Annotated in this window: 113 protein-coding genes and 13 pseudogenes (2 of these 126 cut by a window edge); 61 read left to right on the top strand and 65 right to left on the bottom strand. The window is 59.6% G+C overall.

The window, feature by feature from the left end:
* Nucleotides 1-24: pseudogene (locus RIdsm_RS29155) on the top strand (ISKra4 family transposase); its annotated part reaches 177 nt to the left of the window's first position; the annotation flags it as partial.
* On the opposite strand, the gene RIdsm_RS30675 reads toward RIdsm_RS29155, so the two are convergent.
* Nucleotides 1-171, bottom strand: the 5' portion of a protein-coding gene (locus RIdsm_RS30675; RefSeq protein WP_276509285.1) for a heavy-metal-associated domain-containing protein. Its footprint begins 66 nt before the window's first position; only the first 171 of its 237 coding nucleotides appear in the window; the start codon lies at nt 169-171; its stop codon lies off the left edge, out of view. The pseudogene RIdsm_RS29155 and the gene RIdsm_RS30675 overlap by 90 nt on opposite strands.
* Nucleotides 172-308: 137 nt before the next feature.
* Here RIdsm_RS30675 and RIdsm_RS29145 point away from each other — a divergent pair, with 137 nt between their 5' ends.
* On the top strand, nt 309-515 hold the full coding sequence (locus RIdsm_RS29145) for a heavy-metal-associated domain-containing protein (protein WP_057822140.1): 207 nt from the start codon (nt 309-311) through the stop codon (nt 513-515).
* A 53-nt stretch (nt 516-568) separates the two neighbouring features.
* Here RIdsm_RS29145 and RIdsm_RS29140 read toward each other — a convergent pair whose 3' ends face one another.
* The 8 genes from RIdsm_RS29140 to RIdsm_RS29105 all read right to left on the bottom strand — a co-directional run bounded on the left by RIdsm_RS29140 (nt 569) and on the right by RIdsm_RS29105 (nt 7,164).
* Nucleotides 569-1,294, bottom strand: coding sequence for a DsbA family protein (locus RIdsm_RS29140; RefSeq protein ID WP_074940870.1), 726 nt, complete (start codon nt 1,292-1,294; stop codon nt 569-571).
* A 2-nt stretch (nt 1,295-1,296) separates the two neighbouring features.
* Entirely contained in the window at nt 1,297-1,785 is a 489-nt protein-coding gene (locus tag RIdsm_RS29135; RefSeq protein ID WP_151175247.1) for a c-type cytochrome, read from the bottom strand.
* The gene (locus RIdsm_RS29130) at nt 1,782-3,173 is read right to left on the bottom strand and encodes a multicopper oxidase family protein (RefSeq protein WP_074940695.1); all 1,392 of its coding nucleotides are present in this window, start codon (nt 3,171-3,173) and stop codon (nt 1,782-1,784) included. Before RIdsm_RS29130 ends, RIdsm_RS29135 begins: the two co-directional genes overlap by 4 nt.
* Before the next feature lie 108 nt (nt 3,174-3,281).
* Entirely contained in the window at nt 3,282-3,740 is a 459-nt protein-coding gene (locus tag RIdsm_RS29125) for a c-type cytochrome (protein ID WP_074940697.1), read from the bottom strand.
* Nucleotides 3,741-3,752: 12 nt separating this feature from the next.
* Entirely contained in the window at nt 3,753-4,328 is a 576-nt protein-coding gene (locus RIdsm_RS29120) for a L,D-transpeptidase (protein WP_057821395.1), read from the bottom strand.
* A gap of 387 nt (nt 4,329-4,715) precedes the next feature.
* Entirely contained in the window at nt 4,716-5,036 is a 321-nt protein-coding gene (locus RIdsm_RS29115; protein ID WP_236553407.1) for an SHOCT domain-containing protein, read from the bottom strand.
* Nucleotides 5,033-6,379 (bottom strand): ATP-binding protein, encoded by a 1,347-nt coding sequence (locus RIdsm_RS29110; protein WP_244955875.1) that lies wholly within the window; start codon nt 6,377-6,379, stop codon nt 5,033-5,035. The genes RIdsm_RS29115 and RIdsm_RS29110 overlap by 4 nt, the downstream gene beginning before the upstream one ends.
* Before the next feature lie 62 nt (nt 6,380-6,441).
* Nucleotides 6,442-7,164, bottom strand: coding sequence for a response regulator (locus RIdsm_RS29105; RefSeq protein ID WP_057821390.1), 723 nt, complete (start codon nt 7,162-7,164; stop codon nt 6,442-6,444).
* A 155-nt stretch (nt 7,165-7,319) separates the two neighbouring features.
* Here RIdsm_RS29105 and RIdsm_RS29100 point away from each other — a divergent pair, with 155 nt between their 5' ends.
* Nucleotides 7,320-7,595 (top strand): hypothetical protein, encoded by a 276-nt coding sequence (locus tag RIdsm_RS29100; protein WP_143100550.1) that lies wholly within the window; start codon nt 7,320-7,322, stop codon nt 7,593-7,595.
* A 498-nt stretch (nt 7,596-8,093) separates the two neighbouring features.
* Here RIdsm_RS29100 and RIdsm_RS29095 read toward each other — a convergent pair whose 3' ends face one another.
* On the bottom strand, nt 8,094-9,281 hold the full coding sequence (locus RIdsm_RS29095; protein WP_217625300.1) for a YncE family protein: 1,188 nt from the start codon (nt 9,279-9,281) through the stop codon (nt 8,094-8,096).
* A 64-nt stretch (nt 9,282-9,345) separates the two neighbouring features.
* A complete protein-coding gene (locus tag RIdsm_RS29090) occupies nt 9,346-9,624 on the bottom strand; it encodes a DUF4148 domain-containing protein (protein WP_057821384.1) in 279 nt (92 codons plus the stop codon).
* A gap of 202 nt (nt 9,625-9,826) precedes the next feature.
* On the opposite strand from RIdsm_RS29090, the gene RIdsm_RS29085 reads away from it, so the two are divergent.
* The 15 genes from RIdsm_RS29085 to petA all read left to right on the top strand — a co-directional run bounded on the left by RIdsm_RS29085 (nt 9,827) and on the right by petA (nt 23,030).
* Nucleotides 9,827-10,717, top strand: coding sequence for a DMT family transporter (locus RIdsm_RS29085; RefSeq protein ID WP_057821382.1), 891 nt, complete (start codon nt 9,827-9,829; stop codon nt 10,715-10,717).
* Nucleotides 10,718-10,846: 129 nt separating this feature from the next.
* On the top strand, nt 10,847-11,479 hold the full coding sequence (locus RIdsm_RS29080) for an RNA polymerase sigma factor (RefSeq protein ID WP_057821380.1): 633 nt from the start codon (nt 10,847-10,849) through the stop codon (nt 11,477-11,479).
* Between the two features lie 96 nt (nt 11,480-11,575).
* Nucleotides 11,576-12,034, top strand: coding sequence for a hypothetical protein (locus RIdsm_RS30295; protein WP_177228457.1), 459 nt, complete (start codon nt 11,576-11,578; stop codon nt 12,032-12,034).
* Between the two features lie 6 nt (nt 12,035-12,040).
* Nucleotides 12,041-12,256, top strand: coding sequence for a ubiquinol-cytochrome c reductase iron-sulfur subunit N-terminal domain-containing protein (locus RIdsm_RS30840; RefSeq protein ID WP_245766491.1), 216 nt, complete (start codon nt 12,041-12,043; stop codon nt 12,254-12,256).
* A gap of 931 nt (nt 12,257-13,187) precedes the next feature.
* Nucleotides 13,188-13,457, top strand: a complete 270-nt coding sequence (locus RIdsm_RS29065) for a DUF5676 family membrane protein (protein ID WP_057821377.1) — start codon at nt 13,188-13,190, stop codon at nt 13,455-13,457.
* Between the two features lie 216 nt (nt 13,458-13,673).
* Nucleotides 13,674-15,977 (top strand): copper-transporting P-type ATPase, encoded by a 2,304-nt coding sequence (locus RIdsm_RS29060; RefSeq protein ID WP_177228461.1) that lies wholly within the window; start codon nt 13,674-13,676, stop codon nt 15,975-15,977.
* Nucleotides 15,978-16,028: 51 nt separating this feature from the next.
* Nucleotides 16,029-16,262 carry a DUF2933 domain-containing protein gene (locus RIdsm_RS29055; protein WP_074940703.1) on the top strand — a complete coding sequence of 78 codons (234 nt, stop codon included), beginning with the start codon at nt 16,029-16,031 and terminating at the stop codon, nt 16,260-16,262.
* Entirely contained in the window at nt 16,262-16,909 is a 648-nt protein-coding gene (locus RIdsm_RS29050; RefSeq protein WP_057821404.1) for a methyltransferase family protein, read from the top strand. Before RIdsm_RS29055 ends, RIdsm_RS29050 begins: the two co-directional genes overlap by 1 nt.
* Nucleotides 16,910-16,927: 18 nt before the next feature.
* Nucleotides 16,928-18,376, top strand: a complete 1,449-nt coding sequence (locus RIdsm_RS29045) for a YfcC family protein (protein ID WP_057821373.1) — start codon at nt 16,928-16,930, stop codon at nt 18,374-18,376.
* 17 nt (nt 18,377-18,393) lie between these two features.
* Complete coding sequence (locus RIdsm_RS29040; protein WP_057821371.1) at nt 18,394-19,623, top strand: arginine deiminase; 1,230 nt, start codon at nt 18,394-18,396, stop codon at nt 19,621-19,623.
* Nucleotides 19,624-19,637: 14 nt separating this feature from the next.
* A complete protein-coding gene (gene argF / locus RIdsm_RS29035) occupies nt 19,638-20,639 on the top strand; it encodes an ornithine carbamoyltransferase (RefSeq protein ID WP_057821369.1) in 1,002 nt (333 codons plus the stop codon).
* A gap of 3 nt (nt 20,640-20,642) precedes the next feature.
* Nucleotides 20,643-21,560: a carbamate kinase gene (locus RIdsm_RS29030; protein ID WP_057821367.1), complete on the top strand. Its 918-nt coding sequence runs from the start codon at nt 20,643-20,645 to the stop codon at nt 21,558-21,560.
* Between the two features lie 116 nt (nt 21,561-21,676).
* Nucleotides 21,677-22,060, top strand: a complete 384-nt coding sequence (locus RIdsm_RS29025) for a c-type cytochrome (RefSeq protein WP_244955874.1) — start codon at nt 21,677-21,679, stop codon at nt 22,058-22,060.
* 62 nt (nt 22,061-22,122) lie between these two features.
* Nucleotides 22,123-22,344, top strand: coding sequence for a hypothetical protein (locus tag RIdsm_RS29020; RefSeq protein WP_057821364.1), 222 nt, complete (start codon nt 22,123-22,125; stop codon nt 22,342-22,344).
* Nucleotides 22,345-22,469: 125 nt separating this feature from the next.
* A complete protein-coding gene (gene petA, locus RIdsm_RS29015) occupies nt 22,470-23,030 on the top strand; it encodes a ubiquinol-cytochrome c reductase iron-sulfur subunit (protein ID WP_074940709.1) in 561 nt (186 codons plus the stop codon).
* A 44-nt stretch (nt 23,031-23,074) separates the two neighbouring features.
* Here petA and lgt read toward each other — a convergent pair whose 3' ends face one another.
* The 11 genes from lgt to RIdsm_RS28960 all read right to left on the bottom strand — a co-directional run bounded on the left by lgt (nt 23,075) and on the right by RIdsm_RS28960 (nt 33,186).
* A complete protein-coding gene (gene lgt / locus RIdsm_RS29010) occupies nt 23,075-23,998 on the bottom strand; it encodes a prolipoprotein diacylglyceryl transferase (protein ID WP_057821362.1) in 924 nt (307 codons plus the stop codon).
* An 11-nt stretch (nt 23,999-24,009) separates the two neighbouring features.
* Nucleotides 24,010-25,332 (bottom strand): APC family permease, encoded by a 1,323-nt coding sequence (locus RIdsm_RS29005; protein ID WP_057821360.1) that lies wholly within the window; start codon nt 25,330-25,332, stop codon nt 24,010-24,012.
* Nucleotides 25,333-26,133 carry a hypothetical protein gene (locus RIdsm_RS29000; protein ID WP_143100555.1) on the bottom strand — a complete coding sequence of 267 codons (801 nt, stop codon included), beginning with the start codon at nt 26,131-26,133 and terminating at the stop codon, nt 25,333-25,335.
* Nucleotides 26,130-26,801, bottom strand: coding sequence for a TVP38/TMEM64 family protein (locus RIdsm_RS28995; protein ID WP_057821402.1), 672 nt, complete (start codon nt 26,799-26,801; stop codon nt 26,130-26,132). The genes RIdsm_RS29000 and RIdsm_RS28995 overlap by 4 nt, the downstream gene beginning before the upstream one ends.
* Before the next feature lie 22 nt (nt 26,802-26,823).
* Entirely contained in the window at nt 26,824-27,252 is a 429-nt protein-coding gene (locus tag RIdsm_RS28990) for a DUF6010 family protein (RefSeq protein WP_143100556.1), read from the bottom strand.
* A 102-nt stretch (nt 27,253-27,354) separates the two neighbouring features.
* Complete coding sequence (locus tag RIdsm_RS28985) at nt 27,355-27,741, bottom strand: DUF302 domain-containing protein (RefSeq protein WP_057821354.1); 387 nt, start codon at nt 27,739-27,741, stop codon at nt 27,355-27,357.
* A gap of 174 nt (nt 27,742-27,915) precedes the next feature.
* A complete protein-coding gene (locus tag RIdsm_RS28980) occupies nt 27,916-28,359 on the bottom strand; it encodes an EF-hand domain-containing protein (RefSeq protein ID WP_244955873.1) in 444 nt (147 codons plus the stop codon).
* A gap of 369 nt (nt 28,360-28,728) precedes the next feature.
* Nucleotides 28,729-29,646, bottom strand: coding sequence for a DMT family transporter (locus tag RIdsm_RS28975; RefSeq protein ID WP_057821352.1), 918 nt, complete (start codon nt 29,644-29,646; stop codon nt 28,729-28,731).
* 106 nt (nt 29,647-29,752) lie between these two features.
* On the bottom strand, nt 29,753-30,631 hold the full coding sequence (locus RIdsm_RS28970; RefSeq protein WP_177228459.1) for a cation diffusion facilitator family transporter: 879 nt from the start codon (nt 30,629-30,631) through the stop codon (nt 29,753-29,755).
* Between the two features lie 148 nt (nt 30,632-30,779).
* The gene (locus RIdsm_RS28965) at nt 30,780-31,481 is read right to left on the bottom strand and encodes a copper resistance protein B (protein ID WP_057821347.1); all 702 of its coding nucleotides are present in this window, start codon (nt 31,479-31,481) and stop codon (nt 30,780-30,782) included.
* Between the two features lie 25 nt (nt 31,482-31,506).
* On the bottom strand, nt 31,507-33,186 hold the full coding sequence (locus tag RIdsm_RS28960) for a copper resistance system multicopper oxidase (protein ID WP_057821399.1): 1,680 nt from the start codon (nt 33,184-33,186) through the stop codon (nt 31,507-31,509).
* A gap of 1,043 nt (nt 33,187-34,229) precedes the next feature.
* On the opposite strand from RIdsm_RS28960, the gene RIdsm_RS28955 reads away from it, so the two are divergent.
* Genes RIdsm_RS28955 through RIdsm_RS28945 form a run of 3 tightly spaced genes read left to right on the top strand, consistent with a single transcriptional unit; the run spans nt 34,230 to nt 35,613 of the window.
* A complete protein-coding gene (locus tag RIdsm_RS28955) occupies nt 34,230-34,688 on the top strand; it encodes a c-type cytochrome (protein WP_057821345.1) in 459 nt (152 codons plus the stop codon).
* Entirely contained in the window at nt 34,688-35,035 is a 348-nt protein-coding gene (locus RIdsm_RS28950) for a hypothetical protein (protein WP_143100557.1), read from the top strand. The genes RIdsm_RS28955 and RIdsm_RS28950 overlap by 1 nt, the downstream gene beginning before the upstream one ends.
* 44 nt (nt 35,036-35,079) lie before the next feature.
* Nucleotides 35,080-35,613, top strand: coding sequence for a cupredoxin domain-containing protein (locus RIdsm_RS28945; RefSeq protein WP_057821342.1), 534 nt, complete (start codon nt 35,080-35,082; stop codon nt 35,611-35,613).
* Between the two features lie 253 nt (nt 35,614-35,866).
* Here RIdsm_RS28945 and RIdsm_RS28940 read toward each other — a convergent pair whose 3' ends face one another.
* Both RIdsm_RS28940 and RIdsm_RS28935 read right to left on the bottom strand, forming a co-directional pair.
* On the bottom strand, nt 35,867-36,835 hold the full coding sequence (locus tag RIdsm_RS28940) for a DMT family transporter (RefSeq protein WP_057821340.1): 969 nt from the start codon (nt 36,833-36,835) through the stop codon (nt 35,867-35,869).
* Nucleotides 36,836-36,944: 109 nt separating this feature from the next.
* Nucleotides 36,945-37,589: a hypothetical protein gene (locus tag RIdsm_RS28935; protein WP_057821338.1), complete on the bottom strand. Its 645-nt coding sequence runs from the start codon at nt 37,587-37,589 to the stop codon at nt 36,945-36,947.
* A 337-nt stretch (nt 37,590-37,926) separates the two neighbouring features.
* Here RIdsm_RS28935 and RIdsm_RS28930 point away from each other — a divergent pair.
* A pseudogene (locus RIdsm_RS28930) lies at nt 37,927-38,142 on the top strand (IS256 family transposase); the annotation flags it as partial.
* Here the strand turns inward: RIdsm_RS28930 and RIdsm_RS28925 are convergent.
* Nucleotides 38,143-38,829, bottom strand: a complete 687-nt coding sequence (locus tag RIdsm_RS28925) for a DUF6629 family protein (RefSeq protein ID WP_057821336.1) — start codon at nt 38,827-38,829, stop codon at nt 38,143-38,145. It lies immediately after the preceding pseudogene.
* A gap of 256 nt (nt 38,830-39,085) precedes the next feature.
* Between RIdsm_RS28925 and RIdsm_RS28920 the strand changes: the two genes are divergently transcribed.
* From RIdsm_RS28920 to RIdsm_RS28880, 8 genes are read left to right on the top strand one after another with little or no spacing between them, the layout of a single operon-like run.
* Nucleotides 39,086-39,448, top strand: a complete 363-nt coding sequence (locus tag RIdsm_RS28920; RefSeq protein ID WP_057821334.1) for an NADH-quinone oxidoreductase subunit A — start codon at nt 39,086-39,088, stop codon at nt 39,446-39,448.
* Nucleotides 39,449-39,474: 26 nt separating this feature from the next.
* Complete coding sequence (locus RIdsm_RS30670) at nt 39,475-41,463, top strand: heavy metal-binding domain-containing protein (protein ID WP_201455607.1); 1,989 nt, start codon at nt 39,475-39,477, stop codon at nt 41,461-41,463.
* The gene (locus RIdsm_RS28905) at nt 41,460-42,359 is read left to right on the top strand and encodes an NADH-quinone oxidoreductase subunit H (protein WP_009827258.1); all 900 of its coding nucleotides are present in this window, start codon (nt 41,460-41,462) and stop codon (nt 42,357-42,359) included. Before RIdsm_RS30670 ends, RIdsm_RS28905 begins: the two co-directional genes overlap by 4 nt.
* Nucleotides 42,356-42,871 carry an NADH-quinone oxidoreductase subunit J family protein gene (locus RIdsm_RS28900; protein ID WP_057821332.1) on the top strand — a complete coding sequence of 172 codons (516 nt, stop codon included), beginning with the start codon at nt 42,356-42,358 and terminating at the stop codon, nt 42,869-42,871. Before RIdsm_RS28905 ends, RIdsm_RS28900 begins: the two co-directional genes overlap by 4 nt.
* The gene (gene nuoK, locus RIdsm_RS28895; protein ID WP_057821329.1) at nt 42,868-43,179 is read left to right on the top strand and encodes an NADH-quinone oxidoreductase subunit NuoK; all 312 of its coding nucleotides are present in this window, start codon (nt 42,868-42,870) and stop codon (nt 43,177-43,179) included. The genes RIdsm_RS28900 and nuoK overlap by 4 nt, the downstream gene beginning before the upstream one ends.
* Complete coding sequence (locus tag RIdsm_RS28890; protein WP_009827255.1) at nt 43,176-45,071, top strand: NADH-quinone oxidoreductase subunit 5 family protein; 1,896 nt, start codon at nt 43,176-43,178, stop codon at nt 45,069-45,071. The genes nuoK and RIdsm_RS28890 overlap by 4 nt, the downstream gene beginning before the upstream one ends.
* Nucleotides 45,072-45,088: 17 nt before the next feature.
* Nucleotides 45,089-46,549 carry a complex I subunit 4 family protein gene (locus tag RIdsm_RS28885; RefSeq protein ID WP_057821327.1) on the top strand — a complete coding sequence of 487 codons (1,461 nt, stop codon included), beginning with the start codon at nt 45,089-45,091 and terminating at the stop codon, nt 46,547-46,549.
* The gene (locus RIdsm_RS28880) at nt 46,549-47,907 is read left to right on the top strand and encodes an NADH-quinone oxidoreductase subunit N (protein ID WP_057821324.1); all 1,359 of its coding nucleotides are present in this window, start codon (nt 46,549-46,551) and stop codon (nt 47,905-47,907) included. Before RIdsm_RS28885 ends, RIdsm_RS28880 begins: the two co-directional genes overlap by 1 nt.
* A gap of 239 nt (nt 47,908-48,146) precedes the next feature.
* Here RIdsm_RS28880 and RIdsm_RS28875 read toward each other — a convergent pair.
* Nucleotides 48,147-48,347: pseudogene (locus RIdsm_RS28875) on the bottom strand (ISKra4 family transposase); the annotation flags it as partial.
* Nucleotides 48,348-48,461: 114 nt separating this feature from the next.
* Between RIdsm_RS28875 and RIdsm_RS28870 the strand changes: the two are divergent.
* Nucleotides 48,462-49,817 (top strand): ISKra4 family transposase, encoded by a 1,356-nt coding sequence (locus RIdsm_RS28870; RefSeq protein ID WP_151175245.1) that lies wholly within the window; start codon nt 48,462-48,464, stop codon nt 49,815-49,817.
* A gap of 54 nt (nt 49,818-49,871) precedes the next feature.
* On the opposite strand, the gene RIdsm_RS28865 is transcribed toward RIdsm_RS28870, so the two are convergent.
* From RIdsm_RS28865 to RIdsm_RS28855, 3 genes are read right to left on the bottom strand one after another with little or no spacing between them, the layout of a single operon-like run.
* Nucleotides 49,872-50,663, bottom strand: coding sequence for a TniQ family protein (locus tag RIdsm_RS28865; RefSeq protein ID WP_038147409.1), 792 nt, complete (start codon nt 50,661-50,663; stop codon nt 49,872-49,874).
* Nucleotides 50,660-51,541 carry a TniB family NTP-binding protein gene (locus RIdsm_RS28860; RefSeq protein ID WP_038147410.1) on the bottom strand — a complete coding sequence of 294 codons (882 nt, stop codon included), beginning with the start codon at nt 51,539-51,541 and terminating at the stop codon, nt 50,660-50,662. The genes RIdsm_RS28865 and RIdsm_RS28860 overlap by 4 nt, the downstream gene beginning before the upstream one ends.
* Nucleotide 51,542: 1 nt before the next feature.
* Nucleotides 51,543-53,177, bottom strand: a complete 1,635-nt coding sequence (locus tag RIdsm_RS28855; protein ID WP_028288640.1) for a Mu transposase C-terminal domain-containing protein — start codon at nt 53,175-53,177, stop codon at nt 51,543-51,545.
* A 179-nt stretch (nt 53,178-53,356) separates the two neighbouring features.
* On the opposite strand from RIdsm_RS28855, the gene RIdsm_RS28850 reads away from it, so the two are divergent.
* Complete coding sequence (locus tag RIdsm_RS28850) at nt 53,357-54,712, top strand: ISKra4 family transposase (RefSeq protein WP_151175244.1); 1,356 nt, start codon at nt 53,357-53,359, stop codon at nt 54,710-54,712.
* A 54-nt stretch (nt 54,713-54,766) separates the two neighbouring features.
* Nucleotides 54,767-54,967 (top strand): annotated as a pseudogene (locus tag RIdsm_RS28845) (L,D-transpeptidase family protein); the annotation flags it as partial.
* A gap of 3 nt (nt 54,968-54,970) precedes the next feature.
* Here the strand turns inward: RIdsm_RS28845 and phnE are convergent.
* The 4 genes from phnE to RIdsm_RS28825 are packed head-to-tail and all read right to left on the bottom strand — an operon-like array spanning nt 54,971 to nt 59,260.
* Nucleotides 54,971-55,729: a phosphonate ABC transporter, permease protein PhnE gene (phnE, locus tag RIdsm_RS28840; protein ID WP_057821574.1), complete on the bottom strand. Its 759-nt coding sequence runs from the start codon at nt 55,727-55,729 to the stop codon at nt 54,971-54,973.
* Complete coding sequence (locus tag RIdsm_RS28835) at nt 55,729-56,511, bottom strand: phosphonate ABC transporter ATP-binding protein (RefSeq protein WP_057821571.1); 783 nt, start codon at nt 56,509-56,511, stop codon at nt 55,729-55,731. Before RIdsm_RS28835 ends, phnE begins: the two co-directional genes overlap by 1 nt.
* Nucleotides 56,508-57,383, bottom strand: coding sequence for a phosphate/phosphite/phosphonate ABC transporter substrate-binding protein (locus tag RIdsm_RS28830; protein ID WP_057821569.1), 876 nt, complete (start codon nt 57,381-57,383; stop codon nt 56,508-56,510). Before RIdsm_RS28830 ends, RIdsm_RS28835 begins: the two co-directional genes overlap by 4 nt.
* Nucleotides 57,383-59,260: a cytochrome c peroxidase gene (locus RIdsm_RS28825; RefSeq protein ID WP_143100571.1), complete on the bottom strand. Its 1,878-nt coding sequence runs from the start codon at nt 59,258-59,260 to the stop codon at nt 57,383-57,385. The genes RIdsm_RS28830 and RIdsm_RS28825 overlap by 1 nt, the downstream gene beginning before the upstream one ends.
* Before the next feature lie 97 nt (nt 59,261-59,357).
* Here RIdsm_RS28825 and mntR point away from each other — a divergent pair, with 97 nt between their 5' ends.
* The gene (gene mntR / locus RIdsm_RS28820) at nt 59,358-59,828 is read left to right on the top strand and encodes a manganese-binding transcriptional regulator MntR (protein WP_057821565.1); all 471 of its coding nucleotides are present in this window, start codon (nt 59,358-59,360) and stop codon (nt 59,826-59,828) included.
* Between the two features lie 228 nt (nt 59,829-60,056).
* Nucleotides 60,057-61,013, top strand: coding sequence for a cytochrome c oxidase assembly protein (locus tag RIdsm_RS28815; RefSeq protein ID WP_177228467.1), 957 nt, complete (start codon nt 60,057-60,059; stop codon nt 61,011-61,013).
* Nucleotides 61,014-61,016: 3 nt separating this feature from the next.
* Here RIdsm_RS28815 and RIdsm_RS28810 read toward each other — a convergent pair whose 3' ends face one another.
* The 14 genes and pseudogenes from RIdsm_RS28810 to RIdsm_RS28745 form a co-directional block, all read right to left on the bottom strand.
* The gene (locus RIdsm_RS28810) at nt 61,017-61,643 is read right to left on the bottom strand and encodes an SCO family protein (protein WP_082647565.1); all 627 of its coding nucleotides are present in this window, start codon (nt 61,641-61,643) and stop codon (nt 61,017-61,019) included.
* Nucleotides 61,644-61,924: 281 nt separating this feature from the next.
* Entirely contained in the window at nt 61,925-62,917 is a 993-nt protein-coding gene (locus RIdsm_RS28805; protein ID WP_057821560.1) for a cytochrome c oxidase assembly protein, read from the bottom strand.
* On the bottom strand, nt 62,914-64,851 hold the full coding sequence (locus tag RIdsm_RS28800; RefSeq protein WP_057821558.1) for a penicillin acylase family protein: 1,938 nt from the start codon (nt 64,849-64,851) through the stop codon (nt 62,914-62,916). Before RIdsm_RS28800 ends, RIdsm_RS28805 begins: the two co-directional genes overlap by 4 nt.
* A 24-nt stretch (nt 64,852-64,875) precedes the next feature.
* Complete coding sequence (locus RIdsm_RS28795) at nt 64,876-65,043, bottom strand: hypothetical protein (RefSeq protein WP_008282832.1); 168 nt, start codon at nt 65,041-65,043, stop codon at nt 64,876-64,878.
* On the bottom strand, nt 65,043-66,614 hold the full coding sequence (gene lnt / locus RIdsm_RS28790; RefSeq protein ID WP_057821556.1) for an apolipoprotein N-acyltransferase: 1,572 nt from the start codon (nt 66,612-66,614) through the stop codon (nt 65,043-65,045). Before lnt ends, RIdsm_RS28795 begins: the two co-directional genes overlap by 1 nt.
* Nucleotides 66,611-67,084 (bottom strand): signal peptidase II, encoded by a 474-nt coding sequence (gene lspA / locus RIdsm_RS28785; RefSeq protein WP_057821553.1) that lies wholly within the window; start codon nt 67,082-67,084, stop codon nt 66,611-66,613. The genes lnt and lspA overlap by 4 nt, the downstream gene beginning before the upstream one ends.
* A gap of 4 nt (nt 67,085-67,088) precedes the next feature.
* Nucleotides 67,089-67,871 carry a ZIP family metal transporter gene (locus RIdsm_RS28780; protein ID WP_057821551.1) on the bottom strand — a complete coding sequence of 261 codons (783 nt, stop codon included), beginning with the start codon at nt 67,869-67,871 and terminating at the stop codon, nt 67,089-67,091.
* Between the two features lie 22 nt (nt 67,872-67,893).
* On the bottom strand, nt 67,894-68,352 hold the full coding sequence (locus RIdsm_RS28775) for a DUF411 domain-containing protein (protein ID WP_057821549.1): 459 nt from the start codon (nt 68,350-68,352) through the stop codon (nt 67,894-67,896).
* 3 nt (nt 68,353-68,355) lie between these two features.
* Complete coding sequence (locus RIdsm_RS28770; protein WP_057821548.1) at nt 68,356-69,729, bottom strand: M23 family metallopeptidase; 1,374 nt, start codon at nt 69,727-69,729, stop codon at nt 68,356-68,358.
* On the bottom strand, nt 69,726-70,352 hold the full coding sequence (locus RIdsm_RS28765) for an SCO family protein (RefSeq protein WP_057821546.1): 627 nt from the start codon (nt 70,350-70,352) through the stop codon (nt 69,726-69,728). The genes RIdsm_RS28770 and RIdsm_RS28765 overlap by 4 nt, the downstream gene beginning before the upstream one ends.
* A pseudogene (locus RIdsm_RS28760) lies at nt 70,352-70,791 on the bottom strand (copper chaperone PCu(A)C). Before RIdsm_RS28760 ends, RIdsm_RS28765 begins: the two are co-directional and overlap by 1 nt.
* 55 nt (nt 70,792-70,846) lie before the next feature.
* Nucleotides 70,847-71,505: pseudogene (locus RIdsm_RS28755) on the bottom strand (DsbA family protein).
* The gene (locus RIdsm_RS28750; protein WP_057821540.1) at nt 71,502-71,924 is read right to left on the bottom strand and encodes a disulfide bond formation protein B; all 423 of its coding nucleotides are present in this window, start codon (nt 71,922-71,924) and stop codon (nt 71,502-71,504) included. Before RIdsm_RS28750 ends, RIdsm_RS28755 begins: the two are co-directional and overlap by 4 nt.
* A gap of 5 nt (nt 71,925-71,929) precedes the next feature.
* On the bottom strand, nt 71,930-72,499 hold the full coding sequence (locus RIdsm_RS28745; protein WP_057821538.1) for an SCO family protein: 570 nt from the start codon (nt 72,497-72,499) through the stop codon (nt 71,930-71,932).
* A gap of 622 nt (nt 72,500-73,121) precedes the next feature.
* On the opposite strand from RIdsm_RS28745, the gene RIdsm_RS28740 reads away from it, so the two are divergent.
* Genes RIdsm_RS28740 through ccmI form a run of 4 tightly spaced genes read left to right on the top strand, consistent with a single transcriptional unit; the run spans nt 73,122 to nt 77,299 of the window.
* A complete protein-coding gene (locus RIdsm_RS28740) occupies nt 73,122-75,113 on the top strand; it encodes a heme lyase CcmF/NrfE family subunit (protein WP_057821536.1) in 1,992 nt (663 codons plus the stop codon).
* Between the two features lie 4 nt (nt 75,114-75,117).
* Nucleotides 75,118-75,669, top strand: coding sequence for a DsbE family thiol:disulfide interchange protein (locus RIdsm_RS28735; protein WP_057821577.1), 552 nt, complete (start codon nt 75,118-75,120; stop codon nt 75,667-75,669).
* Nucleotides 75,666-76,151, top strand: coding sequence for a cytochrome c-type biogenesis protein (locus tag RIdsm_RS28730; protein WP_057821534.1), 486 nt, complete (start codon nt 75,666-75,668; stop codon nt 76,149-76,151). The genes RIdsm_RS28735 and RIdsm_RS28730 overlap by 4 nt, the downstream gene beginning before the upstream one ends.
* Nucleotides 76,148-77,299 carry a c-type cytochrome biogenesis protein CcmI gene (ccmI, locus tag RIdsm_RS28725; protein ID WP_057821532.1) on the top strand — a complete coding sequence of 384 codons (1,152 nt, stop codon included), beginning with the start codon at nt 76,148-76,150 and terminating at the stop codon, nt 77,297-77,299. The genes RIdsm_RS28730 and ccmI overlap by 4 nt, the downstream gene beginning before the upstream one ends.
* 99 nt (nt 77,300-77,398) lie before the next feature.
* Here the strand turns inward: ccmI and RIdsm_RS28720 are convergent, their stop codons facing one another.
* On the bottom strand, nt 77,399-79,549 hold the full coding sequence (locus RIdsm_RS28720) for a protein-disulfide reductase DsbD family protein (protein WP_236553409.1): 2,151 nt from the start codon (nt 79,547-79,549) through the stop codon (nt 77,399-77,401).
* 524 nt (nt 79,550-80,073) lie between these two features.
* Here RIdsm_RS28720 and RIdsm_RS28710 point away from each other — a divergent pair.
* The 5 genes and pseudogenes from RIdsm_RS28710 to RIdsm_RS28690 all read left to right on the top strand — a co-directional run bounded on the left by RIdsm_RS28710 (nt 80,074) and on the right by RIdsm_RS28690 (nt 84,016).
* Nucleotides 80,074-80,502, top strand: a complete 429-nt coding sequence (locus RIdsm_RS28710; RefSeq protein WP_057821575.1) for a MerR family transcriptional regulator — start codon at nt 80,074-80,076, stop codon at nt 80,500-80,502.
* A 1-nt stretch (nt 80,503) separates the two neighbouring features.
* The gene (locus RIdsm_RS28705; protein ID WP_057821528.1) at nt 80,504-80,830 is read left to right on the top strand and encodes a YnfA family protein; all 327 of its coding nucleotides are present in this window, start codon (nt 80,504-80,506) and stop codon (nt 80,828-80,830) included.
* 130 nt (nt 80,831-80,960) lie between these two features.
* A complete protein-coding gene (locus RIdsm_RS28700; protein WP_057821526.1) occupies nt 80,961-81,887 on the top strand; it encodes a hypothetical protein in 927 nt (308 codons plus the stop codon).
* Nucleotides 81,888-81,890: 3 nt separating this feature from the next.
* Complete coding sequence (locus tag RIdsm_RS28695; RefSeq protein ID WP_057821525.1) at nt 81,891-82,550, top strand: Fe2+-dependent dioxygenase; 660 nt, start codon at nt 81,891-81,893, stop codon at nt 82,548-82,550.
* Nucleotides 82,551-82,957: 407 nt separating this feature from the next.
* A pseudogene (locus RIdsm_RS28690) lies at nt 82,958-84,016 on the top strand (IS630 family transposase).
* Between the two features lie 59 nt (nt 84,017-84,075).
* Here the strand turns inward: RIdsm_RS28690 and RIdsm_RS28685 are convergent.
* Entirely contained in the window at nt 84,076-85,374 is a 1,299-nt protein-coding gene (locus RIdsm_RS28685; RefSeq protein WP_057821522.1) for an IS701 family transposase, read from the bottom strand.
* Nucleotides 85,375-85,575: 201 nt separating this feature from the next.
* Here RIdsm_RS28685 and RIdsm_RS28680 point away from each other — a divergent pair, with 201 nt between their 5' ends.
* The 7 genes and pseudogenes from RIdsm_RS28680 (at nt 85,576) to RIdsm_RS30960 (ending at nt 90,952) form a co-directional block, all read left to right on the top strand.
* A complete protein-coding gene (locus RIdsm_RS28680; RefSeq protein ID WP_057821520.1) occupies nt 85,576-86,619 on the top strand; it encodes an IS5 family transposase in 1,044 nt (347 codons plus the stop codon).
* Nucleotides 86,620-86,855: 236 nt separating this feature from the next.
* A pseudogene (locus RIdsm_RS28675) lies at nt 86,856-87,583 on the top strand (IS5 family transposase).
* On the top strand, nt 87,580-88,158 hold the full coding sequence (locus RIdsm_RS28670; protein WP_057821518.1) for a cation efflux transmembrane domain-containing protein: 579 nt from the start codon (nt 87,580-87,582) through the stop codon (nt 88,156-88,158). Before RIdsm_RS28675 ends, RIdsm_RS28670 begins: the two are co-directional and overlap by 4 nt.
* 69 nt (nt 88,159-88,227) lie before the next feature.
* Nucleotides 88,228-88,998 (top strand): transglutaminase-like domain-containing protein, encoded by a 771-nt coding sequence (locus tag RIdsm_RS28665; RefSeq protein ID WP_057821516.1) that lies wholly within the window; start codon nt 88,228-88,230, stop codon nt 88,996-88,998.
* A complete protein-coding gene (locus tag RIdsm_RS28660; RefSeq protein WP_057821514.1) occupies nt 88,988-89,953 on the top strand; it encodes a cation diffusion facilitator family transporter in 966 nt (321 codons plus the stop codon). Before RIdsm_RS28665 ends, RIdsm_RS28660 begins: the two co-directional genes overlap by 11 nt.
* Entirely contained in the window at nt 89,925-90,287 is a 363-nt protein-coding gene (locus RIdsm_RS28655) for a SpoIIAA family protein (RefSeq protein ID WP_057821513.1), read from the top strand. The genes RIdsm_RS28660 and RIdsm_RS28655 overlap by 29 nt, the downstream gene beginning before the upstream one ends.
* A 218-nt stretch (nt 90,288-90,505) precedes the next feature.
* Nucleotides 90,506-90,952, top strand: coding sequence for a hypothetical protein (locus tag RIdsm_RS30960; RefSeq protein WP_420854146.1), 447 nt, complete (start codon nt 90,506-90,508; stop codon nt 90,950-90,952).
* Here RIdsm_RS30960 and RIdsm_RS28645 read toward each other — a convergent pair.
* Nucleotides 90,880-91,080 (bottom strand): annotated as a pseudogene (locus RIdsm_RS28645) (ISKra4 family transposase); the annotation flags it as partial. The gene RIdsm_RS30960 and the pseudogene RIdsm_RS28645 overlap by 73 nt on opposite strands.
* A 114-nt stretch (nt 91,081-91,194) precedes the next feature.
* Here RIdsm_RS28645 and RIdsm_RS28640 point away from each other — a divergent pair.
* Nucleotides 91,195-92,550, top strand: a complete 1,356-nt coding sequence (locus tag RIdsm_RS28640; RefSeq protein WP_151175244.1) for an ISKra4 family transposase — start codon at nt 91,195-91,197, stop codon at nt 92,548-92,550.
* A gap of 55 nt (nt 92,551-92,605) precedes the next feature.
* Here RIdsm_RS28640 and RIdsm_RS28635 read toward each other — a convergent pair whose 3' ends face one another.
* From RIdsm_RS28635 to RIdsm_RS28620, 4 genes are read right to left on the bottom strand one after another with little or no spacing between them, the layout of a single operon-like run.
* A complete protein-coding gene (locus RIdsm_RS28635; protein WP_038147409.1) occupies nt 92,606-93,397 on the bottom strand; it encodes a TniQ family protein in 792 nt (263 codons plus the stop codon).
* Complete coding sequence (locus tag RIdsm_RS28630) at nt 93,394-94,275, bottom strand: TniB family NTP-binding protein (protein WP_038147410.1); 882 nt, start codon at nt 94,273-94,275, stop codon at nt 93,394-93,396. Before RIdsm_RS28630 ends, RIdsm_RS28635 begins: the two co-directional genes overlap by 4 nt.
* Nucleotide 94,276: 1 nt before the next feature.
* On the bottom strand, nt 94,277-94,516 hold the full coding sequence (locus RIdsm_RS28625; RefSeq protein WP_244955876.1) for a hypothetical protein: 240 nt from the start codon (nt 94,514-94,516) through the stop codon (nt 94,277-94,279).
* Between the two features lie 54 nt (nt 94,517-94,570).
* Nucleotides 94,571-95,926: an ISKra4 family transposase gene (locus RIdsm_RS28620; protein WP_151175244.1), complete on the bottom strand. Its 1,356-nt coding sequence runs from the start codon at nt 95,924-95,926 to the stop codon at nt 94,571-94,573.
* Nucleotides 95,927-96,040: 114 nt separating this feature from the next.
* Here RIdsm_RS28620 and RIdsm_RS28615 point away from each other — a divergent pair.
* A pseudogene (locus RIdsm_RS28615) lies at nt 96,041-96,241 on the top strand (ISKra4 family transposase); the annotation flags it as partial.
* A gap of 113 nt (nt 96,242-96,354) precedes the next feature.
* Here RIdsm_RS28615 and RIdsm_RS28610 read toward each other — a convergent pair.
* From RIdsm_RS28610 to RIdsm_RS28590, 5 genes are all read right to left on the bottom strand, one after another.
* Nucleotides 96,355-96,987 (bottom strand): glutathione S-transferase family protein, encoded by a 633-nt coding sequence (locus RIdsm_RS28610; protein ID WP_074940859.1) that lies wholly within the window; start codon nt 96,985-96,987, stop codon nt 96,355-96,357.
* Between the two features lie 14 nt (nt 96,988-97,001).
* Nucleotides 97,002-97,904: an NAD(P)H-binding protein gene (locus RIdsm_RS28605; RefSeq protein ID WP_057822051.1), complete on the bottom strand. Its 903-nt coding sequence runs from the start codon at nt 97,902-97,904 to the stop codon at nt 97,002-97,004.
* Between the two features lie 42 nt (nt 97,905-97,946).
* Nucleotides 97,947-98,444 carry a luciferase domain-containing protein gene (locus RIdsm_RS28600; protein ID WP_057822049.1) on the bottom strand — a complete coding sequence of 166 codons (498 nt, stop codon included), beginning with the start codon at nt 98,442-98,444 and terminating at the stop codon, nt 97,947-97,949.
* A gap of 8 nt (nt 98,445-98,452) precedes the next feature.
* Entirely contained in the window at nt 98,453-99,268 is an 816-nt protein-coding gene (locus tag RIdsm_RS28595) for a DODA-type extradiol aromatic ring-opening family dioxygenase (RefSeq protein ID WP_057822047.1), read from the bottom strand.
* A gap of 66 nt (nt 99,269-99,334) precedes the next feature.
* Nucleotides 99,335-99,742, bottom strand: a complete 408-nt coding sequence (locus RIdsm_RS28590) for a DoxX family protein (protein WP_057822045.1) — start codon at nt 99,740-99,742, stop codon at nt 99,335-99,337.
* Between the two features lie 163 nt (nt 99,743-99,905).
* Here RIdsm_RS28590 and RIdsm_RS28585 point away from each other — a divergent pair, with 163 nt between their 5' ends.
* Entirely contained in the window at nt 99,906-100,229 is a 324-nt protein-coding gene (locus RIdsm_RS28585) for a winged helix-turn-helix transcriptional regulator (RefSeq protein WP_057822044.1), read from the top strand.
* Nucleotides 100,230-100,466: 237 nt separating this feature from the next.
* Nucleotides 100,467-101,075, top strand: coding sequence for a TetR/AcrR family transcriptional regulator (locus RIdsm_RS28580; protein WP_057822043.1), 609 nt, complete (start codon nt 100,467-100,469; stop codon nt 101,073-101,075).
* Between the two features lie 172 nt (nt 101,076-101,247).
* Here RIdsm_RS28580 and RIdsm_RS28575 read toward each other — a convergent pair.
* Nucleotides 101,248-101,448 (bottom strand): annotated as a pseudogene (locus RIdsm_RS28575) (ISKra4 family transposase); the annotation flags it as partial.
* 114 nt (nt 101,449-101,562) lie between these two features.
* Between RIdsm_RS28575 and RIdsm_RS28570 the strand changes: the two are divergent.
* Together RIdsm_RS28570 and RIdsm_RS28565 are read left to right on the top strand one after the other, a co-directional pair.
* Nucleotides 101,563-102,918, top strand: a complete 1,356-nt coding sequence (locus tag RIdsm_RS28570; protein WP_151175244.1) for an ISKra4 family transposase — start codon at nt 101,563-101,565, stop codon at nt 102,916-102,918.
* A 102-nt stretch (nt 102,919-103,020) separates the two neighbouring features.
* Nucleotides 103,021-103,221 (top strand): annotated as a pseudogene (locus RIdsm_RS28565) (ISKra4 family transposase); the annotation flags it as partial.
* Here RIdsm_RS28565 and RIdsm_RS30290 read toward each other — a convergent pair.
* On the bottom strand, nt 103,132-103,356 hold the full coding sequence (locus tag RIdsm_RS30290; RefSeq protein WP_191908996.1) for a hypothetical protein: 225 nt from the start codon (nt 103,354-103,356) through the stop codon (nt 103,132-103,134). The pseudogene RIdsm_RS28565 and the gene RIdsm_RS30290 sit on opposite strands and share 90 nt — an antisense overlap.
* Before the next feature lie 144 nt (nt 103,357-103,500).
* On the opposite strand from RIdsm_RS30290, the gene RIdsm_RS28560 reads away from it, so the two are divergent.
* Nucleotides 103,501-104,325 carry an IS5 family transposase gene (locus RIdsm_RS28560; RefSeq protein ID WP_151175218.1) on the top strand — a complete coding sequence of 275 codons (825 nt, stop codon included), beginning with the start codon at nt 103,501-103,503 and terminating at the stop codon, nt 104,323-104,325.
* A 16-nt stretch (nt 104,326-104,341) separates the two neighbouring features.
* Nucleotides 104,342-104,593, top strand: coding sequence for a hypothetical protein (locus tag RIdsm_RS28555; RefSeq protein ID WP_074940839.1), 252 nt, complete (start codon nt 104,342-104,344; stop codon nt 104,591-104,593).
* Nucleotides 104,594-104,688: 95 nt separating this feature from the next.
* On the opposite strand, the gene scpB is transcribed toward RIdsm_RS28555, so the two are convergent.
* Nucleotides 104,689-105,285, bottom strand: a complete 597-nt coding sequence (gene scpB / locus RIdsm_RS28550; RefSeq protein ID WP_057821937.1) for an SMC-Scp complex subunit ScpB — start codon at nt 105,283-105,285, stop codon at nt 104,689-104,691.
* A 2-nt stretch (nt 105,286-105,287) separates the two neighbouring features.
* Nucleotides 105,288-106,172: a DUF1403 family protein gene (locus RIdsm_RS28545; protein ID WP_057821939.1), complete on the bottom strand. Its 885-nt coding sequence runs from the start codon at nt 106,170-106,172 to the stop codon at nt 105,288-105,290.
* Nucleotides 106,173-106,296: 124 nt separating this feature from the next.
* Between RIdsm_RS28545 and RIdsm_RS28540 the strand changes: the two genes are divergently transcribed.
* Entirely contained in the window at nt 106,297-107,445 is a 1,149-nt protein-coding gene (locus RIdsm_RS28540) for a tyrosine-type recombinase/integrase (protein WP_057821941.1), read from the top strand.
* Between the two features lie 12 nt (nt 107,446-107,457).
* Here RIdsm_RS28540 and repC (RIdsm_RS30870) read toward each other — a convergent pair.
* A pseudogene (gene repC / locus RIdsm_RS30870) lies at nt 107,458-107,617 on the bottom strand (replication initiation protein RepC); the annotation flags it as partial.
* A 303-nt stretch (nt 107,618-107,920) separates the two neighbouring features.
* Here repC (RIdsm_RS30870) and RIdsm_RS28530 point away from each other — a divergent pair.
* Nucleotides 107,921-109,123 (top strand): Fic family protein, encoded by a 1,203-nt coding sequence (locus tag RIdsm_RS28530; protein ID WP_057821943.1) that lies wholly within the window; start codon nt 107,921-107,923, stop codon nt 109,121-109,123.
* A 212-nt stretch (nt 109,124-109,335) separates the two neighbouring features.
* Here the strand turns inward: RIdsm_RS28530 and repC (RIdsm_RS28525) are convergent, their stop codons facing one another.
* Nucleotides 109,336-110,391, bottom strand: coding sequence for a plasmid replication protein RepC (gene repC, locus RIdsm_RS28525; RefSeq protein WP_057821945.1), 1,056 nt, complete (start codon nt 110,389-110,391; stop codon nt 109,336-109,338).

Raw genomic sequence — 110,391 nt, 5'->3', positions numbered from 1 at the left:
GCATACCGCAGAGCAGCAGCCTGACCCCCAAGTTTTGCCCACTCCCTCGCGTCTCAGATTAAAGGGCAACGCGACACCGGGCAATGCTAAAAGCGCACGCTCGACCCGGCCGACGCAGGACGCGCAAGACATGTTCTGAACAGAAAAACGCAACTCTCTTGAGCCCGGCATGAACGTCTCCTTCATCTCCTAGAAGATATCTAATGGTTCCCCCCGCTGGAAGGTCAATAATGTCGGGACATTTTTTCGCCCTTGACCTTCCCATGCGGGAAGCACGCATCTAATGCCGAGAACTGGAGGAAACAGATATGCGCAGCTTCAAGGTTCCGGATATGAGTTGCGGCCATTGCACCGCAACGATCGAAAAGGCGATCAAGGCGATAGACCCAACAGCGTCCGTGACCTGCGATACGGGTACGCGGCAAGTCGAGGTTGATAGCGTGCTGAACGAGCACGCCCTGACGGAGGCCATCCGAAATGCCGGTTACTGTGTTACGGCTGCCTCGACGACCTGAAGCCCACTGGCGCCGGAAAATTCCGGCGCCGGTTCTCTATCATCGCATTAGTTTCATTCCCCTTCGCGGGCCTCATCAACCAAGGCTTCCAGTTGGTCTTGTTCGACCAAACCGGGAAGCAGGTGGTCTCCGATCACGAACGACGGTGTGCCGTTGAAGCCCAATGCCTGCGCCAGCCGCATCGATTCGTCGATGTGCCTCTGGACCTCCGGCGCCTCCATGTCCGAACGCAGCTGGTCCGCGTCGAGGCCGATTTCTTCGGCGATCCGCAGGACAGACGCCTCTTGCGCACGTTCCTCCATGCCCATAAGCGCCCAGTGGAATTCTTCATACTTGTCCTGATTGCGTGCCGCCAGGGCTGCCTTCGCGGCAAAGACGGACCCGTCACCGAGTATCGGCCATTCGCGAAAGACGAGCCGCACATTCCGGTCCGCTTCGATCAAACCTTCAACCTCCGACATGGCCCTGCGGCAATAGGGACAGTTGTAGTCGAAAAATTCCACAACAGTGACGTCCCCGTCAGGATTGCCCAGCACCGGCGCGTTCAGGTCCTGTTCCAAGAGCTGCCGTTGTTCCTTGAGCACGTCCGCCGTGGCCTCTGCCTGTGCGGTCGCTTCCTGCTGTTCGAGAAGCTGCACCGCTTCCATTATGATCTGGGGGTTTTCCAGAATCGCTTCTAGGGCCAGTTCCTTGACGCGTTCCTCGCTCAGGGCCTGTGCAAATGCGGAAAACGGCAACAGGATACTCAGGGCGAGCATTGCCAATCGAAGCGATTTCATTTTCAGTCTCCTCGTTTCTGCTGTTCTGCCTCGCTGCGGGCGGCCTGGACCTCTCGCTGACGGTCGGGCCATGTGGATTTGATGAAGGCGAGGATGTTCCATATCTGCGCATCGGTCAGCTCGTCACCGAAACCGGGCATGCCGCTTTGGAAATCAACGCCTTGCTTCGCGAGGGTCTTCTTTCCGCCAAGCTTGGTATAGTCGAACAGAACACTATCAGGATGATGCCAGGTGTGACCGGTTTCGTCATGCGGGGGTGCGGGCAGGATGCCATCCTCTCCGGCCGAGCGCCATCCGGCCTGTCCCTCGAGAACGGACCCGTGGCAAGAGGCACAATACTCCTGATAGAGTTCTTCGCCCTCGGCGAGATCGATAGACTGCGGCGGTTCCGGCGTAGCGGATGTGCCGGATGTCCCTCCCGCCAGCATCCAGGCGCCGACGCCAGCCGCGCCGGCCATGAGCAGAAAGAGGATCAGCCAGCGTAGCATCATGTCACCTTCATCCAGGTCATCATGCCCGAGGCCGCGTGGCTGAGCATGTGGCAGTGAAACAGCCAGTCGCCGGGATTGTCGGCCACGAAACCGATCGTGCGGGTCTGGCCGCCGAACATCAGGATCGTGTCGCGCAAGGGACCGAGCCCGCCATCCTCGCCGATCTCGCGGAAATGCAGCCCGTGCAGGTGCATCGCGTGGGGAAAGACGGTGTCGTTGTCGATTTGCAGCTTGACCGTTTCCCCCTTCGCGACATCAACGAGCGGGGCATCGGTCATGCCGATCGCTCCATTGAACGACCAGAACTGGTTGGCGTCCACCAACTCGCGAAAGCTTTTCTTCTCGCCATTCAGAATCGCGCTGTCGAGCGTGCCCATTGCGCCGCCCTGCATGTCGAGCCGCACGGTCCTGGCGTCATCGAGGCCGATCACCTCCATCCCCGGATTGGGCGGCAGCGCGTCCGGTGCATCCCGGCGCGTGGCCGAGGCCTTTCCAGTCACGGGGAAAGCCACCTGCGATGCCGCCTCCTGATCCTCGACGCGAACGAGATGGGCGGTTTCCTCTGGTGCGGCGGTCACGTCGACGATCACATCGGCCCGCTGGCCGGGGCCGAGGATCAGCGCCTCGGCCAGCGGCTCGGGCCGGGGTAACGGCATGCCATCCAGCGCAACCGTCCAGCCTTCCATACCCTGAAGCGACAGCACGAAAATCCTGGCGTTGGCCGCGTTGACGAGGCGCAGGCGCAGACGTTCGTGTTGTCGCACATCCAAAGAAAGGGCATGTCGGCCGTTGGTGGCGATGAAATTGCCGCGCCGCCCGGCATGGCTGCGATCATGGCGCGAGGTAAAGTCCGGGTCGATCTGCGCCGTTTCAGGGTCAAGCAGCCAGTCATCGAGGATCAGCACCTCTTCCCGATCCAGGTCAGGCGGCTCGGATTCCTCGACGATCAACGCGCCATAGAGCCCGCGCGCCACCTGTTCGGTCGAGCGGTTATGCGCGTGATACCAGTAAGTTCCGGCATCCGGCACGGTAAAATCATAGTCGAAGCTTTGCCCCGGCTCGACCGCGGGCTGGGTCAGCCCCGCAACACCATCCATCGCATTGTCTATGCGAACCCCGTGCCAGTGCACCGTACTTGCCTGGGGCAGTTCGTTCATGAAGCGGCGTTGCAGCCGCGCACCCTGCTGAAGACGCAATTGAGGGCCGGGCATCGCGCCGCCATAGCCCCAGATTTCGGTCTTGGGATAGCCTTCCGGCGCCAATTGAACGCTGGCCGTGCGGGCGTCCAGGGATTGGAACTCTGACGTTGCGGCATAAAGCCGCTTTGGAAGGGCAAGCGCCGCGGTGATAGCCGCCCCCTGCATGAGAAAATCGCGTCGCGTCGGCATGGAGAATCCTGTGTTTCAATCGCGGCAATTATGGCGCCGGCAATCAGATCTGAAAATCGGAAGATCAGGCCGGATAGTGAGAGTGGGCACCCGGAACCTGCCCAAGGCTCAGTTGATCCCGTTCTCCCTCTGCAATTCACGTACATAGCGTGCGATCAACTTGACGTCGCCATCGGTCAAACCTTCGACCGGCGGCATGTTTCCGAAATTCCAATGATGCGCGCGCACACCGTTTTTCGCGGCCATCACGAACGCCATGTCGGAATGGTGGTTCGGTTCGTAGATCTTGTGCACGAGTGGTGGTGCGACCCCGTTCTGGCCTGCGGCGTTCTTGCCGTGACATTCCGCACATTTCGCCTCGTAGGCCCGCTTGCCCATCTGCGCCTGGTCCGAAAGCTCCGCCGGCAGCGAAATTTCGACGATAGGCGCGCCCGAGTCCAGATCACTGGTGTCGGGCGGTAACATCGAATGGCCCATCCCCTGCTGGGGTTGCTGCGCGATGTTCCAGTAGACGACTGCGCCGCCCAACACGACGAAGGCCAGAATGGCCAGCACTGTTTTGTTCATTTGATCCTTACTTCAGATAAGTTTGACTTGGGTGCCGATTGGAGTCCTGTCGAACACTTCGATGATATGTTCATTGTAAAGACCGATGCATCCGCTGGAAGATCTACGGCCGATCTTGCGGGTGTCGCCGGTTCCGTGAATCCGGTAATATTGCCAAGTCAAGTGCATGGCACGGACGCCAAGCGGGTTTTTGGGGCCGGGGGCGACATAGTCTGGTAGGGACGGATCGCGTTCGCGCATTGATGGGGTGGGAACCCAGTCGGGAGCTTCATCCTTGTAGACGATCTCGCTATAGCCACGCCGCGTGAGTTCGTCGCTCTTAGGAACCGATGTGGGGTAGATGCGCATCTCCCCATCCGCGGTCCAGTGCTGAAGAACTCTGGTGTTGGTATCGGAAAGCAGAATTCCTTTGCCGAGCGCGTCAAAGTGATCCTGCCAGCGATGCAACCGGAATGACGAAATATTCCGGCGAACCGAGTCCGACTCTTGGGCACGCAACACCGATGGTGCCGCAAGAGCAACGAGCCCTCCAACCGAAAAGAATAGAAAGCCTCGGCGTCTTATTGCCCTGGGGGTCTTGTCTTCCATCGTCCGTCTCCGCGCATTCGATCCTTGAATGGGACTCTTGAACCGCCTTCCCGCACTGGAAGGTCAAGAATGGTCGGGATGAAAACTCCGTGAAATACGTAACGGTTTGTATCGCTCACCTCCCTGCAGGATAAGCCTTTAGCAGGGTTTCGAATTACGGGGCCTCGACATTATGAAAATGACCAAATCACGAGTAGAGCTTTCCAATTCAAGTAACATGATGAACTTTGGGATATGAGTCTGCTGTGCGGTCACACTTGCGCCGGTTTTGTTTTATGCTGTGGCAGGTCGCGTATCTGTTGGCTTCTCGAACAACACGTTCATACTCGCGCCTTTGGCATGATGTCTGGGAGGTCATTTCGGCGAAGCGGGAAAGGGCATGATGGCTTAGCCTTGGAGTTCTTGCTTGCGGCGCCGAAACTCATCTTCGTCGATCTCACCGCGTGCATAGCGTTCCTTGAGGATCTCCATCGCATCGCGGGTTTCGCCCAAACGGTTGCTGGTGAGCATACGGAAGAAGAATACGGCAACCGCGATAATCAACCCCCAGAAAAGGATCATGCCGAAACCTCCCCACCAACCATGACCATCTCCCCACATCATGTGTCCAAAGGTGTCATCAGCAATGCCGCCTGGATCCGCGAGGGCCGACACTGTGCCCGCAAACAGAGCGATCACGGTGGATTTGACCGTCATATAGGCATTCATGATATTGTCCTTTCTTGCTGGTTGGAACTTTGTGAAAACGGCAAATCGAGTCGCGCAAGAAGCCCGCCGTCCGGGTGGTTCTGCAAAGTTACATCGCCGCCATGCGAGCGCATGATGGTGCGTGCGATTGACAGGCCGAGACCGGTGCCACCCGTCTCGCGTGAGCGTGACGTCTCGACCCGAAAAAATGGTTCAAAAACCTCTTCTAGCTGCGTCTCCGGGATGCCGGGACCATGATCACGAACCCAGATCGATGCCCTGTCATACTCGCGGCTATACGTGACCTCGACATCGTCGCCGTAACGTACTGCATTTTCTATGACGTTCCGCAAAGCTCGGCGCATGGATTGAGGCCGAAGCCTCACCTGAAGCGGTGTGTCCGTTTCGAGTCGGAATGCGTTGAGCATGTCACACTTCAGCTCAGTGAGAAATTCCCCCAATTCTATTGTTTCAGGAGCTTCACTTATTGCCATGCCTCGAGCAAAAGCCAGTGTGCGCTCGACCATATCCTGCATTTCCTCGATGGATTTCACCAAGGCGTCACGCGTCTCTTCCTCATCCACCATCTCTGCGTGAACCCGCAAAGCGGTCAGTGGCGAACGCAAATCGTGACCCAGAGCGGCCATTATACGCGTCTTGTCAGCGACCGTGCGCACCAGTCTCTCCTGCATGTGATTGAAGGTATCCGTCAGTTCTCTGACTTCGCTTGGTCCCGCGACTGGGAGTGGCTTGTTTTCCTCTCCCCTGCCAAGCCTGTCTGCGGCTTGCGCCAAGCGCCTTAACGGCCAGGTCAGGCGAGCAAGCAAGTACCAAAAAGCAACACCAATCAGGAACGCCGCCGTGAAACCAAAGCTCACCGCAGAAAAGATTGGCCACTGTAGCGGCGGTCGCTGAAAGCGCGTATCGACATTCAGCCATGTGCCATCTTCAAGCGCGATAGACAGTGTCAATTCAAGCCCCGAGATCTTGTCATGCATCATCTGCTTGTGCTCTGCGGCCATCTCCGGCGGCACTGACCTCATTGGCGGGAATTCGCGCTCAACCTCATGCAATTCTACTCGGATTTCGCGACTGTCTTCAGCGCCGAAAAATGACCTGACGCGCGCTTCGACAGCTCCTCCCGCGCGGTGATCAAGATGATCCACAGCCGCCTGCGGGTCGGTCCGAAACCGTGCCAGCGGCGAATCTGCGGCGCGAAGAATGGAGGCTCGCAACTCCTTTGGGGCCTGTTCTAGTAGCATGGCCACATTCGCAGCGCGCCCGGCCGCCTCTGCCCCGATCGCAGCGCGGACGGCGAGACTGCGTTCGTCCACGAACAACCAGAGGCTAATGGATTGAGCCACTACGAGGCTCCCAATAATGAGCAGCAGAAGTTGAACGCGCAAGCTATCCAGAGGCTTGCGGGTCACCGTTCGACCTCGACGTCCGTTGCCAGGCAATAACCTCCGTTTCGAACCGTTGTGATGATTTTTGGGCGTCCCGGGTTGTGCTCGATCTTCCGCCTGAGGCGGCTGATCTGGTTGTCGATAGTCCGGTCGAAAGCGGCCGGTGTTCGCCCAACCGTCAGGTCAAAAAGCTGCTCGCGGCTCATCACGATGCGCGGGCGTTCCAGCAGGATTGTCAGCAATTTGAACTCTGATGTTGTCAGCACATCCTCTCGGCCGTCTTCCGCGCCAAGACGGCGTGTGTCGGTTTCGAGCGTCCAATCTGCGAACCGTACACGGCTGCCTGTAAGACTTCCCGCCAGCGCTTCCGGTTTCTGCGCCCGACGCAGAATTGCCCTTATCCGCGCAAGCAACTCGCGCGGATTGAAGGGTTTGGGCAAATAGTCATCCGCACCGACCTCTAGGCCGATGATACGGTCCATTTCCTCTCCAAGCGCTGTCAACATCACGATTGGGGCCACCCCCTTGGCGGACAAGCGGCGACAGACCGATATCCCGTTTTCGCCGGGCATCATTACGTCCAGCACGATGAGGTCATAGCCGCCAACCTTGAGCAGGTCGTCCATCTGGACCGCATCGACCGCACTCGTCACGCGCATGTCGTTCTTTTCCAGATATCGTGCGACAGCTTTGCGAATTTCGGCGCTATCATCGACCAGCAGTATGTGGGGCGGGTTCGTCATGACTTCTATCTAAGCGATCGAAGGGTGATTGCCGAGAAAATTTGTCACGAAACGTAACACAGTCAGGCTTTGCGACAGATCAATACATATCCACTATCGATAGCTCCCCGTCACCAATTTATCGTGAAACATCTTCAAACAAAAGGAGCGAACCAATGAAACATAATCTCATGTTGATTCTTCTCACAGCCGCCGCGGTGGGTGCGGGCGGTGCCGTCTTGGCAGACAACGGCTATGGCAGCGGGCATCACGAACTGCCCGAGCGCGGTGAAAACACGCATTCTGGAGATACAATGAAGGGGCACTTCCGTCACATTGACCGAAACCAAGATGGGATGGCATCGCGCGCGGAGGTCGAAGCTCACGACGGCCGTGACAAATGGTTCAAGCGAAATGCACTGCTTGGAGAATTTGCCAATCCAGGCTTCTGACCGCCGAAAAATCTCCTGAAGTCAAGGCTGCAAGGTGGACATGGGTTTGTTTGAAACCGCTGGCCACTGACAAGTTGGCCGGTGCGGAAAGCAACCCCTAAGAGCGTGACGCTCCACAGTGTCGCAGTCACTTTATTCTCGACCAGGCAGAGGCGAACTCTGCAATCATGGCATGAGGTTTCTTTGGCAAAAACGACCGTGGTAAAAGTGGAGTGTTCTCTCTGAGCTCGGATGACCTTTCGCATGGCGCCACGCTCCTTTCTGCCCCGAGAACAGTTGACGACCCCGTTGTTGGATGCTGAGAAGTGGGCAGGGTAGTGGTCATTCACGTTGCCAGTGTGAAACGGATGTGCCGAAAGCCAATCGGTCCGAAACTTACCGCATGTTCCGGATCGAGGCCGGAGGTCAATCCTCGTAGTTCACCGGCCAACCTGTTTGGCCCATTGGCTTGCGAAGAGGCGGGCACCTTAGGGCCCGCCATAGCTTCAATCGTTCGGCCTATGGCATTCGGGCAAACTGATGCCCCGTGCTGTCGGTCTCGAGAGTCTTAATAAGATCAAGCGTTTCCGGGTCCAGAACCCATAGCTCGTTTTTGGCTGCGCTGCTCACCAGAAGCGCGTCGTCCACGCGCGCCATATGGTAGGGTTCGGGGCCGACGTTGACTTCCAGGCGTTCACCTGTGGCACGATCAATGCGTACCACGCGGTCGCGTTCGCGTGCGCTCGACCAGATTGCGTCTTTGTCGGCTGAGACGCCATGCAGCTCGCCGCTAATTTCGAACGAACTAAGGGTTTCACCACTGTCGGCGTCGACGATGGAAACCTTCCCTGTGTCGGACTCGCTGACGATCAGTTGGCGGGCCTCGGCATCAAGCAGCATGTGCTTGGGTGGACCTTGCAGTTTGAAGTTTCGCTTTACAATCCCGTCTTCTGGATCGAGTTCGCTGATTGTGTTGTTACCGGCATTGGAAACGAAGAAATTGCCAGTCTTCGGGTCGGCGATTGCATATTCCGGGATCGGGCCCGTGGTGACGGTCGCTGTCACCTCACCGCTTTCCAGGTCGATCAGCGAAACAGCATCAAGACCGGGATGAGTCACGGCGGCGAAGCGTTCATCCGAGGAAATTCCGACATGGTGAACGATACCGGGCACTTCGATTCGACGCAGGATTTCATGACTGTCGGCGTCGACCAAGGTGACCAGACTCGAAGCGGCCGGGCCGGCATCTTCTCCGCCTCCGTGGTGGGCTGCGTGATCCTCCTCGGAAACCTCGGAAGGCTTGGGCACCATGCCGACTTCGGTTTCCGTAAGACTACCGGCAACCAGGATGCCGCGGTTTGTTGCGCCTGCCAGTCCGTGAACGTTGTCGAGACCCTCGATGCGGCCAACAACCTCAAAGACTTCGTTCAGATGAAGTACTGTTCCGAGTTCTCCTTCCGGAATGTACACATCGGCTATTGCAGCGCTGCTAGTGATTACTACTGCACCGATTGCCAGTAACGGATTTCTCATAGGGTCGCTCCTTGTTTGCGCATAGGTTTCCGTGTTGATTTCCGACGCTATCCGAAACCGAAATGGATGAACTGCGTCGACTGTGCGTTCTCTATCGCGAGGCGAAGCACGGATGAAAGGAAGGCCATAGCCGTTACGAAACTTAAGCTGACTGCGGCGCATTTTGAGCGCCACAGTCGTGTTCGAGCTGCAGAGAATTTGACTTTCCTTTGTCAGCCAGTGCGCCCGTTGGATAGCCTCATTGGCCTCGCTGCGGATTGTCAAAGCGCTCTTCGAACATGCTCTTGAACTCTGATGCAGCCTCCATATGGGCCTCCACCTCCGCGCGCGTGACCTTGCCGTCCTTGTTTTGATCGGCGTGATCGAAATGGCCGCGCATCGTATCGTTCATGTGGATGTTGTTATCGCGGTCGGGCAGATCATGGTGCCCGGTTACATATCCCATGTCCGCGAGCGCTGCGCCGCCGAGAGCCGTGGCAAATGCGGTTGCGAGAATGAGCGTGGTGTTGCGTTTCATAGAGTGCCTCCTTTTGGCTTGTTGCCCGACCAACATGGCAAATGCGACGTGTCGCGCAACAGGCTCCCGGCGCTGTCGTGTAACGGTCTGTCGCAGAAGCCGACCTGGTTACATTTGGTGACAGATTCCCTCGGTATCTGACGCTTGATCCTGTAGATCCTAGACAGGATGAACGTGAGCCGGTTCGATGAAAGGACTACCTATGACACCAGTAGCGGCCCTGAAGATTGTCCTTGCGATGGTGCTCTGGGCCTTGTGCTTCCCGGTCATCGTGGCCGGGCTCAAATACTCGCCCCATCTAACTTTTGCCGCCATGAGGGCGCTCCTCGCAGGCGGCGTGCTTACAGTTTTGGCGCTGATCTTAGGGCGACCGTTTCCGCGAGGGCACCGGGTTTGGTTGACGCTAGCGGGAGTTGGCTTCGGTGCGACGAGTCTTGGCTTTCTCGGGATGTTTCACGCGGCAGAGTTTGTTTCACCGGGCCTTGCGACGGTAATAGCGAATACGCAACCTCTTCTGGCAGCTGTCCTCGCGGCGTTCTGGCTTGGGGAAAAGCTGTCCTTAATTGGTAGCGCAGGTTTGTTTGCTGGATTTGCGGGGATTGTGCTAATTGCCCTGCCGGATTTTCTGACAGACGGGAACGAGAGTTATGCCATTGGCGTTTTGTACATCATTCTTGCAGCCGCTGGCGTTACGCTTAGCAACGTCCTGATAAAATCCATTGCAGGAAAGGTGGACAGCCTTTCGGCAATGGGAGTGCAGATGCTGTTAGGCAGCGTACCACTCGTCATTGCGGCTATGTCCATGGAGGAGCCAACTACAATTAAATGGGCGCCCGCATTCATCGCGTCGCTTCTCGTCCTGGCCATGGCAGGATCGGCACTTGTCTATTGGCTGTGGTTCTCAGCGCTTGAAACAGTTCCATTGAACCGGGCCAATGCCTTCAGTTTTCTTATTCCGGTTTTCGGACTGACCTTGGGTATCGTTGTCTATGGAGAGAGGCTCTCTGTCTTACAAATTGTAGGCATCGTTATGATACTTTTAGGAATAGCGATGGTGCACCGCCGAAAGGAACGGACACTCAATGAGGTTTGAAGACGCAATCTTCCGAAGCAAACGAGAACCGGTCGTTCATCCGTCACCTTCGATGAACGAATTTGGGCGCCGCGTTATTTCGATCTTAATGCAATGTGCTCGCATCTCAATGAAATGGAGGGATGAGATATGACGGAGCCAGACAAAGAAACACGGGAACCCGCCCAAGACCGCGACCCCGCCGAGATCGCGCTTTCAGAGGGTCGGCAAGCCTTTATGGGATTTCTGGTGCGCCGCTTGGGCAACAAGGCGGATGCGGACGATGTTTTGCAGGAATTCTGCGTTCGGGTGCTGACGCGCAAAAACCAGCTACGAGATGTGGAGCGAATGGATTCCTGGCTCTACGCCATCTTGCGATCGACGATGAACGATCATTTCCGTAAGGTGGCTCGCCGCGGGCGCCTGACCGAAGCGTATGGCTGTGAACCCGAGGCACTGGCTGATGATGCCCCCGCACAGATGGCGCAATTTTGCCGTTGCGTGGATGGTCTGATCCCGGCGCTGCGGGATGCAGATGCCGAATTGATTCGTCGGATCGACTTCGGGGAGGAGGATCGTGCCGCGGTCGCCGTCGACATGGGCCTGACCCGCAACGCTCTTGGCGTGCGTCTGCATCGTGCCCGCGCGGCCTTGCGCGATGCGCTGACGGGTCATTGTGGCAAGTGTTGCAAGACAGGTTGGGATGACTGCTACTGCCCTCCAATCGGCTGCGAAAACCCCGAGGATCAGACCCACTGTGCTCCCAAGGACGCATCCAACTAATGCTGGGTGAATAGGCCAAGCTTGTAATGGTTTCTGCTAGGAAGCGTCGACTTCCGTGAAAGCCCATATCCGGGCATCATGGCGGGAGACACCAAAATGATCAGCGGAGAGGACAATACATCGGATCCGGCAATCCATAGGCGCCTCGCCTCCTCAACGGAGTTGTTTAGTCTCGTTCACCGGATGGGCTGCGCATGCGCATCGCATTCGCACCATGCCGATGCGCCGATTTCCCAAGAACTCTTTCGACGGATCGAAGGTGACGGCCAGAGTCTGGTTGAAGCGGCCAGAATTCTGGGCCTCGGACCCAAGGACTGCGCCTACCTCCTTGCCGGACTACGTCGCGATATGGCAACCGAACTCGTAGTTCTACTGCTGGATGCCGACAGACCGTGTCCTTTTGTTTCAAATGAGCCCAGCAATTCAAAGCTACGGAACGAGCAGTCTGATAGCAGCAAAAACCAAAAGAACAGCACTGCGGCTAACGGCAGTCTTGAAATCGACCAACATAAAGCGTCGGGGAGTACGGTCTCCGGTTTAAAAAGAGACAATTGATGTCTCATACGTAACCGTTGGCAAGACTTTCTCAACTACGCCACTGCAGTTGCGGGAGTAGTCGCAATGGGTCCTGCTGCCTGGGCGCTGATCAAATACATGAACCCTTCGGCCGATATCATCAGCCAATCAACCAGTGTCGTCGATTTAACGGACGCTACTATAGGACCCGGGAGCGCGTTTAACTGGGCGGGAGATCCTGTCTTTATATGGCGGCGTTAGCCTGCGATGATCGCTGAGGCGCGAGCGACAGTTCTGGATCAGCTCGTTGACCCGATTGACGACGTAAAGGAAACCCCCACCGTCGACTAGGAGTTGACAGCGATTAATCAGAACAGATCGGCTCTGGAGGGCGGTGAAGGGTTAATCGTGGTTCGAGCGTGCACCACCTATTTGGGGGGTCTGCCGGTGGGTCAGGATGGCCCTAGCGTTGGAGAGTTCGGCGAGTGGTTTTGCGCGTGCCACTGATAGCAGTGCGATCAGTCGGGTTGAATTGGAAAAGGTCCCGTACCGCGAAATCTCGGCGTTACGCCCTATAGCCTCGAGTCCGATTTGTTGCTGATGATCGGAGCGGCGTGACCTGGCGGATGGGTCGCGGAATTCACCGATTTTCCTGTAATGGAATGTCGTAGTGGGCGTCTCCAATATGAAACCATGATTGAAGGAGACCAAGATGGCTCAGAAATCCATCCAAAACGATGAATCTCAAACCCAAACCGCAAAGTCCGGTGGGTGCTGTGGCGGCAGTTCCGTCAACACAGCTACCGAAGTCCGACCCAAGGCCAGATCGTCTGTTGCACCCTTGGGGAAATGCTGCTGCAGCAAAAATTGAGATCAGTTGCGACACGGCCTCGCGTAGCGAGAAGGACAGATCAGTAGCTGTTCAACATACGTCAAGAGAAAGGTTTCATAGCCATGATCATAATTAGCGTTTTTGCGGGTTCCTGTGCCCTGCTTTTCGTCCATTCGTCCTACTCATGGCGAAATCGCGAGATAGCCATCCCGGTTGCCCTCGAACGAGATCACACATCGGACGCCATTTTTGGGCGCACATTGTGACAAAACGATACAGGAATCTTCGTGACAGCCCTTCGGCTGTGGGTGCAGTCATCGCCTCAACGAGGCAGCTTTGAAAGGTTTGGAAGGAGAAATCATGTCAGATTTCAAATCGGTTCGTATCTATCCCTTAGGAATGGCCCTTGGGACTCTGCTGGCGATCAGCTTCGTGCTGTGCGTTATCTTCGGCCTGATATTCCCGGCCGCCACCATGTATCAGGCCTGGCTGCCACTTCTGCCCGGCGTGACTTGGATCAGCTGGCCAAGCGTCTTTCTGGGGCTGGTCGAGAGCTTCGCCTATGGCTGGTACATTGCCGTGATTTTCGTACCGGCGTTCAACTTCTTTTCGCGCAAGGCGAAGGCATGACAACCCTACAAGATTGCCCCCAGAAGCCACCTTGTGGTCATCGTCCCTGCGCGTTGGGGGCGTCGGTTACATCGATCCAATAGTGACGAGCCAATCGCGAACAGGAAAGGACGCAGGATGAACGTGACGAAAGGCCGGGGCGGCAGGCAAAGAGAGGGTGACGAGAGCTATGACATGGTACCAGACGGCTATACCGGCACGGTCTATACCTGCTCGATGCACCCCGAAGTGCGTAGCGCCGAGGAAGGGAAATGTCCCAAATGCGGCATGTTCCTAGTGCCCGAAGGTGACGTTGGGCAGCAAGGGCATCATGATCATTCTGGGCACGCCCATGCGCATGGCGCCGCAACTGTCGGGGTGAAGAACGGCGACTATGACACCGTGCCGGAGGGTTTCAACGGCACTGTCTATACGTGCCCAATGCATGCGCAGGTACGCCATCCTGGCCCCGGATCCTGCCCGATCTGCGGCATGGGGTTGGAGCCTGAAACAGTCAGCCTTGAGGATGATGGCCCGAATCCCGAACTGGTCGACTTTACCCGTCGATTCTGGGCTGGTGCCGTGCTGACGATCCCCGTTCTCGTTTTAGCGATGGGTCCTTTCGTGGGTTTCACATATTTCATGGAACTGCTGGGCAAACGCACCTCACTATGGTTTGAGCTCGCGCTTGCAACTCCCGTGATCCTTTGGTCGGGTTGGCCATTCTTTGTGCGCGGCTATCAGTCGTTCCGGACGATGAACCTCAACATGTTCAGCCTGATTTCGATGGGTGTAGGTGCGGCGTATATCTTCAGTATCATCGCGGTCATCGCGCCGCAGATTTTCCCGGCCGGGTTCCGCGACGAGAACGGAAACGTCGGCGTCTATTTCGAGGCCGCCGCGGTGATCGTAACGCTGGTTCTGCTGGGCCAGGTGATGGAACTGCGCGCCCGCGAAGGCACCGGCAAGGCGATCCGGGCCTTGCTGGACATGGCCGCCAAGACGGCGCTGGTGATCCGCCCCGACGGCACCGAAGAGGAAATCGAGTTGGACCAGGTGCAGCTGGGCGATCACATTCGCGTGCGCCCGGGCGACAAGGTTCCGGTCGATGGTGTGGTGGTCGAAGGCCGCTCCTCGGTGGACGAGTCGATGATTTCCGGAGAACCCGTCCCCGTCGAGAAGGTCGCGGGCGAACCCGTTACCGGGGCCACGATCAACGGCACCGGCAGCCTGGTCATCGAGGCCACGCGCATCGGGGCGGATACAATGCTTTCCCAGATCGTGCAGATGGTTGCCAACGCACAGCGCAGCCGTGCGCCGATCCAGAAATACGCCGATCAGGTCGCGGGGATGTTCGTGCCAGCGGTCATCGCCGTCGCAATCGTGTCTTTCATCGTCTGGTCGATCTGGGGGCCTGATCCCGCAATGGCCTATGGCCTCGTCTCGGCTGTGGCTGTGCTGATCATCGCCTGTCCCTGTGCGCTTGGTCTTGCCACGCCAATGTCGATCATGACCGCCACGGGCACGGGTGCGCAGATGGGCGTGCTGATCAAGAACGCCGAAGCGCTGGAGCGGTTTGAAAAGATCGACACTCTGATAGTGGACAAGACTGGTACGCTGACCGAAGGGAAGCCCAAACTGGTCGCGGTGCTGCCCGAGGAAGGACATGACGAGGCCGAAGTCTTGCGCTTGGCCGCATCGCTGGAGCGCGGCTCAGAACACCCGTTGGCCGAGGCCATCGTGCGCGGGGCAGAGGAGCGCGGTGTCGATTTCACCAAGGCCGAGGACTTCGAAGCGGTGACCGGCAAGGGCGTCAAAGGCCGCGTCGACGGCAAGTCGGTTGCGCTTGGCAATGCAGCACTGATCCACGACATGGGACTGGATAGCGGCGCGCTGGTCGACACCGCCAACGCGCGGCGCGACGAAGGCGAGACCGTAATGTTCATCGTACTGGATGGCACGATTGCCGGATTGGTCAGCGTCGCTGACCCGGTCAAGGAAACTACTCCCGCGGCCCTCAAGGCGCTACATGAACAAGGATTTCGGATCATCATGGCGACCGGCGACAACGAGCGCACCGCGCAGGCCGTCGCTAGCCGCCTCGGCATTGATGAGATTCGCGCTGATGTACTGCCCGAGGACAAAGCGCGTATTATCCGCGAGCTGCAAAAACAGAGCCGAAAGGTCGCCATGGCCGGCGATGGGGTCAATGACGCCCCCGCACTTGCCCAGGCAGATGTTGGAATCGCGATGGGCACGGGAGCGGATGTGGCCATCGAAAGCGCGGGGTTCACATTGGTCAAGGGCAATCTCGACGGCATCGTGCGAGCCCGAAAACTGAGCCACGCCACGATGCGCAACATCCGCCAGAACCTGTTCTTCGCGCTTATCTACAACGCCTCGGGCGTGCCGATCGCCGCGGGCGTACTCTATCCATTCTTCGGCATCCTGATCGGCCCCATCTTCGCCGCTTTCGCGATGAGTGCGTCATCGCTGTCGGTTGTGCTGAACTCCTTGAGGCTGAGACGACTGAAGTTCTGAGCCAATGACGGCAGACAATTTCTCCCTTCGACAGCAACAGGATCAAAGTAAATGACTGAGCATAATCATAACCACGACAATCAGGAAAAGGGCTTTTGGAAATCTCGCACAGGCGTCTTTCTTCTGATTGCTCTGGGGATTGGAGCGTTCCTCCTCGCATTCGAACATCGTGTCCATATTTTCGGCGGCAATGGGTTTCTCGCGCTGCTTCTTCTTGGATGCGTCGTAATGCATCTCTTCATGCATGGCGGGCACGGGGGTCATGGCGGAGGTGACAAGTCATGATGCATGATCCAGGATATGGGCTGTGGATATTTGCCCTGCTGAATGCGGCCATTTTCATCATGTTTGCATTCAGCTTCTTCAAGCCGCAAACGGCGCGCGACTGGCGCAGCTTTGGAGCTTTCAGCGCGTTTCTCGTTGCGCTGTTTACTGAAATGTATGGCTTTCCTCTCACGATTTACCTGCTGTCCGGTTGGTTGCAGACCTCATATCCGGGCATTGACTGGTTTTCGCACGATGCCGGCCACCTTCCGGAAATGCTCTTCGGCTGGCAGACCAACCCGCATTTTGGCCCTTTCCACATCCTGAGCTTCGTTCTGATCGGGCTTGGATTCTGGATGATCTCGGCTGCCTGGCGAGTGCTCTACCAAGCCCAACGGAACGGTACGCTGGCTACCAGTGGTCCCTATTCGCGAGTCCGACATCCGCAATACGTGGGCTTCATCCTCGTTTTGACCGGCTTTCTGGTCCAGTGGCCGACATTGCTGACACTGGCAATGTATCCGGTGTTGATCTGGATGTACGTGCGGCTTGCTCGCGCAGAGGAGCGGGAAACCCGGGCCTCGTTTGGGGCCAGGTTCGACGCCTATGCCGCGCGTGTTCCCGCCTTCTTGCCAAATCTCACGCAGACACATGACGCAACTCAATGACAAAACGGGAGTGAACCCATGTCCGACAATCCAACCGATAGGGAAGCACACACTGATGGTATGGCGTCATGGTTTCCGACGGCTTACACAATCCTGTTCGGTCTGATCGTCATTGTCGCGACGCTCACATGGATCATTCCTGCGGGGCAATATGATCGCGCGATGAACGAAGAGGTCGGACGCGAGATCGCGGTGCCGGGCACCTATCAGACGGTCGAGCCCAATCCGCAGGGTTTCGTCGATGTGATGCTTGCGCCCGTCGCCGGGTTCTACGATCCGGACAGCTATGCGGCCAATGCGATCGACGTTGCGTTGTTTGTGCTCCTGCTCGGCGGGTTTCTGGGTGTGGTGAACGCCACCAAAGCCATCGATACTGGTATCCAAACAGCCATGGGGCGCATGAAGGGGCGCGAGATCTGGATGATCCCGATCCTGATGTCACTGTTCGCCTTGGGCGGCACGACCTATGGTATGGCCGAGGAAACACTGGCTTTTTATGCGCTGCTGATCCCGGTAGTCATAGCCGCGGGATTTGACGCCGTTACCGGCGTCGCGATCATCCTGATCGGGGCGGGCATCGGCACCCTCGGCTCCACGATCAACCCGTTTGCAACCGTAATCGCATCTAACGCGGCGGGGATACCCTTTACCCAGGGCATGGCGTTGCGGCTGGTCATCCTGATCGGCGGGCTTCTGACATGCATCGCCTACGTGATGCGCTACGCCTCAAAGGTGAAGGCCGATCCGTCCCGCTCGGTGGTCGCCAAGCAGCACGATGCACATCGTCGGATATTTCTGGGCGCTGACGATGCTGAATTCACCGAACCGAAGCTGACAGGAACTCAGAAGCTGGTGCTGGTCCTTTTCTTCGCCACCTTCGCGGTGATGATCTGGGGCGTGTCGAGCCAGGGTTGGTGGATGGCACGGATGGGGGCGCTCTTCTTCGGCATGGCCATCGTCGTAGGCCTGGTCGCGCGGATGGGGGAGAAGAAACTGACCTCTGCTTTTGTCGACGGGGCGAAAGACCTGCTTGGCGTGGCGCTGGTGATCGGCTTGGCACGCGGAATCGTAGTGATCATGGAACAGGGCTTAATCGCCGACACTATCCTCAACAGCGCCGCAGACACGTTGGGTGGCCTATCCGAGATTGCCTTCATCAATCTGATGCTCTGGATCGAGATCGGGATGAGCTTTCTGGTGCCGTCGTCTTCGGGGCTCGCGGTCCTGTCGATGCCGATCCTGGCCCCTTTGGGGGATTTTGCCAGTGTCAGCCGTGATCTTGTGGTGACAGCCTATCAATCGGCGAGCGGCCTCGTGAATCTTATCACGCCGACCTCGGCGGTCGTAATTGGCGGTCTGGCGATCGGCCGCGTGTCCTTCGACCGCTGGGTGGTTTTTGTTTGGCCGCTCCTGCTGATCCTCGCGATTTTCATCATGGCCGCGCTCAGCGTTGCCGCGACCCTCTAGATCGAAGGAGACCTTCCATGATCGATCATGCTCTTGGCGTTCATTCCGAAACCGGCAAGCTGCGGCAGGTTATCGTCTCGCCACCCGGCCTCGCCCATCGGCGCCTGACCCCGGACAATCGCGAGGAACTGCTGTTCGACGATGTCTTCTGGGTCAAGCAGGCGATCCGCGATCACGATGTCTTCTCGGCGATCATGCGCGAGGGGGGGGTCGAAGTCTTAGACGCGATGAACCTGCTCGCCGAAACGCTGGATATTGCAGACGCGCGTGCTTGGGTTCTGGACCATCGCATCACCCGTAACGATGTTGGCGTAGGTATGCGCGACGATTTGCGCGCCTGGATGGAAGAATTGCCCGGAGAAGATCTTGCTCGCTACCTCGTTGGCGGGTTCACGGTAGATGATCTGCCCTTCACCCCTTCAGGCATGTTCGGTAGCTATCTAGGACAGCACGGTTTTGTGCTCCCGCCACTGCCGAATTTCATTTTCACTCGCGACAATTCCGCCTGGGTCTATGGTGGTGTGTCGCTAAACCCGATGCATTTCGCGGCGCGCCGACCCGAGACGCTACTAATGGCGGCAGTCTACCGGTTTCATCCGACCTTTGCGGGCAAGGCGCGGGTCTGGTTCGGCGATCCGACGCGGGATTTCGGTGCGGCCACGCTAGAGGGCGGGGACATCATGCCAATCGGGCACGGCGTGGTCATGGTCGGTATGGGCGAACGCTCGACGCCCCAGGCTGTCGGACAGCTTGCCGAGGCATTATTCGCCAGCGGCGACGTGCAGCGCGTCATCGCCTGTCAGATGCCGCGGTCGCGCGCGGCGATGCATCTGGATACCGTTTTTACCCATTGCGGGGGGGATGTCGTGACCACGTTCAAGGAAGTGGCCGACGCGATCACCTGCTATGACCTGCGCCCCGGCGAAGGAAAGGCGCCGCTCGATATCCGGCGGGATGCCCGGCACCTGTTCGAGATCACGGCCGAGGTTCTGGGTTTCAAGGAACTCCGCCTGGTCCCCACGGGCGGCGCGGACGCAGCCGAGCAGTCGCGCGAGCAGTGGAACGACGGCAACAACGTGCTGGCGCTCTCGCCGGGCGTTGTGATCGGCTACGACCGCAACGACGACACCAATGCTGCGCTCGAGAAGGCCGGCATCGAAGTGCTGGCCATTCCCGGGGCCGAGCTCGGCCGGGGGCGTGGCGGCAGCCACTGCATGAGCTGCCCCACCATCCGGGACCCCCTCTGAGGAAAGGAAATCCCATGTCCTACAATCTGAGAAACCGCCATTTCCTGACGCTGCGCGATTTCAGCTCGGAGGAGATCGCCTTTCTACTGAAACTCTCGGCCGATCTTAAGGCCGCCAAGTACAGCGGCTACGAGGTGCCGCGCCTGACCGGCAAGGAAATCGCGCTGATCTTCGAGAAGGACAGCACCCGCACGCGCGTGGGCTTCGAAGTGGCGGCCCACGATCAGGGCGCGCATGTCACCTATCTCGGGCCGTCGGGATCGCATCTGGGCAAGAAAGAGACCGTCAAGGATACCGCCCGCGTCCTGGGGCGGGTCTATGACGCAATCGAATATCGTGGTTTCGGACAGCCCATTGTCGAGACGCTTGCGCAATATGCGGGCGTGCCGGTCTACAACGGCCTGACGGACGAGTTTCACCCGACCCAGATCCTCGCGGATTTCCTGACCATGCAGGAGCACTCGGACAAGCCGCTCAAGCAAATCGCCTTTGCCTTTCTGGGCGACGCTGGGAACAACATGGGTGACAGCCTGCTGATCGGTGGGGCCAAGATGGGCATGGACGTGCGTTTGTGTGCCCCGGAAAACCTCTGGCCAACGGAAGAAATTCGCGGCGAAGCCTCAGAAATTGCTGATCAAACCGGTGCTCGGCTGATGCTGACCGACGCGGTAGACGACGCAACGCAGGGTGTCGACTTCATTTACACTGATGTTTGGGTCTCGATGGGCGAGCCAAAAGAAAAATGGGCTGAGCGGATAGAACTGCTCAAACCTTACCAGGTGACAAAGCAGGTAATGGCGCAAACCGGCAATCCGCACACCAAATTCATGCATTGCCTGCCGGCGTTCCACAGTGACGAGACCGAGGTCGGCGCCGAGATTGCCAGGCATTTCGACATTACGGCGATGGAAGTGACGGAGGAGGTGTTTGAAGGTCCGGCCTCCATTGTTTTCGATCAGGCGGAAAACCGATTGCACACCATCAAGGCCGTCCTCGTCGCCACATTGGGGAACTGAGCCATGCTGGTCGTCGCAGCCCTCGGGGGTAATGCCCTTCTGAAACGCGGACAGCCCATGACCGCAAGTAACCAGCGAGACAACGCGCAGGTCGCGGCGCGGGCCCTCGCCGACATACTGCACGCGGGGCACCAATTGGTCATCACACACGGCAATGGTCCACAAGTCGGGCTGCTAGCGCTTCAAAACCCTACTGACGATGGTTATCCGCTGGATGTTCTGGGTGCGGAGACAGCCGGAATGATCGGCTACATGATCGAACAGGAGCTTGAGAATGTCCTGGACCACGACCGACCGGTCGCCACATTGCTGACCCAGGTCGTGGTAGACCGCAACGATCCGGCGTTCGGCGAACCGACAAAGTTCGTGGGGCCGGTTTATGATCGCCAGCAGGCACAGACCATTGCCGATGCAAATGGATGGACGATGTCGCAAGACGGCGCTAAGTGGCGACGCGTCGTCGCCTCGCCCGCTCCGCAAGAAATTCCCGATACCGGCGTCATCCGGTTGCTGCTCGATGCGGAAGTGGTGGTTATCTGCACCGGCGGCGGCGGGATTCCGGTGATCCGGCAGGATGATGGTAGTCTGACCGGGATCGAGGCGGTCGTCGATAAGGACGCGTCAAGCGCTGTGCTCGCCAAGTCGCTGGGGGCAGACGTCTTTCTACTGCTGACAGATGTCGATGCCGTCTACAGGGATTTTGGAACGGACATAGCCACGAAGGTAAAGTGGCTACGGCCGCAGGACGCCCTGCAATTCGATGCACCCGCAGGGTCAATGGCCCCAAAACTAGCGGCGGCTGCAACATTTGCTGCTTCCGGTGGATTAGCAGGTATCGGAAGATTAAAGGACGCGGCACAGATCATAGAGGGGGCCGCAGGAACACAAGTTTCGAGTAGGGTCGGTGGTAGAAACAGGTGAAGGTACATCGGTTTCGTATTGGGGCGTTCGGCGCAGTCGCAATTGCCATTGCAATCGCTTCCGCGCATACGCGGGCCAAGGCCACGTCTCATACAGCTATAATGCCAGACACGAAAATGGCCTCCGGACTGATCTTTCCCCCTATGGATCCTACCAACGGCCGCCTTTTATTCGTTTCGAAAGCATGTGTTGTTTGCCACTCGGTGAACGGTGTTGGGGGCAAAAATGCACCGCCGCTGGACGCCAGATTCATGGACCAGCCTATGAACCCCTTCGACTTTGCCGCGCGCATGTGGCGCGGCGCTGAAAGCATGGTGATGATGCAGCGCTATGAACTGGGCGATGTGATCAATCTATCAGGTCAGGAATTGGCCGATATTATTGCGTTTGTCCACGACCCCGAAGAGCAGACCAAGCTCTCTGCAGCGGATATACCCGAACTCATACAGTTGCTGATGGACCATGCGGACGCCGAAATGCTGGGAGTGCCTCACGATTGAAATACGTTTACATCAAACCTCAAAGGCCATCTCTCACGCCGAATGTGAAAAGGGAGAAAGCAATGCAGGCGCAAGATGTCTTGACGACAAATGTTATTACCGCGACTTCCGAGACGACCTTGGAGGAGGCCACCGCGCCAATGGTGGCAAGCCACGCAAGCGCGATGGCCAGGCTAGACCCCGCTTACATCAATGTCGTCGTCGAAGGCAGTCGCGTAGATGTCTGGGATCTTGCCGGTTTGGACGCCGAAGAAAATGCCGAGACAACCAGTCGCGATATCTGAGCTTGTCAATCACGATGCGTTACCTTGCCACGAAAACCCCCGCAATACCGTTCCGGCCGGTAGCGATACAGTCTGTTACAAAGATCTGCTTGAGCTTCCACTGCTGAAGTCCCCTAAAAAAAGTCATGACAAAGTCTATTGACCATACAGAGCGACGCGATTTCCTATATTTTGCAACTGCCGGAGCAGGGGCCGTAGTCACGGGCGCGGCGATCTGGCCGCTGGTTAACCAGATGAACCCTGCTGCTGATGTCAGGGCTTTGCTCAATATCCGCGTGGATATTTCCGAGCTGACACCTGGCACACAGCTCACTGTCAAGTGGCGGGGAAAACCGGTGTTCATCCGCTATCGAACCGAAGAGGAAATTGCTGCGGCGCGTTCCGAAAATGTCGCCGACCTACCGGATGCGATCGCAAGAAATCCCAACTTCGACGGGGACGTGGCGGCGACCGATGAGCACCGGGCAGTTCCTGGCCGCGAAGAGTATTTGGTCATGATTGGCGTTTGCACCCATCTGGGATGCGTTCCGCTTGGAAACGGCTCCGGCGATTTTGGAGGTTGGTTCTGCCCTTGCCACGGTTCACATTATGACACCGCCGGACGCATCAGAAAGGGACCCGCACCAGAGAACCTTCATATTCCGGAACTTTCACTGTCGGATGACTTGATTCTCGTTTTGGGATAAATGGCGCGCAGCGTTTCATTACATACGTTCGAGCGGATCGAAACTTACACTGTCTCGGTTGTCTTTTGGTCGGGATCTCGCTTTTGCATGCGAAAAGCCCACCAGATCAATGCCAGTCCGGCAAAGATCATTGGCAGAGACAACGCCTGCCCCATCGTTAGTCCCCAGGTTCCGAAATGCAGGGCGTGTCCGATTGGGTTATCCTCACTCACGAATTGCATATCCGGCTGCCTGAAGAACTCGACGAAGGCCCGCGACATGCCATAGCCCGCAAGGAACACCCCTGTCAGGGCACCAGGCCTTTTCAGCCAACCCTTTCGCCATGCCAGAACCAGCAGCAGGATGCCCAGCACCACTCCTTCGAGCAACGCTTCGTAGAGCTGCGAAGGGTGCCGCGCACATAGCCCCACTACGCCTGGGCAGGCTTGCGCGGCCTCTCCCGGGAAGATCACCGCCCAGGGAACGTCAGTCGGCCGGCCCCAAAGCTCGTTATTGGTGAAATTGGCGAGACGTCCGAGCAACAACCCCGGTGGCGCGGCCAGAGCCAAAAGGTCCGCAGTCCCAAGAAACGACGCGCGCTGGCGGATACAGAAGACAAGCCCGGCGACCGTCACCCCGAGAAACCCACCATGGAAGGACATGCCGCCTTGCCAGACCATCAGGATCTCCAGGGGGTTTTGCAAGTAGTATTGCGGCTGATAGAACAGAACGTAGCCAAGGCGTCCGCCCAAGATGACACCGAGGATGATCCACGTGAGCAGATCGTCCAGTTGCGCGGGCTTCATAGGTGGCCCAGCATCCAACCAGAGCGCAGGACGCCTGACGGTCCGAACGCAAATTCGCCAACCTATTACGATGCCAACGATGTAAGCGAGCGCGTACCAGCGCAGCGCGAGGTGAAAACCCCAAAAATCGACCGAAAAGACTTCGTGGCCGATGTCGGGAAACGGAAGGACGGCGGTCAGCATCGTCTGTTGTCCTACATTTGCGAGTGAGATTCGGATTGAGCCTCTTGTGGTGGACGATGGCGCAAAAACAGCCCCACGAAGGCAAAGACAGCGACCATCATCCCGATGGAGACCAGCACGATCAATGGATCACTCTTCCACTTCAGCGCGGTGAACGCCGCCAGCACGACGATGTCGAGCGCGATCGCGCTAAGCAGAACGGCCCCCACGGCGCCGATTTCCTGTCGCAGGTGCCGGAACACGCCCCAATGGATGACGATGTCCATCACCAGATAGAAGAACGCACCAAGTGAGGCGATCCGGCTGAGGTCGAAGAATACCGCTAGGAAACTGGCGATTACCACGGTGTAGACCAAAGTATGGTCTCGGATCGCACCCGGCATACCAAAGTGGCTGTGGGGGATCAGTTTCATGTCGGTCAGCATGGCAAGCATTCGGGAGACCGCAAAAATGCTTGCGATTAGTCCTGAGGACGTCGCGACGATGGCGAGAAGAACGGTCAAGTAAAACCCCGTTCGGCCCAAGGTTGGCCCTGCGGCCTCAGCAAGGGCATAGTCTTTTGCGGCGATGATCTCTTCAAGGCTAAGGCTGGAGCCGACGGCGAAGGCGACCAGAAGATAAACGATAACGCAGATGCCGATGGATGCAACGATGGCCCGGCCGACATTGCGGTTCGGGTTGGTCACTTCGGCACCGCTATTGGTGATGGTCGTGAAGCCCTTGAAGGCTAGGATCGAGAGCGCAACGGAGGCCACAAAGCCGGTTATTTGGGCCGATTGCCCGTCCGTCGCCGCCTCGAACGAGATACCGCCTGCCCAGAGCCCCGCTGCCCCGAAAAGCGCAATGCCTCCAACCTTCAGGATAGCCATGACGATCGAGAACAACCCCACCGATCGGTTGCCGGCAGCGTTGATGAGATAGGCAAACACAATCAGGCCCACACCAAGGGTAGGAACCAACCATTTGGTCTGCTCGACGCCTAATCCCTCCAAAAGGTATGTGGCGAAGGTCCGCGCAACGAGGCTTTCATTGATGACCATCGACAGCGCCATGAGCAACGCAGCGCCTGCGGCAATGGTCGTCGGGCCATATGCCTTTTGCAGGATCATCGCGATGCCCCCAACCGAAGGATAGGCATTCGACATCTTGACATAGGTATAAGCGCTGAACGCGGTAACGATCGCGCCAGCGATGAACGAGAGTGGGAAAAGTGGCCCAGCAAGCTGAGCGATCTGGCCGGTCAGCGCGAAGATGCCAGCCCCAATCATCACGCCCGTGCCCATCGCGATAGCGCCAGCCAGCGTGATGCTGTTCGCCTTGTATTCAGATTTCATCTAGACATTTCCCTTTCTGGATGCGCGTGCCTTCCCGGCCGAGAGCGTCGGTTCACCGGACTGGGCCTTCCAACACATGTCGCATACCGGATCGCCGGCCGAGAGCGTATGCGGTCTGCGGTAATGTCCCCGCTTGCCATCGCCGGCGATCAGATCGGCACCGGGCCAGTCATAAAGGCACCAACTCTGCCGGAAGGCCTCGAGCAGTTCGGGGTCCGCGTGACGCGCCGCCGCCGTCCGAGCGAATGTTTGCGGCGGGCAATGTGTGAAATGCGTTTTCAGGTCATCACCATCGCGAAAGACGCGCGCGGCATAGCCGGGGGCGCCCACTGGACGGAAGGGAAACACCAGCAGCGCCCGGATCGTCCAGCGCAGCCTGCGTCCCGGATCGCGGCTGATGAACCGCGCCGGCAGCGACGACAGGCGCAGCATCCGGCGGTAGAGGTCCCATCCGACATCGGCGACGACCGCATGCGCGCACCCCGTCTCGACTCCGTGGTGCCGCAGCGCCGCGTCGGCCGCGACGGTGTAGATGGCAAGCTCCACCATCAGCCGACTGCCGGCATCGGGCAAACCCTGCAATCCGGCAATCTCCCGCATCTCTTCCGCTGCATGATCGAGCGTGACGAGAAAACGCTCGATGTCTTCAGGCAGCCAGCGCACCTCTTCGCCATCTGCAAGGTGCAATGCCCGATTGCCCAGTTGCCGGCGGCAAGTCCGCAACAGCCCGCGCCGGATCAGCGCGCGAACGGCTCTCCAGCCCGGGGACGGGCGCGCGTCGGGCCTGGGGGTCGCGGTCATGAGCGTGCCTTCCTTCCGCGCTGCTCGCGGATCGCCACGACGATAAGGGGGGTCAGCGTAAGTGCCCCCAGCCCGACAGCGGCCCAGGCGGCTCGCCCGGGCTCGCCGCTCACCGCCTCGTTACCGAAATGCGCGAGAACGAAACTGGCGGGGATGATGCCGGCAAGCGTCGCCACAGCGAAACGCCAGAAATGCAGGCAGCTGAGACCGGCAGCGTAGCTGACGATGTCGAACGAGATAAACGGCATCAGCCGGCTGGCGAACACGGTCAGGGTCAGCACGTTCTGCGATCCGAGCCAGCCCTTGTCCACCGTCTCGCCCAACCATCTGGTCAGCACATCGCGCCCCAGGAACCGTGCCAGTGCGAAGGCCGCCAGGGCGCCGAGTTCGGCGCCGATGACGATGTAAATGGTGCCGATCGTATGTCCGTATGCGGCACCTGCCGCCAAGGCGATAGGTGCGCTTGGGATCGGCGTGGCGACGATGGCGATCGTCATGAGGGCAATGATGACGATCGGCCCCCATGCGCCGGCGGCGCTCACCCAGGCCGATATCCGCTCGCCGCTGAGGTCTTCCACGAAGCCCGACAAGGGCCCAAGGAACAGCGCCGCCGCAGCGGCCACGAGCGCGACCGCGAGAACGATTTTTGCGCCTGTTCCAACCGTGATGCCCTGTGCCACCTAACCGCCCTCACGGTAGATAAAGGATGAGGAGAAAACCGGCGGCCAGCAGATCGAAGACCACGCAGAAGGGAATGTACCATTTCGGCACCGGCGCACCGAAGGCGCCATTATGGTGCAGCAGGTCCCAGGCCGCATGCGCCGCCAGCCCCAGCGGCAGCGCAAGCGGCGTCCAGAGCAGACCGGCAAGCGCCACGAGCGCGTAGAAGGCCGCGACCCCGAGTTCCATACAGAACATCCCGGCTGAAAGGGCGGAGGCGCCGAAACCGATATAGGCGCCCCCGATCAGGGCCAAGGTCAGGGCGGCGATAGCCACCGAGACCTGTTCAGGCACCCAAAGGTGAACGGACGCCAAGGCTAGGAACAGCCCCGCACCGATGGCGCTCGGGCCCAGTGGGCCTGTGGTGATCCGGCTGACCTGGCTTCCATCGTTCGACATTGGGCAATGCATCCTCGTATTTGCCGGGGTTGCGTTCGAGTCGCTACAACCCTAGGCCTTCCAGTTGATGGAATCTCAAGCCGTAATCGTGAAATCGCCACTTCACGCCGCGTCGACGGCCTCACGCATCATCTCACGCACATCGATAGCGACCTTGTGCAGCTGATCGTTGTCAATCGCCTGCATTGAGGCCACCGGATCGATCGCGCTGACCTCGGTGCCGTTGTCCACTTCGCGCAGGATGACATTGCAGGGCAGCATCGCGCCCACCCGTGGTTCGATCCCGATCGCCTTATGGGCCATCTGCGGATTGCATGCCCCCAGAATGCGATAGGGTTCGATGTCGGCGTCGATCTTCTTCTTCATCGTCGCCTTCACGTCGATTTCGGTCAGAATGCCGAAGCCATGCTCGGCCAATGCATCGCGAACCCGCAACTCGGCGTCATCGATGCCGACATCCTCCAAGACGCGGTCATAGGTATAGCTCATGTCGATTTCCCTTCGGGTCATTTGGAAAGGTACTTGACCAACGCCAGTACTCCCAGCACCGCCAGCACAATAACGAGCAGCATCCAGAGGCCGCCCATTCCGAAACCCATCATTGTTATCTCCTGTTGCATCAGCGCGGAGACGGCGCCGGCTTGAAGGCCGGCGCCTCCAAGCTCAATTGCTGTCGCTGTCGCCAGTGTTGTTCATACCGGAGCCCATGCCCTGGCCGCTGCCTTGCTGGCTCTGCATCTGGCTCATGCCCGAGCGCATCTTCTGCATGCGCTCCATCTTCTTGGCCGGCGCCGCTATTTCCTCGCTGGTGATGGCGCCATCGCCATCCGCGTCGAGATGCTGGAAGCGGTCGACCATCTTCTCGCGGATCATGGCGCTGTGAAGCGCCTCGAACTCGGCGATCGAGAGGTTGCCGTCGCCGTCGCTGTCATACTCGGTCAGCTTGGCCTGCATCTGCTCGCGCATCTCCTGGGGCGTGACATTGCCATCGTCATCAGCATCCAGCATCCGCATCATGTCGTGGCCCATCATGCCGCGGCCGCTTCCGTCCATCATCCCGCCGTGCATCCGGTGCATCTTCTTCATCATGCCGGACATATCACCCATCATCCCGGAACCGCCGCCCTGCATCATCATGCTATCACCGGCGGGTTTTGATTTTGAACCATGGCCATGGTCGTTCTGAGCATAAGCTGCCCCACCGACCGCGGCTGCAGCAACCACTGACAGGGCAAGAAATGAATGTCGTAGCATGGTGATCTCCTTTGTTTCTGAATCACATCGCCGATGTAGGGGTTTACAACTGTCCCTTCATCTATTCGCGAGAGACTTTGTTGTAACGTTTTGTATCGAGACACCTGCCGGCAATTTCCTGCTTGTAAGTGTGAAGTCTTCCGAGAAGACTCTCCACATATACATTGGAAGTCTGGCGCGCGCCGCGGCGTCCTTTTTCGCCTTGAAGCTCCGCACCGCAGGTCAACCTAAACACTGACAGGGATGCGCCGCGATGTCGGGTCGCTCACGAGTCATCATCCATGTCAGCAGAAACCCGGCCAACAGCAACAGCCCGCCGCCATAGATCATCCCCTTGGCCGGGACCTCGGCAAAGACCAAAAATCCCAGAGTACTCGCGACGACCGGCGAGACGATAATATCGACGAGGGAATAGACGTTCGCGTTGAGAGTCTTGAGGACGATGGAGATGCCGAAATAGGCAAATCCCGTCGATACCAACCCAAGCGCTAGCGCCCAGACACCAGCTGGTACGATGATGCCCAGCTTCTCGTTTTCCGACGTACCCAGCACTTCACCTGTACCATAAATCAACAGCGCCGGCGACAGGACGACCGCTGCCGTCAGCATCGACCAAGCGATATCGTTGCCCGTCTCTGACTTGCCCTCATATCGCATGTAGGTAATCATCGCCGCATAGATCGCGCCGTCGGTCAGCGCGACGAGATTGCCGAACATGTATCCACCTGAGAGGGGCTTGGCGAGCACGATGCCGACGATGGCGATACCGAAGACGAGAACATGGCCCAATCCTGCCTTCTCACCGAGGAAGATTGCCGAGAAAATAAAGGTAAAGAAGGGCGCCACACTCCAGAAAATGACGGCATTGGCAATCGGTACCAGCGTCATGGCGTAGTTGAAGACACTGATCTGCGTCGCGATAAGAACACCGATAACAATGGTGTCCTTCAAATTCCCCCAGGGTAGGCGGATCGGTCGGCCTGTGGCGACTGGCAGCGCGAGTATCAGGAAGGCGGCGGCTGTCAGGATCGCGTAGAAATTCAACGTCTGAATCGGGATTCTGCCGTCGGTCAGCTTGACGAAGACACCGATCGTCGCCTCGGACAAGGTGATCAGAAGAAGAAGCAATATAGTTTTCATATCCGGTTTCCGATCTGGCTAAAAGCGTGGCTAGGCGACGCGCAAAGCGGCCCAATTAATCCAAGGGTCTCGCACCCCGGCAGTCATAGATGCGCATCGGGTGCGGTCAGGCCTGATTGTGGTTCTCGCCCGCAGTTATGTCGATGGCTTCTGCATCGCTTTCATCAATGCAACGGTCTTCGACCTGCAAGGTGACGAAAAAGAAGCCAAAGCGCTCCCGCAACATTTGATGAGCTGCCTTCAGTATCTCCTGCGGATGGCCGCCGTCGCGAATACGCAGGTGGGCTGAAAAGACATATTTGCCGCTGGTCAGCGCCCAGGCATGGACGTGATGTGCATCAGCCACGCCATCGACGGTCTCCAGGTTCTGCTTGACGTCGCGCAGACTTACATCATTTGGGGTGCCTTCCATAAGCAGGTGCATGGAATCACGCAGTATCCCCCAGCTTGCCCAAACCAGTACGAAGCCGAAAGCCATGCCGAGGATTGGATCAATGAGCAGAAAACCCGTGAATTTTATGACCAGCGCAGTGATGATGATCAACAGACTCCCGACGAAAGTCTGAATAATGTGCCAGAGCGCGCCCTTGACGTTCAGGTCGCTCTGACTTTGCTTCCAGATCAGCCCGAGCGAGATGATTTCGGTCGCAAGGCCGCCAGCCGCTGCCCACAGCATTGGGCCGGTCGGCAGATCTATAGGAGATCCTAGGCGCATTGCCGCCATCACGATCACCACGATTGCCATGGCAAGCAGGAACCCGCCATTGACCAGCGCGCCGATGATCTCCGCGCGATACCAGCCAAAACTGCGGTCCTCATCCGCCGGACGGCGGGCGAGTCGTGCCGCAATAATTGCCACGAGGACGCCGCCCACGGCGGAGAAGGTGTGGAACGCATCCGAAATCACAGCAATGGAGCCGGTCCAGAGACCGATTGTCATCTCAATGATGAAATAGACACCCGTTAGCCAAGCTGAAATTGCCATGCCTCGTCCGCTCTGTGGCATGTGACCTGCGTGTCCCTTACCGCCCATCATGGTCTCCTTTTCAGTTTGGTTCTTAATCTTTAGCGCACCCTCTGGTCGTTCATGAAAGCAGCAGGTCGCCCCGACTTGCCGCCGGGACGACCTATTTTCAGAACATCAGACGCGTACCGATCACGATCGAGAATGCATCCGTATCGTCACCATTGGCGCGGAGAATATCCTTGGTATCGCCAAACGAGGCTTCATAGTTGACGCCGATATAGGGAGAGAACGCGCGGTCGATAACGTCGTAGCTGAGCCGTGCCCCGAGCTCGACAACCGCACCGCCCGCGCCCCGTTCACGCGCCAGATCATCCTTGAGAGGCAGATCGATTTCGATACTCGGCGTGAGGATCAGCCGATTGGTCAGAAGCGCCTCATATTCTGCCTCGAACCGGAAGAAGGGATGTTCAGAGACAAAGAGATCGGCATCGATCTCGAACCACTGCGGTGCGAGGCCTTTGACGCCGACTACGCCTGCGTAGCGGTCGGGAGCGCCATCAGGCGTGTCCGCATAGGCCCCTACCACGGCGTCGAAGAACGTCGAGATCGGGAACTGCAGACGCAGCTGATTTTCCAGCTTCTCAAAATCATCCGATGTCAGACCGAGTTCCGCCTCGCTTCGCCAGACGAATTTCAGCTCATCCGACCCCGCAAGGGCATCAAAATCCCAGACGAAGGCATCCTCGCCATCCATCGCGCGATATTCGAACTGCTCCGCTTGAAAACCCCAGATCAGCGGCTCGGCCTGCGCAACCTGAGCCAAGGGTAGAAGGAGGCCGGCTAGTCCGGCCAGTTTGAAACGTTTCATCATGCTTTTCCTTATATTGACTGGCTCAGGCTGGGCGCCCCTTAACCACAACCTTGCGGAACATACCGCCGTCGGCGTGGTAGGAGAGGTGGCAGTGGAAGGCCCATTGCCCGGGGGCATCAACCTCAACTTCCATGTCGGTCGTTGTGCCCGGCTGGACGCTTACCGTATGCTTGATGGGATTGCGCGCTCCCTGACCGGTATCGACGATAGACCACATCCCATGCAGGTGCATCGGATGCGCCATCATTGTCTCGTTGATGAATCGGATACGCACGCGCTCGCCATAATTCAGTACGATTGGATCGGCATCGTCGAATTTCACATCGTTGATCGACCAGATGTAGCGCTCCATGTTACCCGTCAGACGCAATTCGATGGTGCGCGACGGGGCGCGGTTCCGATAGAGCGGTCGTGCTGCGCGCAAATCCGTGTAGGACAAGAACTTTCCGCCATTATAGGCTTTGGGTGTAAGCCCGCTGCCGGGCGCATAGAATGGATCACCTTCGCCTGACATCGCCATGCCGGAATGGTCCATCACCTGCGGTGCCGGTGCACTGGCAGCACCCATGTTCGAGTGATCCATGCCTTGCATTTTGGAATGATCCATGCCGGTCATGTTCTGCATGCCGCCGACGTTCTGCATGACGTGGTCACCCATATCCATACCCCCCATCATCCCGCTCATGTCGGCCATGGTGAGCAAAGGCTTGGGCCGGAGTGGTGGCACGGCCCCGGCATAGCCCTCTCTGGGTGACAGCGTCCCGCGGACGAGAGCGGTGCGACCCATGGACTCGGCAATGATACTATAAACCTTGTTTTCCCGCGGCTGGACGATGACGTCAAAAGTCTCCGCCACGGCAACACGCAGTTCATCCACCGTGACCGGCTTGACGTCGTTGCCGTCAGCCTGGACCACGGTCATCTTCAAGCCCGGGATACGCATGTCAAAATAGGTCATGGCCGAGGAATTGACAATTCGCAGGCGGATCTTCTCACCGGGCCGGAACAGCCCTGTCCAGTTCTGCGATGTGCTGCGCCCATTGATCAGAGCGGTAAATCCCTGCACATCCTCAATGTCCGTTGGCATCATCCGCATCCGCCCCCACATCCCACGATCCTTGAGCGCGGCTTTCAGACTGTCCTGACGCGAGTCCTCAATCAGGGTCTGCAAGGTGCGTTGTGAGCGGTTGTAGTAGTCCGGCATCATCTTGAGATTCCGCATGATCCGGCTGCCCGGATGCGGGTGCTTGTCGGCCAATTGAACAACATAATCGCGATCCGCTCGGATCCGTTCACCGTCGCGTGGCTCGATCACGATGGCACCGTAAGCGCCATCGGGCTCCTGAAAGCCCGAGTGGCTGTGGAACCAGTACGTGCCGGCCTGCTGGATCGGGAACCGGTAGGTGAAGGTTTCACCCGGAGCGATACCGTTGAAGCTGATACCGGGGACGCCGTCCTGCTGGAAGGGCAGGATCAGCCCATGCCAATGAATTGAGGTGCTCTCGCGGAGGTTGTTGGTCACGTTTATGGTGACTTCCTCGCCTTCCTTGAACCGCAGGATCGTTGGAATCTGGCTCTTGTTGTAACCGACGCCCATTTTCCGAAAGTTCCCAGTATCGATCCGAACCCGGTCGACAGTGATATCATAGGTCCCCTTCGATGTAATCTTGGGTGCTTCGTGCGCGCGCAGCGCCGTCGGCATGGCAAGCGCGGCAGCCGCGGTCAAACCGAACTGACGCCGGGACAGACCTTTTGCCAGATGTTCCGACGAACTGAGCGCTATATCGGAAAGCGCACACTGTTTTGCTTTGAAGAGTCGCATACTCTTCTCCTTTGTGATGATTGAGTCGAAGGTTCGCCCGATCAAGGCAGACCTCGAGTAGTTTCTGAGGAGTGATCCCGAGAGTACCTGAGGTGTTTCAGGACCACCCCAACAGGGGAGCCCGTCACACGTCCACGCCGTTTCTTATTTGGACGAGACCGGAAACCTCAGCCGTAAGATGCAGGGATGAGAATCGAAGCGCGTTCAGACTCGCGGAGGGGGCGAAGAAGCTTCCGGCTTCAAGCTTTCTGCGTCGACCGCGCGAGACCCATGATAAACGTGCGCGACAAGGAGCTTCGGTTCGGTTAGTGCATGATCGACGTTAGAAAAAGTGACGCAATGCACCATCATACCAGGGCAACCGGGGATAGTATCCTCCGCCACAAGATGTGCGCCACAATCACGAACGTCCACCGCTGCAACGTGGCTCCAATCTTCTTGCGGCGAGCCAGTTTCAGGTCCGACAAACGGCATGGCCGCTACCATCAAGACGATGAGCGACAGAATATGAGCCATTCGTGTAAATCTGAAAAAACGCATACGTCCCGAACCCTTTCGTGGTTAAAAAAGCGCGATTGCCAACAAAGATCAAGGATACATTTCGTTACAATAATTTGGCCTCTAAGACGTTGGTTTTTCTTGACCTTCCAGCGCTGGAACATAGCCCCCTCCGACAAATGATGGGTTAGTCTGAGGCTGGATATGCGACATTTACCAAAGGGTTTGCCTGAACGGTCCCGGTTCCTTTCAAAAACAAGGCTCAAGGATAACGACGTTCACTGCCCCGTTTCGCAGGAGCCATGGCTCGAGAAACTTGAACAGCCAATCCAATTCCATCGCGAAAGCTCTTCGTTCAAATATTATGAGCTACGGAGCGTCGTCGATTCGGTTGTTCCCGCCACCTTTAAAATGGTCGCTGCAACATGAGCAAACTTGGTTGGATCATCGCCGGAGTTCTGGTCGTCGGGAGCGGTGCGCTTCTATGGCAGGTCATGCGTCCTGCACCAAGTCAGACCGGGCATTCCATGACGCCGCCCGACATGTCGGGTATTGCTGAAGGTGCGCCCATCGTCGAGGTGAAACTGCCGGACAACTTGGCGTCCCTCGCGCAAATAGGAGAGCGCGCCTTTAACGCGAAATGCGCAGTCTGCCACGGGGCCAATGCAGCGGGTCGTGAAGGGAAGGGACCGCCTCTGGTGCACAAGATTTACGAACCCAACCATCACTCGGATATGGCCTTCGTGATGGCTGCGAAGAATGGCGTCCGATCACATCACTGGCGCTTCGGAAACATGCCGCCGGTGGACGGCGCGACAGACGCCGACGTGAAAGCGATCACCGCCTATGTGCGCGCGCTTCAGAAGGAAAATGGGGTTTTCTGATGAACTTGACGCGGCGCTCGGGCGTAATCCTTATCGCTTGCCTCACCATATTTGCGATCTCGGTCGTTCTTTCAGGCGGAACAGAGATGTCGCTTGGGACTACTGATTTCCAGCACGTGCAGATTGCATCAGAAGCCAACGCCTCGGCGCATCATGAATATGGCGAAACCGACCGATCAGAGGACTGTCATCCAGGCATGGCCTGTTCTTTAATGGCAATTGGCACCCAACAGAAAAATATCACCCGGACACGACGTGGCTTTGACGTGAAGCCGCTGACGTTTTCCTTGGTGGCGAACCGTTTCACGCCAGAGTTTGACCCGCCACCTCCGCGACGAGCGGTCTGATTTCAACCCAGAACTCTATACTCGACCAATACAAGGAAACTGAAATGCAACCTTATCTCAAAACGATCACAAGCGTCGTGTTTGCTCTAGCAACATCAGCGGCATTTGCCGGGGCAGGCCACGACGACGGTCACGGTGATGGACACGCAGCCATGATAGGACAACCCGGCGACCCGGCAAAGGCGGATCGCGTTGTCGAAGTCAGCATGACCGAGATGGCGTTCGACCCGTCGAACATTGAGATCATGGAAGGGGAAACCATCACTTTCGTGGTCAGCAACGACGGTGAATTCGTGCATGAGTTCAATCTCGGCACGGAAAAAATGTGGCAGGGCCACTTGGACGAGATGATGAAGATGATGGACACCGGCATGATGACGGTCGACAAAATCAACCACGACAAGATGATGCAGGCCGGCATGATGCATGACGATGCCAACAGCGTTCTTTTGGAGCCAGGTCAAACGGCCAAAGTAACCTGGACCTTCGGCGAAAAGACTGAATTGGGCTTTGCGTGCAACGTGCCCGGACACCGTGAATCCGGTATGGTCGGTGAAATCAGCTTTATGCAGCACTAAGTCATTGACTCGTCTCACAGCGATTGAGTCGACAGCAAAGTCTTCAGAGAAGGGCGCTCATGGCGCCCTTTTTTGTATTTTCAGTTCGCTAGACCAACATGATATCGCTTCATGGCCATCGCCCTAGCTTTGAGAACCGACCGGCCACTTTCAACCACCGGACAGTTTCGTCCACTAGGCCTCCTAGGTCTGCACGGGGTACCCGGTGTCGTTCTGCCTGAAGACGACCATCCGGCCTTACGGCCCATTGCGTTTAACACGGCAGGGCGCAGTTGTGACTTTCGGATGCGCGCTGCTTGTCTTGCTGGCTTGCTTCCTTGACGCGGTGCGCCCAGGTCACAAGCCCGATGCTTGAGAAAACAAGCACAAAGCCGACCAGGTGGATCGGGTAAAACTTATCCCCAAGCCAGAGGTATGACAGAGCCAGCGCAGACGCTGGCATCGCACTCATATAGCCCGACGCCGTGCTTGCAGACACCTGGCTCAACCCGCGAAACCAGATCAACGTTCCGATTGCGAGCGGGCCCATGCCCCAGACGACCAGCGCGATCCATGCGTTCAGCGAAGGTTCGGCAAAGTCGAAGCTCGTGGCCTGGTAGAGTCCAGGCCCGGCAAAGAGCAGCACGGCCACCCAGACGATGAGCGGCAAGGCGACGACGGGGCTCAATTCCCTGATCATCTGCTTGCCCAGGATCGAATAGAGCGTCTGGCTGGCCACTGCGGAGAAGACCAGAACGCTACCCAGGACCAGGGTCCAACCCGATGCCTGGATCGACTGGCCCGACACGTTGATCACGAGCACACCGGCGACGGCCAGCGTAATGGCCAAGAGCTTGCGCCAACCCAGGCTGTCACCCATGAAAACCACCGCTGCTGTGGCCATCGCCGCCGGACTCAGGCTCATCACGACCGAACCGACCACACCGTTCACGCGTTGCATGCCGTAGAGCAGGAACAGCGTGAAAGCAACGATGCCCACGCCGCCGATCACAACGATCTTGATCCAGTTCTGCCAGGATATTTGGGGCAGTTGTTTCCGATAGATGAAGAGGAAGGGCGTCAATGCCAGAGCGGCTATTGTCAGACGGAGAAAGGGCCCGAGGAAGACGGGGAAGGCTTCTGACACGATCTTGGCGGACGGGGTGCCGGTGCCGAACAGCGCCATGCCGAAGAAGAGCTGGGCATAAACCAGCAACTGGCGTTTGAAACTCGCGTCCGTCATCTATGCTCCTACACTCGCCGCAAAGGTTGGCTCCATGGACCATTTCGAAAATTCAGAGAATTCCCTTTAAGTATGGCCCGAGGGCTGCATTTGCCGAAATTGGCGCTCGTCAGGCCTTCCCCCACCAGACGAGCAAGGCAGCAAAAGCGGTCATCGCGATAACATAAAAAGCAAATATTACAAATGCAAACAATACGGACCCAGATCGTCCCGGAAATGCCTTGGCAAGCTGGCCCAACCCCTCCGAATTCTCGACAGCCGTGACATAGAGCGGCAGCGCGCTCACCAGCGTGGCGTAGAGATAGACGCCCGAGATGTTCTCGAAAAGGAACGAACGCACCAGCGTCGGCGCAACGACTCGCAGGGCCGACGCACGGCTCCCCCCAAAGGATCCAAACCAATCAGCTGACAAGACATAGATCAAGGCATGCAGCCCTACAAAACTGAGCACACGCACGGGCAGGTCTGCAAGAACGATGAAACTGAGTTTGTAGCTGCGATCCGGAGTGGCAACAATCCACGCAAAGAGAAAGAAACTCACGTAGTTCAGCAAGAAGACAACCGGAAGACCGTTCGTCACGACCTGCCGCAAGAACCTGCTCAGCGGCGGACCACCACCCAGCAGAAGAGTGCCGAAGCCGGGGGTCAGTATCACGTAAGCCAGAAGCACCGGGATCAGGCCGAGGAGGCTGAAAACGAGTGTATTTCGCGCGAAACGCAGGGCCGGCATGTTGATGGCGAAATGTTTCCGCATGAACCGCAATCTGACACGCTTGTTGAATGAAGGTCGATAGCACGATTGTGGTGTAGGAAATGGATGAGCAGCCAGCCTAATTAATGCTCGATGCTTTTTCGCCTTTGGGTCGAACAGGATAGATACCTGTGCGCCTAACGTGCCCCGGTAACAAACAAAATTTTGTGAACGTGTAGGAGCCTTAAGAGCTAGGGCCACAGACAAAGAATGGTGCTTTGGGGCGAGTCACCGATGACTACCCCATGCCGTCGGGTACGAACAAAAATGCGTTCGGGTTCTACTTGGCCCAACGTCCAATTTTTTGGGTTACGAAACCCTGAACCAGATGGAGATGACGATGACCGACGAGAGAATGGCGCTTTTCGATCTGACCGAAAAGCAGGCCGACAGGGATCTGGTGCGCGAGATGCTGGCCTATGCGGCCGCCCGGATCATGGAGGTGGAAGTGGAACTGCGCACCGGCGTCGCGAAGGGCACGCGCTCACCGCTGCGCGAGGTTCAGTGCATTGGATACCGGGAACGGGACAGGGGTGTGCTTGTCGGCACCGCGGCGTCAGGCAAAGAGTTCAGGGCACTCACGCGCGCATTTATTGGTCAGGATAATGTAGACCAGATGTAGTGTCGCCAGTCCCGCCAGCAGGCAGAAAAACGAAATGTATGCAAACTGCAGGAAGGCGATATCGACCACGATCACCGCCACCAGCGTCAGGGCGAAATGGCGCATGTGTTTGTAATGCGACAGCGCTGGCGGCAGGGTGATAAGGGTCACGTAGATCGTATTGGTCAGCCAGCGCGGCATCATGAAATCCAGCCACATGGATTTTTCATAGGCCAGTGACTGATTGTTGATCTCCACCACGACCATGCTGCTGTTCAGCCCGTGCGGAATGTAGAGCAACAGTCCGAAGGCCAGTCCGATCAACGCCATGAGGCGAAACAACCGCTTGCGGGGGCTGTCGTCCGGTTCCAGCACGTAGACCGAGAATGGCACCCAGATCGGCCACATGAACCAGGTGAAAAAGATGAACCCCATTGCCCCCCATAAAACCGTCAGGGGATCGCTTCCGTTCATGCCGACCCAGACAAAACCCTCGGTAAACTGCTGCAGTCCGGCAAAAAGCGGCATCAGGGCAAGCGGGAGATAGCGTTTGTTGCGCCTCCACGCCACAATTGAAATGGCCGTGCCGCCGCCAACAAGAAAAACACTGGCGGCAAAGCTGACTTGCGCGGACAGGCACATTTGACTTCCCTCTGTCCCGTTTGTTCGGATCGTCAGTTATGCAACGCTAAATCACCGGCCACCCAATTGGAAGAAACCAATTGGTGACCTGTGTTCTTGAAGTCCCAAGCCCGGATTCTTCGGAGAACTGTAATGATCCGCAGCTCAAAGCGTCTGTGCATAACGGCAGCTTGGGCCCTGGCATTGGCTTGATTGTGCCGCGCTGAGTAAACCCTTAACCTGATCGGGATGCGACAGCCTAAAGGAGTTGCTACAGATGAGCGAGCTTTCCCAATACGCGATCCTTTTCGGGCTGAGCGTCGGTGTGTTCGGTTTCGTGCTCAGCCTGTTCGGGCTTGCCCGTGCCATCGGGCGCGCCCGCTCGGAACCTGGCAAGGACGTGCCCGCCACCGCCGGCACCCTGTCGCGCGATCCGGTCTGGGTACGCTACCATGCGCGTTATGCCGGTTATGCTCTGCTGTTTCTGGCCTTTGATATGGAGATGGCCTTCATGTATCCGTGGGCGGTCGTCTATCGCGAAGAAGGGCTGATCGCTTTGCTCGACATGGGGGTGTTTTTGGCCATCCTGTTTCTCGGGCTGCTCTATGGCTGGAGCCAGGGCGCGTTGAGGCGGCAATGACCATTGCCGGGGCGCACGCGGGTGCGATGACAGGACTGAGAAGGCTGATTTCCACCGCCATGGCGCGCGATCTGACAGCCTTTGTGCTGCCCGGCGCGTCTGTCGCGCGGTCGATGGGGCTTGATCTGGCCGGGTCGCCCCTGCGGATCGTGGGTACCCCGCGCCATGCGAACCTGTTGATCGTCGTTGGCCCCTTGCCCCCCGGTCTGCGCGATGCCGCTGCCGTCGCCTACGCGCAGATCCCGCGCCCGCGCGCGATCCTTGCGCTGGGTGCCGGCGACATCGCCCCGTTGCCCGATGCGGACATGTCGGCTCCGCTGACACAGGCCGGGCTGCACTCCGGGCTGGCCGATCTGCGCCGCGTCGTCGCGGCGGGCGCTTTTGGCGCGAACACCGAGGAATTCACCGCCTCCGCTCTTGAGGTGCGCGTGGAATACACCTGCCCGATGCATCCCGAGATTGTCCGCGACGCCCCCGGAGACTGTCCCAAATGCGGCATGACGCTGGTGCCGCGCGAAACGGCGTCGAGCAGCGGGCATGACGGCCATGTCGGGCACGGCGACCATGATATGCCCCGGGACGACACGGCGAGGCCCGCCGGTCATGCGCAGGCCGGGCATGGCGCACATGCCGGTCATGCCGACGACGCGGGCGATGCGGGGTCCTACACCTGCCCGATGCATCCCGAAGTCGTGAGCGACGCACCGGGCAAGTGCCCGAAATGCGGCATGTTCTTGGTGAAGGCGGATGAAGTGGAAAGTCACGGTCATGGACATGGCGATCACGGCCACGGCACCAAAGCGCACGGTGCGCATATGCACGGGGATCACGTGGCCCGTTCCGCGCAGATGCACGATAATGCATCTGGTGAAGATCATCACGGACATGAAGGTGATGGCGATCACGGCGGCCATGGCAAACCGGAGGAACATGCTGGGCACAATGGTCACACCAAACATGGAGACCAATCCGATGCCGGCATGGACGGCATCGAGCCGCATTTCATGTCGATGGTCGAGATGACGGAGGGCCAGCCGCGCAGCACCGACGGGTTGCAGATGGATTGGATCGAGGTACCGTTCGGGCCGTTCTTTTCCGGCCTTCCGGCTGGGCTGCGCCTGACCCTAACGCTGGACGGCGATACCGTTGCAGCCAGCGACGCCACGAGCCTTGTCGGCGCGACGAACCTTATGGATGGGCCGCAGATGAATGTGACCGATTTCGTCGACCGTCTGGCCGCGATGATGCCGCTCAGCCCCGTGGCCTATCGCACGCTGGCCTGCGCAGCGATCGAGGATGCCGCTGGTGTCGAACCCGCCGATGACGCGCAACGTGGTCGCGCGGCGGCCGTGGAACGCGAGCGGATCGCCAGCCACCTGAACTGGCTGGCCGATTTCGGCCTGCAGTCGGGGTTTCTGTGGCTCGCCGCGCGGGCCGGGGCGTTGCAACTGGCGGTCCAAGACGCCGGTGCCGACGGGATCGCCGCGCAGGCCGGGGCGATCCGGCGGCTGACCCGCCGGGTGCAGGCGGCACCGCTGATGCGGATGCGGCTGGGTGGCATCGCGCCCATCGGCAAGGACACCCCGGCGAGCGGCCCGGTGGACCGGGCGCGGGGCGGCGGGTCGGATGCCCGCATCGACGATCCAACGCTGGCAGCGCTCGGTTTCGAGATGCGACTACAGGAAGGCGGCGATGCCCTGGCCCGGTTTCGGCTGCGCTGTGACGAGATCGCACAAAGCCTCGACCTGATCGCGGCCGCCGGGATTATTGCAATGCCGCAGGTGCGGGATGTGAAAACGGTTTCGGGCGAGGGCGCGGCCCGCATCGAAACACCGCGCGGAGCGGCGCAGCTGCGCGTCAGGCTGGTGGATGGCAAGGTGGTCCAGGCTGATCTCGACACACCCTCCACCGTGAACCTTGCCCTGGTCGAAACGCTGACGGCGCAGCAGGAACTGGGCGATGCCTTGACCGCTGTCGTCTCGCTTGACCTGTCGCCGTGGGAGATTCGCGGATGACCATTCTTGTCGTTCTCTTGTCGCTATTCGCGGGGGCCTACGCGCTGGCCGTCATCGAACGATGGGCAGTGCACGGCCATATGAGCCTGACCGGTCCGGCCTGGGCCGCACTGGCGCTCTTGGGCCGGGAATCGCTGCTGGCGCGCAAATCCGACCGGTTGTTCTTTGAGCTTGGGCCGGTGCTGCTTTTGGTGGCGGGATTGTTGGCGGTGGCGGTGATTCCGCTGGCGCCGGGGCTTATCATCACCGATCTGGCGACCGGGGCGCTGTTTCTGAACGCTGCTCTGGCCTATGTGCTGGTGGCGCTGATCATGGCCGGTTGGGGGCCGAACGGGGCCTACGCCATGATCGCGGGCTGGCGGTTTCTGGGCCAGTTCATCGCCTATGCGATGCTGATCGTGATGCCGATCACCGCCGTCGCCATGCGCGCGGAATCGCTGTCGACGGTAGAGATTGTCACGTCGCAGGCGCAGCTTTGGAACGTGCTTTACCAGCCCATCGGATTTGTCCTGTTCGTCGTGGCGGCGATGGGGCTCGCGTGGTTGCCGCCGCTGGACCTGCCCGATGCGACCGGCGAATTGGCCGGCGGGGTCGAGGCGGAATATACCGGCGTGCGGCTGGCGGTGCTGCGGCTGGCGCGGATGGTCATTATCCTGGCGCTGGCGGGGGCGACCGTGACCTTCTATCTGGGCGGCTGGCTGGGCCCGTGGCTGCCCGCCTGGGCCTGGAGCGCGATCAAGATCCTGGCCGTGGCTGCGGCCATGCTGAGCATCGGGCGCTACATGCCGCGCATCCGCGAGGCGCGCTATCTGGCGCTGAGTTGGAAGCTGGGGATCTCGCTGGCGCTGGCCAATATCTTTGTCGTGGGCGTGATCGCGCTGGTGGTGCCGATATGACGGTTCAGATGATCTTTCTGGCGTTCTTCGGCGCGGCGGCGGTTTGGTTCGGCGTCGTGGTCTTTCGCACCCATTCGATGGTGCGTTCGGCGCTGGCGCTGCTGTTTTCGCAAACCGCGATCGGTGCGATGTTTCTGGTCATGCAGGCCGAGTTTCTGGGTGTGTTGCAGATCATGATGATGGCCACGGAAATGAGCGTGATGGCCATCTTCATGGTGATGTTCATGATGGATCCCGGCGGCATGGGCAAAATGGACATGACCCACCAGAAACGCTTGTCGCTCTGGGCCGGGGGCATAGGGCTACTGGCCGCCTTGCTGCTGGTATGGCTGCCCGATTGGGGTCCGGTCGCCCTGTCCGTGCCGGGCGCGCATGAACAGGCCGCCGATTTGGGGCGCGAATTGCTGGGCCGGTCGATGTTGATCTTCCAGTCGGCGGGTCTGACCATTCTGACCGCCATGGTTGCGGCCACGATGGTGGCCATCGTCCCCAACGCGGAGCAGCGCAAATGATTCTGGAACTCATAATCGCCCTCAGCGTCGGCGCGGGGCTGTTCGGTATCGGACTTTATGGCGCGCTGAGTCAAACCAATCTGGTGATGATCATCATGGGGGTCGAACTGATTTTGGCCGCGGCACTGGTCAATCTGGTGGCCTTCTGGCGCTATTTGCATCCCGATGAACCGGCCGGTCAGATGTTCGTGCTGATCGTGATGGCGGTGATGGCGGTCGAAATGGCGGTCGGCTTTGCCATCGCCATCGCGCGGTTCCGGGTGCGCGGATCGGTCGAGATGGAAGAAGCGCGGGAGTTGAAGGGATGACGATGCTGGCGCTCATCATCCTTGCGCCGCTGCTGGCGGGCCTGGCGGAGCTCGTGCTGCGGCGCGCACCCGAAGCGATTGCGCTCGTCGGCGTCGGCATCGGGTTTCTGGCGGCGATGGGCACCCTTGCGGGGGCCGTCGCGGGCGATGCGGTGCAACTGGTCCTGCCGGGCCTGCCGCAGAAGCCCCTGCGGCTGGTCGCGGTGCCGCTGACGGCGGTGTTTTCGGCTATGGTGGCGACGGTGGCGGCCTGTGTGCTGGTCTATGCCGTCGGGTACATGCGCAGCGACCCCGAAAGGCCGCGCTTTTTCGGCATCGTGCTGCTGTTCGTCGCGGCGATGCAGGCGCTGGTGCTGGCGGGCGACTGGATCACCGTGCTGGCGGCGTGGGAATTGATCGGCTTTTCCAGCTATCTGCTGATCGGCTTCTGGCATGGGCGTGACGGCGTGCCCAGTGCCGCGACACGGGCGTTTCTGTATACCCGCAGCGCCGATCTGGGCCTTTATCTGGGGATTTTCGTGCTGATCGGCTGGGCCGGCACCTCGGAAATCTCGGCTACATTGGCGATCAGCGGCACGCCCGCCCTTGTCGCCGGGTTGCTGTTGCTGGTGGGCGCGATGGGCAAGTCGGCGCAGGTGCCGTTGCAGGACTGGTTGCAGCGCGCCATGGCCGGCCCGACGCCGGTCTCCGCTTTGCTGCATTCCGCGACGCTGGTGGCGGCGGGGGCGATCCTGCTGATCCGCGTGGCCCCGATGCTGCCCGCAGGCGCGCTGATTGCGGTCGGGCTGGTGGGTGGCGTGACGGCCGTCGTCACCGGGCTGATCGCGCTGGCCGAGCGGGACCTGAAGCGGCTGCTGGCCGCCTCGACCTCCAGCCAGTACGGGCTGATGCTGCTGGCCATTGGCGCGGGGGTGCCGGTGGCGGCGCTGCTGCACCTTATCGCCCACGCGGCGATCAAGAGCACGCTTTTTCTGGGGGCGGGTGTGTTCCAGCATGATCGCGACAGCACCGACATGGATGCGGTCGCGGGCGCGGGCCGGGCACGACCGCTGGTCCTTTCCGCCTTCGCCGTTGCCGCGGTGGCGCTGGCGGGTATTCCACCGCTGGCCGGCTTCTTTTCCAAGGACGCGATCCTTGCCGCCGCGCTGGCGGCCCCCGGGGTCGTATGGCTCGCGCCGCTGGCGCTGGCAGGCACGGTGCTGACCGGCGCCTATATGGCGCGGGCGCTGCGGGTGCTGTGGCAGGGCGAGGCCCAGCCCGTTCTGGGCAAGGGGATGGGCTGGATGGGCGCGGGCATGGCGGTGCTGACGGCGCTGGCGGCGGGGCTTGGGTTCGCCTTCACGCCGCTGGAACATCTGCTGGAAGCCAAACTGCCGCCGGAAGGGCCTGCGATGATCCTCGGGCTTGTCGCGGCGCTGAGCGGTCTGTTGCTGGGCTGGTTCGTCGCCCCGACCCGCCTGATGGGGCCGGTTCTGCCGATGGCGCAGCGCGGCTTTGCCGTCGCGGGCGGTATGGACGGGCTGGTGCTGCGCCCGGCGCTGGCCTTTGCCGCCGCCTGTGAAGGTTTCGAACGGCGTCTGCTGGCCGCGCAACTTGGCCTTGTGCGGATCTTGAGCCTTGGCACCGCATCCAGTGCCGAGCGTTCAGACAACCGCCTTTATGCCGCGACCCTTCAGGTGGGCCGGATGAACCTGCGCCTTGGCGACGGTGCCGAAAACACCGACACCCATGGCATCGACGGGCTGATCTTCGGCCTTGTCGCCCGGACAATCGCCGCCGGCCGCCGCCTGCGCTTGCTGCAAAGCGGGCTGATCCACCGCGAACTCGCCCTGACCGTCATGGGCATTGCCGTCATCGCGGCGGTGCTGCTGATCTTACCGATGTCCTCCTGAAGAAAGACGACCCCGCCATGCCCCTTCTCTCGATCTCCGTCTTTCTGCCGCTTCTTGGTGGCGTGCTGCTGATGGCCCTGCCAAACAAGTCGGCGCGCATCGCCCATGGCGTTTCCATCGCCATCACCGGGCTGACCTTCCTTGTGACGCTGGCGATCTGGGCACGGGGCACGCTGCCGGGCGGTTTCGCGCAGGTCGAGGAAATCGCCTGGATCCCGGCCATTGGTGCCGCCTACCGGGTTGGCGTCGACGGCCTGAGCCTGCCGCTGATCCTGCTGACCTCGCTGCTGTTTTTCCTGTCGGCGGTCTATGCGGCGCGGATCACCGACCGCCCGGCGGTCTTTGTCGCGCTGATGCTGATGCTGGAAACCGCGTCGATCGGCACCTTCGCGGCGCTGGACGCGCTCTTGTTCTACGTCTTCTTCGAAGTGTCGCTGGTTGGCATGTATTTCATGATCGTCGGCTGGGGCTATGAAGAGCGCCAGCGCGCCGGACTGATGTTCTTCATCTACACGCTGCTAGGCTCGCTGCCGCTTTTGCTGGCGATCATCGGGCTGTATCTGGCCACGGGAAGTTTCGACATGCGTCTGTGGATCGAGACCCCGCCGCTGACCGGGCTGGCGGCGATGCTGGCGCTGATCGCGATGCTGTTCACCTTCGCGGTCAAGATTCCGTCCTTTCCGGTGCATACTTGGCTGCCGGCGGCCCACGTGCAGGCCCCCACGGTCGGCAGTGTGATCCTGGCCGGCGTGATGCTGAAATTCGGCACCTATGGCCTTGTGCGTTTCGCCTTACAGATGACGCCCGACGCCTTTGCGCAGGCCGGTCAGGTGGTGCTGGCCTTTGGCGTGTTCAGCGCCCTTTACGGTGCCTTCGTGGCGCTGGCGCAGTCGGATCTGAAGAAGATGATCGCCTATACGTCGGTGAACCACATGGGCTATGTGGTGATCGGCGTCGCGGTAGCGGCGCTGACGCTGGACCCTGACCTGCGGGCGGTCGCGCTCAATGGTGCGACCTTGCAGATGGTCAGCCACGGCATCGTCACCGGGGCGTTGTTCTTTCTCGTCGGCATGTTGCAGTCGCGCGCCCACGAACGCGAGATGACCGCGTTCGGCGGGCTGCTGGGGCAGGTGCCATGGCTGGGCTGGGCCTTCGTGCTGTCGGCCTTTGCCTCGCTCGGGCTGCCGGGGCTGGCGCATTTCCCGGCCGAATTCCAGATCTTCCTGGCCACACTGAATGCCCAGCCCTGGGCCATAGTGGCGATCGTCGCCATCGTGGTGACGGCGGGGCTGTATCTGCGCGCCATCGCGGCGGTATTCCTGGGCGAGCTGAACGAAAGATGGGCGGCGATGCCCGATCTCGACCGGGGCGAGATGCTGGCCATCGTGCCGCTGCTCATCCTTATCATCGTGATCGGGGTCGCGCCATCGTGGTTGCTGAACATGATCGACGCGACGATGCGGGCGCTGCAATTCTGATGGCGCGCGACCTGTCCTTTCTGTTTCCCGAACTGATGCTGGCCTCGACGGTCGTGCTGATGCTGGGGGTCGAGATGCTGCGCGCGCCGCGTCTGGCACTGACATTCGGGTTGATCGGGCTGGGCCTGTCCACCGCGCTGACGTGGCCGCTGCTGGAGGCCGATACAAGCGTCTTTGGCGGCACCTACCGCGTCGATCTGCTTTCGGGCTGGGCCAAGCTGATCCTGCTGCCGGGCACCGCGCTAGCGCTGCTGATGACACGGGCCGAGATTGCCGGGCAGGACCGCGAGGGCAGCATTTACACGCTGCTTTGCCTTGTGACCCTGGGGGCGCTGATGCTGGCGGGCGGTGGCGACATGATGCTGCTGGTCCTTGGCGTGGTGCTGACCGGGCTGGGATCATTCGCAATGGTGGCCTGGCCGCGCGACGATGCGGCGACCGAGGCGGCGATGAAATATCTAGTGTTCGGCGCCGTCACCGGATCGGTGATGATCTACGGGCTGACCTTCTGGTTCGGTGGTGCCGGATCGACGCTTTTTTCCGAGCTTGGTGCGCTTCAAAGCAAGCCGCTGATCGCGCTGGCTGGGCTGGTCGCGGTGATGATCGGGTTGGGCTACAAGGCGGCGCTGGTGCCATTCCAGTTCTGGGCACCCGACGCCTATGATGGCGCGCCGGTATCGGTCGCGGCTTTTCTGTCGGTGATCACCAAGGTGGCGGCGGTTTTTGCCTTTGCGCAGGTGCTGCGCGATCTGCCTGTCGCTACCGGCTGGCCCATCGTCGTCGCGCTGATCGCGGCGGTGACGATGACATTCGGCTATCTGGCGGCCCTGGTGCAGAGCAATGTCGTGCGGCTGCTTGCCTACTCCTCGGTGGCGCAGGCGGGCTATTTCATGCTGGGGATTGTGGCGCTTGGCACCAGCCCGTTGGCCCTGCCTTCGGTGATCGTGTTCGGCGCGGCCTATGTGGCGATGAACCTTGGGGCCTTTGCCGTCATCATGATCGCGGGGCGCAATCTGGACAATTTCAAGGGCTTCGGTCGCGCCCGCCCGGTGGTCGGCGTGGCGATGGTCGTGTTCCTGCTGTCGCTCACCGGCATTCCTCCGCTCTTCGGCTTTGTCGGCAAGGTTCTGCTGTTCGGTGCCGCGATCGAGGCGGGCTATTTGTGGCTGGCGGTGATCGGTATCCTCAACAGTGTGCTGGCGCTGGCGGTCTATCTGCGCATCGTGGTGCCCATGTATCAGGCGCGCGATGGCGAAGTGGGCCGGGCGGAAATGGCCGCGCCGCTGTTGGTCGTGCTGTGTGCGACCGCGCTGGTGACGGCGCTGATGGGGTTGTTCGCGGGGGTATTTCCCGGGTGACTTAAGGCGCGGTTTTGTGCCAGTCGGTCAAAGTGGTGATCTTGCTATCCTAGCCTGCCAGCGGCTCGGCCATTCGCTCCGCATTTCCGGGATTAAGCAGCGTCTCGATATCACCATAAGCGCGGCGGGTGGCCACGGCGCCTGCGGCGATACAATGACGCTTTAGACTGAATTCAAGTGTGCCGATCGACTGTCCGAATTCAGGCTGGATCACAAGGGGAGTGGGCAAAACTTGGGGGTCAGGCTGCTGCTCTGCGGTATGCGCCAGTCAATTGCCCATCAAGAACGGCGGCCCGCACGATGGCAACGTGATGCGCGCCCTTGGGTGACCATCTCATGCGTCGGCGTTTTCCCATGCGTGTGTTGCCGATGTCGTCCACGCAGCCTTCAGCACGGGACGAGGAGATCGGAAGATCATTGCGATATCGCCGCCCAAAGTTGGTGTCGCGTAGCCCTTTATTGTGAGATGAGAAATCCAACGAAATCAACGGCGGGAGTGGGCAAAACCTGGGGGTGTCTGTGTATGTTGGTGGTTCATTGAGAGGGGAACTGCCATGGACGTGCGGATTATAGTCGAGACGACCTTTGAGAACGGAACCACAAAGAGGCATCCTCTCGGCCGTTTGTCCCGCCCGTTTCGACGCACGCAGCCTGAGGGGTTCGGGTTGTTACTCGAAGATGCGAAGACGATCCTGGGGCAATTACAGAATGCGATCCTGCTCGACCAGATCGAGGAAGTTTCCGAAGCCAGCAGAATATGTCCTGACTGCGACGAGGTCCGAGCCATACATGATTATCGGCCTCGGGTGCTCGACACCCTCTTCGGCAGGTTCCAGGTCAAGGCGCCGCGCATTCGTCGCTGCGCCTGCGATACAAAATCCGACGACGTCCTGGGCGGACCGCTTTCGCCACTCGCTCATTTTTTTCCGGACCGGTCGACTCCGGAACTGCAACGCCTTCAGGCCGAACTTGGGGCACGGCATTCCTTCCGGGAAGCGGCACGAATCCTGGAAACCTTCCTGCCTTGCGCGAAGCAGGTGAATACATCGGTGCGCAATCGTCTGGGCAAAGTCTCCCGGGAGATCTGCGACAGCGAGCAGACTCAGCCTGTAATTCCTTCGGCCGCCGAAGAGGCGTCTGCGTTGACGGTTTTCCTGGACGGTGCGCATATCCGATGCCGACCGGAATACCAGAAGCGACACCTCGATGTTGTGGTTGGCAAGATCGAAAGCCACGACAAGTGCCGCCGCTTCGGCCTTGTTCAGCAGGCAGTCCTGTCACCTGCCAGCCAGCTTCGCCAGGACTTGAGGGCTCTCGGTTGGGATCACAAACAAACCGTCACGGTGATTTCGGACGGGGAACCCGCCCTGCCGAACCTCGTGCGCGTCGCCGTCGGTGGAAAGGTTCGCCACATTCTCGACTGGTGGCATATCTCGATGCGCATTCAGCACGTTGAGAACGCCGTAAAGGGCCTGCTGCAGAGCAGGGGCTTCTCCGGCATTCCAGTGCTGTTCAAACGTCCCGCCGAAACGCTGCGATGGTACCTTTGGCATGGAAAAGTTCTAACGGCCACGACCAGTCTCCAATGGTTGATGGTCGATTGCACGCGGCTGGCTACAGATGACCGCGTGGCGACTGATGCGGCCCGGCGAGTGCAAGCCCGGTGCCGCGATCTGTACTCATACCTTGCAAACAACATGGACAGCCTGACCGACTATGGTCGGCGGTACCGCGCGGGTCTTCCGATTTCTTCGTCCCGGGCAGAGGGCTGCGTGGACGACATCGGGAACACCCGCATGGGCAAGCGCCGCCGCATGAGATGGTCGCCCAAGGGAGCCCACCGCGTGGCCGTTGTCCGCGCCGCGGTTCTCGACGGTCGGCTAACCGGCGCGTACCAAAGAGCCGCGTGACCCCCAGGTTTTGCCCACTCCCAGACGCGACGCGTTTGGCGACAATTTTTGCCCTTAATTGTGAGATACGGCTGTCATGGGGCCCCTGTTTCTCGCGCACCTTTGCGCGATGTGATCAACCGCGGCAAGCAATCGAGGCTCCTTCTCGAAGGCGCGCAAGAGAGCAACCCTTGCATAGTCGTCGATGCTTTTGCTGACGATGGCTGCCTTAGCCAAGGGATGAGATCGAGCGGCGGCGATTGCGGCGAGGCAGAACAGCCTAACTTCCGATCTGGGGTTCTGGACAGCGAACGACGGATCCCCGCGGAAGGTTTTGAGTGACATGGCAAAGGTGACTGCGCGCATTGCGCGCCGAAGTTGCTTGGGGCCGCGCGAGCGCGCGGCGCACTCAAGCATCTCTGCCCCGCGGCGCGCTCGGTATATCAGTTTTCCAGATATTTGTTCCTCACGGAGTTTGCCAAGGGTCTGCACAAGTCTCGTCCCGCAAACTTGGCAGTCAAATGCCCAGGCCCGCCTCCAATGCCTGAGCGAAAGACCCTCTCTGGCGCATTGCATGCAATGCTGGAATGGCATCTGAGCCGTCAGCGAGGCTTCTCGTGGCGTCATTGCCGGAAAGGTCAAAGATCGAACAACATCTGGGTTAACCCGTGCGGCGTTGGCAATCTTCGCCGCCGCAGCCGCGTCGACGTTGAAGTCCAAGGCGGTGCCATGCGCGGTATCGATTCTGAGATGAGCCAGTAGTTCCGCATCATCACAGTAGTTGGCCGCCGCCAGCCGAGACAACCAACCTGACAACAACTCGTCTGGCAGCGGCGCGACAGTCTTGGGCAGCGGGTGCGGCTTCACACCCGGGACTTCTGGAGCCGCCGATGGGGGTTCGCATGGCGCGACCAAACCGGCGTCCATTTTGCGATTGCGTCATCGGTGATGCATTCCTCGCCTGTGATAATGGCGTCGATGGAAAGATCCTTGACCAGAGCGAAGATGCGCGAGGTCACCCCACCGGTCAGTGCCAAGACCTGCTTGAGAGATTTGACCTTCAGGTTGGACTTCTTTTCCAGTGGCATGGCAGCAATAAGGGTCTGGATCATGTCCGAGAACTCGGCATCGTCGCGCCAGTTTGGCAGATGATGTTCGTCCAGCCGTCGGGCAAGCTGGATATCACCGCGAATAGCATCGACGGCCTCGCTGACCCCAAGGCAGACCAGTGACACCTCGAGTTCATTGCTGAGATACCGCAGGACATTGAGAAATCGGCGCTGTTCGCGGTGGGTCCCGGCCAAGAGATTGTGGACCTCGTCGATCATGATCATCCGCAGGCCAAGGTCGCGTAAGAGCGCGATGACACGGACTTCGAGGGAAGCCACATTTTGAGCGCGGGCGCTAAGAGCCGTCGCCGGGGCGCCGACGGCGGCCAGGATGTGCAGGTAAAACCGCCGTTCATCAGGTGCGGGCGGCGCTTGCAACAGCAGAAGCGGTGTGCGGGTGATGCCCGACGCCGGATCGTATTCTGGTGCGTACTTGCGCGACAGGTTTCGGGCAATCATCGTCTTTCCGATCCCGGAGGCGCCATGCACAAGAAGCCCAGGCATACGGGTTTGTCGTGGCGCTTCGATCATGCCCTGCAAGCGGTCCAACACCTGTTCCGCCCGAGGAAAGCCGATCCAGATATCCGATTGAATGAGGGCGATCCGGCCGTCTTCTTCAGTTGTCCCTGCCCTCAATTCACCATCTCTCCACCTTGAACAATGGGCGCGATGTATCACCCGTATCGATCGGGCGCAGCCCTTCGGTTGTCGAGACGGCCGAGTTCGTGCCCTTCAATGTCCCTTTTCTTTCACGGGTTCTGCGTTCGGCCTTCGTCAGGCCCCGGCTTTCAGCTTCGATCTGGCGTTGCTGTCGGATCAGCTCAGCCAGCACCAGCTCATTAGACCCGGACTTGCCAAGGGCACGGGCCTTCCTCATCGCTTCGCGATATTCCCAGAGCGAGACGGGCGGAATTTCCAGGTTTCTGTACCGCGCCTCAACATACCGGCCATCGTCCAGTTCGACCCAGATCATTGAGATATCGCGAGGATCGTAGCGAACGACCACCTTTCCATCCCCGCGCCCAATGTGGCCTGCAAGGGCATCGGACCAGTACCTTATCTGGAACAGATGGATGCCGTCACGCCTGATCTTGCGCAGTTCACTCGGCAGGAAGCTCACCTGAAAGGCTTCCATCTCGAAGGGGATGTCGCCTGTCATTTGCTCTGAGAGCGCCTCCCATTTGGCAACGGGCGTGCAGCCAAGACTTGAATGAATGCTGTTGTTGTAACGGCAGATTTCCAGAGCAAACCAGCGATCGAATTCGCTCAACGTCATCGTGGCCTTGCTTTCGGCGTCATAGTCGCCCTTTGCCGCGATCGAGGATTGCGTTGTTCCCGGCAACAGGTGAACGGCCCCCATCATGGTGCCGATCAACCGTTCGATGTGACCACCGAAGTGAGGACTTGCTGGCGGTCGATAGACCAGATCGATCCCCCAATCCGCACAGGCCGACCGAAAGGCGCGCGACCGGAAATCGCGACCGTTATCGACGTGGATGCTGTGCGGTTTGCCCTGTGCCGGCCAAGGAACATCGCACGCCAATTCCGCAAGAAGTTCCTCCTTGAGGGCCACCGCCTGTGTCAGGCAAAGCGCCACTGACAGACGCGAAGGTGCCTCGAGAGAGGTGTAATATCCGGTCACCATCCGCGTTGCGACGTCGATCGCCAGCGTGACCCAAGGCCGCCCAATTGGTTTGCGTTCAAAGCCGTCGACAAGAATGATGTCCGCCGGTGTATGATCAATTTGGACGATCTCCAGTGGCATACTGGCCTTGTTCTCACCTGTGACCGGCGCAAATTTCTGGCGGGCCGCCTTTGCGCCCTCTCGTGCCTTCGCAACTTCGCGGGCATCCATCGCATCCAGACGACGCTGAACCGTTCGCCGTGTCGGCGGTTGCAAGCCCTCCTGCCAGCAAGCGCTGCGGATTTCTGTCACGACGCGCGACAAGCTCGAACGCTCCCGGCGCAAGAAATAGCGGCGAAGGTGCTCCTCGATTACCGCTTCGACTTTGCTGGATATTAACATCGTCCCGGTCGGGCGGCCCCGTTTCCGCGGAGCCAGAGCGCTGGTGCGCCCACCCTCTTCCGCCAACCGTTTTATCCAACGCCAGACCGTCGCCCTGCTGACACCAAGCTCCCAAACGGCGTCATTGATGCCACGTTCCAGGCTGCCAGTCCCATTGAGATATGCCTGAACAAGAGGGCGCAGCACCGCGGCCCTGCGCGCCTCTTCAGCACCAACAGCAACGCAGTCTTCGCCATCATCATTCATCGATATTTGCCGCAAATGTCTGTGAACCCTGTCTCAGGTTTAAGGGCAAAAATATCAGAATTAAAGGCAAAATCTCATATTTAAGGGCAAAACTCAGCCGTTGATTTCGTTGGATTTGGGAGTGGGCAAAACCTGGGGGTGTCTGTGTATGTTGGTGGTTCATTGAGAGGGGAACTGCCATGGACGTGCGGATTATAGTCGAGACGACCTTTGAGAACGGAACCACAAAGAGGCATCCTCTCGGCCGTTTGTCCCGCCCGTTTCGACGCACGCAGCCTGAGGGGTTCGGGTTGTTACTCGAAGATGCGAAGACGATCCTGGGGCAATTACAGAATGCGATCCTGCTCGACCAGATCGAGGAAGTTTCCGAAGCCAGCAGAATATGTCCTGACTGCGACGAGGTCCGAGCCATACATGATTATCGGCCTCGGGTGCTCGACACCCTCTTCGGCAGGTTCCAGGTCAAGGCGCCGCGCATTCGTCGCTGCGCCTGCGATACAAAATCCGACGACGTCCTGGGCGGACCGCTTTCGCCACTCGCTCATTTTTTTCCGGACCGGTCGACTCCGGAACTGCAACGCCTTCAGGCCGAACTTGGGGCACGGCATTCCTTCCGGGAAGCGGCACGAATCCTGGAAACCTTCCTGCCTTGCGCGAAGCAGGTGAATACATCGGTGCGCAATCGTCTGGGCAAAGTCTCCCGGGAGATCTGCGACAGCGAGCAGACTCAGCCTGTAGTTCCTTCGGCCGCCGAAGAGGCGTCTGCGTTGACGGTTTTCCTGGACGGTGCGCATATCCGATGCCGACCGGAATACCAGAAGCGACACCTCGATGTTGTGGTTGGCAAGATCGAAAGCCACGACAAGTGCCGCCGCTTCGGCCTTGTTCAGCAGGCAGTCCTGTCACCTGCCAGCCAGCTTCGCCAGGACTTGAGGGCTCTCGGTTGGGATCACAAACAAACCGTCACGGTGATTTCGGACGGGGAACCCGCCCTGCCGAACCTCGTGCGCGTCGCCGTCGGTGGAAAGGTTCGCCACATTCTCGACTGGTGGCATATCTCGATGCGCATTCAGCACGTTGAGAACGCCGTAAAGGGCCTGCTGCAGAGCAGGGGCTTCTCCGGCATTCCAGTGCTGTTCAAACGTCCCGCCGAAACGCTGCGATGGTACCTTTGGCATGGAAAAGTTCTAACGGCCACGACCAGTCTCCAATGGTTGATGGTCGATTGCACGCGGCTGGCTACAGATGACCGCGTGGCGACTGATGCGGCCCGGCGAGTGCAAGCCCGGTGCCGCGATCTGTACTCATACCTTGCAAACAACATGGACAGCCTGACCGACTATGGTCGGCGGTACCGCGCGGGTCTTCCGATTTCTTCGTCCCGGGCAGAGGGCTGCGTGGACGACATCGGGAACACCCGCATGGGCAAGCGCCGCCGCATGAGATGGTCGCCCAAGGGAGCCCACCGCGTGGCCGTTGTCCGCGCCGCGGTTCTCGACGGTCGGCTAACCGGCGCGTACCAAAGAGCCGCGTGACCCCCAGGTTTTGCCCACTCCCTCGCGTCTCAGATTAAAGGGCAACGCGACACCAATGAAGCCGACATCGCGTTTGCGGAGGCGCAAGGAAAATCGCCGGGTGGCGACATCTTCATCCACGGTGGGCCCCGCAAGGGGATCGACCCGATGAACAAACGCGACTGGACCGCAGGCTGCATCTCCGTCACGGACCGGCAGATCGAGGATATCTACGCCATGGTCAGGGACGGGACACCGATCGACATCTATGCCTGATGGTCAGGCAAAACGACGGCGCAGCGCGACGTTAATAGCTTCGATGGCGATGACCATGACGACGACGGCAATCGTGACGCTGGCAGCCTTGTCATACTGGAAAGAGCGCACGTAGGTCTGGATGTAAAAGCCGATCCCGCCCGCGCCGACAATGCCGAGGATCAGCGACTCGCGCAGGTTCAACTCGAACCGGAAAATCGTGTCGCGGGCGACGACCGGCGCCATCTGCGGCCAGATCGCGTATCTGAGCCGCACGAGCGGCCCGGCGCCCGCGCTTTCCAGCGCGGCGATCGGCGCGCGGGACACGCCGTCGATCGCCTCGGCATAGAACTTGGCGAGCATCCCCGTTGCATGAAAGGCGACCGCGATGATGCCGGGCAGCGGCCCGAGCCCGACAGCGCCCACCATGAGCATGGCCACGAGAATCAGCGGAATCGCCCGTATGAGGGCAAGCAGCGTTCGGATCGACCGGAACACCGCGGGCGATACCATCGTCTCAGACGCGAGAATGCCGAAGGGAACGGACAGGATCACAGCACCGAGGGAGCCGAGGATCGCTATTCTCAGCGTTTCCGCGCTGCCCTTCTTGATCTCGGCCATCACCGTCGGGTCAGGCGGAAACATCCGACCGAGGAAATCGGCAATGCGCGGGCCGGCCGACATGAGACGCGACAACTCGACATCGGTCGTCGCGAAGGACCACAGGATCGCGGCGGCGATCAGACCACTCGTCGCAAAGCCGCCAAACCCGCGGAACGCCATCAGGACACCGCCCTGAGGCCGATTCCGGGGATTGGCTCAACCTCCCGATAGAGCTCCGCTGTCGCATCCTCGTTCAACTCGGAGGTAGGCACATCAAAGGCGATCCGCCCGCCACGAATGCCAATGATACGCTGCGCAAAACGCCGCGCCAGGTCGGGTTGGTGCGACGAAAACAGCGCCGTCGCGCCGCGCGCTTGCGCCGCCCCGGTCAGCAGCGCCAGGATCTCACCTGCACGCGCGGGGTCGAGGTTGCTCACCGGTTCATCGGCCAGAATAAGCCGTGGTTCTTGCGCCAGACCCCGCGCGATGGCGACGCGCTGCCGCTGCCCGCCGCTGAGGCTGTCGACTCTGCGTTCGGCAAGATCGAAAATGCCGCAATCGGCAAGTGCCGTGCGCGCAATCTCCAGATCGTGCTTGGTCGGTGATCCCATCAGGGCCCGCAGCGGCGACATGCGCCCCAGGCGGCCATTCAGGACGTTACGCAGAACAGTGGAGCGTTCGACCAACGCGAACTCTTGAAAAACGAAACCGGTATCCGGGCGGCGCGCGCGCATTGGCGGATGATCGGGATCGAGCGGTGCGCCCAAGATCGAAACCTGCCCGCGCCAGCCAAACAGCCTGCCATCAAGCAGTGCCAGCAGGGTCGTCTTGCCCGCCCCGGACGGGCCGAGCAGAGCCACGCTTTCGCCCGTCGGAATATTAAGCGAAACCCGCTCCAGCGCCGGGACGTCCGCGCCCGTATGGGCAAAACTCAGGTCGTCGATTTGGATAGCAGTGCTCATTCCAACAGCCCGTATCGCCGCGCCATGTCGCGCACGCCGTCATAGGCGGCGCCGTCGGCCCTGACATAGCCGTCCGGTCCATAAAGATAGCGCAGCTTGTTGCGGTGCTCCGGCTCATTGAGCCGCAGCATTGCGTCGACAAAACGGTCCCGCAGAGCGGCATCGAGCCCAGGGCGAGCGATCACCAAATGGCTCGGGATCGGTGCGCTTTCCGCGATCCAGGTTACCTCCGCCTGTTGCTGCGGTGTCAGAAGCAGGTCGGCATACTGGCTGGCGCCCGCGGCATCGACCAGGCCTTCGGCCATTGCCTGCATGGCTTGTTGGTAGCCCCCCGCGAAAAAGACGCGGCCGAAAAATTCCTCCGCTGCGCCGGGACCTTTAACCAGCCCGGCCTCTACGAATTCGGCGAGCGGATAGAGATAGCCCGATTCCGAGATCGGATCGGCAAAGGCGATGTCGCGTCCGCGCAGGTCTACGAGCGCGCCGATACCGCTGTCGCGCCGCACGAAAATGCGGCCCGTATAATTCGGCGCGTCGCGGTAGACCTCGGACAGGAGCGGCACGGCACCGATCTCGGCCTCGGCCAGAACGAAGGGCAGGGCGCCCATGAAGGAGATATCCGCGTCGCCGTTTCGCAGCGCCTCGACCGCCGCTGCATGGTCGATGGTAACGAACCCTTCGACAGGGACGCCGATCTCACTGGCCAGCCAGGCGGTGATGGCCTCGATATCGCCAAGCAGCTTCTCCGGGTTCTCCTGCGGGATGAAAGCCAGCCGCAACGCAGTGTCCTGCGCGGCGAGAGGTGTCGCCAACGACACCGCGCCCGCGCCGACCAAGGTCAGTATCGTTCTACGGGTCAGTTGAACTGGCATCAGAATGCCCTCTCTTCGATTGCGACGGCTTCGGACTTGAACGCGGTCCAGCTTGCTTCGGCGGCCGCCCAGTCATCGGCACGGACGGCGGCGCCGACCGCGGCCAGCCGCTCAGCCAACGCGTAGACCTCGGGCCGCGCAGCAAGGTTCGACATGGTGCTGGCGTCCGCCGAGAGGTCCGCGGCCACGGTGTCAGTCAGCAGCAGGATGTGCTCTGCGTCCCGCCGCGGCAGTAGCGTGTCGAGTGTCGAGGCGAAGGTCGTCAGTTCGGCGAATGCCAGCCGGAAAGCGGTGTTCTCGGTGTCGAACGCCTCGTAGGGTTCGTCCGCCGCACCCACGGTCTCGAGATAGGCGGTCAGGGACGCGCGGTCTTCCTCGGTCAGCCCGAGCGCTTTCGTTTCGTCGAACCAGTCCACGACAGCGGCCAGCGTCGGCAGAGATCCGTCATGGAAGTAGGGCGCGGTATAGGCCGTGCCGAGCAGCGTGGGCGTGTCCAGCGCACCGGCACGGGCACCTTCATAGGCTGGCGCAACGGAGCCTATGTCGTGGGCCTGCCGGTCGAGGAAGTTCGCATCTGGCACATGGCAGCTGGCGCAGGAGCGATCGCCGAGCCCGGCAAAGGGCTGGTTGAAGATCTCCTCGCCACGCCGGGCGACTTCCGGGGCCGCGTCGGTCAGGCGGCCATCGGTCGTCAGTATGGAATTCGGCAGGAAGTCGAATTCGAGCATGTAGGCGACGAGAGCGTCCATCATGAAGGGCGTCGGTTCATCCCCGCCGAACTCGTTGACGATCACGTTGCGGGTGAAATCGCGCAGGGAGGCGAAACGGCCATCGCGGCCGTAGGGACCTGTAAAACGCAAGCCGCGCAGGCTCGGAATGTCGAGCGGGTCGTCGCGCCGGTCGTTGAAGATCGGGTTGAAAAAGGCGCCGTCGACGTCGATCGCGCCTGGCTGGTGGCTTGCGCCCGGAACGAAAAGCCGCTGGTTGATGTCCGAGCGGTTGTGACAGGTGGAGCAGGTGATCCCGAGATCGCGCGCGGGGCTGCCGAAGATTTGCGCACTGTCGAACAGCATGTCGCCGTAGGCAACAAGCGGCAGATCGGTCTCGTCGATGCCCTGCTCCTCGAAGTTGAGGACGAGCAGTGGTAACGGGTCCTGATCGAAAATGTCGGAGCCCGGTGGCAGGCTTGGCGGCACCTCGATGGCGCGACCGCTGAGCACGGCGGTTTCCGGCAGGGCGCTTAACGCCCGACGCGTAGCAAAGTCGTCAACGAGGTAATTCTCGGCGAGATAGCCGGAGATGACAGCGCGCGCGGATTCCATGGTTTCGCGATCCGCAGATGTCGAGCCTGCGCCAAGTACGCCAGAGAACCCGGTGCTGCTATTGAGCTCCAGCCAAGCCAGGCCGATCCGTCTCGCAGCCTCCGAATCGGCGGCCGCGACGCCGTCCTCGAACGCACGGTAGAGTTCGCGTGCGGTTCGCAAGGCCTGCTGTGCCGTCGCAGGGTCTTCGGTCGCGAGAGCCCGGTCCAGTTCCTCTTCGATCCTGAGCGCGATGAGCCGCGTCGCCTCGGCGAATACCGCCTGCCGGTCTTCGCGCATCATCGCGTTCAGAAGACCGTCAGGCTTGATATCGCTTTCGCGGTCCAGCCACTCCACCGCACCGGTCGAGAATTCCGAGCCCCGATAGGGTTCGGACCAGGCGGTTTCGATGTCGTCCCAGGGCAGAGGCTCGAGATTTCCAAGAAAGAGCGTCAGACGGTAGGCCGCCGCCTCGGGAAGCCAAGGCGCCTCCTTGGCCGGCGTCGCGGCGACAGGTCCGGACAGGAGGAGCGCACTTGCGAGTGTGGCGAGCAGCACTCTCATAGTATTTCGCATCACCACGGCCTCCAAGGCAAAAAGTTAGACATGGCTAATTTATCTACCCGAAGCAAACAAGTTGTCAATCCCGCTGTTTCGCTGCAAAGTCCCAAGTATGACAAAGCTGCAATCACATGGGCGTGAGCCATTCGAGGCTGTCGACAGGGCTCCCGAGGCGCAGGCCGAAGGCTTTGCGACCGTGCGTCAGGCACATGAAAGCGAGATGGCGGAGGATTACGTCGAACTGATCGCGGAACTGATCGAGACGCGCGGGGAGGCCAGACCGGTCGAGATCGCCGAGCGGCTTGGCGTGAAGCCGCCGACCGTGACAAAGAACATCTCGCGGCTCAAGGCTGCTGGTTTGGTTCGGCGGGAACCTTACCGCGCGATATTCCTCACCGATGCCGGGCGGGAGTTGGCCGAGGCCTGCCGTCGACGCCATAGGATCGTAGTCGCGTTTCTCCTGAGCCTCGGGATCGACGAAGAGACCGCGGAACGCGATGCGGAAGGGATCGAGCATCACGTCAGCGGGACCACGTTGGAGGCGTTCGAACAAGCGCTCGTGCCTTCCCGGAGTGATACTTAACGCCGCAACAGGTTCTGCGCGAAAATGAAACAACCATCGCTAAAATACTACACCAAAGATCGAGCAATGACACTGCAAGCGAAAACGTACGACCAACTCATATTGCAGTGATCTGCAACTGGGACGGTGCGATAGCGACCGAGCCATGCGGGGGCTTGGCCCGCGGCTGATCATTGGCCGATCATCACCTCAGGCTGTGACAGGGCGGGCGCACAAATTGCCACATACTTGTTTCTTGCGTTGCGTCCCCCGATCAATCAAAAGACCGTCGCGACCATGACCATTCAGAAACTCGAAGCCAACTCCTTGCCAAGCGACACCTTGGCCTATGGCGGTATCGCTCTGCTTGGCGCGGTCCTCTGGGCGCTAACCACCTACATTCCGGCGCAGATACCTGCGATCCTGCCCTATGAATTCTCGTGGCTGATCTATCTCGCGGTGACGCTGTCGGGGCTCTGGTTCGCGCGCGGGCTCCGGCGGACCGCGCCGGGAGACCGCGCGAGCCGATTGCGGCAGGCGGCTTTCTGGACGGGGTTGGTGTTGCTGTGGGGCGTTACGCAGACCGGGTTCGAATATCTCGCACAGCGCATGTTCTTCACTAATCGGTTGCAGCACGTCGCCATGCATCATGTAGGCCCGGTCCTGCTGGCGCTCAGCGCGGGTGGCCCGGTGCTGCTGGCGGGAGCGCCGGAATGGTTGCGCGCGCTCTGTGCCAGCCGCTTGGTGATGCTTGTCTATCGCACGATCCAGCAGCCCGTCATAGCGGTGATACTCTTCGTCGGACTGTTCTGGTTCTGGCTGATCCCGCCGGTGCATTTCGCCGCCATGCTTGACCCGGTGCTCTACCAGGTGATGAACTGGTCGATGGCGGTGGACGGCATCTTGTTCTGGGCGCTGGTACTGGACACTCGGCCCGCGCCGCCCGCGCGGTTGCGTTTCGGCTGGCGCGCTGCGCTGGCCGTGGGCGTCATGTTTCCGCAGATTGTTCTAGGCGCGCTCATCTCCTTCGCCACGGTGGACTTGTTTCCCTATTACGCATTCTGCGGGCGGTATTTCCCTTCGATCTCTGCGGTAACGGATCAGCAGATCGGCGGCATCGTCATCTGGATTCCTCCCGCGATGATGAGCGTTCTGGGCCTCTTGGTGGTGGTGCGCAACATGCGCGCCGCCGACGCAGACCTTTAGCCTTCAGGCGCTCATCACGCGGCGGATGTCGCCGGTGGCCCCAGCGATGTCGGCCTGTAGCGTATCGAAACCGGGCCATATGACGCGCGCGTCGCCTTGCGCATCGAAAACATAGACCGACTTGCCGTGCGATACATCATAGGTCAAGTCGTCCGGCTGATGTGGTTCGATCTTGTAGGTGACTTTGAGGCGCCGGGCAAGACGGGCCAGTTGGTTGGGCGTGCCGATCAGCCCGTCAACGCACGGCGTGAAGGCGGCGGCGTATTTCGTCATCACCTCGGGCGTATCGCGCTCGGGGTCCACTGTAACGAAGAGTATCGACAGTTTCGCGGCGTCCTCGCCCAGCTGATCGACCACAGCGGACAGGTTGGAGAGTGTCATAGGGCAGATATCGGGGCAGAAGGTAAAGCCAAAGAACAGCGCGACGACCTGTCCTTCGTAATCGGCCTGTGTCACGTTCGTCCCGTTCTGAGCCCGGGTCATGGTGAAAGACAGGTCGGGTAAAAGCCCGCTTACATTCTCGCCATACCATCCAGCCTCGTTACAGGCGGCCAGCGGCACGACCAGTCCTGCGGACCCCATGCGCCGGAGCAGCGCTCGGCGGGTCATCGTCGCGTCAGTACGGGCCATATATCACCAATATCGCCACGCCAAAGGCCGTTGCGAAAAATAGACCGGCAACGCACAGCAAAATCCAGAGCACCATTCGATTGCTCGATCTGGTCGTTCGCTTGAGATCGCTCGCCGTAGGGTCCGACGTCTCGGTTGCTTCGGTCCCCTCATACATACCGGTTTGCTATATCATTTCGGCGCGTATCACAACGTGCCAAGCCGCAAGCGGGATGCGACAAGGTGCCTCGTGAACAGTTCTCGTCATGCCTGCGCATTGCGTACTGGCGGGATGGCAACGGTCACAGTGCATACACAATCGTCACCACCGTTATCATGACGATCAAGAACATGACCAACGCGCCCAGGGCGAGCGTCCGGCCCATGTCACGATTTGGCTTTGCAACCTTCAGACGCAACTCTTCGGCCGTTTCCGGAAATTCGAGCGCGGCCGAGTTCGAGGCGCGCGTCAGTTCGTATCGCGCATCCCAGCGACGCACTTCCGCAGCGTTCCAGCCGTTCATGACCAGAATGATCGCGGCGATCATCACCATCGAGGATGGGACCCAGATCACGTAGCCACCAATCGTTTCGTCGGATAAAGTTGCAGATAACCCGGTGCCTGTCGTTTGGTAGGAGGCATAAAGGGCCACCTCCTTAAGTGTCGTAAGGGAACCCAGAAAAATGTTTGAAACAATCACCACAAAACCGGAGATCAGCCTCGCTCCGCGTCGCGCACCGGCAGGGGGATCCCTCCAGTCGAAAAGCATGCCGAAATACCAGATCCCTGCCAGCACCATCGCCAGATGTGCGAGCAGCTCGACCGCCGCGATGCGCTGCGCAAGTCCGTAAAGGACCGGTATCTGCCAGACGAAGAGCGAAGCGATGAGCAAGGCAGTGGCGGTTGCCGGATGCGCCATGAACCGCACGAACCAGGCGTTCGCCAGCGCGCCGAGGTATCGACGCCACCGTCTTTCCAAACCGGCTTGCAGGATGCGCCACGGCTGCGAAACAGCGATGAGCAGTGGTCCTGCAAGGCGAAGGAGAAGATGTTCCACCTGGTGCACCGAAAAGAGGCTGTGCCCCAATGAAGCCAGAGACGCATTCGTGGCCACGAAAATGCAGGTCAAGCCAGCGAAGAACAGGGCCTGCCGCCAAAGAGAAACCGTCCCGCGAATACGAGCGGATCGCGCGAGGCCGCGCATGTAGCACCATGCGGCCAAGCTGACGGAAACAAGGGACACTGGCGAAATCGCATATCCAAACGGGTCGAAATGGAGGAAGTAAGTAATCATCGGCTCCTGTCATGTTGTATTGCCGGCCCATCGACAGACACCGTTGAAAGTCGGGATGTTCCGGCTGCGCCACCCTGTGCCAAAGACAGATCTGTGGACATCGCGAGGTATTTGTCCTGCATCCACATGGGAAACAGGTTTTCGTAGAAGCGTGATAGCGGATGGCCAGACTGACCGGCGGGCGCGATGAAATAGGAACCGCTTTCCTCCGAAATTGACATGACCGCCTGAAAATTGGTGCCCGCGCTGGTCGCGAACGGGCGGTCATTGTCAGAAGTGAACAGTGTTGCAATCAGTGTGTCGGGATCGCCTGAAGATGGGGCTTCGAGAGACAGCAGATCGCTGATGATCCCGGTCGATCGGATTGGCGCCCACCCCATATTCAAGGCGTGTGCTTCGCCCCAGGTCCAAGCGGACGGATCGGGTCCGTAGCGATCGACAAGCCAGCCGATGGCATCATCCAGGGCCGCACGAACCTGATCCTGGCAGGTCTCGATGCGGGTAGACGGGCGGATGTCGCACCAGATTGCGCTCCCTCCGCGATCTGAAAGCACCGCAAATAGGACATCGGGATTTGGCCTGGCCCAGACATTCGTCGCGGATGGAAATTCATCCCGAAGTATGCGTTTTTGCAATGCGCGCGCCCAGGCCCAGAACACGAGCGGCTCCGGTGAAAAGCGATCCATGTCGCCATTCCATTGGGCAAGTTGATCCAGAATATCGCCGCGAAGCTCACCTGCGCGGTTCTCTTCGAGAGCGCCTGTGGAACCCACGAACCAAAGCTCTTTTGCCACTATAGGAAGAAGCGCCCGCGCGGCAGCGCTGACCGTGTCGCGCTGCACTGCAATCGCGCCCTCGACCGAGAATATCGGCTGCCGCTCATCAAGAGCAGCCAGACGGGCGTCTCGAAACGATAAAGGAGTTTCGACCTCCCTGTTAGGCCAGCGAGCAAGGGTTTCTCGGTCGATCGCAAGAATCTCCAATCCGGCTGGTGCTAGGTTCATGCTTGCGTCCATAGCATCGTTCACATCGGCGGACCGCGCCAGACGGTCAAGCATCATCAGAAAATTGCCGGCCTTCGCAGCGGTGGGACTCACTGGCTCTTTAAGGGCTTTCAGTGACACAGATCGGAACGCCCAAGCGATGCGTTCGCTGCGACCGACGACAATGAAGGGCACACCCGGCATTGTAGCCCCAATCGCGGCTCCGGTCGGGAGTTGAATATCCGCCAGGTACCATTCAGAAGGCAGCGATAAGGGGCCACGTATATCGGCGGCGAGAATTGGTGCTCCGGTAGCTGTTCTGTCTCCAGGCAACGCCCAAGCATCGAGGCTGACCTCGGGCGAGGTCACAAACAGCTCGGGCAAAAGAGGCCGATCCGACGGGATCGGTAGATCTGACAAGCCGGACAGGTCACTCTGCCGTCTCTCGGGTTGAAGATCTTTCAGAAACGCTTGGGCAAGTCTGAGACTATCGACGGGTGTCCAGGCTGCGATCATTCTCTCATCCGCGATCAACAGATCGGGTGAGCCTCTGCCGCGCCCGCCTTCGGACACCAGACCAAGCCACGCGTTGACACCTGCAGCATATGCGTCGAGCGCTTGGGCTGTCGAAGGCTCAACTTCGATCGTCTGGTCAAGTGGCAACAAGGCTTGCGCTGCCCGCCTTGCCCTCAATAACTGGCCAAGCCTGTCCTGAGCGTGAACGAAACCAAGCGCGAAATAGGCGTCCGCAGCGGAGTCTGCAGAAATGTGCGGTATGGCCGCAGCATCTCGCAGAATATCGACTGGGCCTTCGATACCCGCAACTCTGAAGTCCTCGTCATAGTCGGGGACGGAGGCGCGCAAAAGAAAGTAGACGACACCGGATACGGCCAGTCCTGATGCAAAAACCGCCAGGAGCAAATACAGTAATATGTTGAACAGTCGTCTCAATTCGTTGCCGGTGCCAAAGTAATCTCAAGACGTGATGCGCAAGAGGATCACCGAGGCGAAAAAAGCGAGTAGGCCAAAAGCAATACCGAAGCTTGTCGCGTATTGAAGTATATCCAGGCGGTTCCCTTTCCGCCGTTGCGCCAGATAGCCACCCCAGAGCGCCCCTCCGACAAAGCCTGCGAGCACCAGCATCACGATTCCTCCGATTTTGAATTTTCTGAATTGAAACGTCGTCTGGCCAATCCGACGATAAAGGCCAGGGCCCAGACCGCACAGATGAGCGCCAGCGATGTCCAATCACCGAAACGTGCGTAAGGTGTGGGCGCAAGCGCTGTCGGCAGGCTGGCATCTATGACTCCAGTTTGTCCGGTCTCGAGGCGCGCGATGATCTCTCCCTTGGCGTCGATGATCGCGGATATCCCCGTGTTGGCCGCCCGGACCACGGGAAGCCCTTCCTCGACCGCGCGCATCCGCGCCGAGGCGAGGTGCTGCTCGGGTCCAATGCTGGTTCCGAACCAGGCATCATTCGTGGCGTTGAATATCCAGTCGGGGCGGAAAAGATCATCGACCACGTGGCCCGGAAAAATAATCTCGTAACAGATCGCCGCCGCGACCAGAGGAGCACCCGGAACCGCCAGCGTGCGTGGCCCCGGTCCAGGCGTGAAATCGCCTAACCCTACGGTCAGTCGTTCGATGGGCAGCCAGCCTTTCAGGGGCACATATTCGCCAAACGGGACGAGATGATGTTTTGCATATCCCGTCAGAACCTCTCCTCTGCCGTCATAGACCTTAACCGTGTTGAAATATCTGGTTCCCCCATCGCCCTCCACTCGGTCAGGCACACCTGTCAAAAGGACCCTGTCGTCTGGCAAAGCTGCAGATATCCGCGTGCGTGCCGCAGCATCTTCGTCCAGAAAACCGGGAAAGGCCGTTTCCGGCCAAAGCAGCACATCGAAACGTCCGGGTTGCGCGGACAAGCCCAGGTATTTTTCCAAGGTTCGCTCGCGGCTGCCCAGTGCCCACTTCTCGACTTGTGGCACATTGCCTTGGACGATGCGCAAAGCAACGTCTGTCGGCGGCACGTCCTGCCCTGACCGAAGCGCACCGCCAACCCAGAGACCCGTCACAGCAACGGCGAAGAGCACGAGAACAGGCGCGCGTCTCTTTGGCGCCGCCACAGTCAACACACCTGGCAATATGCCGATGAAGACCGTGAGAAAGCCCAAACCGTAGCTTCCGACCCAAGCGGCGGGTTGGCGCAGGGCGGCATAGTCGACAAGGGCATAAGCGGCAAGGTTCCAGGGAAACCCCGTCAGGACATGACCCCGCAGCCATTCCGTGGCCACCCAGCAGCTTGCAAACAGAAGGCCCGCCGCAATGCCGCCGAAAGCTCGGCGCTGCATGATGGCGGCAAAAAGCAACGCCGCCATGCCCGGGAAGATGGCAAGTCCGGCGGACAGACCCGCGACCGCCGGAATCGCCAGTGCGCCGAAACGTTCGGCATCGACATAGAAGCTCTCGGCGATCCAGGAAATTCCAATCCCGAATTGGCCCAGTCCGAAAGCCCAACCGACAAGGAAAGCGCGCGAGGTTGAGATGTTCCGGAGAACGATAAAGAGCACGGAGAAGGCGACAGGGACCGCGATGAGCCAAGAAAACGGCGGAAGGGTCAAAACCGTCAATCCGCCGGCAGCAAGGGCAAGACCCATGCACTGGAACAGGTTCGGGTCCTCACTAACGAACTGCGACAAACCCGGCTTCATGAATCGATCTGAAGTCGAGCGCCAACCCAGGGCGCAACGAGCAGCAGCACCACGCCGCCAACCACAAAAACATCGGCTAAGTTGAAGGCAGGCCAGTGCGCCGACCCGATGTAGAAATCAAGGAAATCCGTCACCGCACGATAGCGCAGGCGGTCCAGAATATTGCCGAGAGCACCGCCGATGATCGCACCATAGGCAATGGCCTCGACCCGACTGCTGGAACGGATCAGCATAGCCGCCAACCAGACGCAGATGCCAAGCGCCAATACGACAAGGCTCCACCACGGCGCACCGCCGAGAAGCCCGAAGGTCACCCCGTCATTGCGCAGGTAGATGAGATTGAAGCCGGGAAAGACCGATACGCCGGAACTAAGAATAGTCGCATTGGACACAACGATTGCCTTCGTTGCCTGATCGACAAGAAAGGCGATCAGAGCAGCAAGCAGACCGACGAAGAGGCAAGTTCTCATCCGCTTATCCCAGCCAGACGTCGAGGAACAACATGATCACAAGACCGACCGCGAGGCCGAGCGTCGCCCTGTTCTGATGGCCGGACCGGTGGGTTTCCGGAATAATCTCGTGGCTGATGACGTAGAGCATCGCACCTGCTGCGAAGGCGAGACCCCAAGGCAGCAGCGGTTGCGAAAGACTGATAATGCCCGCGCCGAGAAGTCCACCGACAGGCTCGACGAGACCGGTCAGGGCGGCGATGCCCCAGGCGCGAAACCTGGAATAGCCCTCGCCGAGCAACGAAACCGCCACCGCCAGACCTTCGGGCGCATTCTGGAGGCCGATGCCGATCGCAAGTGGCAACCCGCCCGACAAACCGTCAGCCCCGAACCCGACGCCGACGGCAAGCCCTTCGGGAAAATTGTGGATCGTGATCGCGATGATGAAAAGCCAGACGCGCCGCAGCGATGCGGCGTCGGGACCTTCCCGCCCCGTCTTGAAATGTTCATGCGGCAGCCGTTCGTTCATCAGAGCGACCGCGCCCATGCCAAGTAGGATCGCAACACATACGATGGCCGCCGGGAGAGCACCGTTGTCGAACTGTCCTTCAGCTGCGTCGAGAGCCGGGATGATCAGCGAGAAGAACGAGGCCGCGAGCATGACACCCGCCGCGAAGCCAAGCAGCAGATCGCGCGTGGCTCGGGACGGGATGCGCCCGAAGAGAACGGGGACCGCCCCGACCGCGGTCAGCGATCCGGCGGCCAGGCTTCCAAGAAAGCCAAGCGCTATGGGGGAGAGGGGTTCCAATTTTTAAGGTCTTGGCGGGAGCTCAGTCAGGAGCCGAGTAGCTGGTGTAGACCTCGGTCGATCCGTCTTCGTGGATCAGGAAGACATCGTAAGCCTCCCGGTCGTCCTCCGGTCCCATGCCGGGCGACCCGTAGGGCATTCCCGGCACCGCCAGGCCTACCGCGTCTGGCCGGTCCTCCAGCAGGCGTTGGATGTCAGCTGCCGGTACGTGGCCCTCGATCACATAGCCGTCGACCAGAGCCGTATGGCAGGACACCATGCGCTGCGGCACGCCATTGTCGAGCTTGAAGCGCACAAGAGATCCTCCGAACATGTCCTCGCCTGTCGGCGCGAAGCCATTCCCCTCGAGGTGCTTCATCCAGGACAGGCAACAGCCGCAGCCGTTTGTCTTCCGGACATTGATCGGGATCGCCTCTGCGACGGCTCGCGCCGCGGGAAGCAACGCCAATGCGATGGCAAGGGCGGGAGCATATTTTTTCATGGATCAAAGCCTTTCGGTTGTTGTTTGCACGAATTCGCTGGCGAGCCTCTCAGCCAGTAGCGAGCGTGCCTCAGCCAGTCGCTTAAGCGCAGCCGTGTCGTCCGCGTCCCGCTCGGCCGCCTCTGCCAGTCGGTCGTCAGAGAGAGGATCGGTCGGGCGACCATCGACCAGAACCTCATAATGCAGATTTGGGCCGGTCGCGGTGCCAGTTGCACCGACGCGGCCGATCAAATCTCCGGCCATCACGCGCTGCCCTTGTTCGAGTGTGTCCGGCACCTCGCTGAGATGTGCGTATCGTGTCAGGGTGTCGGATCCATGCGCTATCTCCACCACCCGGCCATATCCACCACGACGTCCGATGAAGCTCACGCGTCCGGGCGCCGTCGCCTTTACCGGCGTGCCGCGCGCCGCAGCAAAATCGACGCCGGTATGCATCCGCACATTGCCATAGACCGGGTGTGTGCGACGGCCGAAGACTGAACTCAACCGCGCCCCTTCCACAGGTTGGGCAAAGACACGCAAGACTTCTCCATCGACATAGATCGTCGCTTGACCGCTGCCGTCGTGCGGCCAGACGATCTCGTAGACCGACCCACCAAGATCCAGCTCAGCGAAGGCAAGCTCGGGCTGACCAATCCTCTTGTTCTCGGCGCGGGCCTCGCGCCAAAGGAGGCGCATCGTCTCGCCACCCGCAAGATCACGACGGAAATCCACGGTGCCGCCCAGCATCTGCGCCAGGTCCACCGCAAAACGGGCGGGGATGTCTGCCGTGTCTAGGGCGGCAAAAATCGAGCTCTCGATCACCGCCTCGCCGGCGAAAGTCACCAATTCGGAGTCCGGCTCCAGCACGCGAGCGGCAAGCTGTTCGCCGAAGACCGCCTCTATCCGGACACCGTCTTCGACGGCGAGTTCTACACGGCGCGGGTTGTCGTCCGTTGTGGAAACCACGGTAATGATGTGACCCGGACGCAGACGGCGCAGATCGTATTCCGCGCCAATCGCCAAGGCGATTTCGGCGCGATCCGAAGCATCCAACCCCGCATCGGAGAGGACCGCATCAAGCGTCTCGCCCGACGCAATCTCGCGCGACCAGGTGACCAGCGGGGGCTCGATAGATGGCAAGGAGGTATCAGCGGGGGAAACGGTCAGGAGGGGCACGGGTCTGAACTCGAATGCGATATCTGTCTGGGCGAGTGTAGGGCGGACCGAATTGATTTCGGCAATCCGGGGCGGCGCGAGCGGATCGGGAGTCCAGAGGGTCGCTTCAGCAATCGAAGGGGGCACCGGTTCTTTGGACAGAACGCCAGAGATGGCGATGGCGGCAACCGAAATCGCGCCTGCGACCGCCACGGCCGCCAAGACAGTTCTTATCTTCATGTTGCCCCCTCTACGTCTTCTGTCAGTGCGCGCCGGATCTTTGGCACCGCGAATTCTCTTGGTTCGTGATAGTCGATCATCGTGACGGGCTCACCCTCGGCATCGAACAGGAATACGCTTGCCGTATGGTTCATCGTATAGCCGCCGCCCTCAGTCGGGACGCGCTCAAATGAGGCACGAAACCCTTCTGCAGCGCGGGCAATCTGGTCTTCCGGCCCCGTCCAGCCACGAATGACCGGATGAAAATAGCCGACATATTCGGCCATGGCCTCGACCGTGTCCCGCTCCGAGTCGACCGTGATGAAGACCACGTTCATCTCTGATGCTTCGTCGCCCAGTTCCTCAAGCCAGCCGGAAATATCCGATAGGGTCGTCGGGCAGACGTCCGGGCAGTAGGTGAACCCGAAAAACACCATTGTCGGACGACCGATCAGGTTGCCAGGCCCTACCTCATTTCCCTGGTGGTCGGTCAGCCGGAATTCCATCGCCGATAGGGGCAGGGGCCGCTGCCCTTTTGGTTCAGGCGCACCGGGCCCGTCCACCCGCCACCAGCCCACGAAGAGAGTCATGCCAAGAACGCCGGCACCGGCTGCGCCGTATAGAAGGAGCTGTCGACGTTGCATCAGCCCTCCGGTCCACGCGCGGCGATCCCGAGGATTGGGACCTCGACCGTCACCTTGCCGCCATCCGAGAAGGTCAGTGTCAGCGGGAAAGTCTCGCCTTCGGTCATCGGCTCTTGCAGCTTCATGAGCATGGCGTGCAGCCCGCCCGGCTCCAATGCCACGCTTTGGCCGGGCTCAATCGTGATCTCGCCTGCAGGCGCCATGGAACTGACGCCATCGGAGTTGGTTTTCGTCTCATGGATCTCGTGCATCATTGCCAGCGGTGTCGCAATTTTGGTCAGCGTAACGGCGTCTTCACCCCTGTTGCGCACGGTCATGTAGGCAGCCCCCGGACGGCTCGTGCCGATCGAGGCGCGGACCACGCGCTCTCGACCACGACATCCTCCGAACCGGCCAGTGCAGGCGCCGACAGGCCCGTGAGTAGTAAGAGAAAGGCCAATCCCTTGATGTGTGGTAGTTTTTTCACGACAATTTCTCCTATCTCTGACCGCGTATCAACTTTGGCTGGCAGCAACTTCCGCCGCCACCAGCCGCCGTAGTTCGGCCTCACCGAACGGGTCTGCGGTTTGGCATTTACGTAAAACGTGGGCGTTTGTCGCACGCCAACCGTTTCGACATCGGCACGGTCTTGGTTCAGCACCGCTACAACATCGGGGGCCAGCATCTGCGTCTGGGCAGCTTCGACATCCAGACCTCCGCTTGCGGCAATCTCAAGGAGCAAACCCGGCTCCGGCGCACCATGGGACGCCCATCGAGGCTGCTCTTGCAAGACCGCTTCGAGCACCGGTTCGAACACGCCCTGCATCCGCGCAGCTTCAAGAACACGGATCGCTTCCACCGAAGCGTCCCCGTGAAAGGCAGTGTATCGAATTACGACACGGACCGCATTACCGTGCTCAGCCATGATATCCTTGACCACGGGATAGAATGCGCGGCACGCCTCGCAAGCTGGATCGAAAAACTCGACAATCGTGACAGGCGCCGTCTCGGGGCCGAGGATCGGGGAATAGGGCCGGATCAGCCCATCGGCCAATTCCGGGTCGACGGGGGCGGCCTCGGCAATCGGCTCGGGGCGGGTTGCGTACCATGCGGCACCGCCGAAACCGGCGGCACCGAGCGCGAGAACGGACAGGATGAGGCCACGTCGTTTCATTCTTGTGTTTCCTTCAGTGAGAGAGCCGACAGCAGACCGATCATCGCGAAGGCGACGAACGCCATTAAAGGAATCGGAATGCCGAAGACCAGTTGATTGTCGTCCGTACAGGACGGGCCGGTCGCCGTGCAGGGCTGGATGCGTTCGGGGACCAGCCCAACATAGAGGCCCATATGCCAAAACGCGACGGCGGCACCGCCCAAGGCCAGCGCGACCCCATAGCGACCCACACGCCGGTCCTGCCACCAGAGCCCGAGCCCGAGGATGATGGCTAAGGGGAACATAAAAGCGCGCTGAAACCAGCAAAGCACGCAAGGTGTCTGCCCCAGAACCTCACCGATGAAAACCACGGCAAGCGACGCGGTGAGCGCGATAATCCAGGCCAGCCCGAGGGCCGTCTCTCCGGAAAGTCGGGTCATGACGATCAGATCCTCTCTCTCAGATCGGCGAGGATCTCTTCGGCGGGCGTTCCATAGGGCCAGGAATCCGCGAAGCCTGCTTGCGTGTCGAAAAGGAACAGGTGAGATGTGTGCCCCATTGTATAGCCATCCGGCGCGCTGTCCTCTTCGATTCGTTCGAAGTAAATCGGAAAGGTTTCAGATGTCGCGGCGATCTGATCGGATGTGCCGGTTAGACCGATTATGCCCGCGTCAAAACGCGGCACGAAGTCGGCAAGAGCCATTGGGGTATCCCGTTCGGGATCGATCGTTATGAAAATCGGCTGAACCATTGCCGCCTCATCGCCCAAGCCCTCCATCACGGCCGCGACTTCGGACAGTGTGGTCGGACAGACGTCAGGGCAATTGGTGAAGCCAAAGAAAACCAGCATCCAGCGCCCTGCGAAATCTTCGTCGGTTTGGACCATGCCCCGATGATCGGTCAGTTCGAAATCAGCAAGAAACGGCGGTTCATTCTCGGCTCGGGCAAGGTCGGCACGGTAGTCGGACCATAGCAACAGCCAGATGAAAACGAACGCCGCCACGCCCGCAAACATCCACAATACATTCTGAAGACCTGAAAGTCTCACGCCGCTCCGCCCGAAGTAATCTCTGTATTTCGTGTGAGTTTACATCCTCTAGCTACTGTAGGTTCAAGCGTGATTCCTGACCTGCGGCAGCACGTCACGCACCTGTGAAGTCAATGCTCTCTTTTCAGCGCTTCAAAACCTGCCGTCACTCAATGTTTCGCTGCTTCGTCTGACCCTACGGGTGGCCATCGAGGGAAGGCAACGGCAAGTTCCGCTAAATCCGACGCCTGCGGAAAACGGACCTGCAGATATAAAGCTGCTACGCAGATGCACTGCAAGCATGAGTCATTTTTTAAGGTATCAGTCTAGAATAACGCTTGAACCTACAGCGACTGCAGGAACTACAAACAACGCGAATCAACTGTCGGATTCTGCTCACGGCATGCACGCACAAAGAACTTCATCCCACTCGGTTTTCCGCCCACCCCCATCCCGTTTGCGATTCACAGAAGCGAACACAGGCGGAAAGTGGAGAATGTCGCGATATGATCTCACTAGAATGAACGATGAACGATGATCATGCTGAATTCCCCCAATGCGGAAACCTCGTCCGGCTCGGATGCAGAAGCGCTACTCAGGAGAACGCAAAATGACACCTGAGATCGGACAATTCGCACTTATCCTGGCGCTTGCCGTCGCGATTGTTCAAAGCATCCTGCCAATTGTCGGGGCAAGCACGGGGCGCGTGCTTTGGATGGAAAGTGCCAAGACGACAGCCGCGCTGCAGCTGGTGTTGGTTGCCATGGCATTCGGGGCACTCATGCGATCATTTGTTGTCAGTGACTTCACGGTTCGAAACGTGGTGGAGAATTCCCACTCGCTGAAGCCGATGATCTTCAAGTTTGCGGGCACCTGGGGCAGTCACGAAGGGTCCCTACTTCTCTGGACCCTTATTCTCGTTATTTTCGGGGCTGGGGTCGCGCTGCTGGGCAGAAACATTCCGGCGGGTCTCAAGGCACGAACGTTGTCCGTTCAAGCCTGGATCAGCGTCGGTTTCCTGAGCTTCATGCTTTTCACGTCCAATCCGTTCGAGCGAGTTTTCCCGCCGCCTCTGGATGGCACGGATCTTAACCCGCTTCTGCAGGACATCGGGTTGGCGATGCATCCCCCGCTCTTGTATTTTGGGTATGTCGGCTTCTCGATCGTCTTCTCCTTCGCGGTCGCGGCTCTGATAGAGGGCCGGGTGGATCCCGCATGGGCGCGTTGGGTGCGGCCATGGACTCTGACGGCCTGGATCAGCCTCACTGCAGGGATCGCACTCGGCTCTTGGTGGGCCTATTACGAACTTGGCTGGGGTGGCTGGTGGTTTTGGGACCCGGTTGAAAACGCATCCTTCATGCCATGGCTTCTGGGCACGGCACTCCTGCACTCGGCTATTGTCACGGAAAAGCGGGATACGTTCAAAAGCTGGACCATTCTTTTAGCCATCCTGACCTTTTCACTGTCACTTCTGGGGACATTTATCGTCCGGTCCGGCATTTTGACATCTGTTCACGCGTTTGCGGTTGACCCTGCGCGCGGTGTGTACATTCTAGGCCTTCTTGGTTTGACAATTGTGGGATCTCTGACGCTCTACGCATGGCGCGCGCCTCAGCTTGGATCGGGTGGCATCTTTCGGCCAATCAGCCGCGAGGCTGGGCTTTTGCTCAACAACCTTCTGCTCGCGACCGCAACGGCGACCGTCCTTTTTGGAACACTCTATCCATTGTTTGTGGAAGCGGTGACTGAAGAAAAGATCTCTGTCGGACCACCGTATTTCAACGCGACGTTTATCCCTTTCATGCTGCCGCTCGTCATTATAATGGGAGTTGGCCCATTCCTGTCTTGGAAACGGGCCGATCTTCCCGGTATCTGGCAGCGGCTGCGTTTGGTTTTTGGTATCGCGATTGGTGTTGCGGGGATCGTTTGGTACCTTCAGACAGACGGGCCCCTGCTTGCAGTGGTCTCAATAGGGATTGCAGCCTGGGTTTTTTTTGCGACGTTGCGCGAATGGGCAATGCGCATCAAGCTCTTTGATCTACCGCTTTCTCAGTCGCTGCGTCGCGCGCGGAACCTGCCGCGCGCTGCGCACGGTATGACGCTCGCGCATCTTGGCGTTGCAATGCTTGTGCTTGGGTTCGTAGGTTCAACTGCTTGGAAGGAAGAACGTGTTCTTTTCGCAGAACCGGGGACGACCGTAGAAATCGCCGGTTTTGACGTAATATTTGACGGCGTCGAATGGTTGCGTGGTCCAAACTACATCGCACAACAAGGCCAGCTTCGCGTCTTGAAAGATGGACGGGAGATTACGCTTCTTCGTCCGGAGCGCAGAAATTATCCAGTTGCGGGGACGTCCACAACCGAATCTGCAATCCGATCAACGCTCAGAGGTGATCTCTACGTCACCATCAGTGAGCCTGCGGCCAAAACGGCGTCGGGCCAGTGGAATTTGCGCATTCTCTACGAACCACTGGTTAATTGGATATGGATCGGAGCGACGATGCTGGTGCTTGGCGGGTCCCTTTCGCTATCGGACCGGAGATTGCGGGTGGGTGCGCCGTCGCCAAAGAGCCGGTCGTCAGCGCTTCAACCGGCGGAATGATATGATGAAGAAAATCCTTCTCGCGATGCCAGCGCTGGTCGCAGTGGTCTTGGGTGGTTTCTTGTTCTGGGGGCTCAACCCAGACCGTGATCCTAACGCAATCCCTTCCGCTTTGGTCTCCGAACCAGTTCCGGATTTTGAACTCCCACCGGTAGAGGGCACGCAGACACCCGGACTGTCGACCGCAGCCCTTCGTAGCATTGGCGAGCCGGTTTTGGTCAATGTATTCGCTTCATGGTGCGTGCCCTGTCGTGCTGAGCATGCGGTGCTCACCAAGTTTGTCGAACAGGACGGTGTTCGGCTGATGGGGATCAACTACATGGACAAATCAGCAGATGCAGCCAATTGGCTGGAGGAGCTTGGCAACCCCTATGAGAGGATCGGATCAGACAGCGAAGGCCGCGTCGGGATTGAGTGGGGTATCTCCGGCGTACCGGAGACTTTCGTGATCGATGGAACGGGGATCGTAGTCTATCGCTATGTTGGTCCCATTGTGACGCCAGAGGCACAGGATGAAATTCGTGCTGCGTTGGCCGCAGCAGGTGGTCAATCATGAAGGGTTGGCTCTATTCACTGGTGCTGGTGCTTGCCGCGACAACCGCGGCATGGGCTGTGGAGCCAGATGAGTTGCTGGATGATCCGGTGCTTGAGTCGCGCGCCCGGGAGCTCTCAAAGCAGTTACGCTGCGTTGTCTGCCAAAATCAGGACATCGATAGCTCGAATGCGGGTGTTGCCCGAACGATGCGCACCTTGCTGCGCGAACGTCTGATTGCAGGTGAAACAGATGACGAGATCATTGCGTTTTTCGTAGATCGCTACGGTGACTTCGTCCTTTTCAGGCCGCGACTGAAACCCGCCACGTATCTGTTGTGGTTCGGCCCTGCGGTTCTTTTTGCCGTTGGGATTGGCGTTGTCTTTGTCACAATCAGGCGCCGAAGCAGGGCGGTTCTTGATGGCACTGCTGATCCACTGAGCCCCGATGAAGAGCGTGAGTTCGAGGCCATTTTTAATGAAAATGAAGGACGGAGAAACCCATGATTTGGTTGGTGTTAGGCGCTATGGCATCCATCACTGTCCTTCTGTTCTTGTCCGGTCTCTATCGAACGGGTGAAGTCCTGAACAGAAAGGATGGAGCGTTGGTTATCCTCAAGGATCAGCTTTCCGAAATTGATACTGATCAGGAGCGGAATCTGATATCCGTTACCGAGGCCGACGCGGCCAGGGTTGAAATCAAACGCCGCATTCTGGCTGCCGGTCGGCTTGCGACACGTGAGTCGTCGCGCGCAAGTGGGCGAAGCACCATCTTCGCGTCCGCCATTGCCACGCCATTGGTAGCCTTCGCTCTGTATTCTCAAATCGGCTCGCCACAGATCGAAAGCCAGCCTCTGGCGTCTCGCGCATATGAAACCGAGGAAGCCGCAAACCTCGCGGAGCTGACCCAGAAATTAAAAGCCCGTCTTCAAGCAGACGAGTCGGGTGGTCCAAGCGAAGGTTGGCGTCTGCTCGGTCAGACTTACATGCGCATGGGTCGCTACGACGCTGCTGTCGATGCATTCGAACACGTCGCTGTTCGCGATGATGCAGGTATCGCTACTCTATTACAATTTGCCGAGGCCTTGATCGCAGCCGAGAATGGGGTCGTGACGCCGCAAGCGGAAAGCGTGATCGAACGTGCATCAGAGATGGACCCTGATGATCCAGGCCCAATTTTCTATAGGGCCCGGATCCTCGAACAGGAAGGGGTTCCAGATGAAGCGAGGGCGCTTTTGATCGAGCGTCTCAAGAGAGCGGATCGCGCCTATCCGTGGATGGAGCTTTTCCTGTCTGTCGCCAACCGATTGGGGGAACAGGTCGGAGAGAACCCTGTCACCCAAGCTGATTTCATTCCGGACTCACGGGACGCACGTGGCCCCCGTGCGGTCGATATCGAGGCCGCACAGGATATGTCAGTCGAGGAGCGCAGCGCTTTTGTCCGCTCCATGGTTGACCGCTTGGCGGCGCGATTGTTGGATGACCCAGACAATCTTGAAGGATGGCTTCGGCTCGCGGAGGCGTACAGTGTGTTGGGTGACTTTGATGCTGCCCAGAACGCCGCCGGCAAAGCGCGCAGCTTGGCCGAAAGCCTTCCGGAAACCGACCCGACGCGTGCCGCCGCCACGGCCCGATTGGATCGGATCAAAGAATAAATTGGGGCCGCGAGGTCTCAGATACATAACAGCTTTCCCTTCACCTGAAACTGAACGATTGCAGGTTCTGCCTCTCTTGAGCAATGCAACGGCACTGTTTCATCGTTTTCGGACAGCGCTGAGATTGGCAGCCGACAGCGCTTCGAGAACCGCATCCACGGATAGCAATTCAGATAAAATGATGCCTTCAGGCGCATCTGGACCGTAGACGATGTTGAACGGAATTGCGTATCTGCCGTGTGCCTCGAGATAGGATTGGATTGTCGCGTCCGGTCGCGTCCAATCCGCGCGCATTGCAATCACGCCTTCCCCGCCAAGTGCTCCAAAAACTGGTTCACGATCTAGGACCAGGGTTTTGTTTGCTTTGCAAGTGATGCACCAATCCGCAGTAACGTCCACGAATACAGTTTTGCCCTGCGACACTTCACGCGCGATCCGGGACCGGTCGAACTCGACCCAGTAAGAAGCGATCGAGTTTGTTACATCAGCGGGCCTATTTGGCAGCAGTGCGGGGGCCGCCAATGTCATGCCCAAAACCGCAGTCATTCCCCACAGCAAACCGTTACTGGGCTGAACCTGATAGGCTCTCGCAGCCAGTACGATGAGCCCAAGACCCAGCAGCACGAGGCCTGTGAGGGTTGGCGACGTCACACCAATCAAGACCCAGCATAGCCATGCAACGGTTCCGGCAAGCAGCAATCCGAGAACAATTTTCAAGCTTATCATCCAGGGTCCCGGTTTGGGCAGTCGGGACAGGAAACCAGGCCAAGCGGCAACCAGAATATATGGCAGTGCAAGCCCAATCCCCATCGCTGTGAAAACCGCAAGTATATCGCCTGTCGTGCCAGAAAGGGCGAAGGCAATGGCTGTCCCCAGCAACGGGGCGGAACAAGGCGTTGCAAGTATCGCAGCCAGAGCGCCAGTGGAGAAGTCTTCGGCATACCCCCGCCCAAAGCGGCCAGATAGCCTAGCCATCCAGCTGCTGGGCAAAGAAATTTCAAAAACTCCAAACAAATTTGCCGCAAAGAGTCCGACAACGAGAATGAGTGCAATCAGGAAATATGCATTCTGAAACTGCACGCCCCACCCAACGGCATATCCGAGCGTCTGCAGCGCTATGACCGCCAAGGCCAGCACCCACATGAAAGCAACAGTTCCCCCAGCCGTAGCGATAAACCCCGCGCGCAATTGTGAAACGGAGCGATTCTTCATTCGGAGCGCCGATCCGAATTTGATCGATAGAACGGGCAAGACGCATGGCATTAAGTTCAGTATCAACCCTCCCAGGAAGGACAGCAAGAGAATCGGGAAAAACTGACCCCTATCTTGGCTGGTCTCGGATGCGTAAGGTGGCGCAGGTACAACGTCGGTAGTGTTCACATCATCGAATGTAACCGCGACATCCTCGTCTACGACCGTAATTCGAAGGGAGGTTTGTTCCTCGCTTAACGCGAGAATCGGGATACTTGCCCAGAGACCGGTGCGATCACTTGTAAGGCGGATGTCGGGTGCGCCGAATGCAGAGCCTGCACCAAACTCTGGAAAAAGATCGGGATTGTTCCAGCCAGAAGGCCGCGTCATTTGAACAACCAATGCCTGATCCTGCTTCAGCGATGCGCCCGAGACCGCTATTGCACTTTCTGGCCCTGCAACAGGTACGCGAGCGGCCCATGTCGCGATATCGGTCGCGGCTTTCGCATCGACGCCCGTTCCCAATGGCACAGGGAGTGTCAATTCAAACCTTTCCGGAATGCACACATTGGAGCAGATCAGCAGATCGACGAGTCCCTTCAGCTCGGCCGCTCTATCAGAGTTCGCAAGCCGCAACTGCAATGGAAATATTACTTGTTTGGCATAGCCGAAATTTTCAATTCCGAAGGCGCGGAAACGCGTGGGTGCGGGCCAAAGCATGTCGACGGATTCAAGGTTTGTGGACCCCTCCCAATCGATCTCCGGCGGCAGGCCAACCTCGCCTGGCGACCGCCAGTACGCTTTCCATCCTTCCTCCAGTTCAATCTTCAAACCCGCCGAAAGGAACTGCGATCCTGGGGCGATTCCTGCTTCCGCGACGATCAAACGTGCCGTCAGTACTTCGGAACGATACGCATTGGATTCCAAGGCGCGAACAGGGCTTGCCACTAAAACAAGAAAGAGTGCGAGACCGACAAGCAATCCCTGATACCCTGCCAAAGTTATACGCATATTCTGACCTCTTTTTTCTTCGCGCTCAGTCTCGGGAAGTTGCTGCAACGTGCTGTTCCCGAACGCGTTGCGGTGCCGTCGACCCCTCAAACAGTGGGCACAGCTAAGGGTCCGAATTACGAGGCAACAGCGATGCTCATTTAAGCTTCCTGCAAAACAGTCTCTTTATCTGCGTCAAACACAAATTTGACCCGCTCTCCATGGTGCCGCGCTTATAGGCTAGCGCCGTTTAAAGGTTAGTCCTCAACTAACTTTTCACGGTACCTCCGTAGTTCGCCCGTCGAGTCTCGAAGCTGGGCGACAAAATAGTCAAACCACAGGAACAGCCAGATGAAAACGAACGCGGTCACGCCCGCAAGCACCCACAACACCTTTTGAAGACCTGAAAGCCTCACGCCGCTCCGCCCGAACGTGATTCTCTATTGTGTGTGCGTTTACATCCTCTAGCTACTGTAGGTTCAAGCGCGATTGTCATCGATCGGCCAACAATCACCGACCTGTGAAACTAAGGTGAAGCTTGTGATGCGCACCGCATAAAGCTACACCCACTGTAGGTAATGTGGGGAGCGGAAATGCTGACGATTGGGACGCTGGCGAAGAAGACCGGAACAAAAGTGCAGACCATCCGGTATTACGAGCAGATCGGACTTATGCCTGAGCCCGGCAGGACCGAGGGGGGCCAACGACGCTATGGCGACGCCGAACTCGACCGCTTGTCATTCGTCCGGCACGCACGGCAATTGGGATTCGCGTTGGACGCGATCCGTGAGCTCCTCGATCTCAGCGATCATCCGGGAAAGTCCTGCGCGGAGGCGGATGCTATAGCCCGTCGGCAACTCAAACAGGTCGAGCAACGATTGGCGCGGCTCGAGGCGCTGCGGACGGAATTGAAGCGGATGGTGCATGAGTGCAGCGGCGGGCAAACTTCAGACTGCCGTGTGCTCGAGGTACTGCGCGACCATTCCGAATGCCTGACCGACCATGAAGAGATCGGCGCCTGAGATGCCCGCTGCGCTTGCCTTTCCGCTCGCGGCACTTGCCGAAATTGCAGGGTGTTTCGCCATCTGGGCCTGGTGGCGTCTCGGTGCCTCAGCACTTTGGATTGTGCCTGGCATTGCCGCACTCGTGGTGTTCGGATGGCTCCTGGCGCAGGTAGAGACTGTCGCCGCAGGCCGCGCATTCGCAGCCTATGGTGGCGTCTATATAGCGTCCTCGGTTCTGTGGATGTGGTTGGCCGAAGGACATAGGCCTGATAGGTGGGATCTTCTTGGCACAGCCGTTTGTTTGCTGGGGGCGACAGTCATTCTTGCCGCCCCGCGTGGGGTGTGACCGCTCTTCGCGTCAAAGAGACAGACGCTGTTGTTCAACGGCTACCGGCTGGAACATGCAAGGCAATTTTTGAGGATTGGCAAATCCGAGTATTTTAGTCACCTAAAGCTTATCTAGCATGGAGAAAGTAATGGCTCAGAACAAATCGGTACAGCCACGCCGCGTTGTCGCACGGCGCATATCAACCCTCGGCGGTCTCGCCGCATTGAGTGCAGCAGGTGCAATCGCGCCCGATCTGGCGGCGGCAGGGGACCTGCGAAATGACGGGACCTACCTGCTGGCCCAAGCCGAAGGAGAAGGCGAGGGCGAAGCCAGCGCTGGTGGCGAAGGTGAAGGTGAAGGCGCGTCCAGCCTCGATCCCGACATCGCGTTCCTGAGCGGGCTGTCCTTCATTGAAGGCCATATCTGCGCCGGTCTGGCACTCTACGAGGCAGGCGATCTGGAGGCCGCGCGCACTCATGTCGGTCACCCGATCGAGGAAAAATATGATGCCGTGGCCGAAGAGTTGGAAGAGCAGGGCCTGAGCCGCCTGCGTGGAGAGATCGAGGCGCTGGCCGCCGCCGCCGAAGCCAGGGCTGATTACGCCGAACTCGAAGCCCTGTTCGCCAAGGTGCGCGCGACGCATGAAGAAGCCCGCGCCAATTATACCCCAGCCCAGCAGGTCGCCGGACTGGTCGCACTGACCCGCACTGCAGGCGATGAATACACCGTGGCCGTCAAGGGCGGCGAGGTATCGAACCTGCACGAGTACCAGGATAGCTGGGGCTTCCTCCGGGTCGTCGAGACCGAGGCCGGGCAGATGACCGACAGCGACGATCCGGCTGTTGCGGACGTCGCTGCGGCCCTTCTTGAACAGGTCGCCGCCACCGAGGCTGCCTATGGCGACATCCAGGGAGAGGGCGACTTTGAGATGGATCCCTCGATCATTTACGGTGCAGCCGCGCGCATGGAGCTTGCCGCGCTTGAACTGGACGCTGGCGAAGGTGAAGGTGAAGCCAGCGCCGGTAGCGAAGGTGAAGGCAAAGCCAGCGTCGGTGGCGAAGGCGAGAGCCAGTAGACCATGACTATCGTTATCACCGATGTGCTGAACGCACAGGATTTGGCGGCCCTGCAAGGGGCCGCCAATTCTCTTGACTACGAAGACGGCCGCGCAACCGCAGGGCGCTATGCGCGAGACGTCAAGTCCAACCTGCAGGCCAAGAAATCGCCACAACTTGATGCGATTTTCGAAAAGGTGCGCAAGGCCCTGAACGCGAACGAAATCGTCAAATCGGTGGCGCGTCCGCGTAAATATGCGCGTATGCTCTTGTCGCGATATCGCGGAGGCATGACTTACGGCACCCATGTTGACGACCCGACCATGAACGGGAACCGCACGGATCTTTCCTTTACGCTCAGCCTGACCGCGGCCGACGTCTATACCGGCGGGGAATTGGTCATGGAAGACGCGATGGAAGACCGTGCCATCAAGCTGTCTGCCGGAGAGATGGTGCTCTACCCGACATCAACGCTGCATCGCGTGGAGCCGGTCACCGAGGGCGAGCGCGTGGCGGTGGTCGGCTGGATCACAAGCTGGGTTCGCGACCCGGCCCGCCGAGAAATCTTGCATGATCTCGATGTCGCTGCGCGCGCTCTTCATGATGCAGAGGGCAAGACCCCGGCCTTCGACCGCGTGTTCAAGGCCAAGGCCAACCTGTCGCGCATGTGGTACGCGGACTGACTGAAAAGAATCGGGCAGCCGTGCCTGGTCGGTCTGGGCACGGCTCTGAGTTCGCGCGCATCTTTGGCGACGAAGTCATCTTCGTGCAGACTGGGATCCCATCTTCCAGTCCCGGAAAATCGCCGCAGGTTCCGATCTCCGTTGCTGAACGCTAGAAGCTGACTTGTCGCGACTGGCCCCAGGGCGATACGACGCGCGACAAACATTGGCGCAGACAAGGGACGTATTGAATATTCGAAATCTCCGGTGTCGGGATCATTGAAGAGGTTGCCGGTTGGGTTCGTATTTGTGCTTTATCGTATTGCGCCGCTCTGCCGGGTGTCGAATTCGCTTGAACCTATAGCAGCTGGTTACCCGGAACCATATTTCGTATCATTGTCAGAAATATATGAGGAGACGATGCGATTGTGGGGCGTGTGGCGGACGAGGTGGTTCTAAACGACGAGAAGCGAACCTTTCTGGCGGCACAGGTTCGGCGGCAAAAGGCGGCGCAATTGCTTTCGGACCGATGCCGTATAATCCTGCTCTGTTCGGAGGGGTTGCAAAACAAAGAAGTCGGTGCCCGGCTCGGATTCCATGAACACACTTTCTGAAAATGGCGCCGGCGTTTCGTGAAGGATCGGATCGAAGGGCTCACCGATGAATACCGCCCCGGTCGGCCGCGCACTGTGTCTGTCGCGCAGGTGGCCGAGGTGATCGAGCGCACGCTGAATACGGCACCCATTGGTCGATCCGGACCATGGCGGCCGAGACGGGCCGGTCGCACACCAAGATCCGCAGGATCTGGACCGCCTTCGGCCTGCAACCCCACCGGAGCGAGACGTTCAAGCTGTCCACTGATCCGTTGTTCGTCGACAAGGTGCAGGACGTCGTCGGTCTCTACATGTCGCCGCCGAACCGAGCCATCGTGTTGTGCGTGGAGGCGAAATCCCAAATCCTGGCATTGGACCGCGAGCGTCCGGTGCCGCCTAGCGGAGAACCCTTACCTATGTCCTTCACGGAACAACCTCGCTGTTCGCTGCGCTCGACATCGCAACAGGCGCGGTGATTGAGAAATGCGACAAGCGCCACCGGGCGACTGACTTCCTCGATTTTCTGAGAAAATCGACGCAGCGGTGCCGGAAGGGCCGGACGTGCATCTGGTGATGAACAACTACGCCACGCACAAGACGCCGAAAATTAAGGCTTGGCTGTCCCGCCGTCCGCACTGGCACATCCACTTCACCCCGACATCTGCCAGCTAGATAAACCAAGTGGAACGTTGGTTCGCGGAACTGACCCGCAAGCAGTTGCAACGCAGTGTGCATCGCTCCACCACCGAACTGGAGGCCGACATCGTCGCCTTTATCGAGACCCATAGTGAAAATCCCAAACCCTACAGATGGGTCAAGTCCGCCGATGATATCCTCGCATCCGTCAAACGGTTCTGCCAGCGAACGCAGCAGACACTATGCGTCGAACTTTAGATTCAGATGACTAGCACTACTTTGGCAGAATTTTTTCTGGGCGTTCTGCGATGAGCCTTTCACAATGAGGGCAGCGAATAGGCGGTGGACGCGCCAGGATGTCGAGGATGGCTTGCCTGACGGCTGGCATGGTTGGTTGCGGGGGTGGTCCGGGGACTCTTTTTTCCCCGTCCCGCAGCCTTGAGGCGGCGGGATTGCAGGAAGGCGTAGGCGATCATCGTCATCAGTGCGTGTCGGTGAAGACCCGTCCAGGACCGCCCCTCGAAATGATCGAGACCAAGTTCCTCCTTGAGTTGTTGATGCGCCTGTTCGCAGATCCATCGGGCCTTGACGGCGGCGGCGAGCGTCTTGAGGCAGGTGCCGGCTGGCAGGTTCGAGGCGTAGTATTTCCGCTCGCCGGTCGCACGGCGTTCGCCGATCAGCCAAACCTCCTCGTCACCGGGCATGGCCTGCACACGGCCATCTGCCATGCGATGCCGGTGGCCATCGACGATGCGGACACGGGTTGCGGCGAACTGGCAATTCAGCCTGCCTTTGGTCCCACGCCTCCAGCTGACCTTCCGCCATTTCTCGTCCCCCAGCATCTGTTCGGCGGAAACGGCAACGCGGTCGGGGAGGTGATATTTGCGGCGCCGACCGCGCCCGGCCTCGGGAAAGACCAGCCCGACATCCGCCGGATAGACGTTCTGGCGTCGCGACAGGCCGACCGCCCAGGTGAGGCCGCGCGTGCTCAGAGCCTGGCGGAAAGGCCCGCTCGATCCGTAACCCGCATCGGCCAGCACACAGCCGAAGCGGACACCCGCAGCCCTCACCCGGTCGATCTCCTCGATGGCAATCTCAGGTTTGCTCAGGGCCGTTCGCCGATCTTCCGGCACCCGGGCTCGGGCCATGCGGTCGGGATCGTTGATCCAGACCTCTGGGAGAAACAGCCGCAACCCCACTGCCACCGGCACCTCGCGCGAGGCCAGTGTTACCGAGACCAGCGACTGACAATTCGCGGTCTTGCCCAGCGATGAGGCATATTGCGGCGCAACCCCGACCGAGCGTTCGCCCTTCTTCGGCAGACAGGTATCATCAATGACCAGAAAGGCCTCCTCGCCGCCAACCAGCCTGTCGGCCTCGGCCAGCAAGGCCGCCTCCAGCGGCGCGCTGTCCCAGACCCCGTCGGCGATGAAATGATGCAGTTGGTCATAGCTGACCGCCCCGTCCCGCGCCGCCATCGGCTGCACGCTCTTGCGATCGCCCGGGCCAATCAGCCCGGCAACATAGGCCGGACACATCCGCCCCCGCGTCTTGTGCCCAAGCGCCGCAACAAACGGCGACAGCCAGGTCTCCAGATCGCTCCGCCAGTTCCCCATAATCCGCCAGCCTCCCTCAAAGCTGGCTCCCTATAAATCACCCAAAACGCCTCCCGTGAATCCGGAGATTATCGGATCAGAAAAAATCTGCCAAAGTAGTGCTAGGGTCAAGATGCATTGATTGTAGGGCACCTCTAAAAATTGCCCTGATCCCGCCGCTGCGGTATAATCGTGAGGTGAACTGGCAGCGGGGGCACGACGATGGCACAGATGGGTTTATTTGATCTTTCGGACCGCTACGCGAGCCGTGACGCCAAGAAGGATCCGCTGGTTGAGGTCGATGCCGCCGTGCCGTGGGAGGAGTTTCGCCCGGCTCTTGAGCGGGTCTGGCGCAAGCCGGATGCGGATCGCAAGTCCCGCGCGGGGCGCAAGCCGATGGACGCGGTACTGATGTTCAAGACGCTGGTCCTGAGCGCGCTTTACAACCTGTCCGACGACCAGATCGAATATCAGGTCCGCGACCGGCTCTCGTTCATGCGCTTCCTTGGGCTGGGGCTCGGGGACCGGGTGCCGGACGCCAAGACGGTGTGGCTCTATCGAGACGCACTGGCGCAGGCGGGCAAGGTGGAGGAGCTGTTCAAGCTGTTCGACGGCCATCTTGAACGGCAGGGCTATATCGCGCGGGGTGGGCAGATCCTGGACGCGTCCATCGTGCCGGTGCCGCGCAACCACAACACGCGCGACGAGAACGCGGCGATCAAGACAGGCGAGGTTCCCGAGGATTGGGAAGACAAGCCCGCCAAGCGCAGCCAGAAAGACGTGGACGCGCGCTGGACCAAGAAGCACGGCAAAAGCCATTATGGTTATAAGAACCACGTCAACGTGGACCGAAAACACAAGCTGGTCCGGCGCTACCACGTCAGCGATGCCGCCCTGCACGATAGCCAGGCAGTGGATCACCTGCTGACGCGGGGCAATACCGGCTCGGGCGTGTGGGCGGATGCGGCCTATCGGTCCGAGGAAATGGAGGCAAAGCTGCGCGCGCTCGAGCTGAAAAGTCACATCCACCGCAAGGGCAAGCGGGGCAAACCACTGACCGACCAGGCCAAGGGCAGCAACCGGCCGAAATCCCGCGTGCGGGTCCGGGTGGAACACGTCTTCGGCGCGCAGACCAACGACATGGGCGGGACGCTGGTGCGGACCATCGGGCTGGTGCGGGCCACGGCCAGGATCGGGCTGAAAAATCTCGCCTACAACATGCGCCGCCTCTGCCAGTTGCGCCGCATCAACCCGTGTCCGGTATGAAAATCGGGCAGCAAAGAACGCAGTTCATGCCGGGCATCTCGAAAGCCGCTCCGGAAATGGGCGGCGCATCATCAGATCCGATGCAATAATCCGCCTGCCGACGACATTCCATGCGCTTCAGGTCGCACCAACTGCTCCATGGTCGCGAAAATGGTCAAAAATCGAGGTGCCCTGTAGCTGCGCTGCGCGATTCACGGTCAGGAAAACGGAGCGGTGACATGAGCGATCTGTATTGACTGATTGGCGAGCAGGTGACCAAGCTTTCCCCTTTCTTCTCGAAGTCACACGGTACGCCAAGTGTCGATGATAGACGGGTTTTGAGTGGGATTATTTTCATCAATCGCAATAGGTTACGCTGCCGCGACGCCCCGGAAGCCTACGGTCCGCACAAAACGCTTTACAGCCTGTGGAAGCGCTAGAGCGAGAAAGGTATCTTTGCGCGGATGATGGTCGGCCTGGCTGCCGAACACGGTGAGGAAAAGACCGTAATCATCGACTCGACCTACCTGAAGGCACACCGCACCGCGACCAGCATTGCCGCGAAATAAGGGGGCGTGGCCGCCTGATCGGTCACACCAAGGGTGGTATGAATTCCAAGCTGCACGCCATCTGCGACAGCTCGGGACGCTCCATCAACTCTCTTTCGTCTCTGCTGGGCAGGTCAGCGATTACGTCGGCGAGCGGGCGCTGCTGAGCAGCTTGCCAAACGCCAAATGGCTGCTTGGAGACAGGGGATACGACGCCGATTGGTTCCGAGAAGCGTTGCAAGACAGAGGCATACGCGCCTGTATCCTGGGCCGAAAGCGACGCAAGACGACAAGCGTCGATACAAGCAGCGCAACCGCAGCGAGATCATGTTTGGAAGGCTCAAGGATCGAGGTGCGTGGCGACGCGCTATGACCGCTGCCCCAAGGTCTTCCTCTCGGTCATCGCCCTCGCTGCAATCGTCATTTACTGGTTATGAATCCTGACCCTAACATCGGGCTGGCAATCGCTTTCTTCGCCTCGGGCGCATTCGGCGATTCAAGCGCGCTTATCGCCAATGGCCTCGACAATCTGTCGGACAGTTTCGTCTACGCAATCAGCCTCCTTGCGCTGCCCCGCTCCGCCAAGTGGAAGCGCGGAGCGGCAAATGTTTCGGGCGGCCTGCTGATTCTCTTCGCCCTTGGCATCCTTTATGACGCCTGGCGCCGCTACGTTGGCGGATCGGATCCTATTGGCACGATCATGATTGTTATGGTGCTGGTAGCGGCGGCCGTCAACGCACTTTGCGTCTGGCTGCTGACGCGGCTTCGCGATCCGGACGTGAACATCCGAGCGGCGAATACGTTCAGCTGGAACGACTTCGCGGCCAATCTCGGAAACGTCGTCGCAGGCGGACTCGTGGCTTGGCTCGGAACGAGCTGGCCGGACCTTGTCGTGGGCGTGATTGTCGCGGGCATCGCGGCTTGGGGTGGCGTCGGAATCCTGAAAGACGCGCATGGTGAACACCACAAGGCGATGCACGATGACGATAAGGTAACCAAGGACACGGCCTGAAATCGGGACTTGAAGCTACAGTGACTGTAGCGATTACATTTTCTCGCGAACGATTCGAGGAGATATCCCGTGAACCCCGCCGACCCTCATTTGGCCAAAACCCGGCTGCTGGATTTTGACGCGCCTTCAATAGTAAAACTGATAGAGGAGCGCGGCTGGGCAGATCTTCCCCGCTACACCCGAATTGGGGCCATCTACGATTTCGTCCGGAACGAGATTGTCTTCGGTTACAACCGCGCCGACGATATCCCGGCGTCCGAGGTGCTCGCAGATGGCTATGGGCAATGCAACACCAAGGGCACGCTCCTCATGGCCCTGCTACGTGGCGTCGGAATTTGTAACCGGCTGCACGGCTTCACCATCCACAAGGCGCTTCAGAGAGGCGTCGTTCCGGAACTCGTCTATCCTCTCGCGCCGTCCGAAATCTTGCATTCTTGGGTCGAGGTTGAGACGGATGAGGGGTGGGTCAATCTTGAAGGCTTCATCCTGGATACGTCTTTCCTACAGACGCTTCAGCAGGAATTCAGCTACACCGACAGCCTGTGCGGCTACGGGGTCGGAACAGAATGCTTGAGCGCCCCGCCTGTCGCTTGGACCGGACATGACACTTATATCCAAGATAATGGGATCGTCCATGATTTCGGCACCTTCGAAGCACCAGATGAATTTTACTCAGAGCACTGCCAAAGTTTCGGATTTGTACGCGACTTGCTCTATCGCCACGTGGTTCGGCACTGGATGAACGCCCGGGTGCGCGCGATCCGCCGTGGAACCTTGCCGCGGGCCTCAAGGCTCGGTCGGCCGAACCACAGCCATGAGGAGACGAACAGTGCCGCATGATCACGACCATGCTCACATCGATCCTGAATCAGGTGATCGTCGCGTCTCCATCGCCATCTGGGCCAACGGCCTTCTGACCGTCGCGCAAATCGTCGGCGGCATTCTTTCCGGCAGCCTCGCGCTGATCGCGGATGCCTTGCATAATTTCTCGGACATGACGTCGCTGGTGATCGCCTTCGCAGCGCGCAAGATCTCTCGGCGGCCCGCGGACGAGCGCATGACCTTCGGCTATGGGCGAGTCGAAATCGTCGCAGCACTCATCAACTACACGACCCTCATCCTGATCGGCTTCTACCTGATCTACGAGGGTGGAATGCGCATGATCGACCCACCAGAAGTACAGGGCTGGACGGTGGTGATCCTGGGCGGTGTGGCACTGGTCGTCGACACGTTGACGGCACTGCTCACCTATTCAATGCAGAAAGGCAGCGTGAACATCCGTGCGCTCTTCCTGCACAACCTGTCGGACGCTTTGGCCTCCGTAGCGGTCATCATCGGCGGCTCGCTCATCCTCCTTTACGACATGCGGTGGGTCGACCCGGCGATCACCATCGGTATCGCTCTCTACATCCTCTACCTCGCCTTTACCGAGATCGGCGGTCCGATACGAACACTGATGCTCGGCAGTCCACCGGACATCGACAATGAAGCTGTCGTTGAAGCAATGCGGGGCGTGGATGGTGTCGCGGACGTCCATCACGTGCACCTGTGGCAGATGCAGGAGCACGAGGCGGCTCTGGACTGCCACGTCGTGCTGACAGCAAACGACTGGGGCCGGATCGAAAAGATCAAAGCCGCGATCAAGGACCGGCTGAAGGAAAATTTCAGCATCGACCATTCCAGCCTGGAATTCGAGCACGAAGACCACGCGCACGAAAACGCAGACCTTTACGGTCACGGCAAGCCCGAAGAAGCGGAGGAAAACCATGTTCATCGAGACACTGACAGATCATGACGACAATATTGGCCTCGCCTGCGAGGGCAAACTGAGCGAAAGTGACCTGAAGCGGATGCACGCCCTGCTTCATCAGCGCCTGCAAGAGCCTAGCAAGCCCGGCTTGGTTCTCGATCTCACGAGGTTCGAAGGCTACGATGGGCCGTCCGCTCTGCTCGAAGATCTGAAGATCGACACAGCCCACAGGAATGACTTCCGCCGCGTTGCTGTGGTGGGCGAAGGGGCATTGATGGAGTGGGGCACCAGGTTCGCCGATGTGCTGACCAAGGCCGAACTTCCCCAACTCGACCCCTCGGAAGCGGATGCGGCAATCGCTTGGGCTGTTGATAGGTGAACCGATGCAGCACGTCAATTTCTGCTCCGCTGAACGCGTCAGAACGTTGGCGGCCTTGGCAGTGGCCTTCCCGCCAAAGATCGGCGAAAGTGCGCAGATTCTAGTCGGTGCCCTTACATTTCTCAGGCACAATCACTGGAAGTTCTTCATGATCGCGGGTTCAGATTCACATTAACGTGAATTGAACCTAAAGCAACTGGAGCATGCAAAAGCGGTCTATGGAAGAGGCAAAGGAACGATCAGAAATGATACGGATTTTTAATAGAAGAGCTGCTTTGCGGTCAATCATGAGCGCAGGGTTCGTAGCAGTGGCTGGCCGCGGCTTGACTCAGAATATCGCTGAGCCGGATATCGTCAGGCGAAATATCTCGTCATTTTCAGTCGACAACTGGCAAGACCATTTCGATAATTTGAAAAACGGAGCCATCCTGTGCGACACGGTCTCCAGAGCATTGCAGTTCTGGTCCGAGGACGAGCGTATTTACAAGCTGTACCCAACGAGCGTGCCCATGAGTGAAGAACTCACCCGCCGCGGATATACTCGCGTGGTCTACAAGGATCCTGCGCCGGGGGAGTGGGCAAAACTTGGGGGTCAGGCTGCTGCTCTGCGGTATGCGCCAGTCAATTGCCCATCAAGAACGGCGGCCCGCACGATGGCAACGTGATGCGCGCCCTTGGGTGACCATCTCATGCGTCGGCGTTTTCCCATGCGTGTGTTGCCGATGTCGTCCACGCAGCCTTCAGCACGGGACGAGGAGATCGGAAGATCATTGCGATATCGCCGCCCAAAGTTGGTGTCGCGTAGCCCTTTATTGTGAGATGAGAAATCCAACGAAATCAACGGCGGGAGTGGGCAAAACCTGGGGGTGTCTGTGTATGTTGGTGGTTCATTGAGAGGGGAACTGCCATGGACGTGCGGATTATAGTCGAGACGACCTTTGAGAACGGAACCACAAAGAGGCATCCTCTCGGCCGTTTGTCCCGCCCGTTTCGACGCACGCAGCCTGAGGGGTTCGGGTTGTTACTCGAAGATGCGAAGACGATCCTGGGGCAATTACAGAATGCGATCCTGCTCGACCAGATCGAGGAAGTTTCCGAAGCCAGCAGAATATGTCCTGACTGCGACGAGGTCCGAGCCATACATGATTATCGGCCTCGGGTGCTCGACACCCTCTTCGGCAGGTTCCAGGTCAAGGCGCCGCGCATTCGTCGCTGCGCCTGCGATACAAAATCCGACGACGTCCTGGGCGGACCGCTTTCGCCACTCGCTCATTTTTTTCCGGACCGGTCGACTCCGGAACTGCAACGCCTTCAGGCCGAACTTGGGGCACGGCATTCCTTCCGGGAAGCGGCACGAATCCTGGAAACCTTCCTGCCTTGCGCGAAGCAGGTGAATACATCGGTGCGCAATCGTCTGGGCAAAGTCTCCCGGGAGATCTGCGACAGCGAGCAGACTCAGCCTGTAGTTCCTTCGGCCGCCGAAGAGGCGTCTGCGTTGACGGTTTTCCTGGACGGTGCGCATATCCGATGCCGACCGGAATACCAGAAGCGACACCTCGATGTTGTGGTTGGCAAGATCGAAAGCCACGACAAGTGCCGCCGCTTCGGCCTTGTTCAGCAGGCAGTCCTGTCACCTGCCAGCCAGCTTCGCCAGGACTTGAGGGCTCTCGGTTGGGATCACAAACAAACCGTCACGGTGATTTCGGACGGGGAACCCGCCCTGCCGAACCTCGTGCGCGTCGCCGTCGGTGGAAAGGTTCGCCACATTCTCGACTGGTGGCATATCTCGATGCGCATTCAGCACGTTGAGAACGCCGTAAAGGGCCTGCTGCAGAGCAGGGGCTTCTCCGGCATTCCAGTGCTGTTCAAACGTCCCGCCGAAACGCTGCGATGGTACCTTTGGCATGGAAAAGTTCTAACGGCCACGACCAGTCTCCAATGGTTGATGGTCGATTGCACGCGGCTGGCTACAGATGACCGCGTGGCGACTGATGCGGCCCGGCGAGTGCAAGCCCGGTGCCGCGATCTGTACTCATACCTTGCAAACAACATGGACAGCCTGACCGACTATGGTCGGCGGTACCGCGCGGGTCTTCCGATTTCTTCGTCCCGGGCAGAGGGCTGCGTGGACGACATCGGGAACACCCGCATGGGCAAGCGCCGCCGCATGAGATGGTCGCCCAAGGGAGCCCACCGCGTGGCCGTTGTCCGCGCCGCGGTTCTCGACGGTCGGCTAACCGGCGCGTACCAAAGAGCCGCGTGACCCCCAGGTTTTGCCCACTCCCGAGACGCGACGCGTTTGGCGACAATTTTTGCCCTTAATTGTGAGATACGGCTGTCATGGGGCCCCTGTTTCTCGCGCACCTTTGCGCGATGTGATCAACCGCGGCAAGCAATCGAGGCTCCTTCTCGAAGGCGCGCAAGAGAGCAACCCTTGCATAGTCGTCGATGCTTTTGCTGACGATGGCTGCCTTAGCCAAGGGATGAGATCGAGCGGCGGCGATTGCGGCGAGGCAGAACAGCCTAACTTCCGATCTGGGGTTCTGGACAGCGAACGACGGATCCCCGCGGAAGGTTTTGAGTGACATGGCAAAGGTGACTGCGCGCATTGCGCGCCGAAGTTGCTTGGGGCCGCGCGAGCGCGCGGCGCACTCAAGCATCTCTGCCCCGCGGCGCGCTCGGTATATCAGTTTTCCAGATATTTGTTCCTCACGGAGTTTGCCAAGGGTCTGCACAAGTCTCGTCCCGCAAACTTGGCAGTCAAATGCCCAGGCCCGCCTCCAATGCCTGAGCGAAAGACCCTCTCTGGCGCATTGCATGCAATGCTGGAATGGCATCTGAGCCGTCAGCGAGGCTTCTCGTGGCGTCATTGCCGGAAAGGTCAAAGATCGAACAACATCTGGGTTAACCCGTGCGGCGTTGGCAATCTTCGCCGCCGCAGCCGCGTCGACGTTGAAGTCCAAGGCGGTGCCATGCGCGGTATCGATTCTGAGATGAGCCAGTAGTTCCGCATCATCACAGTAGTTGGCCGCCGCCAGCCGAGACAACCAACCTGACAACAACTCGTCTGGCAGCGGCGCGACAGTCTTGGGCAGCGGGTGCGGCTTCACACCCGGGACTTCTGGAGCCGCCGATGGGGGTTCGCATGGCGCGACCAAACCGGCGTCCATTTTGCGATTGCGTCATCGGTGATGCATTCCTCGCCTGTGATAATGGCGTCGATGGAAAGATCCTTGACCAGAGCGAAGATGCGCGAGGTCACCCCACCGGTCAGTGCCAAGACCTGCTTGAGAGATTTGACCTTCAGGTTGGACTTCTTTTCCAGTGGCATGGCAGCAATAAGGGTCTGGATCATGTCCGAGAACTCGGCATCGTCGCGCCAGTTTGGCAGATGATGTTCGTCCAGCCGTCGGGCAAGCTGGATATCACCGCGAATAGCATCGACGGCCTCGCTGACCCCAAGGCAGACCAGTGACACCTCGAGTTCATTGCTGAGATACCGCAGGACATTGAGAAATCGGCGCTGTTCGCGGTGGGTCCCGGCCAAGAGATTGTGGACCTCGTCGATCATGATCATCCGCAGGCCAAGGTCGCGTAAGAGCGCGATGACACGGACTTCGAGGGAAGCCACATTTTGAGCGCGGGCGCTAAGAGCCGTCGCCGGGGCGCCGACGGCGGCCAGGATGTGCAGGTAAAACCGCCGTTCATCAGGTGCGGGCGGCGCTTGCAACAGCAGAAGCGGTGTGCGGGTGATGCCCGACGCCGGATCGTATTCTGGTGCGTACTTGCGCGACAGGTTTCGGGCAATCATCGTCTTTCCGATCCCGGAGGCGCCATGCACAAGAAGCCCAGGCATACGGGTTTGTCGTGGCGCTTCGATCATGCCCTGCAAGCGGTCCAACACCTGTTCCGCCCGAGGAAAGCCGATCCAGATATCCGATTGAATGAGGGCGATCCGGCCGTCTTCTTCAGTTGTCCCTGCCCTCAATTCACCATCTCTCCACCTTGAACAATGGGCGCGATGTATCACCCGTATCGATCGGGCGCAGCCCTTCGGTTGTCGAGACGGCCGAGTTCGTGCCCTTCAATGTCCCTTTTCTTTCACGGGTTCTGCGTTCGGCCTTCGTCAGGCCCCGGCTTTCAGCTTCGATCTGGCGTTGCTGTCGGATCAGCTCAGCCAGCACCAGCTCATTAGACCCGGACTTGCCAAGGGCACGGGCCTTCCTCATCGCTTCGCGATATTCCCAGAGCGAGACGGGCGGGGAGTGGGCAAAACCTGGGGGTCACGCGGCTCTTTGGTACGCGCCGGTTAGCCGACCGTCGAGAACCGCGGCGCGGACAACGGCCACGCGGTGGGCTCCCTTGGGCGACCATCTCATGCGGCGGCGCTTGCCCATGCGGGTGTTCCCGATGTCGTCCACGCAGCCCTCTGCCCGGGACGAAGAAATCGGAAGACCCGCGCGGTACCGCCGACCATAGTCGGTCAGGCTGTCCATGTTGTTTGCAAGGTATGAGTACAGATCGCGGCACCGGGCTTGCACTCGCCGGGCCGCATCAGTCGCCACGCGGTCATCTGTAGCCAGCCGCGTGCAATCGACCATCAACCATTGGAGACTGGTCGTGGCCGTTAGAACTTTTCCATGCCAAAGGTACCATCGCAGCGTTTCGGCGGGACGTTTGAACAGCACTGGAATGCCGGAGAAGCCCCTGCTCTGCAGCAGGCCCTTTACGGCGTTCTCAACGTGCTGAATGCGCATCGAGATATGCCACCAGTCGAGAATGTGGCGAACCTTTCCACCGACGGCGACGCGCACGAGGTTCGGCAGGGCGGGTTCCCCGTCCGAAATCACCGTGACGGTTTGTTTGTGATCCCAACCGAGAGCCCTCAAGTCCTGGCGAAGCTGGCTGGCAGGTGACAGGACTGCCTGCTGAACAAGGCCGAAGCGGCGGCACTTGTCGTGGCTTTCGATCTTGCCAACCACAACATCGAGGTGTCGCTTCTGGTATTCCGGTCGGCATCGGATATGCGCACCGTCCAGGAAAACCGTCAACGCAGACGCCTCTTCGGCGGCCGAAGGAACTACAGGCTGAGTCTGCTCGCTGTCGCAGATCTCCCGGGAGACTTTGCCCAGACGATTGCGCACCGATGTATTCACCTGCTTCGCGCAAGGCAGGAAGGTTTCCAGGATTCGTGCCGCTTCCCGGAAGGAATGCCGTGCCCCAAGTTCGGCCTGAAGGCGTTGCAGTTCCGGAGTCGACCGGTCCGGAAAAAAATGAGCGAGTGGCGAAAGCGGTCCGCCCAGGACGTCGTCGGATTTTGTATCGCAGGCGCAGCGACGAATGCGCGGCGCCTTGACCTGGAACCTGCCGAAGAGGGTGTCGAGCACCCGAGGCCGATAATCATGTATGGCTCGGACCTCGTCGCAGTCAGGACATATTCTGCTGGCTTCGGAAACTTCCTCGATCTGGTCGAGCAGGATCGCATTCTGTAATTGCCCCAGGATCGTCTTCGCATCTTCGAGTAACAACCCGAACCCCTCAGGCTGCGTGCGTCGAAACGGGCGGGACAAACGGCCGAGAGGATGCCTCTTTGTGGTTCCGTTCTCAAAGGTCGTCTCGACTATAATCCGCACGTCCATGGCAGTTCCCCTCTCAATGAACCACCAACATACACAGACACCCCCAGGTTTTGCCCACTCCCGCCGTTGATTTCGTTGGATTTCTCATCTCACAATAAAGGGCTACGCGACACCAACTTTGGGCGGCGATATCGCAATGATCTTCCGATCTCCTCGTCCCGTGCTGAAGGCTGCGTGGACGACATCGGCAACACACGCATGGGAAAACGCCGACGCATGAGATGGTCACCCAAGGGCGCGCATCACGTTGCCATCGTGCGGGCCGCCGTTCTTGATGGGCAATTGACTGGCGCATACCGCAGAGCAGCAGCCTGACCCCCAAGTTTTGCCCACTCCCCATGCGACGCTTCCTGCTCATGTCTAAATCTGATAGCGCGCCGATCGCCGGACGTGATGCAGATCGACCAATCATCGCGGCGAGCGCGATGTCAGGCGAAGAGCGCAAGAAGCGGTGCTACGGCCTTCTGCCAGCTGTCACGCGCTTCAAGCCGGCCGATCCAGCCCGCGATTCTGGGGAATTCGTCCAGCGAAATCCCCGCTTGGTCGCGATACATGAATGTGGTTGCCAGATAGAAGTCGGCAAGGCTGAGTGCGCCTGCGATCCAATCCTTACCGTCGAGTCCGGTTTCCAAAACGGCAAGGAACTGGTCGGTCGCTTTCCGTTCCGCTTCGACCACAGTCGGATCAGGATCGCCCATGCCGAACTTCTCTTTGAGGAACAGCTCAAAGGACAACTTCTGCATCGCCGGGCCAAGGTGGATGGCTTGCCACCAGGCCCACTGATCGACGAGGGCCCGCGCCTTGAGGCCATTAGGATAGAGCCCCGCCTCGGGCCGGATCCCGGCCAGATAGGCACAGATCGCCCGGGATTCCCAGAGCACGAAATTCCCGTCCTCCAAAACAGGCACCTTTGCATTTGAATTGCGGGCAAGAAATTCCGCCGCGCGGTTGTCCCCGGCACGGATGTCGACCTCGACGATTTCGAGTTCCGCGCCCAGTTCGTGCGCCACCGCCCGTACACGCAGCGCATTCGGTGAGAAGTTCGCGTTGTAAAGCCTCATGACATTTTCCAGCATTATTGTTCCTGCGGCGCCTGAAGAAGCGCCGCGCGGTTAGCGGCCAGGAAATCGGCCACCGACTGTCCGGGCTTGCCGGTGAGCGATTCGAGATCGCCGCTGGCCACATCGAGATAGCCCTGCGCGATTGCTTCGTCGAAGGAGGCAAAGACCCTCGCCATGAACTCCGGCAGTCCATTTGCGATCATCGCCTGCACCAGATCCTCGGCGGGCAGGGCGACATAGGGGATTTCCTTACCCGCAATTTCGGACAAGATCGCCGCGACCCCGGCCTGGCTGACCGTCTCCGGCCCGGTGATATCGAGGGTCTCCCTTCCCGTAGCTTTCATTAGCGCCGCGGCTGCGGCACGGGCGCAATCCGCGCGTGTCACATATCCGGTCTTGCCATCTGCTGCGGCGGAGAAATGCGTGCCCATGGCGACGCTCTGCTGGCCGCCCATCAACAGAAAGTCGGTGTACATATTGTTGCGCAGGATCGTATGATCCGCCCCACTTTCCGTGATCAGCTTCTCGGTCCCTTCGTGGTCTTGAGCGAATCCGATCGGACTTTCCGCGACCGGGCCTGCGAAGGAGGTATAGACTATGTGGTCGATACCTACCGTCTTGGCCGCAGCAATCGCATTGGAATGAGCTGCGAGCCGCTTGCCCGGCTCCAGATCGTCGGTGGAGATGATGAGGAGACGCTTGCCGCCCGCGAAGGCTGCTTCAAGAGAAGCCGGGTCGTTGAAATCGCCCTCGCGCGCCTCGACTCTTTTTCCCGCCAGATCGGCAAGCTTGTCGGGAGTGCGCGAGATCGCGATGACCGGCCCGGCACCTGCCTGAACCAGCAGATCGACCACCTGCCGGCCAAGTTGTCCGGACGCGCCGGTCACGATGAAGGGGCCGCTCTGGATGTTGGACATGGTATCTCTCCTATCTTGATGTTTCTGCAAGCGCGCTTGCGATCAATCGTGGATTTGGATGGGGGCGGGATTCGCCAACTTGCCGCGCGCGAAACCCCAGCTTGTGGTCAGGATTTTGATCATCACATCGACCTCTGCCTCATCGCGTGGAGCAAAGGCCATGACCGCATTAGCCGGGATGTATCCGGCCGAGGCCATCGGGTGCTGTTCGCCCCATCCCTTCGCGATGAGTTCCTCAATCGCCGGCAGCGGCAGCATCATGTGCGACGAACCGTCATAGGCGGGATGCACATGTGCAAATTCGCGTCCGATCATGAAGGCTTCGCGCGGGCCGCAGGCATGCGGCCGCGGCAGGACTAATGCCTCGGCGCCGGGGACCGAAATACCCGATCGGCAACGCTCGACGAAGGGCAGGGCGAAGGCCTTCTGCTTGAACAATGCGTGAATCTCGGCCGAGGAGTTCTGCGACACTTGCTCATGCGGGGCGCACTCGGTGGTTTCGGGGCGCGGACCCTGCCGCAAGGGAAGTTCGAAGCACATATCTGGTCCTATCCAAATCTGAACGCGCTTTCGACCGCGCCCAATACGTGATCCTCGAGGGTCTTTTCCCCCCGATCCGCAAGCGCGGCGCCGGCCACGACGTGCAATGGAATTAGATGTTCCTCGCGCGGATTGGCGTCGCGTGCGCCGGGTGCCCGATCCCAAGCAGCCAGCATGGCGCGGCGCGCCCCGGGGTCTTCATGGGTCACCGCACCCGTGAGCCATCGGTCAAAGTCGCCGCCGTTCACCGGGCCATCGGGTCCGCCCCTCATCGCCCGCATCATCTTGCTCATGTTGTGATAGGTGTTGCCGGACCCGATGATCAGCACACCTTCGTCTCGCAAGGGCGCCAACGCGCGACCGGCAGCAAGATGCGCCTCAGCGTCGAGATCGTCGCGCAGGCTCAATTGGACGGTGGGGATGTCGGCCTCAGGAAAAGCCACCTTTAGCGGAACGAACACCCCATGATCGAAGCCACGCGTAGCGTCGGCCCGGGTTTCAAACCCCGCGCCGTTCAATAGCTCGCTTGCACGGGCCGCCAGCGTAGGATCGCCTGGCGCGGGCCAGGTCAGCTGATAAGTATGGGGGGGAAACCCCTGATAGTCGAACAGCAGCGGCGGCGCGGGGTTGGTCTGCACGGTAAACACCCGTTCCTCCCAATGGCCTGAGATCACGAGAAGCGCCTTGGGTTTTGCCGGCAGGCTCGCAGGCAAAGCCTCAAGGAATCTGCGGTGCCTGTCCCAGGTGTCAGGCGGGTTCCAGTCCATGAAGAAGCAAGGGCCGCCTCCATGGGGAACAAACACTGTCGGCTGCCTTTCGGTCATTCTGTCGTCCTTTTGAACCCCAAGTCCGAGGGTGGATGGCCAGCGCCGTGGCAACTCCGCATCGGATTAATTCGTCTCTGTCGGAAACGTCGGCGCATATGCCGACTTTACCGCACGCACGCGATTGGCTGTCATCCACGAGGCGATCAGGAGCACCCAGGTCGCAAGAGCCGGTGGCCAGCCTGGATCGCCCGCGCCCACATGCGCCCCGAACGCCAGCACCAGATGCCAGAACATCGCCGCATAGGCCCAGTCCGCCAGCATCGCCGAAGGGCGCCAAAGAATCACCACCGCGCCGACGATCTTCAAAATCGCGAGCGGCCAGATGATGTATGTGGGATAGCCCAACACCTCGCGATACATGCCCGCGACCATGTCGTGGGATGAGATGTAGAAAGTCGCCGCACCCATATAGACCAGCGCCACAAGGCCGGTCGCGATCCAGTAGACATACTTTGCCACGTTGTCACTCATTACCATACCCCCTGTTTGCAAGGGCTTGTTCAGCCGTAGTTTCCGCTTTAAGTATCTTTAGGTGTCTGGCTTCGTTCTTGAAAGTAGGCACTTAAAAGTAACTAGCTTACTTGGGCCGCGAGGATTATCCACGATGAAAAGAGTCCAGCCCCCCTCATGCCCGATGGAGGCGCTTCTGCGTGTCATCACAGGCCCTTGGACGATCTATATACTCTGGGTTCTGTCCGAGCAGGGACCGCAGCGTTTCGGCGCGCTCAAGCGTTTGGTGCCCGGAATTTCCACCCGGGTCCTGACCGAGAGGCTGAGAATGCTGGAACATGCTGGCGTTGTATGGCGCGAGCAGGCCATGACCATCCCACCCGCTGTCACATACGGGCTGACTGAGCGCGGCGCGGAACTGCGCGGCGTGCTGGACACGCTTGGCTCGATCGCACGCCGCTGGGAGGCCGAGGGTGCCTTTGTCGGGACCGCAAGCGCGGCGGAATGACGGTGCCCCTCCTGTTCGCGGGATAATCCCTCGCCCGAGAACAACTCAGGCGGACTCCGACCCGAAGCTCATGACGAATTGAAAACGGCGCTAGAAAAAGCCGCCAAGCGGCGCTTGGTGGGGTAAATCCGCACAGCTTTACGACTTGCTGCTAAATCAACTTCTATCCACTATACTAACTAGACGGTACAGTAAAGTTTGTAACCGCCTAGTCCTGCCTGGGATAGGGAGAACGAGATGCCCGTGAGAAAAATGGCCGACGTCATGATTGGTGCGCGCGAGGTTTTCTTCCGATGCGGTTACGAAGGAGCCACGGTCGATGCGATTGCCGCCGAAGGAAAAGTGTCAAAAGCGACCATGTATTCGTATTACCCAAGCAAGGAGCAGCTGTTCCTCGGCGTGGTGGAATCCGAATGCGGTCGGCTTGCGGAGGAGATCCTCCGGCCCTTGACCGCGTCATTGGAGCCGCGCGCCCAGTTGGAAGAACTCGCCCTGCGCATGGTCGATCTTGTTTTGGACGACACCTACATCCGTCTCCTGCGAACGTGCATTGGCGCCTGCGAGGCGCTGCCCGAAGTAGGTGAGGTGTATTTTCGCGCAGGCCCGAAACCTGCGCGCGAACTTGTCGGTCGGATTCTGGAGCGCCTTACACGCGAAGGCGCGCTTGATGTCGATGACACCCGGCGCGCGTCCGATTACTTCATACACCTTTGCGTTTCGGGGCTACTTATGCCGCGCCTTCTCGCAGTGAAACGAGCAGTCAACCGCGAGAAACATGCAGGCGAAGCGGTCGCTGCATTCCTGCGACTTTACGGTAGCGGCCACAGAGACAATTTTTCAGATTGACCTCGCTTGCCAAATACGGGGCAGCGCATTAGCCCTCCCAATGACTTCACCGGCCGGACGGTACAGGATGACTGCACAACTAAAAAAGCAACCGAAAAACGCATCCCCGAATATTCTCGGCGCTGCGCGGGCGATTGCACTGCGAGAAGGGGGAGTGGGCAAAACTTGGGGGTCAGGCTGCTGCTCTGCGGTATGCGCCAGTCAATTGCCCATCAAGAACGGCGGCCCGCACGATGGCAACGTGATGCGCGCCCTTGGGTGACCATCTCATGCGTCGGCGTTTTCCCATGCGTGTGTTGCCGATGTCGTCCACGCAGCCTTCAGCACGGGACGAGGAGATCGGAAGATCATTGCGATATCGCCGCCCAAAGTTGGTGTCGCGTAGCCCTTTATTGTGAGATGAGAAATCCAACGAAATCAACGGCGGGAGTGGGCAAAACCTGGGGGTGTCTGTGTATGTTGGTGGTTCATTGAGAGGGGAACTGCCATGGACGTGCGGATTATAGTCGAGACGACCTTTGAGAACGGAACCACAAAGAGGCATCCTCTCGGCCGTTTGTCCCGCCCGTTTCGACGCACGCAGCCTGAGGGGTTCGGGTTGTTACTCGAAGATGCGAAGACGATCCTGGGGCAATTACAGAATGCGATCCTGCTCGACCAGATCGAGGAAGTTTCCGAAGCCAGCAGAATATGTCCTGACTGCGACGAGGTCCGAGCCATACATGATTATCGGCCTCGGGTGCTCGACACCCTCTTCGGCAGGTTCCAGGTCAAGGCGCCGCGCATTCGTCGCTGCGCCTGCGATACAAAATCCGACGACGTCCTGGGCGGACCGCTTTCGCCACTCGCTCATTTTTTTCCGGACCGGTCGACTCCGGAACTGCAACGCCTTCAGGCCGAACTTGGGGCACGGCATTCCTTCCGGGAAGCGGCACGAATCCTGGAAACCTTCCTGCCTTGCGCGAAGCAGGTGAATACATCGGTGCGCAATCGTCTGGGCAAAGTCTCCCGGGAGATCTGCGACAGCGAGCAGACTCAGCCTGTAGTTCCTTCGGCCGCCGAAGAGGCGTCTGCGTTGACGGTTTTCCTGGACGGTGCGCATATCCGATGCCGACCGGAATACCAGAAGCGACACCTCGATGTTGTGGTTGGCAAGATCGAAAGCCACGACAAGTGCCGCCGCTTCGGCCTTGTTCAGCAGGCAGTCCTGTCACCTGCCAGCCAGCTTCGCCAGGACTTGAGGGCTCTCGGTTGGGATCACAAACAAACCGTCACGGTGATTTCGGACGGGGAACCCGCCCTGCCGAACCTCGTGCGCGTCGCCGTCGGTGGAAAGGTTCGCCACATTCTCGACTGGTGGCATATCTCGATGCGCATTCAGCACGTTGAGAACGCCGTAAAGGGCCTGCTGCAGAGCAGGGGCTTCTCCGGCATTCCAGTGCTGTTCAAACGTCCCGCCGAAACGCTGCGATGGTACCTTTGGCATGGAAAAGTTCTAACGGCCACGACCAGTCTCCAATGGTTGATGGTCGATTGCACGCGGCTGGCTACAGATGACCGCGTGGCGACTGATGCGGCCCGGCGAGTGCAAGCCCGGTGCCGCGATCTGTACTCATACCTTGCAAACAACATGGACAGCCTGACCGACTATGGTCGGCGGTACCGCGCGGGTCTTCCGATTTCTTCGTCCCGGGCAGAGGGCTGCGTGGACGACATCGGGAACACCCGCATGGGCAAGCGCCGCCGCATGAGATGGTCGCCCAAGGGAGCCCACCGCGTGGCCGTTGTCCGCGCCGCGGTTCTCGACGGTCGGCTAACCGGCGCGTACCAAAGAGCCGCGTGACCCCCAGGTTTTGCCCACTCCCCAGACACCCCCAGGTTTTGCCCACTCCCGCCGTTGATTTCGTTGGATTTCTCATCTCACAATAAAGGGCTACGCGACACCAACTTTGGGCGGCGATATCGCAATGATCTTCCGATCTCCTCGTCCCGTGCTGAAGGCTGCGTGGACGACATCGGCAACACACGCATGGGAAAACGCCGACGCATGAGATGGTCACCCAAGGGCGCGCATCACGTTGCCATCGTGCGGGCCGCCGTTCTTGATGGGCAATTGACTGGCGCATACCGCAGAGCAGCAGCCTGACCCCCAAGTTTTGCCCACTCCCAAGGCGAGGTGATCTTCCCGCGCATTGCGATCCATGAAGATGTCATCGAACGCCACCGGCAGGACCAAACGCTCTGGCGGGAAGGACATTCCTATGAGGATGAAGAGCGTCACCTGAACAACCTCCTGCGCCAGGATGAGTCAGGCCTCCACTACATCGATTATCTTCGGGCCAGTCTCAGAGCCTGATCGGAAATGAGTTGGGTGAATTCAGCAGGTTATGATTCTGTTCGGTTGCACAACTGAACGGAGCTCGAAATGGCCTGGACTGAACTCACCCGCAACCGATATGAACGCACCGCACCACGATATGCAAGTGATGTAACAGATGAGGAATGGGAGATTGTTGCACCACTCCTGCCCGGCGCTAACCCGCTTGGCAGGCCACGGGAGGTCGAACTTCGCCTTGTCTGGGACGCAATCCAATATGTTGCTGCATCGGGGTGCGCATGGTCGCTTTTACCGAAGGATTTTCCGCCTGTTTCGACCGTGCGTTATTATTTCTACGGTTGGCGTAACAACGGTCTGCTTGCTGAAATCAACCGTACGCTGGTTGCGACAGCGCGGCGGGCAGAAGGCCGGACCAGCGCGCCTACAGCCGGTGTGATCGACAGCCAGAGCGTGAAAACCACTGAAAACGGCGGGGTTAGCGGCTATGATGCCGGTAAGCGGATCAAGGGCCGCAAGCGCCACATCATGACCGACACCTGTGGCCACCTGATCGCGCTGCGCGTTCATGCCGCCAGCATTCAGGATCGTGACGGTGCGCCTGAAGTGTTCCGTCAACTGGCCCGGGAGGCTCCGAAACTGCGTCATGTGTTTGCGGACGGTGGATATGCCGGTCCAAAGCTGCGCGACGCTCTGACCGGCATCGGCCGCTGGGTCATTCAGATCGTGAAACGCTCGGACACGACCGTTGGGTTCGAGGTCTTGCCCCGAAGATGGGTGGTCGAGCGCACCTTCGCTTGGCTCGGCAAATGCCGCCGCCTGGCAAAGGATTGGGAGAAAACCATCGAGAGTGCCGAAGCCTGGATTATCATCGCGCATATCAGGCGCATGACAAGGCTACTCGCAAGGGCTTGAAAAGCCTCACTCCATTTTGAATCGGACTCTCAGCGAGCTCGACGGCGAATACGCCGGCTGGATCGAGTTTCTGGGTAGGCACAAAACGTTGGTGGAGAGCGGTCTCGCCGACAGTCCCAACGCGACGGTGCGGCGCAAATACAGCTGGCTCAAGAACTACCACAACGCAGTCATCGACGAGAACATAGCAAACCTGGAACCGGGCGCGATGACCGAGGATGGGGCCCCTTGGGAAACTCTGTTCAGAGGGCTCAGGATCGAAGCCTGAGTTCTCTCAACAAGTCACGACTGAGAGCGTCACGAAATGTCCACGACATGCCTCACCGTTTGGCCAATACGGGGATCGCCAGCCCGCAACCATTCCTATGACCCGCCATCCAGACCTGCGTCCTCCAACTGCTCCCGCTCTGGCAGATCCGCGAGAGTCTCCAGATCAAATGCAACAAGGAACTGCTCGGTCGTCACAAAGGTGTAGGGCGCACCGCGGCGCGGCGACCTTGGCCCGGTCCCGATCAAGTCGCGGGCATGCAGCCGTCCGATCAGGTCACGGCTGATCTCCTTGCCGAAGATGTCCTTCAACCCGTCGCGGGTGATCGGCTGGTGATAGGCGATGGCTGCTAGGACCGCGACGTCGAATTCGCTCAGGTCCAGCAGTTGATCCCCGACATCTGCCGCCGCGCGGATTGCGGGGGCGTAGGCCGCCCGGGTCCGGAACATCCAACCGCCAGCGACCTGCGCAACTTCAAAAGCCCGCCCCTCCAGATCGGCGGCAAGGTCCTCTACCAGCAGATCGACCGAGGCCCCCTGCCCCACCACGCGGACCAGGTCCTCGCGCGGCACTGGCGAGGCCGACGCAAAGAGCACCGCCTCGATCCGGCGCATCCATTCCCGCCAGCGCAGCTCAGGCGGCAGGTCGGCCAACTCACGGTCCAGGTCCGGCTCTGAACGATCCTTCGCCATCGCTACACCCCGTAGAGCCGGAAAGTGTCTCGCCCGGTTAGCTCGCGCACCGCGCCGAGATCGACCAACCGGTCGCAAAGCCGCCGCGCGGCGCGATCCGGCAAGGGCAAGGCCAAAGGTGCCACGGCATCGCAGGTGAGGAACATCTCGACAGCGGCATCCGCTCCCTTGGCGCGAAGCTTTGGCGCAACGGCCTTTAGGTGTGCCGCCCGACGCGCGAGGTCGGCGGAGAGACGCACAGCCTCGACCGCCGATAAGATGAGTGCCCGATGACAGGCGAGACGCAAATCGTCGCCCTGCTTGCGCAGGTCGGCATGTTTCAGACCCGCGGCCAACAACGGCACGAGATGATCCCAACCGAATGTTTGGGCGAGAGCCGCATCCGCGAGGACCAGCGAAGCTACGTCAGCGCGCGGCGCCTCCGTCAGCACCGCCTCCAGCACCATCGCGGTACGAGTCACCGGTGCCCCCTTTCCCGCATCGAGCCACGCGGCAATCTGGCCCAGCTTGGAGGCCGGCAAGGCTCGACCCAAAGCCTTGATCGACACCGGCAGCTCCACCGCACGCCGCCAGGCGAGGCAGGTTTCACCGGCCGGTCCCGGTAGATCGCCGGGACGCAGCAGGTGCACCGCGTCGCGTAGCTCCCCTGCCCGCTCAGGGCGCCCCGAAAACACCATACAGGCCTCGGCCGCACGCAGCGCGAGCCGATCCCGCAACAAGGCTTGGGGCACCTCCTCGTGCCCCAGCACAACATGCAGGTGGTTCAGCGCCGCGCCCGACAAAAACGCAACATCTTCAGGGGTTTCAACACGTGCGAAGGTGACCCAGGTGGGCATCCGGGGTAACGTGTCGACGTCGCTGATATGATCCGGCCGGGCAAATGTCATGCCCGAAGCCTACATTGGCGCGGCGCTTTCCGCCAGAAAATAGCGCAACAACCGCCCCGCCTTACCGGTCCAAGTCATGTCCAATAAGGTTGCCTTATCGGACGTAAAAATGTAGGCTGCGAAAATGGCCCGCAGTCTCACAAACAACAGTACAAAATCAGCCTCTAAGGCTGGGATTTCGAGCTCAGCGCCCCATGAAGCGCCGCACGGTGACGAGCGCGACGAGAGAGAGTCTGCAAGTGGCGATGGGATCGCTCTGCCCGCCCATATCGCGGGCTCCGGCACGCTCGATCGGCTGGTCGATACAGCCCGCGACTACGCCAAGGCCTCGACGGCCGAGAACACCAACAAGGCCTATGCCGCCGACTGGAAGCACTTCGCACGCTGGTGCAGGCTGAAAGGCACGGACCCCCTGCCCCCCTCTCCCGAGATGATCGGCCTTTATCTGACCGACCTGGCCGCACCAACAGGTGGATCCCCTTCGCAGTCGGCGTCCCGACCCCTGTCGGTCTCGACGATCGAGCGTCGCCTGTCGGGCCTCGCCTGGAACTATGCGCAACGGGGCTTCGTCCTCGATCGCAAGAACCGCCACATCGCGACGGTGCTGGCCGGGATCAAGCGAAAGCACGCGCGCCCGCCTGTGCAGAAAGCGGCAATCCTGGCCGAGGACATCCTCGCGATGGTGGCCACTCTGCCCGTCGATCTCCGCGGTCTCCGGGACAGGGCGATCCTGCTGATCGGCTACGCCGGCGGGCTCCGGCGCTCCGAGATCGTCAGCCTTGACGTCCACAAGGACGACACCCCGGACAGCGGTGGCTGGATCGAGATCCTCGACGAAGGCGCCGCGCTGACGCTCAACGCCAAGACCGGCTGGCGTGAGGTCGAGATCGGCCGAGGGTCCAGCGACCAGACCTGCCCGGTCAATGCGCTCGAGCAATGGCTCCACTTCGCGAAGATCGATTTTGGGCCGGTCTTTGTGCGGACGTCGCGCGACGGGAAACGCGCCCTCGAAACCCGGCTCTCGGACAAGCATGTCGCCCGCCTGATCAAGCGCACGGTCCTCGATGCAGGCATCCGGTCCGAGCTGCCTGAGAAAGACCGCCTGGCGCTGTTCTCCGGTCACTCGCTGCGCGCCGGCCTCGCCAGTTCGGCAGAGGTTGATGAACGCTACGTCCAGAAGCAGCTTGGTCACGCCTCGGCCGAGATGACCCGCCGCTACCAGCGCCGACGCGACCGGTTCCGGGTGAACCTAACCAAGGCCGCCGGTCTTTGAGCCCCCGCGCTATCATACCGCCTGCCCGCTGAGCCTGCCATAGAAGCTGCGCTCCAGATGCAGCTCCCCCGCCCCGGCCTTCTCAACCATTCCCCGCAGATTCCCACCCGGAGACGCCACTTCGCCAGCGCAATGCTTGTAAGGTGACAACCAGCGCTGTGGTCGCGATCTGCGCCCAGTGGTTGTCGTCGCGGACACCCGCACCGGCCGCGTCAACTGGCAACCGGGCAAGGTTCTTCGGTCTGACTGAAGCCTTGGGAATGCCCTTCAACAGGCAAGACAGGCTCTGACTTTCTTAAACCAACGAGTCCTCAACAGAGGGTTCTGTTCTGGCGCATCTACCGAAACCATTGATTTCATGCAGCAATTTTAGATCGGCATACAAGGTCGGCAACGCACATCGGCAAAACCTTGCCTTCGGCTCCAAAATGTGTATGTTTTTCAACTACTTTGCAAACATGGAAGATCGGCAAAAATGCTGGAAACACCCGCCAGGATCGAACCCTGCTTCTTCGCGGAGCAAATTCCCACAGAATTGGCAGACCTTTCGGTCGACATCCAGAGGGAAGCCACCGGGCTCGGACAGGGGCTGCATCCTGACAGCGCCGCCGAGCTTGCCGATCTCGTCCGCGTGATGAACTGCTACTACTCCAACCTGATCGAAGGACACAACACACGCCCCCGCGACATCGAAAGGGCGCTGGCTGGCGCCGAGCTTGAGGAAGAAACCCGCCCTCTCGCCCTTGAGGCCCGGGCGCACGTCATCGTTCAACGGGCCATCGACGAGATGCATCGCATAGGCACCCTGCCCCGCCCCACATCTGTGGAATTCCTGACTTGGGTCCATAAAAGCTTCTACGACGAGATGCCTGATGAGTTTCGGGTCGTCGAACATCCCGACGGAACACAAGAGCCCTTCGTTCCAGGACGCATGCGTCAGGATGACGATCGGGAAGTTGCGGTCGGGCGCCACCTACCTCCGTCATCGTCACGGGTCGCGGCATTCATGGATCACTTTGACAAACGGTTTCAGATTGCGGCGCGGTCTTCGAGTGGACGGATCATTGCAATCGCGTCTGCGCATCACCGGCTGAACTACATCCACCCTTTCCCGGATGGTAACGGCCGTGTCAGCAGACTGATGTCTCATGCCATGGCCCTCACAGCCGGCATTGGTGGCCAAGGGCTCTGGTCTGCATCACGTGGGCTGGCCCGCGGGCTAATCGATCGGGGCGAGTACAAACGGATGATGGATCTGGCTGACAGCCCACGCCGCGGAGACCGCGACGGACGTGGGAACCTGTCAGAAGCGGCACTGAAGACGTTCAGTGAATGGTTCCTAAAGGTGACGCTCGACCAGATCACTTTCTCAGCAAGATTGTTCGATCTCGGCGGATTGGACCAGCGGTATCGTCGTCTTATTGCAGATACCATCGATGACAAGCGCGCACCGGAACTGATCTCGGCGGTTCTTCGGCATGGCGCACTGGAACGTGGCGACGCGCAGATTGTGCTCAAGACGTCCGAGCGTACGGCTCGCAACACGCTGAGTAAACTGACCGCCGCTGGATACCTGACTTCCGCCTCGCCGAAAACGCCTGTTCGATTGGCGTTTCCGTTGGATTATCGAGAGCGGCTCTTTCCAAACCTGTTTGGAGATGGCGACCTCCCACAATAACTCTAGGGATTTAGGGTGTAATGCCTGACCGCCGATTTCTTTCATGGGTGGCGAGATTTCCATCAAGGGTCGCTCGTGTGGCACTTGTCCACCGCGGTGGACAAGTGCTGGTCTGAGGTAAACTGAACAACCACCACGCGCCGCTAGGTGCGTTTGGACAGTTGTGGCTGCCATAAGCGCCGCTTCCCGTTTGAAGTCCACCGCGGTGGACATTAGACAATTCGCTCATTGGTTTCGGACAGTCGCTTGATCAAAGCTAGTGGATCAAATTGGTTTTGCCTTTGACCCAGGGTGATACTGTGAAAATACGCCCCGAAATCCCTGATGCGTTTTCCAAGCTGTAGCATGATGAAGATCGCGCATGACGCTTTCTGAACTCCTACAGCATTCTTGGCTTTCTCGAATGTTTCTGGATGAATGCCCATCATGGGTGCAAGTGTTCGAGCATGGTTTTCAATGTCCAACCAGTTTCTAAGTTTCTCTGTGGAGAAGGATGTTGCCTGATCGCAGACTGAGGTCAGCAAGTGTGGCTTCAGTTCTTCATCGGCTACGTCGTTATCTAAATCTTTTTTTTCTTTTTTAGACTTAGATTGGTGCCGGACAGTTTGTCCGTTATTGGCGGGCAATTCCATAGTTTCTGGTGGGTCATCTGGGGTAGATAAACTCTGGCATTCTGCATCTGTACTGGCGAGCAGAGCGTGGTATTCGGGGAGGCTTAGCTTCCTGCGTAGAGCTCTCCGTGCGTAGTTGATGAATGCGTTGCTGGGATCGTACTCTTCCAAATGGGCGAGCTTTGTAAGGATCTGTTTGCGGACAAATATCCGATCACGCCGGTTATTCTCCATCTCTTGCGCGATGGCGATAAGCTCGCTTGCACGTTGGAGCAGGGGGGCGAGAGACAATCCATAACTGATGCACTCCCCGCCGGACGAGCGAACGCGGTAGCGCTTTCGGTTTGAGCTGTCATTGCGCTTGATGAATCCGAGTTCAACGAAACGGTTGATGTGCCTGCGGAGTGTCCGTTCGTCGATTCCGCCAACGCGCCGGCAGATTGAATTGTTCGACGCAAAAACCGTTTCGCCATGGCCAGGCTTCAGGAAACTGAGCATGGCTTGAAGTGTCTGTATGTGGCCAGGACGTAGACCAAACACGCTGCGGGCATCTCTCAGAGCCCTGAAGATGGTCCAGACGTCGGTTTCGGATGGGGGAAATGAGCCGCGGGTTGCATCAGCACCTGCGGCATCGATCGACAGTTTTGTAAATGCCAT

The sequence above is a fragment of the Roseovarius indicus genome (assembly GCF_008728195.1).
In the GTDB taxonomy this organism is placed as follows: Bacteria; Pseudomonadota; Alphaproteobacteria; order Rhodobacterales; family Rhodobacteraceae; genus Roseovarius; species Roseovarius indicus.
The sequence above is the reverse complement of the archived record's forward strand: the minus strand, read 5'-3'. Positions and strand labels throughout refer to the sequence as shown.

What these genes read in the sequence shown, in the direction of transcription:
- RIdsm_RS28855 (WP_028288640.1), bottom strand. Translation starts at nt 53,177, where the DNA reads ATGAATGATGATGGCGAAGACTGCGTTGCTGTTGGTGCTGAAGAGGCG.
- repC (WP_057821945.1), bottom strand. Translation starts at nt 110,391, where the DNA reads ATGGCATTTACAAAACTGTCGATCGATGCCGCAGGTGCTGATGCAACC.
- lspA (WP_057821553.1), bottom strand. Translation starts at nt 67,084, where the DNA reads ATGAGAACTTGCCTCTTCGTCGGTCTGCTTGCTGCTCTGATCGCCTTT.
- RIdsm_RS28885 (WP_057821327.1), top strand. Translation starts at nt 45,089, where the DNA reads ATGCCCCTTCTCTCGATCTCCGTCTTTCTGCCGCTTCTTGGTGGCGTG.
- RIdsm_RS28670 (WP_057821518.1), top strand. Translation starts at nt 87,580, where the DNA reads ATGAATCCTGACCCTAACATCGGGCTGGCAATCGCTTTCTTCGCCTCG.
- RIdsm_RS28770 (WP_057821548.1), bottom strand. Translation starts at nt 69,729, where the DNA reads ATGAAGATAAGAACTGTCTTGGCGGCCGTGGCGGTCGCAGGCGCGATT.
- RIdsm_RS29060 (WP_177228461.1), top strand. Translation starts at nt 13,674, where the DNA reads ATGCACCCCGAAGTGCGTAGCGCCGAGGAAGGGAAATGTCCCAAATGC.
- mntR (WP_057821565.1), top strand. Translation starts at nt 59,358, where the DNA reads ATGACAAAGCTGCAATCACATGGGCGTGAGCCATTCGAGGCTGTCGAC.
- RIdsm_RS29000 (WP_143100555.1), bottom strand. Translation starts at nt 26,133, where the DNA reads ATGACCGCGACCCCCAGGCCCGACGCGCGCCCGTCCCCGGGCTGGAGA.
- RIdsm_RS29130 (WP_074940695.1), bottom strand. Translation starts at nt 3,173, where the DNA reads ATGCCGACGCGACGCGATTTTCTCATGCAGGGGGCGGCTATCACCGCG.
- lnt (WP_057821556.1), bottom strand. Translation starts at nt 66,614, where the DNA reads ATGAAGCCGGGTTTGTCGCAGTTCGTTAGTGAGGACCCGAACCTGTTC.
- RIdsm_RS28750 (WP_057821540.1), bottom strand. Translation starts at nt 71,924, where the DNA reads ATGACCCGACTTTCCGGAGAGACGGCCCTCGGGCTGGCCTGGATTATC.
- RIdsm_RS29085 (WP_057821382.1), top strand. Translation starts at nt 9,827, where the DNA reads ATGACACCAGTAGCGGCCCTGAAGATTGTCCTTGCGATGGTGCTCTGG.
- RIdsm_RS28530 (WP_057821943.1), top strand. Translation starts at nt 107,921, where the DNA reads ATGCTGGAAACACCCGCCAGGATCGAACCCTGCTTCTTCGCGGAGCAA.
- RIdsm_RS28605 (WP_057822051.1), bottom strand. Translation starts at nt 97,904, where the DNA reads ATGTCCAACATCCAGAGCGGCCCCTTCATCGTGACCGGCGCGTCCGGA.
- RIdsm_RS28935 (WP_057821338.1), bottom strand. Translation starts at nt 37,589, where the DNA reads ATGCGGAAACATTTCGCCATCAACATGCCGGCCCTGCGTTTCGCGCGA.
- RIdsm_RS29005 (WP_057821360.1), bottom strand. Translation starts at nt 25,332, where the DNA reads ATGAAATCTGAATACAAGGCGAACAGCATCACGCTGGCTGGCGCTATC.
- RIdsm_RS28585 (WP_057822044.1), top strand. Translation starts at nt 99,906, where the DNA reads ATGGAGGCGCTTCTGCGTGTCATCACAGGCCCTTGGACGATCTATATA.
- RIdsm_RS28540 (WP_057821941.1), top strand. Translation starts at nt 106,297, where the DNA reads ATGGCCCGCAGTCTCACAAACAACAGTACAAAATCAGCCTCTAAGGCT.
- RIdsm_RS29025 (WP_244955874.1), top strand. Translation starts at nt 21,677, where the DNA reads ATGGCCTCCGGACTGATCTTTCCCCCTATGGATCCTACCAACGGCCGC.
- RIdsm_RS28940 (WP_057821340.1), bottom strand. Translation starts at nt 36,835, where the DNA reads ATGACGGACGCGAGTTTCAAACGCCAGTTGCTGGTTTATGCCCAGCTC.
- RIdsm_RS28850 (WP_151175244.1), top strand. Translation starts at nt 53,357, where the DNA reads ATGGACGTGCGGATTATAGTCGAGACGACCTTTGAGAACGGAACCACA.
- RIdsm_RS28795 (WP_008282832.1), bottom strand. Translation starts at nt 65,043, where the DNA reads ATGCTGGTGCTCGCAGGCTTTGTCGGAGGGGCGCTCTGGGGTGGCTAT.
- RIdsm_RS28810 (WP_082647565.1), bottom strand. Translation starts at nt 61,643, where the DNA reads ATGGCCCGTACTGACGCGACGATGACCCGCCGAGCGCTGCTCCGGCGC.
- RIdsm_RS30295 (WP_177228457.1), top strand. Translation starts at nt 11,576, where the DNA reads ATGATCAGCGGAGAGGACAATACATCGGATCCGGCAATCCATAGGCGC.
- RIdsm_RS28705 (WP_057821528.1), top strand. Translation starts at nt 80,504, where the DNA reads ATGCCCGCTGCGCTTGCCTTTCCGCTCGCGGCACTTGCCGAAATTGCA.
- RIdsm_RS28960 (WP_057821399.1), bottom strand. Translation starts at nt 33,186, where the DNA reads ATGCCGACGGCGCTGCGCGCGCACGAAGCACCCAAGATTACATCGAAG.
- RIdsm_RS28595 (WP_057822047.1), bottom strand. Translation starts at nt 99,268, where the DNA reads ATGACCGAAAGGCAGCCGACAGTGTTTGTTCCCCATGGAGGCGGCCCT.
- RIdsm_RS28905 (WP_009827258.1), top strand. Translation starts at nt 41,460, where the DNA reads ATGACCATTCTTGTCGTTCTCTTGTCGCTATTCGCGGGGGCCTACGCG.
- RIdsm_RS29090 (WP_057821384.1), bottom strand. Translation starts at nt 9,624, where the DNA reads ATGAAACGCAACACCACGCTCATTCTCGCAACCGCATTTGCCACGGCT.
- RIdsm_RS28945 (WP_057821342.1), top strand. Translation starts at nt 35,080, where the DNA reads ATGCAACCTTATCTCAAAACGATCACAAGCGTCGTGTTTGCTCTAGCA.
- RIdsm_RS28900 (WP_057821332.1), top strand. Translation starts at nt 42,356, where the DNA reads ATGACGGTTCAGATGATCTTTCTGGCGTTCTTCGGCGCGGCGGCGGTT.
- RIdsm_RS28890 (WP_009827255.1), top strand. Translation starts at nt 43,176, where the DNA reads ATGACGATGCTGGCGCTCATCATCCTTGCGCCGCTGCTGGCGGGCCTG.
- RIdsm_RS29030 (WP_057821367.1), top strand. Translation starts at nt 20,643, where the DNA reads ATGCTGGTCGTCGCAGCCCTCGGGGGTAATGCCCTTCTGAAACGCGGA.
- RIdsm_RS28990 (WP_143100556.1), bottom strand. Translation starts at nt 27,252, where the DNA reads ATGTCGAACGATGGAAGCCAGGTCAGCCGGATCACCACAGGCCCACTG.
- RIdsm_RS29100 (WP_143100550.1), top strand. Translation starts at nt 7,320, where the DNA reads ATGAAACATAATCTCATGTTGATTCTTCTCACAGCCGCCGCGGTGGGT.
- RIdsm_RS30670 (WP_201455607.1), top strand. Translation starts at nt 39,475, where the DNA reads ATGACAGGACTGAGAAGGCTGATTTCCACCGCCATGGCGCGCGATCTG.
- RIdsm_RS29045 (WP_057821373.1), top strand. Translation starts at nt 16,928, where the DNA reads ATGTCCGACAATCCAACCGATAGGGAAGCACACACTGATGGTATGGCG.
- RIdsm_RS28570 (WP_151175244.1), top strand. Translation starts at nt 101,563, where the DNA reads ATGGACGTGCGGATTATAGTCGAGACGACCTTTGAGAACGGAACCACA.
- RIdsm_RS28610 (WP_074940859.1), bottom strand. Translation starts at nt 96,987, where the DNA reads ATGAGGCTTTACAACGCGAACTTCTCACCGAATGCGCTGCGTGTACGG.
- petA (WP_074940709.1), top strand. Translation starts at nt 22,470, where the DNA reads ATGACAAAGTCTATTGACCATACAGAGCGACGCGATTTCCTATATTTT.
- ccmI (WP_057821532.1), top strand. Translation starts at nt 76,148, where the DNA reads ATGATTTGGTTGGTGTTAGGCGCTATGGCATCCATCACTGTCCTTCTG.
- RIdsm_RS28925 (WP_057821336.1), bottom strand. Translation starts at nt 38,829, where the DNA reads ATGTGCCTGTCCGCGCAAGTCAGCTTTGCCGCCAGTGTTTTTCTTGTT.
- lgt (WP_057821362.1), bottom strand. Translation starts at nt 23,998, where the DNA reads ATGCTGACCGCCGTCCTTCCGTTTCCCGACATCGGCCACGAAGTCTTT.
- RIdsm_RS28765 (WP_057821546.1), bottom strand. Translation starts at nt 70,352, where the DNA reads ATGCAACGTCGACAGCTCCTTCTATACGGCGCAGCCGGTGCCGGCGTT.
- RIdsm_RS28700 (WP_057821526.1), top strand. Translation starts at nt 80,961, where the DNA reads ATGGCTCAGAACAAATCGGTACAGCCACGCCGCGTTGTCGCACGGCGC.
- RIdsm_RS28560 (WP_151175218.1), top strand. Translation starts at nt 103,501, where the DNA reads ATGGCCTGGACTGAACTCACCCGCAACCGATATGAACGCACCGCACCA.
- RIdsm_RS29125 (WP_074940697.1), bottom strand. Translation starts at nt 3,740, where the DNA reads ATGAACAAAACAGTGCTGGCCATTCTGGCCTTCGTCGTGTTGGGCGGC.
- RIdsm_RS28695 (WP_057821525.1), top strand. Translation starts at nt 81,891, where the DNA reads ATGACTATCGTTATCACCGATGTGCTGAACGCACAGGATTTGGCGGCC.
- RIdsm_RS29115 (WP_236553407.1), bottom strand. Translation starts at nt 5,036, where the DNA reads ATGAATGCCTATATGACGGTCAAATCCACCGTGATCGCTCTGTTTGCG.
- RIdsm_RS28805 (WP_057821560.1), bottom strand. Translation starts at nt 62,917, where the DNA reads ATGATTACTTACTTCCTCCATTTCGACCCGTTTGGATATGCGATTTCG.
- RIdsm_RS28975 (WP_057821352.1), bottom strand. Translation starts at nt 29,646, where the DNA reads ATGAAAACTATATTGCTTCTTCTTCTGATCACCTTGTCCGAGGCGACG.
- RIdsm_RS28825 (WP_143100571.1), bottom strand. Translation starts at nt 59,260, where the DNA reads ATGCGAAATACTATGAGAGTGCTGCTCGCCACACTCGCAAGTGCGCTC.
- argF (WP_057821369.1), top strand. Translation starts at nt 19,638, where the DNA reads ATGTCCTACAATCTGAGAAACCGCCATTTCCTGACGCTGCGCGATTTC.
- RIdsm_RS30960 (WP_420854146.1), top strand. Translation starts at nt 90,506, where the DNA reads ATGGAAGAGGCAAAGGAACGATCAGAAATGATACGGATTTTTAATAGA.
- RIdsm_RS28985 (WP_057821354.1), bottom strand. Translation starts at nt 27,741, where the DNA reads ATGAGCTATACCTATGACCGCGTCTTGGAGGATGTCGGCATCGATGAC.
- RIdsm_RS29065 (WP_057821377.1), top strand. Translation starts at nt 13,188, where the DNA reads ATGTCAGATTTCAAATCGGTTCGTATCTATCCCTTAGGAATGGCCCTT.
- RIdsm_RS28735 (WP_057821577.1), top strand. Translation starts at nt 75,118, where the DNA reads ATGAAGAAAATCCTTCTCGCGATGCCAGCGCTGGTCGCAGTGGTCTTG.
- RIdsm_RS28655 (WP_057821513.1), top strand. Translation starts at nt 89,925, where the DNA reads ATGTTCATCGAGACACTGACAGATCATGACGACAATATTGGCCTCGCC.
- RIdsm_RS28870 (WP_151175245.1), top strand. Translation starts at nt 48,462, where the DNA reads ATGGACGTGCGGATTATAGTCGAGACGACCTTTGAGAACGGAACCACA.
- RIdsm_RS29040 (WP_057821371.1), top strand. Translation starts at nt 18,394, where the DNA reads ATGATCGATCATGCTCTTGGCGTTCATTCCGAAACCGGCAAGCTGCGG.
- RIdsm_RS29135 (WP_151175247.1), bottom strand. Translation starts at nt 1,785, where the DNA reads ATGATGCTACGCTGGCTGATCCTCTTTCTGCTCATGGCCGGCGCGGCT.
- RIdsm_RS28955 (WP_057821345.1), top strand. Translation starts at nt 34,230, where the DNA reads ATGAGCAAACTTGGTTGGATCATCGCCGGAGTTCTGGTCGTCGGGAGC.
- RIdsm_RS28590 (WP_057822045.1), bottom strand. Translation starts at nt 99,742, where the DNA reads ATGAGTGACAACGTGGCAAAGTATGTCTACTGGATCGCGACCGGCCTT.
- RIdsm_RS29050 (WP_057821404.1), top strand. Translation starts at nt 16,262, where the DNA reads ATGCATGATCCAGGATATGGGCTGTGGATATTTGCCCTGCTGAATGCG.
- RIdsm_RS28710 (WP_057821575.1), top strand. Translation starts at nt 80,074, where the DNA reads ATGCTGACGATTGGGACGCTGGCGAAGAAGACCGGAACAAAAGTGCAG.
- RIdsm_RS28640 (WP_151175244.1), top strand. Translation starts at nt 91,195, where the DNA reads ATGGACGTGCGGATTATAGTCGAGACGACCTTTGAGAACGGAACCACA.
- RIdsm_RS29145 (WP_057822140.1), top strand. Translation starts at nt 309, where the DNA reads ATGCGCAGCTTCAAGGTTCCGGATATGAGTTGCGGCCATTGCACCGCA.
- RIdsm_RS28730 (WP_057821534.1), top strand. Translation starts at nt 75,666, where the DNA reads ATGAAGGGTTGGCTCTATTCACTGGTGCTGGTGCTTGCCGCGACAACC.
- RIdsm_RS28685 (WP_057821522.1), bottom strand. Translation starts at nt 85,374, where the DNA reads ATGGGGAACTGGCGGAGCGATCTGGAGACCTGGCTGTCGCCGTTTGTT.
- RIdsm_RS28545 (WP_057821939.1), bottom strand. Translation starts at nt 106,172, where the DNA reads ATGACATTTGCCCGGCCGGATCATATCAGCGACGTCGACACGTTACCC.
- RIdsm_RS28745 (WP_057821538.1), bottom strand. Translation starts at nt 72,499, where the DNA reads ATGTTTGCGGGCGTGGCGGCGTTCGTTTTCATCTGGCTGTTGCTATGG.
- RIdsm_RS28950 (WP_143100557.1), top strand. Translation starts at nt 34,688, where the DNA reads ATGAACTTGACGCGGCGCTCGGGCGTAATCCTTATCGCTTGCCTCACC.
- RIdsm_RS28775 (WP_057821549.1), bottom strand. Translation starts at nt 68,352, where the DNA reads ATGAAAAAATATGCTCCCGCCCTTGCCATCGCATTGGCGTTGCTTCCC.
- RIdsm_RS29120 (WP_057821395.1), bottom strand. Translation starts at nt 4,328, where the DNA reads ATGGAAGACAAGACCCCCAGGGCAATAAGACGCCGAGGCTTTCTATTC.
- RIdsm_RS28830 (WP_057821569.1), bottom strand. Translation starts at nt 57,383, where the DNA reads ATGCCAGTTCAACTGACCCGTAGAACGATACTGACCTTGGTCGGCGCG.
- RIdsm_RS28620 (WP_151175244.1), bottom strand. Translation starts at nt 95,926, where the DNA reads ATGGACGTGCGGATTATAGTCGAGACGACCTTTGAGAACGGAACCACA.
- RIdsm_RS28580 (WP_057822043.1), top strand. Translation starts at nt 100,467, where the DNA reads ATGCCCGTGAGAAAAATGGCCGACGTCATGATTGGTGCGCGCGAGGTT.
- RIdsm_RS28880 (WP_057821324.1), top strand. Translation starts at nt 46,549, where the DNA reads ATGGCGCGCGACCTGTCCTTTCTGTTTCCCGAACTGATGCTGGCCTCG.
- RIdsm_RS28980 (WP_244955873.1), bottom strand. Translation starts at nt 28,359, where the DNA reads ATGGGTGATATGTCCGGCATGATGAAGAAGATGCACCGGATGCACGGC.
- RIdsm_RS28680 (WP_057821520.1), top strand. Translation starts at nt 85,576, where the DNA reads ATGGCACAGATGGGTTTATTTGATCTTTCGGACCGCTACGCGAGCCGT.
- RIdsm_RS29080 (WP_057821380.1), top strand. Translation starts at nt 10,847, where the DNA reads ATGACGGAGCCAGACAAAGAAACACGGGAACCCGCCCAAGACCGCGAC.
- RIdsm_RS28740 (WP_057821536.1), top strand. Translation starts at nt 73,122, where the DNA reads ATGACACCTGAGATCGGACAATTCGCACTTATCCTGGCGCTTGCCGTC.
- RIdsm_RS28600 (WP_057822049.1), bottom strand. Translation starts at nt 98,444, where the DNA reads ATGTGCTTCGAACTTCCCTTGCGGCAGGGTCCGCGCCCCGAAACCACC.
- RIdsm_RS29140 (WP_074940870.1), bottom strand. Translation starts at nt 1,294, where the DNA reads ATGAAATCGCTTCGATTGGCAATGCTCGCCCTGAGTATCCTGTTGCCG.
- RIdsm_RS28625 (WP_244955876.1), bottom strand. Translation starts at nt 94,516, where the DNA reads ATGAGGAAGGCCCGTGCCCTTGGCAAGTCCGGGTCTAATGAGCTGGTG.
- RIdsm_RS29020 (WP_057821364.1), top strand. Translation starts at nt 22,123, where the DNA reads ATGCAGGCGCAAGATGTCTTGACGACAAATGTTATTACCGCGACTTCC.
- RIdsm_RS28835 (WP_057821571.1), bottom strand. Translation starts at nt 56,511, where the DNA reads ATGAGCACTGCTATCCAAATCGACGACCTGAGTTTTGCCCATACGGGC.
- RIdsm_RS28965 (WP_057821347.1), bottom strand. Translation starts at nt 31,481, where the DNA reads ATGAAACGTTTCAAACTGGCCGGACTAGCCGGCCTCCTTCTACCCTTG.
- RIdsm_RS28920 (WP_057821334.1), top strand. Translation starts at nt 39,086, where the DNA reads ATGAGCGAGCTTTCCCAATACGCGATCCTTTTCGGGCTGAGCGTCGGT.
- scpB (WP_057821937.1), bottom strand. Translation starts at nt 105,285, where the DNA reads ATGGCGAAGGATCGTTCAGAGCCGGACCTGGACCGTGAGTTGGCCGAC.
- nuoK (WP_057821329.1), top strand. Translation starts at nt 42,868, where the DNA reads ATGATTCTGGAACTCATAATCGCCCTCAGCGTCGGCGCGGGGCTGTTC.
- RIdsm_RS28970 (WP_177228459.1), bottom strand. Translation starts at nt 30,631, where the DNA reads ATGGCAATTTCAGCTTGGCTAACGGGTGTCTATTTCATCATTGAGATG.
- RIdsm_RS29105 (WP_057821390.1), bottom strand. Translation starts at nt 7,164, where the DNA reads ATGACGAACCCGCCCCACATACTGCTGGTCGATGATAGCGCCGAAATT.
- phnE (WP_057821574.1), bottom strand. Translation starts at nt 55,729, where the DNA reads ATGGCGTTCCGCGGGTTTGGCGGCTTTGCGACGAGTGGTCTGATCGCC.
- RIdsm_RS29055 (WP_074940703.1), top strand. Translation starts at nt 16,029, where the DNA reads ATGACTGAGCATAATCATAACCACGACAATCAGGAAAAGGGCTTTTGG.